The sequence below is a fragment of the Burkholderia aenigmatica genome (genome assembly GCF_902499175.1).
In the GTDB taxonomy this organism is placed as follows: Bacteria; Pseudomonadota; Gammaproteobacteria; order Burkholderiales; family Burkholderiaceae; genus Burkholderia; species Burkholderia aenigmatica.
Genome location: NZ_CABVQC010000018.1, coordinates 1 through 114813, shown reverse-complemented (window position 1 = coordinate 114813; position 114813 = coordinate 1). Strand labels below are relative to the sequence as shown.

At 66.4% G+C, this 114813-nt stretch carries 101 protein-coding genes and 1 tRNA gene (1 of these 102 only partly in view); 43 read left to right on the top strand and 59 right to left on the bottom strand.

Going from position 1 to position 114813, the window contains the following annotated elements; genetic code table 11:
- The 8 genes from BDO18943_RS15335 to BDO18943_RS15300 form a co-directional block, all read right to left on the bottom strand.
- A protein-coding gene (locus tag BDO18943_RS15335; protein ID WP_175023072.1) for an efflux RND transporter permease subunit crosses the window boundary here: on the bottom strand, positions 1 to 1568 show its 5' portion. 1498 nt of this gene lie to the left of the window's left edge; the window shows 1568 of its 3066 coding nt (coding positions 1-1568); the start codon lies at positions 1566 to 1568; its stop codon lies beyond the left edge, outside the window.
- Positions 1565 to 2554 (bottom strand): efflux RND transporter periplasmic adaptor subunit, encoded by a 990-nt coding sequence (locus BDO18943_RS15330; RefSeq protein ID WP_051889656.1) that lies wholly within the window; start codon positions 2552 to 2554, stop codon positions 1565 to 1567. The genes BDO18943_RS15335 and BDO18943_RS15330 overlap by 4 nt, the downstream gene beginning before the upstream one ends.
- A 109-nt stretch (positions 2555 to 2663) precedes the next feature.
- On the bottom strand, positions 2664 to 4076 hold the full coding sequence (locus BDO18943_RS15325) for a TolC family protein (protein ID WP_235996048.1): 1413 nt from the start codon (positions 4074 to 4076) through the stop codon (positions 2664 to 2666).
- Between the two features lie 284 nt (positions 4077 to 4360).
- On the bottom strand, positions 4361 to 5893 hold the full coding sequence (locus tag BDO18943_RS15320) for an amino acid permease (RefSeq protein ID WP_175023070.1): 1533 nt from the start codon (positions 5891 to 5893) through the stop codon (positions 4361 to 4363).
- A gap of 102 nt (positions 5894 to 5995) precedes the next feature.
- Positions 5996 to 6460: an Lrp/AsnC family transcriptional regulator gene (locus BDO18943_RS15315; protein WP_175023068.1), complete on the bottom strand. Its 465-nt coding sequence runs from the start codon at positions 6458 to 6460 to the stop codon at positions 5996 to 5998.
- Positions 6461 to 6558: 98 nt separating this feature from the next.
- Entirely contained in the window at positions 6559 to 7317 is a 759-nt protein-coding gene (locus tag BDO18943_RS15310) for a dimethylarginine dimethylaminohydrolase family protein (protein WP_175023066.1), read from the bottom strand.
- A 208-nt stretch (positions 7318 to 7525) separates the two neighbouring features.
- Positions 7526 to 8776 carry a DUF1479 domain-containing protein gene (locus BDO18943_RS15305; protein WP_175023064.1) on the bottom strand — a complete coding sequence of 417 codons (1251 nt, stop codon included), beginning with the start codon at positions 8774 to 8776 and terminating at the stop codon, positions 7526 to 7528.
- A gap of 110 nt (positions 8777 to 8886) precedes the next feature.
- Complete coding sequence (locus tag BDO18943_RS15300; protein WP_175023062.1) at positions 8887 to 9276, bottom strand: VOC family protein; 390 nt, start codon at positions 9274 to 9276, stop codon at positions 8887 to 8889.
- A gap of 72 nt (positions 9277 to 9348) precedes the next feature.
- Between BDO18943_RS15300 and BDO18943_RS15295 the strand changes: the two genes are divergently transcribed.
- On the top strand, positions 9349 to 10326 hold the full coding sequence (locus BDO18943_RS15295; protein WP_175023060.1) for a helix-turn-helix domain-containing protein: 978 nt from the start codon (positions 9349 to 9351) through the stop codon (positions 10324 to 10326).
- A gap of 90 nt (positions 10327 to 10416) precedes the next feature.
- Here BDO18943_RS15295 and gltA read toward each other — a convergent pair whose 3' ends face one another.
- The 7 genes from gltA to BDO18943_RS15260 all read right to left on the bottom strand — a co-directional run bounded on the left by gltA (position 10417) and on the right by BDO18943_RS15260 (position 16351).
- Positions 10417 to 11718 (bottom strand): citrate synthase, encoded by a 1302-nt coding sequence (gene gltA / locus BDO18943_RS15290; RefSeq protein ID WP_049097329.1) that lies wholly within the window; start codon positions 11716 to 11718, stop codon positions 10417 to 10419.
- Positions 11719 to 11771: 53 nt separating this feature from the next.
- A complete protein-coding gene (locus tag BDO18943_RS15285; protein WP_011355742.1) occupies positions 11772 to 12044 on the bottom strand; it encodes an FAD assembly factor SdhE in 273 nt (90 codons plus the stop codon).
- A 7-nt stretch (positions 12045 to 12051) separates the two neighbouring features.
- On the bottom strand, positions 12052 to 12753 hold the full coding sequence (locus BDO18943_RS15280; RefSeq protein WP_011355743.1) for a succinate dehydrogenase iron-sulfur subunit: 702 nt from the start codon (positions 12751 to 12753) through the stop codon (positions 12052 to 12054).
- A 21-nt stretch (positions 12754 to 12774) separates the two neighbouring features.
- Positions 12775 to 14553: a succinate dehydrogenase flavoprotein subunit gene (sdhA, locus tag BDO18943_RS15275; protein ID WP_043177662.1), complete on the bottom strand. Its 1779-nt coding sequence runs from the start codon at positions 14551 to 14553 to the stop codon at positions 12775 to 12777.
- 3 nt (positions 14554 to 14556) lie between these two features.
- The gene (gene sdhD / locus BDO18943_RS15270; protein ID WP_011355745.1) at positions 14557 to 14925 is read right to left on the bottom strand and encodes a succinate dehydrogenase, hydrophobic membrane anchor protein; all 369 of its coding nucleotides are present in this window, start codon (positions 14923 to 14925) and stop codon (positions 14557 to 14559) included.
- A gap of 4 nt (positions 14926 to 14929) precedes the next feature.
- Complete coding sequence (sdhC, locus tag BDO18943_RS15265) at positions 14930 to 15346, bottom strand: succinate dehydrogenase, cytochrome b556 subunit (RefSeq protein WP_034185792.1); 417 nt, start codon at positions 15344 to 15346, stop codon at positions 14930 to 14932.
- Positions 15347 to 15517: 171 nt separating this feature from the next.
- Positions 15518 to 16351 carry a GntR family transcriptional regulator gene (locus BDO18943_RS15260; protein ID WP_175023093.1) on the bottom strand — a complete coding sequence of 278 codons (834 nt, stop codon included), beginning with the start codon at positions 16349 to 16351 and terminating at the stop codon, positions 15518 to 15520.
- 288 nt (positions 16352 to 16639) lie between these two features.
- On the opposite strand from BDO18943_RS15260, the gene BDO18943_RS15255 reads away from it, so the two are divergent.
- From BDO18943_RS15255 to acnA, 5 genes are all read left to right on the top strand, one after another.
- Entirely contained in the window at positions 16640 to 17626 is a 987-nt protein-coding gene (locus BDO18943_RS15255; protein WP_043177668.1) for a malate dehydrogenase, read from the top strand.
- Between the two features lie 184 nt (positions 17627 to 17810).
- A complete protein-coding gene (locus BDO18943_RS15250; protein ID WP_175023091.1) occupies positions 17811 to 18818 on the top strand; it encodes an HpcH/HpaI aldolase/citrate lyase family protein in 1008 nt (335 codons plus the stop codon).
- Positions 18819 to 19048: 230 nt separating this feature from the next.
- Positions 19049 to 19564: a hypothetical protein gene (locus tag BDO18943_RS15245; RefSeq protein WP_043177672.1), complete on the top strand. Its 516-nt coding sequence runs from the start codon at positions 19049 to 19051 to the stop codon at positions 19562 to 19564.
- A 22-nt stretch (positions 19565 to 19586) separates the two neighbouring features.
- Positions 19587 to 21038, top strand: a complete 1452-nt coding sequence (locus BDO18943_RS15240; protein WP_175023058.1) for a bifunctional 2-methylcitrate dehydratase/aconitate hydratase — start codon at positions 19587 to 19589, stop codon at positions 21036 to 21038.
- Between the two features lie 52 nt (positions 21039 to 21090).
- Positions 21091 to 23808 carry an aconitate hydratase AcnA gene (acnA, locus tag BDO18943_RS15235; protein ID WP_175023055.1) on the top strand — a complete coding sequence of 906 codons (2718 nt, stop codon included), beginning with the start codon at positions 21091 to 21093 and terminating at the stop codon, positions 23806 to 23808.
- A 104-nt stretch (positions 23809 to 23912) separates the two neighbouring features.
- On the opposite strand, the gene BDO18943_RS15230 is transcribed toward acnA, so the two are convergent.
- From BDO18943_RS15230 to BDO18943_RS15220, 3 genes are read right to left on the bottom strand one after another with little or no spacing between them, the layout of a single operon-like run.
- Positions 23913 to 24347, bottom strand: coding sequence for a DUF1801 domain-containing protein (locus tag BDO18943_RS15230; protein ID WP_175023053.1), 435 nt, complete (start codon positions 24345 to 24347; stop codon positions 23913 to 23915).
- Positions 24344 to 24775: an SRPBCC family protein gene (locus BDO18943_RS15225; protein WP_175023051.1), complete on the bottom strand. Its 432-nt coding sequence runs from the start codon at positions 24773 to 24775 to the stop codon at positions 24344 to 24346. The genes BDO18943_RS15230 and BDO18943_RS15225 overlap by 4 nt, the downstream gene beginning before the upstream one ends.
- Positions 24775 to 25098: an ArsR/SmtB family transcription factor gene (locus tag BDO18943_RS15220; protein ID WP_175023049.1), complete on the bottom strand. Its 324-nt coding sequence runs from the start codon at positions 25096 to 25098 to the stop codon at positions 24775 to 24777. The genes BDO18943_RS15225 and BDO18943_RS15220 overlap by 1 nt, the downstream gene beginning before the upstream one ends.
- A 643-nt stretch (positions 25099 to 25741) precedes the next feature.
- Here BDO18943_RS15220 and BDO18943_RS15215 point away from each other — a divergent pair.
- Together BDO18943_RS15215 and BDO18943_RS15210 are read left to right on the top strand one after the other, a co-directional pair.
- Positions 25742 to 27475 carry a S53 family peptidase gene (locus BDO18943_RS15215; protein ID WP_175023047.1) on the top strand — a complete coding sequence of 578 codons (1734 nt, stop codon included), beginning with the start codon at positions 25742 to 25744 and terminating at the stop codon, positions 27473 to 27475.
- A gap of 187 nt (positions 27476 to 27662) precedes the next feature.
- On the top strand, positions 27663 to 29054 hold the full coding sequence (locus tag BDO18943_RS15210; protein ID WP_175023045.1) for an MFS transporter: 1392 nt from the start codon (positions 27663 to 27665) through the stop codon (positions 29052 to 29054).
- A 14-nt stretch (positions 29055 to 29068) separates the two neighbouring features.
- On the opposite strand, the gene BDO18943_RS15205 is transcribed toward BDO18943_RS15210, so the two are convergent.
- The 6 genes from BDO18943_RS15205 to BDO18943_RS15180 all read right to left on the bottom strand — a co-directional run bounded on the left by BDO18943_RS15205 (position 29069) and on the right by BDO18943_RS15180 (position 36187).
- Entirely contained in the window at positions 29069 to 30001 is a 933-nt protein-coding gene (locus tag BDO18943_RS15205; protein ID WP_175023043.1) for a LysR family transcriptional regulator, read from the bottom strand.
- Between the two features lie 85 nt (positions 30002 to 30086).
- Positions 30087 to 31505, bottom strand: a complete 1419-nt coding sequence (locus BDO18943_RS15200; protein ID WP_175023041.1) for an MFS transporter — start codon at positions 31503 to 31505, stop codon at positions 30087 to 30089.
- A 221-nt stretch (positions 31506 to 31726) separates the two neighbouring features.
- Positions 31727 to 32563, bottom strand: coding sequence for an ABC transporter permease (locus BDO18943_RS15195; protein WP_043177698.1), 837 nt, complete (start codon positions 32561 to 32563; stop codon positions 31727 to 31729).
- 37 nt (positions 32564 to 32600) lie between these two features.
- Positions 32601 to 33857 (bottom strand): ABC transporter permease, encoded by a 1257-nt coding sequence (locus BDO18943_RS15190; RefSeq protein ID WP_175023089.1) that lies wholly within the window; start codon positions 33855 to 33857, stop codon positions 32601 to 32603.
- Between the two features lie 99 nt (positions 33858 to 33956).
- Complete coding sequence (locus tag BDO18943_RS15185; protein ID WP_122949200.1) at positions 33957 to 35003, bottom strand: ABC transporter substrate-binding protein; 1047 nt, start codon at positions 35001 to 35003, stop codon at positions 33957 to 33959.
- Positions 35004 to 35080: 77 nt separating this feature from the next.
- Positions 35081 to 36187 carry an ABC transporter ATP-binding protein gene (locus BDO18943_RS15180; protein WP_175023039.1) on the bottom strand — a complete coding sequence of 369 codons (1107 nt, stop codon included), beginning with the start codon at positions 36185 to 36187 and terminating at the stop codon, positions 35081 to 35083.
- Between the two features lie 108 nt (positions 36188 to 36295).
- Here BDO18943_RS15180 and pdxR (BDO18943_RS15175) point away from each other — a divergent pair, with 108 nt between their 5' ends.
- Complete coding sequence (pdxR, locus tag BDO18943_RS15175; RefSeq protein WP_175023037.1) at positions 36296 to 37819, top strand: MocR-like pyridoxine biosynthesis transcription factor PdxR; 1524 nt, start codon at positions 36296 to 36298, stop codon at positions 37817 to 37819.
- A gap of 45 nt (positions 37820 to 37864) precedes the next feature.
- On the opposite strand, the gene BDO18943_RS15170 is transcribed toward pdxR (BDO18943_RS15175), so the two are convergent.
- The 5 genes from BDO18943_RS15170 to BDO18943_RS15150 form a co-directional block, all read right to left on the bottom strand.
- Entirely contained in the window at positions 37865 to 38899 is a 1035-nt protein-coding gene (locus BDO18943_RS15170; RefSeq protein ID WP_175023035.1) for a lipase secretion chaperone, read from the bottom strand.
- Between the two features lie 3 nt (positions 38900 to 38902).
- On the bottom strand, positions 38903 to 39997 hold the full coding sequence (locus tag BDO18943_RS15165) for an esterase/lipase family protein (RefSeq protein ID WP_175023033.1): 1095 nt from the start codon (positions 39995 to 39997) through the stop codon (positions 38903 to 38905).
- Positions 39998 to 40225: 228 nt separating this feature from the next.
- Positions 40226 to 42358, bottom strand: coding sequence for a TonB-dependent copper receptor (locus tag BDO18943_RS15160; RefSeq protein WP_175023031.1), 2133 nt, complete (start codon positions 42356 to 42358; stop codon positions 40226 to 40228).
- Between the two features lie 82 nt (positions 42359 to 42440).
- Positions 42441 to 42809, bottom strand: coding sequence for a DUF2946 domain-containing protein (locus BDO18943_RS15155; protein ID WP_175023029.1), 369 nt, complete (start codon positions 42807 to 42809; stop codon positions 42441 to 42443).
- A 155-nt stretch (positions 42810 to 42964) separates the two neighbouring features.
- A complete protein-coding gene (locus tag BDO18943_RS15150) occupies positions 42965 to 43501 on the bottom strand; it encodes a cytochrome b (protein WP_089453395.1) in 537 nt (178 codons plus the stop codon).
- A gap of 225 nt (positions 43502 to 43726) precedes the next feature.
- Here BDO18943_RS15150 and BDO18943_RS15145 point away from each other — a divergent pair, with 225 nt between their 5' ends.
- Positions 43727 to 44365: a Pr6Pr family membrane protein gene (locus BDO18943_RS15145; protein WP_043179140.1), complete on the top strand. Its 639-nt coding sequence runs from the start codon at positions 43727 to 43729 to the stop codon at positions 44363 to 44365.
- A gap of 48 nt (positions 44366 to 44413) precedes the next feature.
- On the opposite strand, the gene BDO18943_RS15140 is transcribed toward BDO18943_RS15145, so the two are convergent.
- Positions 44414 to 45148: a peptidoglycan DD-metalloendopeptidase family protein gene (locus tag BDO18943_RS15140; protein WP_043177721.1), complete on the bottom strand. Its 735-nt coding sequence runs from the start codon at positions 45146 to 45148 to the stop codon at positions 44414 to 44416.
- A gap of 425 nt (positions 45149 to 45573) precedes the next feature.
- Here BDO18943_RS15140 and BDO18943_RS15135 point away from each other — a divergent pair, with 425 nt between their 5' ends.
- Positions 45574 to 45894, top strand: a complete 321-nt coding sequence (locus BDO18943_RS15135; protein WP_043177723.1) for a hypothetical protein — start codon at positions 45574 to 45576, stop codon at positions 45892 to 45894.
- A gap of 118 nt (positions 45895 to 46012) precedes the next feature.
- On the opposite strand, the gene BDO18943_RS15130 is transcribed toward BDO18943_RS15135, so the two are convergent.
- From BDO18943_RS15130 to BDO18943_RS15115, 4 genes are all read right to left on the bottom strand, one after another.
- Positions 46013 to 46357 (bottom strand): DUF4148 domain-containing protein, encoded by a 345-nt coding sequence (locus BDO18943_RS15130; RefSeq protein ID WP_043177725.1) that lies wholly within the window; start codon positions 46355 to 46357, stop codon positions 46013 to 46015.
- Positions 46358 to 46557: 200 nt separating this feature from the next.
- Positions 46558 to 47970 (bottom strand): NADP-dependent phosphogluconate dehydrogenase, encoded by a 1413-nt coding sequence (gene gndA / locus BDO18943_RS15125; protein ID WP_175023028.1) that lies wholly within the window; start codon positions 47968 to 47970, stop codon positions 46558 to 46560.
- A gap of 97 nt (positions 47971 to 48067) precedes the next feature.
- Entirely contained in the window at positions 48068 to 48709 is a 642-nt protein-coding gene (locus BDO18943_RS15120; protein ID WP_175023027.1) for a DUF938 domain-containing protein, read from the bottom strand.
- On the bottom strand, positions 48706 to 49602 hold the full coding sequence (locus BDO18943_RS15115) for an NAD-dependent protein deacetylase (RefSeq protein WP_175023026.1): 897 nt from the start codon (positions 49600 to 49602) through the stop codon (positions 48706 to 48708). Before BDO18943_RS15115 ends, BDO18943_RS15120 begins: the two co-directional genes overlap by 4 nt.
- Positions 49603 to 50636: 1034 nt before the next feature.
- On the opposite strand from BDO18943_RS15115, the gene BDO18943_RS15110 reads away from it, so the two are divergent.
- Positions 50637 to 51368, top strand: a complete 732-nt coding sequence (locus BDO18943_RS15110; protein WP_175023025.1) for a GNAT family N-acetyltransferase — start codon at positions 50637 to 50639, stop codon at positions 51366 to 51368.
- Positions 51369 to 51399: 31 nt separating this feature from the next.
- On the opposite strand, the gene BDO18943_RS15105 is transcribed toward BDO18943_RS15110, so the two are convergent.
- A complete protein-coding gene (locus BDO18943_RS15105; RefSeq protein ID WP_175023023.1) occupies positions 51400 to 51798 on the bottom strand; it encodes a lysozyme inhibitor LprI family protein in 399 nt (132 codons plus the stop codon).
- Positions 51799 to 51979: 181 nt separating this feature from the next.
- On the opposite strand from BDO18943_RS15105, the gene BDO18943_RS15100 reads away from it, so the two are divergent.
- Both BDO18943_RS15100 and BDO18943_RS15095 read left to right on the top strand, forming a co-directional pair.
- Complete coding sequence (locus BDO18943_RS15100) at positions 51980 to 52939, top strand: LLM class oxidoreductase (protein WP_175023021.1); 960 nt, start codon at positions 51980 to 51982, stop codon at positions 52937 to 52939.
- 303 nt (positions 52940 to 53242) lie between these two features.
- Positions 53243 to 55690: a mechanosensitive ion channel domain-containing protein gene (locus tag BDO18943_RS15095; RefSeq protein WP_175023019.1), complete on the top strand. Its 2448-nt coding sequence runs from the start codon at positions 53243 to 53245 to the stop codon at positions 55688 to 55690.
- 27 nt (positions 55691 to 55717) lie between these two features.
- Here the strand turns inward: BDO18943_RS15095 and BDO18943_RS15090 are convergent, their stop codons facing one another.
- Positions 55718 to 56551, bottom strand: a complete 834-nt coding sequence (locus BDO18943_RS15090) for a CerR family C-terminal domain-containing protein (RefSeq protein ID WP_175023017.1) — start codon at positions 56549 to 56551, stop codon at positions 55718 to 55720.
- Between the two features lie 92 nt (positions 56552 to 56643).
- Here BDO18943_RS15090 and BDO18943_RS15085 point away from each other — a divergent pair, with 92 nt between their 5' ends.
- The 5 genes from BDO18943_RS15085 to BDO18943_RS15065 all read left to right on the top strand — a co-directional run bounded on the left by BDO18943_RS15085 (position 56644) and on the right by BDO18943_RS15065 (position 63397).
- A complete protein-coding gene (locus BDO18943_RS15085; protein ID WP_175023016.1) occupies positions 56644 to 57765 on the top strand; it encodes an HlyD family secretion protein in 1122 nt (373 codons plus the stop codon).
- Positions 57758 to 59344, top strand: coding sequence for an MDR family MFS transporter (locus BDO18943_RS15080; RefSeq protein ID WP_175023014.1), 1587 nt, complete (start codon positions 57758 to 57760; stop codon positions 59342 to 59344). Before BDO18943_RS15085 ends, BDO18943_RS15080 begins: the two co-directional genes overlap by 8 nt.
- Positions 59345 to 59357: 13 nt before the next feature.
- Positions 59358 to 60845: an efflux transporter outer membrane subunit gene (locus tag BDO18943_RS15075; RefSeq protein ID WP_175023011.1), complete on the top strand. Its 1488-nt coding sequence runs from the start codon at positions 59358 to 59360 to the stop codon at positions 60843 to 60845.
- 327 nt (positions 60846 to 61172) lie between these two features.
- The gene (locus BDO18943_RS15070) at positions 61173 to 62708 is read left to right on the top strand and encodes a catalase (protein ID WP_175023009.1); all 1536 of its coding nucleotides are present in this window, start codon (positions 61173 to 61175) and stop codon (positions 62706 to 62708) included.
- Between the two features lie 77 nt (positions 62709 to 62785).
- Entirely contained in the window at positions 62786 to 63397 is a 612-nt protein-coding gene (locus BDO18943_RS15065) for an ankyrin repeat domain-containing protein (RefSeq protein WP_175023008.1), read from the top strand.
- A 79-nt stretch (positions 63398 to 63476) separates the two neighbouring features.
- Here BDO18943_RS15065 and BDO18943_RS15060 read toward each other — a convergent pair whose 3' ends face one another.
- On the bottom strand, positions 63477 to 64271 hold the full coding sequence (locus BDO18943_RS15060) for an APH(3')-II family aminoglycoside O-phosphotransferase (RefSeq protein ID WP_210771948.1): 795 nt from the start codon (positions 64269 to 64271) through the stop codon (positions 63477 to 63479).
- Positions 64272 to 64309: 38 nt separating this feature from the next.
- Here BDO18943_RS15060 and BDO18943_RS15055 point away from each other — a divergent pair, with 38 nt between their 5' ends.
- The 3 genes from BDO18943_RS15055 (at position 64310) to BDO18943_RS15045 (ending at position 69019) form a co-directional block, all read left to right on the top strand.
- Positions 64310 to 64981: a hypothetical protein gene (locus BDO18943_RS15055; protein ID WP_175023004.1), complete on the top strand. Its 672-nt coding sequence runs from the start codon at positions 64310 to 64312 to the stop codon at positions 64979 to 64981.
- A gap of 63 nt (positions 64982 to 65044) precedes the next feature.
- Positions 65045 to 66877 carry a S53 family peptidase gene (locus BDO18943_RS15050; protein ID WP_175023002.1) on the top strand — a complete coding sequence of 611 codons (1833 nt, stop codon included), beginning with the start codon at positions 65045 to 65047 and terminating at the stop codon, positions 66875 to 66877.
- Positions 66878 to 67327: 450 nt separating this feature from the next.
- Complete coding sequence (locus tag BDO18943_RS15045) at positions 67328 to 69019, top strand: DUF3300 domain-containing protein (RefSeq protein ID WP_175023000.1); 1692 nt, start codon at positions 67328 to 67330, stop codon at positions 69017 to 69019.
- Between the two features lie 138 nt (positions 69020 to 69157).
- On the opposite strand, the gene BDO18943_RS15040 is transcribed toward BDO18943_RS15045, so the two are convergent.
- Positions 69158 to 69808 (bottom strand): pyridoxamine 5'-phosphate oxidase family protein, encoded by a 651-nt coding sequence (locus BDO18943_RS15040; protein ID WP_175022998.1) that lies wholly within the window; start codon positions 69806 to 69808, stop codon positions 69158 to 69160.
- A 315-nt stretch (positions 69809 to 70123) separates the two neighbouring features.
- On the opposite strand from BDO18943_RS15040, the gene pdxR (BDO18943_RS15035) reads away from it, so the two are divergent.
- Positions 70124 to 71590, top strand: coding sequence for a MocR-like pyridoxine biosynthesis transcription factor PdxR (gene pdxR / locus BDO18943_RS15035; protein WP_175022996.1), 1467 nt, complete (start codon positions 70124 to 70126; stop codon positions 71588 to 71590).
- Positions 71591 to 71612: 22 nt separating this feature from the next.
- Here the strand turns inward: pdxR (BDO18943_RS15035) and BDO18943_RS15030 are convergent, their stop codons facing one another.
- From BDO18943_RS15030 to BDO18943_RS15000, 7 genes are all read right to left on the bottom strand, one after another.
- Positions 71613 to 73163 carry a phospholipase D family protein gene (locus BDO18943_RS15030; RefSeq protein ID WP_043177752.1) on the bottom strand — a complete coding sequence of 517 codons (1551 nt, stop codon included), beginning with the start codon at positions 73161 to 73163 and terminating at the stop codon, positions 71613 to 71615.
- Positions 73164 to 73422: 259 nt separating this feature from the next.
- A tRNA-Ile gene (locus BDO18943_RS15025) sits at positions 73423 to 73498 on the bottom strand.
- Between the two features lie 129 nt (positions 73499 to 73627).
- Entirely contained in the window at positions 73628 to 76045 is a 2418-nt protein-coding gene (rpoD, locus tag BDO18943_RS15020; protein WP_175022994.1) for an RNA polymerase sigma factor RpoD, read from the bottom strand.
- 88 nt (positions 76046 to 76133) lie between these two features.
- Positions 76134 to 78011 carry a DNA primase gene (gene dnaG / locus BDO18943_RS15015; protein WP_089453413.1) on the bottom strand — a complete coding sequence of 626 codons (1878 nt, stop codon included), beginning with the start codon at positions 78009 to 78011 and terminating at the stop codon, positions 76134 to 76136.
- Positions 78012 to 78082: 71 nt separating this feature from the next.
- On the bottom strand, positions 78083 to 78529 hold the full coding sequence (locus BDO18943_RS15010; protein ID WP_043177763.1) for a GatB/YqeY domain-containing protein: 447 nt from the start codon (positions 78527 to 78529) through the stop codon (positions 78083 to 78085).
- 201 nt (positions 78530 to 78730) lie between these two features.
- Positions 78731 to 78943: a 30S ribosomal protein S21 gene (gene rpsU, locus BDO18943_RS15005; RefSeq protein WP_006479415.1), complete on the bottom strand. Its 213-nt coding sequence runs from the start codon at positions 78941 to 78943 to the stop codon at positions 78731 to 78733.
- A gap of 107 nt (positions 78944 to 79050) precedes the next feature.
- On the bottom strand, positions 79051 to 80271 hold the full coding sequence (locus tag BDO18943_RS15000) for a BaiN/RdsA family NAD(P)/FAD-dependent oxidoreductase (protein ID WP_043177767.1): 1221 nt from the start codon (positions 80269 to 80271) through the stop codon (positions 79051 to 79053).
- Between the two features lie 130 nt (positions 80272 to 80401).
- On the opposite strand from BDO18943_RS15000, the gene tsaD reads away from it, so the two are divergent.
- The gene (gene tsaD / locus BDO18943_RS14995) at positions 80402 to 81442 is read left to right on the top strand and encodes a tRNA (adenosine(37)-N6)-threonylcarbamoyltransferase complex transferase subunit TsaD (protein WP_039358123.1); all 1041 of its coding nucleotides are present in this window, start codon (positions 80402 to 80404) and stop codon (positions 81440 to 81442) included.
- Between the two features lie 91 nt (positions 81443 to 81533).
- Here tsaD and folE2 read toward each other — a convergent pair whose 3' ends face one another.
- The 4 genes from folE2 to BDO18943_RS14975 form a co-directional block, all read right to left on the bottom strand.
- Positions 81534 to 82343, bottom strand: a complete 810-nt coding sequence (folE2, locus tag BDO18943_RS14990) for a GTP cyclohydrolase FolE2 (protein WP_175022992.1) — start codon at positions 82341 to 82343, stop codon at positions 81534 to 81536.
- Positions 82344 to 82497: 154 nt separating this feature from the next.
- Positions 82498 to 84402 (bottom strand): 1-deoxy-D-xylulose-5-phosphate synthase, encoded by a 1905-nt coding sequence (gene dxs, locus BDO18943_RS14985; protein ID WP_175022990.1) that lies wholly within the window; start codon positions 84400 to 84402, stop codon positions 82498 to 82500.
- An 81-nt stretch (positions 84403 to 84483) separates the two neighbouring features.
- Entirely contained in the window at positions 84484 to 85368 is an 885-nt protein-coding gene (locus BDO18943_RS14980; RefSeq protein ID WP_175022987.1) for a polyprenyl synthetase family protein, read from the bottom strand.
- A complete protein-coding gene (locus BDO18943_RS14975) occupies positions 85365 to 85658 on the bottom strand; it encodes an exodeoxyribonuclease VII small subunit (protein ID WP_006479428.1) in 294 nt (97 codons plus the stop codon). Before BDO18943_RS14975 ends, BDO18943_RS14980 begins: the two co-directional genes overlap by 4 nt.
- 271 nt (positions 85659 to 85929) lie before the next feature.
- On the opposite strand from BDO18943_RS14975, the gene BDO18943_RS14970 reads away from it, so the two are divergent.
- Entirely contained in the window at positions 85930 to 87036 is a 1107-nt protein-coding gene (locus tag BDO18943_RS14970; RefSeq protein ID WP_043177779.1) for an aromatic ring-hydroxylating oxygenase subunit alpha, read from the top strand.
- A 117-nt stretch (positions 87037 to 87153) separates the two neighbouring features.
- Entirely contained in the window at positions 87154 to 88023 is an 870-nt protein-coding gene (locus BDO18943_RS14965) for a sulfurtransferase (RefSeq protein ID WP_175022985.1), read from the top strand.
- 54 nt (positions 88024 to 88077) lie between these two features.
- Here the strand turns inward: BDO18943_RS14965 and BDO18943_RS14960 are convergent, their stop codons facing one another.
- The 3 genes from BDO18943_RS14960 to polA all read right to left on the bottom strand — a co-directional run bounded on the left by BDO18943_RS14960 (position 88078) and on the right by polA (position 93733).
- Entirely contained in the window at positions 88078 to 88953 is an 876-nt protein-coding gene (locus tag BDO18943_RS14960) for a dienelactone hydrolase family protein (RefSeq protein WP_089453416.1), read from the bottom strand.
- A 421-nt stretch (positions 88954 to 89374) separates the two neighbouring features.
- Positions 89375 to 90709: an NAD(P)/FAD-dependent oxidoreductase gene (locus BDO18943_RS14955; protein ID WP_175022983.1), complete on the bottom strand. Its 1335-nt coding sequence runs from the start codon at positions 90707 to 90709 to the stop codon at positions 89375 to 89377.
- Positions 90710 to 90979: 270 nt separating this feature from the next.
- Positions 90980 to 93733, bottom strand: a complete 2754-nt coding sequence (polA, locus tag BDO18943_RS14950) for a DNA polymerase I (RefSeq protein WP_175022980.1) — start codon at positions 93731 to 93733, stop codon at positions 90980 to 90982.
- A 1-nt stretch (position 93734) separates the two neighbouring features.
- Between polA and BDO18943_RS14945 the strand changes: the two genes are divergently transcribed.
- The 4 genes from BDO18943_RS14945 (at position 93735) to BDO18943_RS14930 (ending at position 97052) form a co-directional block, all read left to right on the top strand.
- Entirely contained in the window at positions 93735 to 94493 is a 759-nt protein-coding gene (locus BDO18943_RS14945; protein ID WP_122949165.1) for an LOG family protein, read from the top strand.
- Positions 94494 to 94884: 391 nt separating this feature from the next.
- Positions 94885 to 95181, top strand: coding sequence for a hypothetical protein (locus BDO18943_RS14940; RefSeq protein ID WP_175022978.1), 297 nt, complete (start codon positions 94885 to 94887; stop codon positions 95179 to 95181).
- Positions 95182 to 95349: 168 nt separating this feature from the next.
- Positions 95350 to 96342, top strand: a complete 993-nt coding sequence (locus tag BDO18943_RS14935; RefSeq protein WP_175022975.1) for a GlxA family transcriptional regulator — start codon at positions 95350 to 95352, stop codon at positions 96340 to 96342.
- 146 nt (positions 96343 to 96488) lie between these two features.
- Entirely contained in the window at positions 96489 to 97052 is a 564-nt protein-coding gene (locus tag BDO18943_RS14930) for a tautomerase family protein (protein WP_175022972.1), read from the top strand.
- Between the two features lie 260 nt (positions 97053 to 97312).
- Here BDO18943_RS14930 and BDO18943_RS14925 read toward each other — a convergent pair whose 3' ends face one another.
- Positions 97313 to 98245, bottom strand: a complete 933-nt coding sequence (locus BDO18943_RS14925) for a LysR family transcriptional regulator (RefSeq protein WP_175022970.1) — start codon at positions 98243 to 98245, stop codon at positions 97313 to 97315.
- A 165-nt stretch (positions 98246 to 98410) separates the two neighbouring features.
- On the opposite strand from BDO18943_RS14925, the gene BDO18943_RS14920 reads away from it, so the two are divergent.
- The 3 genes from BDO18943_RS14920 (at position 98411) to BDO18943_RS14910 (ending at position 100735) form a co-directional block, all read left to right on the top strand.
- Positions 98411 to 98869: a cupin domain-containing protein gene (locus BDO18943_RS14920; protein ID WP_175022968.1), complete on the top strand. Its 459-nt coding sequence runs from the start codon at positions 98411 to 98413 to the stop codon at positions 98867 to 98869.
- 64 nt (positions 98870 to 98933) lie between these two features.
- Positions 98934 to 99737 carry an SDR family NAD(P)-dependent oxidoreductase gene (locus BDO18943_RS14915; protein WP_175022965.1) on the top strand — a complete coding sequence of 268 codons (804 nt, stop codon included), beginning with the start codon at positions 98934 to 98936 and terminating at the stop codon, positions 99735 to 99737.
- A gap of 26 nt (positions 99738 to 99763) precedes the next feature.
- Positions 99764 to 100735, top strand: coding sequence for an aldo/keto reductase (locus tag BDO18943_RS14910; protein WP_175022963.1), 972 nt, complete (start codon positions 99764 to 99766; stop codon positions 100733 to 100735).
- A gap of 174 nt (positions 100736 to 100909) precedes the next feature.
- Here the strand turns inward: BDO18943_RS14910 and BDO18943_RS14905 are convergent, their stop codons facing one another.
- A complete protein-coding gene (locus BDO18943_RS14905) occupies positions 100910 to 102436 on the bottom strand; it encodes an AMP nucleosidase (protein WP_060309694.1) in 1527 nt (508 codons plus the stop codon).
- Between the two features lie 129 nt (positions 102437 to 102565).
- Between BDO18943_RS14905 and BDO18943_RS14900 the strand changes: the two genes are divergently transcribed.
- The 5 genes from BDO18943_RS14900 to BDO18943_RS14880 all read left to right on the top strand — a co-directional run bounded on the left by BDO18943_RS14900 (position 102566) and on the right by BDO18943_RS14880 (position 106077).
- Positions 102566 to 102961: a hypothetical protein gene (locus BDO18943_RS14900; RefSeq protein WP_021160838.1), complete on the top strand. Its 396-nt coding sequence runs from the start codon at positions 102566 to 102568 to the stop codon at positions 102959 to 102961.
- Positions 102962 to 103063: 102 nt separating this feature from the next.
- Positions 103064 to 104062: a homoserine kinase gene (locus BDO18943_RS14895; RefSeq protein WP_089453423.1), complete on the top strand. Its 999-nt coding sequence runs from the start codon at positions 103064 to 103066 to the stop codon at positions 104060 to 104062.
- A complete protein-coding gene (locus tag BDO18943_RS14890; RefSeq protein ID WP_122949154.1) occupies positions 104053 to 104862 on the top strand; it encodes a BPSS1780 family membrane protein in 810 nt (269 codons plus the stop codon). Before BDO18943_RS14895 ends, BDO18943_RS14890 begins: the two co-directional genes overlap by 10 nt.
- Positions 104863 to 105047: 185 nt before the next feature.
- The gene (locus BDO18943_RS14885; RefSeq protein WP_089453424.1) at positions 105048 to 105500 is read left to right on the top strand and encodes a MarR family winged helix-turn-helix transcriptional regulator; all 453 of its coding nucleotides are present in this window, start codon (positions 105048 to 105050) and stop codon (positions 105498 to 105500) included.
- A gap of 157 nt (positions 105501 to 105657) precedes the next feature.
- Positions 105658 to 106077 carry an organic hydroperoxide resistance protein gene (locus BDO18943_RS14880; RefSeq protein WP_011355825.1) on the top strand — a complete coding sequence of 140 codons (420 nt, stop codon included), beginning with the start codon at positions 105658 to 105660 and terminating at the stop codon, positions 106075 to 106077.
- A gap of 113 nt (positions 106078 to 106190) precedes the next feature.
- Here BDO18943_RS14880 and BDO18943_RS14875 read toward each other — a convergent pair whose 3' ends face one another.
- Complete coding sequence (locus tag BDO18943_RS14875) at positions 106191 to 106367, bottom strand: DUF3563 family protein (RefSeq protein WP_080741415.1); 177 nt, start codon at positions 106365 to 106367, stop codon at positions 106191 to 106193.
- An 81-nt stretch (positions 106368 to 106448) separates the two neighbouring features.
- Complete coding sequence (locus BDO18943_RS14870; RefSeq protein WP_175022961.1) at positions 106449 to 107558, bottom strand: extracellular catalytic domain type 1 short-chain-length polyhydroxyalkanoate depolymerase; 1110 nt, start codon at positions 107556 to 107558, stop codon at positions 106449 to 106451.
- 248 nt (positions 107559 to 107806) lie between these two features.
- On the opposite strand from BDO18943_RS14870, the gene BDO18943_RS14865 reads away from it, so the two are divergent.
- From BDO18943_RS14865 to BDO18943_RS14850, 4 genes are all read left to right on the top strand, one after another.
- The gene (locus BDO18943_RS14865) at positions 107807 to 108505 is read left to right on the top strand and encodes a phosphatase PAP2 family protein (protein ID WP_089453426.1); all 699 of its coding nucleotides are present in this window, start codon (positions 107807 to 107809) and stop codon (positions 108503 to 108505) included.
- Positions 108506 to 108641: 136 nt separating this feature from the next.
- On the top strand, positions 108642 to 109442 hold the full coding sequence (gene modA / locus BDO18943_RS14860) for a molybdate ABC transporter substrate-binding protein (protein WP_175022959.1): 801 nt from the start codon (positions 108642 to 108644) through the stop codon (positions 109440 to 109442).
- Between the two features lie 10 nt (positions 109443 to 109452).
- Positions 109453 to 110130 carry a molybdate ABC transporter permease subunit gene (gene modB, locus BDO18943_RS14855; protein ID WP_043177823.1) on the top strand — a complete coding sequence of 226 codons (678 nt, stop codon included), beginning with the start codon at positions 109453 to 109455 and terminating at the stop codon, positions 110128 to 110130.
- 64 nt (positions 110131 to 110194) lie between these two features.
- Positions 110195 to 110896, top strand: a complete 702-nt coding sequence (locus BDO18943_RS14850) for a sulfate/molybdate ABC transporter ATP-binding protein (RefSeq protein WP_175022957.1) — start codon at positions 110195 to 110197, stop codon at positions 110894 to 110896.
- Positions 110897 to 111063: 167 nt separating this feature from the next.
- Here the strand turns inward: BDO18943_RS14850 and BDO18943_RS14845 are convergent, their stop codons facing one another.
- From BDO18943_RS14845 to BDO18943_RS14835, 3 genes are all read right to left on the bottom strand, one after another.
- Complete coding sequence (locus tag BDO18943_RS14845) at positions 111064 to 111900, bottom strand: TOBE domain-containing protein (protein ID WP_175022955.1); 837 nt, start codon at positions 111898 to 111900, stop codon at positions 111064 to 111066.
- Positions 111901 to 111948: 48 nt separating this feature from the next.
- Positions 111949 to 113586 carry a CHAD domain-containing protein gene (locus BDO18943_RS14840; protein ID WP_175022953.1) on the bottom strand — a complete coding sequence of 546 codons (1638 nt, stop codon included), beginning with the start codon at positions 113584 to 113586 and terminating at the stop codon, positions 111949 to 111951.
- Positions 113587 to 113712: 126 nt separating this feature from the next.
- Complete coding sequence (locus BDO18943_RS14835; RefSeq protein ID WP_043177833.1) at positions 113713 to 114096, bottom strand: tautomerase family protein; 384 nt, start codon at positions 114094 to 114096, stop codon at positions 113713 to 113715.
- Between the two features lie 115 nt (positions 114097 to 114211).
- Here BDO18943_RS14835 and BDO18943_RS14830 point away from each other — a divergent pair.
- A partial coding sequence (locus BDO18943_RS14830; RefSeq protein WP_174945197.1) for a LysR family transcriptional regulator occupies positions 114212 to 114813 on the top strand: 602 nt, incomplete at its 3' end.

Below are 114813 nucleotides of genomic sequence, written 5' to 3'. Positions count from 1 at the left end.
CAGGGCTGGCGGCTGACGCGCTCGACGAGCGTCGCATAACGTGTGTTCAGCCAGTGGGCGAAACGCGACTCGCGATGCTCCGCCGCATCGGCCGGCGTCAGCCAGTGATCGCACAGGATCGGGATCGCGAGCCAGCTCACGATGAACGAAATGAACAGCGCGCTCGCCATCGTGATCGACAGCGCCTTGAAGAACGCACCGGTCACGCCCGACAGGAACGCGAGCGGCACGAAAATGATCAGCGTCGCGGCCGACGATCCGGCGAGCGGCCGCGTGAATTCGAGCGCCGCGCTCATCACGCGGCCGTGAAATGCATGAGCGCCCGCCTCGCGCATGCGTCGCGCGATGTGCTCGATCATCACGATCGCGTCGTCGATCACGAGCCCGACGGCCGCCGCCATCCCGCCGAGCGTCATGATGTTGAAGCCCATCCCGAACACGTCGAGCAGCAGGATCGTCGTGCTCATCACGATCGGCACCAGGGCGACCGCGATCGCGGTGACCTTCCAGTTGCGCAGGAATACGAACAGCGTGAACGCGGCCAGCACGACGCCGATCAGGATCGCGTCGCGCACGCTCGATGCGGATGCGATCACGAGCTGGCTCTGGTCGTACCAGTTCGCGAGACGGACACCCGACGGCATCTGCTTGCGGAAATCGGCGAGCTTCGCGCGGATCGCCGCGGCCATCGCCACACTGTTCGCGCCCGGCTGCTGGAACACGTTGACGAGCACCGCATCCTGTCCGTCCGCTGTCACGCGGATCCATTGCGGGACCGTGCCGCGCGACACCGTCGCGACGTCGCCCACGCGCACCTGGTTGCCGCCCGACGATGCGACGACCGCGTTGCGCAGCGTATCGAGCGACGTGATCGTCGTATCGGCAACGACGAGATATAGCTTGTAGTGATCCTCGATGCGCCCGGTTGCCATCAACACGTTGCCGGCGCCGATCGCCTTCGACACGTCCTCCACCGACAGCTTGTACGCGGCAAGCCGCGCGGGATCGATCGCGACCTGCAGTTCGTCCTGCGCGCCGCCCGTCACCTCGACACGTGCCACGCCGTCGACCGACGACAGCAGCGGCCGCAACTGGAACTGCGCGAGATCGCGCAGTTCGGACAGCGACTGCCGCGACGACGTGAGGCTGTAGGCGAGCACCGGGAACACGGTCGGATCCATCCGCTTCACCTGCATCGTCGTGCCGGCCGGCAGCGACGGCAGGATCTCGGCGATCGCCGACTGCGCCTGCAGCGTCGCCTGCGCCATGTCGGTGCCCCAGTCGAAGTTCAGCGAGATCTCGGCCGAACCGCGGCTCGTTTTCGATTCGACGTCGCGCACGTTCGGCACGCGCCGCAGCGCCTCTTCAACCGGCATGGTCACGAGTGTGGCCATCTGCTCGGCCGGCCGGTCGCCGGCGTCGAGTGACACGACGGCGCGCGGGAACGACACGTTCGGAAACAGCGAGATCGGCAGCCGGAACGCCGTCAGCGCACCGGCAATCGCGAGCAGCGCGACGACGAACAGCAGCGAGCGCCGGTGCCGCTGCATCCATTGCCCGAAGTTCATCGATGCACGCCTCCGGCAAGACGCACGGCCATCCCGTCCTGCAGTTCGTAGTTGCCGGTCACGACGAGCGGCTCGGCCGCATTCAGCGGGCCGTCCACGCCGTAACGGTCGCCGCTTTCGACGCGCACCGCGACATCGACGCGACGTGCCGCCTGCTTAGGCGTCACCTGGAACACGTACGCGCCCTTTGCATCGCGCAGTACCGCCGAGCGCGGCACCACCCACCACGTGCCGGTCTGCGTCGCGATATCGGCGCTCACGCGCGTCCCGGGAATGAACGCGGTGCCGCCGAGCGGCACGTTCGCGCCGACGTTCACGAGCTGGCTCTGCGGATCGATCGACGCGCCCGCGACGACGACCTGCCCCGCCGGATTCGCGTGTTCCAGCGCGGTCGACAACCCGTGCAGCACGACGGCGTCACCCGCATGAATCGACGCGGCCGACGACGGATCGACGCCGAGCGTGACATTCGCCTGGTGGCTCGACGCGCCGGTGGTCGCCGCAAGCTGCGCGATCGTCGCGCCGGCCTGCAACTGGTCGCCGGGCAGCGCCGACAGCTGCGACACGACGCCCGCGGACGGCGCCGCGATCGTCACGTCGCCGCCATGCACGCCCATCTGCCGCTGCGCGGCCAGCCCCTGCTGCGCATCGTCGAGCGCTTTCTGCGCGGCGGCCAGCTGCGACTGCGTCGCGAGACCGTCGTCGTACAGCGAGCGCGTACGCGCGAGTTCGCCGCGCGCCAACGTCAATGCACTCGCCGCCTGCGATGCGGCCAGCACCGCGGCGGGATCGGCCTGCACGACGACGAGTGGCGTGCCGCGCGCGACCGTCTGGCCGGGCAGCACGAGGACCTTGCGCAGACGCGCGGTGTACGGCAGGTTCACCGACATCACGCTCGCCGACGACGCGGCGACAATGCCGTACGCACGCACTTGCTGCGAGATCGGCGCACGCTGCACGCGCACGGCTTCAACCGAGGCGGTCACGGGCTCATCGGCACTCGCAGGCCCGGCGCACGGCGCAAGCGCGGAAAGCGCGACGGCGAATGCTGCCGCGCGGCGGCGTGTAAGGCAATTCAGGACTGCTGGCATGAAGTCAACGCTGGGGAGAGTCGGTGGAAAAGGCATCGGGGACGGCACTGCCGAGCAACGCCTGCAGGCCGATGCGTTGCTCGGCGAGCGCATCGCGCTGCGTCGCCACGTCGATCCGCTTCGTCAGCGCGACAAGCTGCGCGTCGGTGTACTGGCCGAGCGCGATATCGTGCGCGGCATACGCGTGCCCGGCATGCTCGGCGGCCCGTTCGAGCGCGGGCAGCGCAGCCTCGTCCTGCGCAAGCTGCTCCGTCGCGAGACGGGAATCGGCACGCAGGTGCGCGATATCGGCATAGGCGACGTTCAGCCGCGACTGGTATTCGTCGCCCAGCCGCTGGCGGGTTGCCTGCTCGATCGCGACGTTGCCGCGGTTGCGATTGAAGATCGGCAGGCTCAGCGCAATCTGAAAGCCGGTCGTATAAATGCCCGACGTGTCGCGTGCCCGATTGAAGCCGACATTCAGGCTCGGAAACTGGTTCAGGATCGCGGCGCGATATTTCTGCTCCTGCGCGTCGTAGCCGGCCTGCAGCGCGATCAGGTCGGGCCGCCGCTGCGGCAGCGCGGCCACTGCGGCGTCGAGCGTCGCATCGGTCAGCGGCACCGCCCGGTCGGAGCCGGCCAGTCGCAGTTCGACGTCCGGTGCGAGCCCGAGCAGCGCGTTCAGGTCGTGGTGCGTCTGCTCGCGTGCACGCACCATGTCGTCGTATTGCTTGCGCGCATCGCTGCAGGCAGTCGACGCGACGCTGACGACGTCATCCGTCACATTGCCCGCCTGCCGCGCATGCGCGATCCGCTCGTAGCGCGCCGTGTTGAGCGCGCGCGCCTGCGCGAGCAGCGGCAACGTCGCGTCCTCGTAGCGCGCCTTCGTGTACAGCTGCTTCGCCTGCGCGACGACCTGCCACTCCTGCCACAGCAGACCAAGATCGGTCTTGCGCACAGTCGCGTCGGCGGACCGCTTGTTCGCATTGCGCGTGACGATCGCCATCACGTCCATGCTCAGGCCGTAGTTGAACGCGCGCTCGAGACCGGCCGCGCCCGGGAAATCGCTCGACACCGACAGTTGCGGATCAGGCAGCAGGCCCGCGGAAAACGCCTGCGCTTGTGCAATCCCGAGATCGTCGCGCGCAAGCTTCAGGTCGGGATTGTTCGCGACCGCGAGCATCGCGATTTCCTCGATGTCGAAGCCATCGGATGGATCGAAGCGATGCGCAGCCAGTTCCGGCAGCGGCATGGCCGCCGGATCGATGCGAATCCGGTTCAGCGCGTCGGTGGTGGTCAGTGTCGCGCGCGGGGTCAACGGTCGCGGGTGGTATGCCGTGCAGCCGCCGAGCACGACGGCACACGACACGGCACCGGCAAGCGCCGCACGCAAACAGCAAGCGGAGAACGACGACGAAGCAAGCGGAGAGCGGGACAACGGTCGCTCCTGAGCGGATGAACGTGAGAATGGACGCGTCCGCGACAGGTCGAGGCAAACGCGACGCCATTATCTCGACCGCTTGCTTAAGGGCCGATTAAGCAGCCGCCGAACGGGCTGCGAAAGGATTGCGCGGGTGGCGCGCGATGGACGAGCGCGACATGAAAGTGTCACGCACCCGCACCGAGCGCCAGTCGAAAGGGAATCGACAGAAAGCGATGTACCCCGGGCACGCGAGATGCCGGGCGAGCGCATCGATCGCCCGGCAGCGTACGTGCCATCGCTCAGTTGCCGCGCCCGGGCCGGCTCGCCCCTGCATCGACCGCCTCGACCGAACGCGTCAGCCACGGCCCGATGTCCATCTCCTCGTAGCGCACGAGCCGGCTCTTGCGCGCGCGGCGATACGCCCACCAGATCGCGACGAACAGCGGAATCCACACGTAGATCGACAGCACTTCCATCCAGTCGATGCGGGCCGCGAAGAACGCCTGATAGTCCTGCCCGAGCGAGATCACGATGCAGATCGCGATCGCGAACAGCGGCCCGAACGGGAACCATTTCGCGCGGTACGGCAGTTGATCGAGCCGGTAGCCCTGCTTCAGGAAGCCCTTGCGGAACCGGTAATGGCACACCGCGATGCCGAGCCACGCGATGAAGCCCGTGATGCCGACCGTATTCAGCAGCCACAGATAGATGCTCTGGTTGTTGGTCAACGACGTGAGGAAGCACAGCCCGCCGACGGCCATCGTCGCGTACAGCGCGTTGCGCGGCACGCCGCCCGGCGACAGCGTCGCGAACATCGCGGGCGCGCGCCCTTCCGCGGCGAGGTTGTACAGCATCCGCGTCGCCGCGTAGGTGCCGGAATTGCCGGCCGACAGCACGGCCGTCAGGATCACGAGATTCATCGCGCCGGCCGCGAGCCGGAAGCCCGCATGGCTGAACACCAGCGTGAACGGACTCACGCCGATGTCGGTCACGTCGCTCTTCAACAGGTTCGGATCCGTGTACGGCACGAGCAGGCCGATCACGAAGATCGCAAACACGTAGAACAGCATGATCCGCCAGAAGATCTGCTTCACCGCGCGCGGGATCGTCTGGCGCGGATTCTCGGATTCGCCGGCCGTGATCCCGACCAGTTCGGTGCCGAGAAACGAGAAGCCCGCGATCAGCGCGACGCTCATCATCGCGTGCACGCCGCCGACGAACGGCGCGTCGCCGGTCGTGAAGTTGCGCAGGCCGACCGGATGCCCGTTCCCGATCAGGCCGGCGGCGATCAGCAACCCGGCCGCGATGAACGCGACCACGGTGACGACCTTGATCAACGAGAACCAGTATTCCGATTCGCCGAAGCCACGCACCGACAGCGTATTCAGCAGGAAGATCAGCACGAGAAAGCCCGCGCCCCACCAGATGCCAGGTATGGTCGGAAACCAGTAGCGCATCACGATCTGCGCGGCGACCAGCTCGATCGCGATCGTCACGGCCCAGCTGTACCAATAGGTCCAGCCGAGCGCGACGCCGAAGCCTTCGTCGACGTACTTCTCGCCGTAGATCGCAAACGAGCCCGATACCGGCATCAGCGCGGCCATCTCGCCGAGGCCCGTGACGACGAAGTACACCATCAGCCCGATCGCGATATACGCGGCGATCGCGCCGCCCGGCCCCGCCTGCGCGACCGACGCCCCCGATGCGACGAACAGCCCCGTGCCGATCGAGCCGCCGATCGCGATCATCGCGATGTGGCGGCCCTGCAGACGACGCTTCAGCGTCGTTCCGGACGGCGCGGCCGTCTCCGCTGCCGCTTGCAAAGCATCCATAGTGTTCACCCTGATTGGATTCGGGGCGGGCGATTTGATTCGGAATGCGAATCGCCCAACCCGGTCATTCGCGTCGAAACCGGCCCTTCCCGGCCGGCCGCCTCACACGACGCCGCGCTTGATCGCCTGCAGTTCGGCCGTCGTCACGATCTTCTCGATCCGGAACCGCGGGCTTTCCAGCCACGCGTTCGCGATCCGCCGGTACTCGTCGAGATCCTCGCACGCGAGCCGCACGAGAAAATCGAACGTGCCGCTGACGAGCCAGCAATCGAGCACGGCCGGATTCGCCCGCATTTCGTCCTCGAACGGCGCCTGCGAACGCCCGTGGTCGGCCAGCGTGATCTGCGCGATCACGACGATCGGCTTGGTCGCGCGCGGCGCCTTGATCACCGCGCGGTACCCTTCGATCACGCCGAGCGCCTCGAGCCGCTCCACGCGCGCCTGGCACGGCCGCGGCGTGAGGTTCACGAGCTCCGACAGCTTCCGGTAGGAAATCCGTCCGTCGGTGCGCAGGATGTCGAGGATCCGGAGATCGATCTTGTCGAGCTGCATCTTCTTGTCGGTCATCCGCGTTCGCTCCGGTCGGATCGTGGCTGGTGCGCGGAACGTCTCCGTTGCCGCGCGGGGGCCACATTATCCGGCCGAAGCGGCCGCGCGCCAATCGGCTAGAACCGCAGCGACAGGCAGGTCAGCCCGCCGTCCATCTTGCGGAACTCGCTCGTGTCGATCACGTGCAGCGGCAGCCCGAGCGACGTGATCGCATCGTGCACGCGCGGGTAGCCGGCCGGGGTGATCAGCGTGCCGTTCACGCGCAGCGTGTTGCCCGCGTATTCGTCGGCGGCCGAGATCGCGATCCGGCGATAGTCGGCGAACGCCGGATGCGCGGCCAGCGCTTCGGTCACGAGCAGCGTGTCGTCGCCGAGCGCGTTGACGACCGACTTGAGATGCAGGCCGGCGCCCACCGGCACCGCGACGACCGAGTAGCCGTAGCGCGACACCAGCGATTCGAATGCGGCGATGCCTTCGGCGTCGGTGCGGCCCGTCAGGCCGATGTAGAAGCGCTTGCCGACCTGCATCACGTCGCCGCCGTCGAGGCGGCCGTCCTGCATCGGCAGCAGGTCGCGATGTGCGGCCAGTGCCGCTTCGATATGCACCGTCTCGCCGCGTCGCGCGGGCGCACCCGGGCGCGTGATCACCGCGAATTCCGGCGTCACGACCGCGGTGTCCTCGACGAAGTGCGAATCGGGGAACGCGTCCAGCGGCGGCAGTTCGGTCAGCTCGACGCCGAGCGTGCGCAGCGCTTCACAGTAGGCGTGAAACTGCGTGAGCGTCTTGTCGTAGTCGGGCGCGCCGAGCTCGGCGGTGGTCAGGCCCGCGCCACAGGACGGCGCGGGGCGGCGAACGATCGCTTGCGTGAATTGCATCGACTCCTCCATGGTCAGCGCCACACCCGTGCTTCAACGGGGCGGCTGCGTTGTGTCCGGACCATTATCGGAAGCCAAATTGCGCAATTCGCGTCGATTTCGGCGGCGCCGACAGCCGATTGCGTCGAATTGCACGCGGTACGCAGCGGATTCGGCAAACGGCCGTTCACCGTCCGGCGAACGGCCACCTTCGCCTGCGGTGTGCCTGCTACGCGCCCGGCCCGACACCCATCTGCGAACGGCCGAGTGCCGTGAGATCGCCCTCCCCGCCGCGCCCGTCGAATTCGACCTCGAAATGATCGGCCGGAAAATCGGGCGGGCTCTCGCCGCGCAGGAACGCAGCCCGCTGGCGCTGCAGGTACGCGTCGTTCTTCGCGCAACCTGGCGCGGCTGCGATGTACATCACGTTGCTGTCGCCATTGCCGCGATGCGCATCCTCGACCGCGTGCACGACGTCGCCATGCCAGAACACCGCGTCGCCCGGCGCCATGTGCGGGATCGGCACCAGCGCGTCGAGCAGCAGCGCGTGCCATTCGGGCCGGATCGACAGCGCGCGGCCGGGGCGCGCGCCGCACAGGTCGTCTTCGGCGACATCGTCCTGCAGCGCGCGCAGCACGACGTAGGCCATCGCGTTCGCGACCGGGATCAACTGCAGCGTACCGTCGCCGGGCCCCTGCGGCGTCAGCGCGGTCCAGCCCTGGAACGTGCGGAACATCGAGCACACGGCCGGCGACGGGATCTCCTCGACGTCCGGACGGAACGACGCATCGAACGGGTCGTAATCGCGCCAGCGGCCCGCCAGCACGTGACGGTAGACCTGGCGGAAATTCGCGCCGAGCCAGCGTTCGACGGACCCGCCGTCGACGTGCGGCGACAGCCCGAGCGACGTCGAGCCGGGCGGGCGGCGGCGAATCCGGTCCGCATAGGCCGGCACCTGATCGGGATCGAAGTGCGTACGCCCGCCTTCCGCGTGCCGCCACAGGCGGTTGAGGAACACACGTGCCTGGGTCAGCGCCAGAGACTGGCGCGCAGCCACCTGCGGCTTCGACCAGTAGACGCCGTAGATCTGCGGCTTGCCCGACGCGAGATTGCCGAAATAGCGGTCTTCGGCGCGTGCGTGCAGCCGCTCGGCGAAGCGGTTCGCGTCCAGGTACGCGCCGATCTCGTCGTTCCAGTCGCGCGCCTGCTGCGCATCGAATACACCGCGAATCACGACCGCGCCATGCGTGCGGATCGCGGCAACCACGTGCGGATCGACAGTTCCGCCCGCGATGTCCGCGAACGGCACCACCGGAATCACGTCATGGCCATGCGCATGCGTGCGGCGAATCGCGTCGACCTGCCGCGCAATGTCGCCCTCCAGTTCGCGGAACGTGGCCGCATAACCGGGCAGATCGGCGCGCAGCCCCCTTTTCGCCGCGCGAATCGCGGCAGGCAGGTCGTCAATCGTCAGTTGCATCGTGGTCTCCTCGCTGACAGGTGTCGTGACGTGCTGTCAGCGTACGGCCGGCACGCGACCGCCATCACCGTTATCCGGCCAACTATCGATACAATCCTGACAATCGTGCGTCACTCGGGACGATGGCAGACCACGCAGAGCTTGTTGCCGTCCGGATCGCGGAAATAGGCGCCGTAGTAGTCGCGGTGATAGTCCGGCCGCAGGCCCGGCGGCCCTTCGCAGGTGCCGCCATGGCGCAGCGCGAGTGCGTGGCAGCGATCGACGTGCGCGCGCGTCGGCGCAACGAACGCGATCGTGTGGCCATTGCCCGGTTCGGGCTCACGGCCGTCGAGCGGCTGGCCGAAGAAGAACAGCGGCCGGTCGGCGTCGGCCGGCATCCAGCCCGACCAGCCGTCCGGCTCGCGGAATTTCAGGCGCAGCCCGAGTTCCGCGAACAGCGGCGCGTAGAAATCGTAGGCGCGCGCGGTGTCGGTCACACCCACGCAAACATGTGAAAACATCGCATCGCTCCGTCGTGACGAATGCTCACGATCATGCCACGGCGCGATGCCCGCCCTCGCCCGGAGGCCGCGATGAAACCGCAGTACGAGCACGTGACGTTCGCCCCCGGCTGTTCGATCCGCGTGTATCACCGCCAGCTCGCGCGCATCCCGTTCGAATGGCATCGCCATCCCGAATACGAACTGACGCTGACGCTCAACAGCCGCGGCCAGCGCTTCATCGGCGATCACGTCGAGCGCTACGCGGACGACGATCTGGTACTCGTGCCGCCCAACCTGCCGCATACCTGGTCGTCGAACGCACGCATCGATCGCGATGCGCCCGAAGTCGCGCTCGTCATCTGGTTCGACGGCGACTGGGTGCGGCGGCTGGCCGACTGTTGCCCCGAATACGCGCCGCTGCGCTCGCTGCTGCGGCGTGCCGCACCGGGCCTGCGCTTCGATGCGGACGCGGCCCGCGCGATGCGCGCGCGGCTACCGCAGTTGCTCGATCCGTCGCCGCGCACACGACTCGCAGCCGTGCTCGACACGCTCGCCGATCTCGCGGACGCCACCGGCGAACCGCTCGCCACCGCACACGCATACGACCGCGCCGACGGCACGGCACCGCCCGCCGACGCGGCCGCCCCCGAAGCCGAACGCCTCGATCGCGTGCTCGACGCAATCGACCGGCACTTCCACGAACCGCTGCGCGTCGACACGCTCGCCGCCGCTGCGCACATGTCCGAACGCACGCTGCAGCGCCTGTTCGTCCGGCATCTCGGCGAAAGCGTCGGCCGCTACGTGCAGCGGCTGCGGCTCGCGCATGCGTGCCGTCATCTCGTCGGCACCGACTGGCCGATCGCGACCGTGGCTGCGCGCTGCGGCATTCCGAATGCCGCGAACTTCAACCGCCAGTTCCTCGCCGCGCGCGGGATGACGCCCGGCGCATACCGGCAGTTCTTCGTGCAGCACGGCCACGCGCCCGATGACGACGCGCCCGCACTCGACACGCGCCCGCCGTCGCTGGAACACCGCGCCGGCCCGGATGAACCCCGGCCGCACAAATGAAAACACCCCGACGGGATGACCCGTCGGGGTGTCATGGCGTTGCGATCGCCCGACGCGAGCGGCCTGCCGGCCGTTCGCGCCGCGCACGACTTAACGTGCGTTGAGCGGCTTCGCTTCGCGCGGCGTATCGCCGATGAACAGCTGACGCGGACGGCCGATCTTCTGTTCCGGATCGCCGATCATTTCGTTCCACTGTGCGATCCAGCCGACCGTACGTGCCATCGCGAAGATACACGTGAACATCGACGTCGGGATGCCCAGCGCGCGCTGGACGATGCCCGAGTAGAAGTCGACGTTCGGGTACAGCTTGCGCGACACGAAGTATTCGTCTTCCAGCGCGATCTTCTCGAGCTGCATCGCGAGCTTGAACAGCGGGTCGTCGTGCAGGCCCAGTTCGTTCAGCACTTCGTAGCACGTTTCGCGCATCAGCTTCGCACGCGGGTCGTAGTTCTTGTACACGCGGTGACCGAAGCCCATCAGCTTCACGCCCGAATTCTTGTCCTTCACCTGCTTGATGAACTCGGGGATGTTGTCCGGCGAACCGATCTGCTCGAGCATGTTCAGCGCGGCTTCGTTCGCACCACCGTGCGCCGGGCCCCACAGACAGGCGATACCGGCCGCGATACATGCGAACGGGTTCGCGCCCGACGAACCGGCCAGGCGGACGGTCGACGTCGATGCGTTCTGCTCGTGATCGGCGTGCAGGATCAGGATACGGTCGAGTGCGCGGACGAGCACGTCGTTGACCTTGTACTCTTCGCACGGGTTCGAGAACATCATGTGCATGAAGTTCGCGCTGTACGACAGCGAGTTCTTCGGATACACGAACGGCTGACCGATGCTGTACTTGTACGCCATCGCGACGAGCGTCGGCAGCTTCGCGATCATGCGGATCGCCGACACTTCACGGTGACGCGGATCGTTGATGTCGAGCGAGTCGTGGTAGAACGCGGACAGCGCGCCGACTGCGGCGACCAGGATCGCCATCGGGTGCGCGTCGCGGCGGAAGCCACGGAAGAAGAAGTGCATCTGCTCGTGCACCATCGTGTGCTTCGTGACGGTGTCGACGAATTCCTTCTTCTGCGCTGCGTTCGGCAGCTCGCCCTTCAGCAGCAGGTAGCAGCTTTCGAGGAAGTCCGCGTTTTGCGCGAGGTTGTCGATCGGGTAGCCGCGGTACAGCAGCTCGCCCTTGTCGCCGTCGATGTACGTGATCGCCGAATTACAAGCTGCCGTCGACATGAAGCCCGGGTCGTACGTGAACTTGCCGGTCTGGCCGTACAGCTTGCGGATGTCGATCACGTCCGGGCCCATCGTGCCCTTGTAGATCGGCATTTCGACGCTCGGCGAGTTGTCGCTGAACGATAGCGTGGCTTTTACATCAGACGGAGTCATGGCACATCCTCAATCGAAATATAGAAACGGGATTCGATAACGGGCGTAACGCGTTACACGTTGCGCAGCATCTCCAACAGCCGGTGAATATCCGGGCTGTCTAGGTCGCCTTCTGGTTCCTTGCGCGCGAGGAGCAAGTCCATCAGGTCGTTGTCGCTCAGATCGAGCAGGCGCGACAACGCGCCTACGTCTGCATCGGTGAGGTCATGCTCGTATCTGCTGAAGAAACGCTCGAAGATGATGTCGTTTTCCAGCAGACCCCGCCGCGCACGCCAGCGGAGGCGTGCGCGACGGTGCGGGTCGGATTGATGCGAATCGTCGCTCATCTCGACCTTAAACCGCGCGGCGGACCATCAGTTCCTTGATCTTGCCGATCGCCTTCGTCGGGTTCAGGCCCTTCGGGCAAACGTCGACGCAGTTCATGATCGTGTGGCAACGGAACAGACGATACGGGTCTTCCAGGTTGTCGAGACGCTCGCCGGTGGCCGTGTCACGGCTGTCCGCGATGAAGCGGTAAGCCTGCAGCAGGCCGGCCGGGCCGACGAACTTGTCCGGGTTCCACCAGAAGCTCGGGCACGACGTCGAGCAGCTCGCACACAGAATGCACTCGTACACGCCGTCGAGCTCGTCGCGCTCTTCCGGCGACTGGAGGCGTTCCTTCTCCGGCGGCGGCGCGTCGTTGATCAGGTACGGCTTGATCGAGTGGTACTGGTTGAAGAAGTGCGTCATGTCGACGATCAGGTCGCGCACGACGGGCAGGCCCGGCAGCGGACGCAGCACGATCTTCTGCGGCAGGTCGTTCAGGTTCGTCAGGCACGCGAGACCGTTCTTGCCGTTGATGTTCATCGCGTCCGAACCGCACACGCCTTCGCGGCACGAACGGCGGAACGACAGCGTCTCGTCAACGGCCTTCAGCTTGACCAGTGCGTCGAGCAGCATGCGCTCGTGCTCGAGCTCCAGCTCGTACGTCTGCATGCGCGGCGCTGCGTCCTTGTCCGGATCGTAGCGGTAGACTTCAAAAATGCGTTTTGCCATTTCGGATTCCTTTGACTCGGCTTAGAACGTGCGCGGCTTCGGCGGCACGGATTCGACCGTCAGCGGCTTCATTTGAACCGGCTTGTAGTCGAGGCGATCGCCTTCGCTGTACCACAGCGTGTGGCGCAGCCAGTTGTCGTCGTCGCGGTGTTCGTAGTCGCTGTGAGCGTGTGCGCCACGGCTTTCCTTACGTGCTTCCGCCGACACCATCGTTGCGCGAGCAACTTCGATCAGGTTCTCCAGCTCGAGCGCTTCGACGCGCGCGGTGTTGAACACCTTCGACTTGTCCTTCAGGTGGATGTTTTCCACACGTGCCTTCAGGCCGGCCATCTCGTCGACGCCTTCCTTCAGCAGTTTCGACGTGCGGAACACGCCTGCGTGCTTCTGCATCGTCGAGCGGATGTCGTTCGCGACGTCCTGCGTGTATTCGCCCGAGGTCGACTTGTCGAGCTTCGCCAGGCGCGCCAGCGAGAATTCGCCTGCATCGGCCGGCAGCGGCTTGTGTTCCTTCTGGTTCTTCACGTGCTCGACGATGTGGTTGCCGGCCGCACGGCCGAACACCACGAGGTCCAGCAGCGAGTTCGTGCCGAGGCGGTTCGCGCCGTGCACGGACACGCACGAGCATTCGCCCACTGCGTAGAAGCCGTTGACCGGATCCTTGTGACCGCCGCGCGACGTGCCGACGACCTGACCGTGGATGTTGGTCGGGATGCCGCCCATCTGGTAGTGGATCGTCGGGACGACCGGGATCGGTTCCTTGATCGCGTCGACGTTCGCGAACTTCAGCGCGATTTCGCGGATCGACGGCAGACGCTTCATGATCGTCTCGGCGCCGATGTGCGACAGGTCGAGCAGCACGTGATCCTTGTTCGGACCCACGCCACGGCCTTCCTTGATTTCCTGGTCCATCGAACGCGACACGAAGTCACGCGGCGCCAGATCCTTCAGCGTCGGCGCGTAGCGCTCCATGAAACGCTCGCCGTTCGCGTTGCGCAGGATACCGCCTTCGCCGCGCACGCCTTCGGTGATCAGCACGCCCGCGCCGGCCACGCCGGTCGGGTGGAACTGCCAGAACTCCATGTCCTGCAGCGCGATGCCCGAACGCGCAGCCATGCCGAGGCCGTCGCCGGTGTTGATGAACGCGTTGGTCGATGCCGCGAAGATCCGGCCTGCGCCGCCCGTCGCGAACAGCGTGGTCTTGCCTTCCATGATGTAGACGTCACCCGTCTCCATCTCGAGGGCCGTCACGCCGAGCACGTCGCCTTCCGCGTCGCGGATCAGGTCGAGCGCCATCCATTCGACGAAGAACTGCGTCTTCGCTTCGACGTTCTGCTGGTACAGCGTGTGCAGCAGCGCGTGACCGGTACGGTCGGCGGCCGCGCAAGCGCGCTGGACCGGCTTCTCGCCGTAGTTCGCGGTGTGGCCGCCGAACGGGCGCTGGTAGATCGTGCCGTCCGCGTTACGGTCGAACGGCATGCCGAAGTGCTCGAGTTCGTACACGACGTTCGGCGCTTCACGGCACATGAATTCGATCGCGTCCTGGTCGCCGAGCCAGTCGGAGCCCTTGATCGTGTCGTAGAAGTGGAAGTGCCAGTTGTCTTCGCTCATGTTGCCGAGCGACGCGCCGATACCGCCCTGCGCGGCGACCGTGTGCGAACGGGTCGGGAACACCTTCGACAGCACGCCGACCGACAGGCCCGCGCGCGACAGTTGCAGCGCTGCGCGCAAGCCGGAGCCGCCCGCGCCGACGATCACCACGTCAAACTTGCGACGCGGGAGGTTAGATTTGATTGCAGCCATTCTTTACACTCTCCAGAGAATCTGCGCGGCGTAGCCCGCACATGCGAGCAGCCAGACGATGGTCAGCGATTGCAGCAGCAGGCGCACACCGACGGGCTTCACGTAGTCCATCCAGATGTCGCGCACGCCGACCCATGCGTGGTAGAAGAGGGAAAGCAGCATCACGAAGGTCGCGAGCTTCATCCATTGCGCGGCGAAGATCGAGGCCCAGCCTTCGTACGAAAAATCGTGCGCGCCGAAGAACAGGACGAGCAGGATGACCGTGTAGACCGCCATGATCGTGGCGGTGATGCGTTGCGCGAGCCAGTCGCGCAGGCCGTAGTGCGCGCCGACGACGAGGCGCTTCGAGCCGATTCGGTTATTGGCTGCCATTTTCTTAGAATGCTCCGAACAGTTTGAGTGCCATGGCGATCGTCAGGGCGATCGAGACGACAAAGACGACGACTGCCGTCCGCTTGCCGCCTTCCTTCGTGACGGCGTCGTGATTGACGTCCATCAGCAGGTGGCGAATGCCGGCGCAGAAATGGTGGAAGAAGGCCCACGACAGTGCGAGGACGATCAGCTTGACGATGATGTTGGAGAGGAAAGCCTTGAAGACTTCGAAGCTGAGCTCGGACGTGAGGCTCTGGTCGAAGAGGAACAGCAGGAACGGCAGGAACAAGAACAGCAGCGCGCCGCTGACTCGATGGAGAATCGACAATATCGCTGCCAGCGGCATGCGATATTTCATCGTGATATCGCCGAATCCGATGTTCCGGTATTCCGGCCTCGGCTTTCTTACTGCATCAGTCATGCTAGACCCCTACTATGTTGTCACACTAATCCGCGATTTTAGCGCCTTTTTATATCGCGCTGCAGCGAAAGTCTGCTCTGGATAGTTGCGCGAACAAGAACAAAAGGCGGCCCGAAACGTGCTTCGCGAACGTGGGGAACGCGAACGCACTCGGCTTGAGCCGATACACCGTCAACTCAAGTCATTCTGATAGTAGTACCCGGTTGTGACATACCAGCCGCGACGCACTTCCACCGGCCGGTCTCCGTATGTATAGGACACGCGCTCGACCGACAGCAAAGGAAAACCCGTCGGCACGTGCAGCAGGTCGGCCACCGCCGGCTCCGCCGCGACCGCGCGGATCTTTTCCGTCGCGCGGATCATCCGCGTGCCGAACTCCGTCTCGAACATCGCGTAGAGCGGCCCCTTGTACTCGCTCAGCCGCTCGAACGTAAGGCCGCGGAACATCGCGCCCGGCAGCCAGATTTCGTCGAGCACCGTCACTTCCTTCTCGAACTCCAGCAGACGGCGCACCTGCACGACGGGATCGGCCGGCTTCATGTCGAGCTGCCGCGCGATCTCGGCCGGCGCGCGCAGGCGCCGGCATTCGAGCAGGCGGCTCACGTGCGGATGCTCGGCACCGTCGTCGGCCAGCAGGCGGAGGAAGCGGAACTGCGCGCGATCCTCATTGTGCGTCGCAACAAAAGTACCCTTGCCCTGCCGCCGGACCACGAGGTTTTCGGCGGCCAGCTCGTCGATCGCCTTGCGGACGGTGCCCTGGCTGACCTTGTAGCGGGCCGCGAGCTCCACCTCGCTCGGGATGATCTCGCCCGGCTTCCATTCACCGGATTCGAGACTTTGCGTGATCAATGACTTAATCTGCTGGTATAACGGGCTGAACGTCGGCGACGGCGACGGCGGCGGCGCCGCAGGCGAAGGTGCGGGATCGCTCGCGCCCGGCTGCCCTGGGCCGCCTGCGCCGGTCTGATTCGCGGTATTCGCCTGGTTCGATGTCATGGCGCGCATTTCATCACAAACCGCACTTTTAAGTCCACTCAATTTCCGCAAAACATCTGTCTTATATAAGACATATGATACCGTTTGACTTTGAGCCGGACGGCTCCTACACTCCGGGTCGAGCAAGGGTTCGCGGGTGCAAAAGCGCGTCCCCGGCTACGTGCCACGGCCGTCTCCAGGTTCACCGCGTCTGCCATCGCGAGTCCTCCGCCCTGCCTCAATGCAACACTCAGCACAACGCGCATAGAATGGCGTTTTCGCGAGTGTCCAACGCTTCACCCGTCCTGGAGATTTTCAATGGCTAAGCCCGCAAAGCGTGTTGCCGTCACCGGCGCCGCAGGTCAAATCGCTTACTCCCTGCTGTTCCGCATCGCGAACGGCGATCTGCTCGGCAAGGACCAGCCGGTCATCCTGCAACTGCTCGACCTCCCGCAAGCCCAAGGCGCCGTCAAAGGCGTCGTGATGGAACTCGACGATTGCGCGTTCCCGCTGCTGTCGGGCGTCGTGATCACCGATGATCCGAAGGTCGCATTCAAGGATGCCGATGTCGCACTGCTGGTCGGCGCACGTCCGCGCTCGAAGGGCATGGAACGCAAGGACCTGCTGTCGGCAAACGCCGAAATCTTCACGGTTCAGGGCGCTGCGCTGAACGAAGTCGCAAGCCGCGACGTGAAGGTGCTGGTCGTCGGCAACCCGGCGAACACCAACGCGTACATCGCGATGAAGTCGGCACCGGATCTGCCGAAGAAGAACTTCACGGCGATGCTGCGCCTCGACCACAACCGCGCGCTGTCGCAGCTCGCAGCGAAGTCGGGCAAGCCGGTCGCATCGATCGAGAAGCTCGCCGTGTGGGGCAACCACTCGCCGACGATGTACCCCGACTTCCGCTTCGCGACCGCCGAAGGCGAGTCGATGCTGAAGCTGATCAACGACGACGTGTGGAACCGCGACACGTTCATCCCGACCGTCGGCAAGCGCGGCGCGGCGATCATCGAAGCGCGCGGCCTGTCGTCGGCAGCGTCGGCAGCCAATGCGGCGATCGACCACGTGCGTGACTGGGTTCTCGGCACGAACGGCAAGTGGGTCACGATGGGCATCCCGTCGGACGGCTCGTACGGCATCCCCGAAGACATCATCTACGGCGTGCCGGTCGTTTGCGAAAACGGCGAGTACAAGCGCATCGAAGGCCTGGAAATCGACGCGTTCTCGCGCGAGAAGATGGACGGCACGCTGGCCGAGCTGCTCGAAGAGCGCGATGGCGTCGCCCACCTGCTGAAGAACTAAGCATCACGCATCTTGCCGGGCTGCCCTCGGGCAGCCCGGTCTCGGCCCGGGCCGGCATGCCGCCGGCGCGGGCCGACCGATCCGATCCGCGCACGTTTTGCCGCCCGCGCCCGCCGCGCCCTGGCCCAGAACGCGCCCGAATCCGATTTTCTCCACGTTGACCCGCTTCCCTGACGTAGACGAGATGGCCGCGCTCACTCCTGCACAAGTGCTGTACGACGGGGCGTCCCCGCCCGCGATCCTGCCCTGTTGCGATCACTACGCGGGCAGCGAAAAGCTGATGCGCAAGTCGCTCGCGCTGCAGGCCGAAACGGGCCCCGTTTTCGACATCACGCTCGACTGCGAAGACGGCGCGGCCGTCGGCCAGGAGGCCGCGCACGCGGCACTCGTCGCCGAACTGCTCGGCAGCGCCGAGAACCGCTTCGGCCGCGTCGGCGTCCGTATCCACGACTTTTCCCACCCGCACTGGCGCGACGACGTGCGCATCGTGCTGCGTGCGGCGCGCGCCCCCGCCTACATCACGCTCCCGAAGATCGCGAGTGCCGCCGACGCAGCCGAAATGACCGCGTTCATCGAAGGCACGCGCCGCGAGCTCGGCATCGCGCAGCCGATCCCGGTCGACGTGCTGGTCGAGACGCACGGCGCGCTCGCGCAGGCGGCCGCCCTCGCCGCGCTGCCGACGGTCGGCACGCTGAGCTTCGGGCTGATGGATTTCGTCTCCGCGCACCATGGCGCGATTCCCGATTCCGCGATGCGCTCGCCGGGCCAGTTCGAGCATCCGCTCGTGCGCCGCGCGAAGCTGGAAATCGCCGCGGCCTGCCACGCGCACGGCAAGACGCCGTCGCACAACGTGACGACCGAGGTGCGCGACATGGGCATCGTCGCCGGCGATGCACGCCGCGCGCGCGACGAATTCGCATTCACGCGGATGTGGAGCATCCACCCCGCGCAGATCCGCCCGATCGTCGACGCATTCGCGCCGCGCACCGACGAGGTCGCGCTGGCCGCCGAGATCCTGCTGGCCGCGCAGGCCGCCGACTGGGGGCCGACGCGCCACGGTGATACGCTGCACGATCGCGCGAGCTACCGGTATTACTGGTCGGTGCTGCGCCGCGCACGGGCCACCGGCCAGCCCGTACCGGCCGAGGCCGCGCCGCTGTTCGGGCCGGCCACCGCGGGCAGCGTGCCGTAAGCGCGCGCCGCCGGCCGAGACACGAGATTCATGCATTCGACGACGCGCGAACCGGATAGAGTTTTGCGAAACGACAAAAAACGTAACGGAGCCCGAAAACCTGATATATACGCGGCCAAATAGGTGAAAATAGCGGCCGCTGCGCGCTTTCGGGGCGCGTGCAGTTTCAAACCGGCCGGCCGCTTCGATTGCCGGCCCTTGTCAACTGATTATCGAAAGGTTCTGACTCCATGAAGAAACTCCTGATCGCTACCGCCATCGGCGCCTTGTCCGCCACGATGCTGGTGTCGGCTCCGAGCGCGTTTGCCCAGGGTACGGCCACGACGACGGCGAAGAAGGCCACGGCCAAGCGCCCGGCGCCGGCCAAGCGCATCATCCCGCGCAGCAAGAAGGCGCAGGCACGCGCAGCCGCCAAGGTCGATCCGGTACCGGACGGCGCGGTCAAGTGGTCCTGTAAGGAAGGCCTGTCGTTCGACCTCGCCGGCGACATGAAGCGCGACCAGGTCGTTACGGTTCACTGGGCGAAGAAGAACTACAAGCTGCCGCGTCAAGCCACGACGACGGGCGCCGACACGTTCTACGATCCGGCAGCAGGCTTCAAGCTGATCGTGATCCCGACCAAGGCAATGCTGTTCTCGGACGCAAACGGCGGCGAACGCCTCGCGGACGAATGCGTGACGCCGGAAATGGCACAAGGCACGGCTGCGCCGACGCAATCGAACGAGCTGAAGCCGGCAACGAACTAAGCGCGTTCCCATCGGCCCCTCGATGTCCGCCCCGGTCTCCAACGTCCGCCGTGCTCCGGATACGGTACTCGTCGATATCGTCGACTACGTGCTGAACACCGGTATCGACAGCGCGCTCGCGCTGGAGACGGCGCGTCATTGCCTGATCGACACGCTCGGGTGCGGACTCGAGGCGCTGTCCTACCCTGCCTGCACCAAGCTGCTCGGCCCCGTCGTGCCCGGCACGATCGTGCCGAACGGCGCGAAGGTGCCCGGCACGTCCTTCCAGCTCGATCCCGTCCAGGCCGCGTTCGGCATCGGCACGATGATCCGCTGGCTGGACTTCAACGACACCTGGCTCGCCGCCGAATGGGGTCATCCGTCCGACAACCTCGGCGGGATCCTGGCGACGGCCGACTGGCTCTCCCGCACGGCCGTCGCGGCCGGCCGGAAGCCGCTCCTGATGCGCGACGTACTGGTCGCGATGATCCAGGCCCACGAGATCCAGGGCTGCCTCGCCCTCGAGAATTCGTTCAACGCAGTCGGGCTCGACCACGTGCTGCTCGTGAAGGTCGCGTCGACCGCCGTCGTCGGCCGGCTGCTCGGGCTCACGCGCGACGAGCTGATCAACGCGGTATCCAATGCGTTCCTCGACGGCCAGGCGCTGCGCACTTACCGCCACGCACCGAACACCGGCTCGCGCAAGTCATGGGCGGCCGGCGACGCCACGTCCCGCGCGGTGCGCCTCGCGCTGATCGCGAAAACGGGTGAAATGGGCTACCCGTCGGCGCTCACCGCCAAGACCTGGGGCTTCTACGACGTGCTGTTCGACGGCAAGCCGTTCCGCTTCCAGCGCCCGTACGGCACGTACGTGATGGAAAACGTGCTGTTCAAGATCGCGTTCCCCGCCGAATTCCACGCGCAAACGGCCGCTGAGGCCGCGCTGCAGCTGCACGCGCAGCTCGCCGCCGCGGGCCGCACGACCGACGAGATCAGCCGGATCACGATCCGCACGCACGCGGCCGCGATCCGCATCATCGACAAGCAGGGCCCGCTCGCCAATCCGGCCGACCGCGACCACTGCATCCAGTACATGGTCGCCGTGCCGCTGCTGTTCGGCCGGCTGACCGCGGCCGACTATGAAGATTCGGCCGCCGCCGATCCCCGCATCGACGCGCTGCGCGCAAAGACCGTGTGCGTCGAGGATCCGCAGTTCACGAAGGATTACCACGACCCGGACAAGCGCTCGATCGCGAATGCACTGACGATCGAGTTCGCGGACGGATCGAAGCTTGCCGAAGTGGCGGTCGAATACCCGCTCGGTCATCAGCGACGCCGCACCGAAGGCATCCCGCTCCTGGTCGAGAAATTCAGAACCAACCTCGCCCGCCGCTTCCCGGCAAAGCAGCAACAAGCGATTCTCGACGTGTCGCTGGACCAGGCAAAGCTCGAAGCGATGCCGGTCGATGAGTACGTCGACTTGTATGTGATATAGCCGTCATCTACAGGACACGTTGTTTCCTAGCCTTAAACCCAGGAAAATCACCATGGCCCACAATCTCCACAAGACCCTCAAGGAATTCGACAGCGGTTCCGGCAAAGGCAAGTTCTACTCGCTGCCGCAGCTCGGCAAGGAACTGAAGACGAAGATCGAACGCCTGCCGGTGTCGATCCGTATCGTGCTCGAATCCGTGCTGCGCAACTACGACGGCAAGAAGATCACCGAAGAGCACATCGAGCAGCTGGCGAACTGGAAGCCGACGGCCAAGCGCGTCGACGAGATCCCGTTCGTGGTGTCGCGCGTCGTGCTGCAGGACTTCACGGGCGTGCCGCTGCTCGCCGACATCGCGGCCATGCGCGGCGTCGCGGAGCGTACGGGCAAGAACCCGAAGAAGATCGAGCCGCTGGTCCCGGTCGATCTCGTCGTCGACCACTCGGTCCAGATCGACTACTTCCGCCAGAAGGATGCGCTCGACCTGAACATGAAACTGGAATTCCAGCGCAACAACGAGCGCTACCAGTTCATGAAGTGGGGCATGCAGGCATTCGACACGTTCAAGGTCGTGCCGCCGGGCGTCGGCATCGTCCACCAGGTGAACCTCGAATACCTCGCGCGCGGCGTCCACAAGAAGGCGGACGGCGGCGACACCGTGTACTACCCGGATACCCTCGTCGGCACGGACAGCCACACGACGATGATCAACGGCATCGGCGTGGTCGGCTGGGGCGTGGGCGGCATCGAGGCTGAAGCCGGCATGCTCGGCCAGCCGGTGTACTTCCTGACGCCGGACGTCGTCGGCGTCGAGCTGAAGGGCAAGCTGATCGAAGGCGTGACGGCCACCGACCTGGTGCTGACCATCACCGAAATGCTGCGCAAGGAGAAGGTCGTCGGCAAGTTCGTCGAATTCTTCGGCGAAGGCACGAAGTCGCTGTCGCTGCCGGACCGCGCAACGATCGGCAACATGGCGCCGGAATACGGCGCGACGATGGGCTTCTTCCCGGTCGACGAAAAGACGATCGACTACTTCGAAGGCACGGGCCGCACGAAGGCGGAAATCGCCGCGTTCGAAAACTACTTCAAGGCGCAGAAGCTGTTCGGCATCCCGAAGGCCGGCGACATCGACTACACGAAGGTCGTGACGCTCGACCTGGCGACGGTCGCCCCGTCGCTGGCCGGCCCGAAGCGCCCGCAGGACCGCATCGAGATCGGCAACGTCAAGTCGACGTTCACCGACCTGTTCTCGAAGCCGGTGGCGGACAACGGCTTCGCGAAGAAGGCGGACGATCTGGCCACGCAATACACGACGAGCAACGGCGTCGACGTGAAGAACGGCGATGTGCTGATCGCCGCGATCACGTCGTGCACGAACACGTCGAACCCGAGCGTGCTGCTGGCCGCCGGCCTGCTCGCAAAGAAGGCGGTCGAGGCCGGCCTCACGGTCGATCCGAAGATCAAGACCTCGCTCGCGCCGGGATCGCGCATCGTCACCGAGTACCTGACGAAGACGGGCCTGCTGCCCTACCTGTCGAAGCTCGGCTTCGAACTCGCCGCCTACGGCTGCACGACCTGTATCGGCAACGCGGGCGACCTGACGCCGGAGCTGAACGAAGCGATCACGAAGAACGACATCGTCGCGGCCGCCGTGCTGTCGGGCAACCGCAACTTCGAGGCGCGCATCCACCCGAACATCCGCGCAAACTTCCTCGCGTCGCCGCCGCTGGTCGTCGCGTACGCGATCGCCGGCAACATCACGCGCGACCTGATGACCGAGCCGGTCGGCAAGGGCAAGGGTGGCCGCGACATCTACCTCGGCGACATCTGGCCGTCGAGCGAGGAAATCCATGCGCTGCTCAAGTACGCGCTCGATCCGGAAAAGTTCGAGAAGAACTACGCGCACCTGACCAAGAAGGGCGACCTCTGGAGCAAGATCGAGGGCGAAACGGGCCAGGTCTACGACTGGCCGAAGTCGACCTACATCGCCGAGCCGCCGTTCTTCGGCAACGACTTCTCGATGGAACCGGCTGCATCGATCCCGACGGTCAAGGGCGCGCGCGCACTGGGCATCTTCGGTGACTCGGTCACGACCGACCACATCAGCCCGGCAGGCTCGATCAAGGAAGACTCGCCGGCAGGCAAGTGGCTGAAGGAAAACGGCGTGCAGAAGGCCGACTTCAACAGCTATGGCTCGCGCCGCGGCAACCACGACGTGATGATGCGCGGCACGTTCGCAAACGTCCGGATCAAGAACCTGATGATCCCGGCCAAGGCAGACGGCACGCGCGTCGAAGGCGGCCTGACGATCCACCAGCCGAGCGGCGAACAGCAGTCGATCTACGACGCGGCCATGCAGTACGTCGGCGCGGATACGCCGACGGTCGTGTTCGCGGGCGAAGAGTACGGCACGGGCTCGTCGCGCGACTGGGCCGCCAAGGGCACGCAACTGCTCGGCGTGAAGGCCGTGATCGCCCGCAGCTTCGAGCGCATCCACCGCTCGAACCTGGTCGGCATGGGCGTGCTGCCGCTGCAGTTCAAGGGCGCGGACAGCATCCAGTCGCTCGGCATCACCGGCGACGAAACGTACGACATCGAAGGCCTCGGCGACGACTTCAAGCCGCAGCAGGATGTTACGCTCGTGATCAACCGCAAGAACGGCGAATCGCAGCGCGTGCAGGTGCTGCTGCGCATCGATACGCCGATCGAAGTCGACTACTACAAGCACGGCGGTATCCTGCCGTTCGTGCTGCGCTCGCTGCTCGCAGCGTAAGCGCCCTGCTTTTGCAGGTGCCGCAGCCGCCTCGCGGCGGTTGCGGCCGATTTGGAAGCCCGACCTCGTGTCGGGCTTTTTTTTGCCCGCGGTTCAGGCGGGCGTCATGCCGCCTTGCTGCTGCGTGGCTTCGCGGCCGCACCTGCCCGCGCATTCTTCTTCAGATGCGTGCGGTTGTAGTCAATCGCCGCGCGTACGAGGTTCTTCAGCGCCCGCTTGTCGAGCTTGTCGCCTTCGAAGAAATCGATCGCGCGCCGCGCATTGCCGTCGAGGCCGTCGTTGAACAGCTGGTCGGGATCGGGCAGCTTCGCGCCGTGCATGAAGGTCAGCTTCACCTTGCCCTTGTGCGCGTTCGCGACCGCGATCATTCCGTCGCATTCCCACACGGGGCTGCCCATCCATTTCCATTCCTCGACGATGCCGTCGTCGGACGCGAGGATCGTCTGGCGGAGATCGGCGAACGTCTTGCCGCGCCAGTCGGCGATGCCGGCGATCAGCGCGTCGATACGCGCCGACGGCGTGAGGTCCGTGGTGCTCATGCGTGCGCCTCCGACCCTTCGTCGGGGCGGGCCAGCACCTGTTCGAGCGCGTCGAAGAACCGGACCCAGCCGTGCTGCGCACCGCGGTACGCCTGCTCCTGGTCGGTGCGGAAGCCGACCTGCTCCATCCTCAGATGCGTGCCGCCCGGCGTCGGCGTGAGCGTCCACGTGACGACGCTTTCGAGACCGTAAGCGGCCCACGTATAGGACAACGCGTGCGGCGGCTCGATCGTCAGGACCGTGCAGTCGACCGAACCCCAGTCCGCGCGGAAGCTGAAGGCGCGGCCCGCGACGGGCTCGAAGTCGCTCTTCATCAGCCACGCCTCGATCAGGTGCGGTTGAGTGAGCGCGCGCCAGATCTTCTCCGGCGGATGAGGCAGCTCCCGGTCGACGACGACGGAGCGCGTTTCGGTGGTGGCCTGGTTCATTACTGATCCATCCTTTTCAGAAGATCTTCGAGGGCATCGAACCGGTTCTGCCAGAAGCCGGCCATCTGGCTCGTCCAGTCGATCAATGGGGCCAGCGCTTGAGGCTGCGCGCTGTAGTGCGTCTGCCGGCCTTCGTGACGGTCGATCACGAGCCCGGCCTGCTTCAGGACGCCGAGATGCTTCGAGACGGCGGGCTGCGAGACGCCCGCATGGACCGTCAGCGCGGCAACCGTCAACTCGCCGTCCGCACACAGCCGCTCGAAGAGCGCGCGGCGGGTGGGATCGGCAAGCGTCCTGAAAAGCATGTCGTGTGCGTTCTGCATGTCCAAATCCATAACCCGATGGTTATGAATCGAAGCATATCCGCTGATCGACGCGCGTCAAGGCGGAATTTCACGAACGATGCCGCCCGATCTCGCTCGGGTCTGCTGTCCGCCGCTCCGGCGCGTACCCGCCTCCGAATTCGAGCATTCCCTCTAATTCGCCATCGCCGCATGCGATCCGAAAGTCGCCTGCAAGACTGCCGGAAGCACCGTTCCACAATTCGGGAAACGTTTGCGCTGGACCGGCCCCTTTTTTGTGCACGCGCGAATCCGTTCCGGCCGTGCCGCTTCGTTTGACCACATAGTGCGACGCGGCATCCGACAACGACCGGTCACGCGCCATGCGTTCACGGGTCGATCCGCTCCGCGATCACGCACGTTCCGGCGCCGCGACGAACGACTCGTGCGTGCGAACGTCGCGCCTTGCCGCGCCCTCGTGTCACGAACCGGTTCCGTTCGGCGCGGGCACGATCGCCGGCACGTCCGACGCAGACCATGCGCGCACCCGCGCCGATGTCAGAACTGACAGCTATGGAAACTGGCAGCTACCCGAACCGCAGCGACGCCCTACGCTCGTCACCGCTCGCGACCCCACAAGGGTCGGGGGCTCCAGCAACGTCGTCTCTCCTAAAAAGGACTCCCGATGAAAAGGAACGCCTGGTTTGCCCTGCCCCTGCCGTCGCCCCGCCGCCTTGCGTGCGTGGCACCGCTCGTGTTCGCCGCCGCTGCGGCGCATGCGGCGACGGACTGGGTCGACACCCATACGAAGGCCTTTCTGACCGGCCCGCAGTTGATGGCGCGCAGCGCGGCGCCGTCGCTCGAACTCGCGTCCGGTGAAACGACCAACGTCGTCGTCAGCCTGAAGCTGCGCAACGCCGCGCAGCTCAAGCAACTGGCGCGCGACGTGAACCGGCCGGGCAGCGCGCATTACCGCCAGTACCTCACGCATGCGCAGTTCCTCGCCAGCTACGCGCCGACCGACGCGCAGGTGAAGTCGGTCGTCGACTATCTGCACAAGAGCGGCTTCGTGAACGTCGAGGTCGCACCGAACCGGTTGCTGGTATCCGCACGCGGCACGGCCGGCACGGTGAAGACCGCCTTCAACACGTCGCTCGTGCACTTCGACTACGCGGGCCGCTCGGGCTTCGCCAACACGTCGACCGCGCAGGTGCCGCGCGCGCTCGGCGACGTCGTCGGCTCGGTGCTCGGGCTGCAGAGCGTCGCACACGCGCGGCCGCTGCTGCGCATCGGCAACGTGTCGAAGCCGCAGGCGCTCGCGGCCGGCACCGCAACCGGCCATTATCCGAAGGAATTTCCGGGCCTCTACAACGCAACCGGCGTGCCGACCGCCGCCGGGGTGACCGTCGGCATCATCACGATCGGCGGCGTGTCGCAGACGCTGCAGGACCTGAAGCAGTTCACGTCGAGCAACGGCTACGGCACGGTGTCGACGCAGACCGTCCAGACCAACGGCTCGGGCGGCAGCTACACCGACGACCAGGACGGCCAGGGCGAGTGGGATCTCGACAGCCAGTCGATCGTCGGCTCGGCCGGCGGCCAGGTCGGCAAACTCGTGTTCTACATGGCCGACCTCAACGCCTCCGGCAACACCGGGCTCACGCAGGCGTTCAACCAGGCGGTGTCGGACAACACCGCGAAGGTGATCAACGTGTCGCTCGGCTGGTGCGAGACCGACGCGAACGCGGACGGCACGATCGACGCCGAGGAACAGATCTTCACGACCGCCGCGGCACAAGGCCAGACGTTCTCGGTTTCGTCGGGCGACGAAGGCGTGTACGAGTGCAACAACCGCGGCTATCCGAACGGCTCGAACTACACGGTGTCGTGGCCGGCGTCATCGCCGCACGTGCTCGCGATCGGCGGCACGACGCTCTATACGACGTCGGCGGGCGCGTTCTCGAGCGAGACGGTGTGGAACGAAGGGCTCGATGCGAACGGCAAGCTGTGGGCGACGGGCGGCGGTGTCAGCACGATCCTGCCCGCGCCGTCGTGGCAGTCGGGCAGCAACCGCCAGTTGCCGGACGTCGCGTTCGACGCCGCGCAAAGCACCGGCGCGTACATCTACAACTACGGCCAGTTGCAGCAGATCGGCGGCACGAGCCTCGCCGCGCCGATCTTCACGGGCCTCTGGGCGCGCCTGCTCGCAGCGAACGGCACGGGCCTCGGTTTCCCGGCCGGAAAGTTCTACGCCGACATTCCGTCGAACCCGTCGCTCGTGCGCTACGACGTGGTATCGGGGAACAACGGCTATCAGGGGTATGGCTATAACGCAGGCACCGGCTGGGATTACACGACCGGCTTCGGCAGCCTGAACATCGCGAACCTCAACCAGCTGATCAAGTCGGGCGGGTTCTAAGCGAAGCGTGAAGGCCGGCGCGCGGCGATGGTGAGTCGCGCGCCGGCCGGTGAAAGGCCGCATGAACACGGATCGATTCACGGCAACACCACTATCCACCGCATCAATATCGACATCACAAACATCCGTTGGATCAATTGCCAGGCCGATGCGACAGTGGGCATTCATCCAACCTGCGCTGCCCGCGATGTCGACAACCCACCTGCCTCCCCTCAGCCCGCCCCTTCACGATGGCCTGCCGACGCGACAGCGAATCGCGGCATTGATCGCCCTCTCGCTCGCGGTCGCGATGGCCAACCTCGATACGGCGATTACCAATACCGCGCTGCCGACCATTGGCAGCAGCATCGGCGCCGATCCGGCCTCGGTGATCTGGGTCGTCAATGCGTATCAGCTCGCGATGGTCGCGACCTTGCTGCCGTTTGCATCGCTCGGCGAGATACTCGGCCATCGGCGCATTTACATCGCCGGGCTGATCCTGTTCACCGCAAGCTCGCTCGCGTGCGGCATCGCAGGGACGCTTCCCGCGCTCACCGCCGCGCGTGCGTTGCAGGGCATCGGCGCGGCCGCGATCATGAGCGTCAACACCGCGCTGATTCGTTTTGCGTACCCGGCCAGGCTGCTCGGCCGCGGCGTCGGGTTGAATGCGCTCGTCGTCGCCGTGTCGTTCACCGTGGGGCCGACCGTTGCGTCGGCCATCCTGTCGGTCACGTCGTGGCACTGGCTGTTTCTGATCAACGTTCCCATCGGCCTGCTTTCCGTCGCATTGGCGGTCCGCACGCTGCCGATCACCGATCGCGCCCGGCATGACTTCGATGTTGTCGCTGCGCTGTTATGCGCCGGTTGCTTCGCATTACTGATACTTGGATTAGGGACGGTTGCGCATGATGGCTTGTCGCCGACGGTCAGGGCTGAATGGATCGTCGCGGCAGTATTCGGCTACGCGCTGCTGAAGCGCCAGGCACATCACCCCGCTCCACTGCTCGCCGCCGACCTGTTTCGACGGCCGGTCTTCTCCCTTTCCGCCGCCACGTCGGTTTGCTCGTTTGCGACGCAAGGCCTCGCGTTCGTGTCGCTGCCGTTCTTCCTGCAAGCCGGCCTCGGCCACAGTCAGGTCGACACCGGCTTCCTCATGACACCGTGGCCCGTCGTGGTGGCCATCATGGCGCCCGTTGCCGGACGTCTGGCCGACCGATACCCGGCGGGCATTCTCGGCACCATCGGCCTCTTGCTCCTGTGCATCGGCATGGCGTCGCTGGCCATGCTGCCGCCCGCACCGTCGACACTCGATATCGTGTGGCGCATGATGATGTGCGGCGCCGGATTCGGCTTCTTCCAGGCACCGAACCTCAAGGCGCTGATGGGCAGCGCGCCGGCCGAGCGCAGCGGCGGCGCCAGCGGCATCGTCGCAACGGCCCGCCTGCTCGGACAGACGCTCGGTGCGGCGCTGGTCGCCCTGTGTTTTCACGTCTCCGGGGCCGGCGGCCCGATCGTCGCGTTGTGGGCCGGCAGCGCCTTCGCACTGGCGGGTACGGTCATCAGCTGCCTCCGGCAATTGCCGCGCTGGGCACGCTCATGACGCATCGGCTGCGTTCAGCCCGCCGCGCGCTGCGCACCGGGCAACCGCATCGGCTTCGCCGCCTCGCGAATCTTCTCCCTCAGCCAGATTTGTGCGGGGACGCCGTCGTGGCGCCGATGCCAGTACATCGACCACTGGAAACCCGCTGACTCGAACGGCAACGTCTTGAGCACCAGCCCGTCTTCCTCAAAACGTTCGGCCAGGCGCGCGGACATCACCGCAACCATCGACGAATGGCGCAACAGATGCGGCACGACCAGCCAGTGCGGGACATTGAGCACCACGTTCCGGGCGCGGCCCATCCCGGCGAGCGTGGCATCGACATAGCGCCCGTCGGTCGCGCTGATCGACACCTTGAGATGCGGCAGAGCAAGGAACCGGTCGAGCGTCAATGCATCAGCGGCACACGGATGATCCCGCGCCATCACGCAGACCATGCGGTCGTCGAACAGCGGCGTCGCCTGCACCGCGCCCGCATGCTCCAGATCCATGCTCACCGCGACGTCGATATCGTCGGCATCGAGCGCGATCACGGTCTGCCCCGGCGACAGGTGCACCACATCGAGCGTCACGCCCGGCGCCTCCTGTTCGAGCTGCGCGAGCAACGACGGCATCAGCAGATATTCGAGCACGTCGGACATCCGCAGCCGGACGTGCCGGGTCGTCGTTGCCGGATCGAACGCGTCATCCGACACGAGGAGCCGCTCTGCCTGGCGAAGCAGTTGCCGCAGCGGCGCTTCCAGTTCCAGCGCACGCGGCGTCGGCTCCATGCCCGTTGCATTGCGTATCAGCAACTCATCGTGCATCAGGATTCGCAGACGCCCCAGCGCGCTGCTCATCGCCGATTGGCTCAACCCTACCTTCGTCGCGGCACGCGTCACATGCTTCTCGGTCAGCAACGCATCGAGTGCGACCAACAGATTCAGATCAACGCTGCGCAAATTCATAGGTGCTCGCGATTTCGACGTGACATGCTACGTTGCACCCGGCCGTGCGTTCGGTCAATCACACCGGCCTGCCGCGCGCCACCCGCTACTCCGTCGCGCGCTCGCTTACGCGCGCCGACGCGGCCGGCACGCCGGCCCGATGCGACGGCGCAATGAGCCGCAACCCGCTCGCGACGCTCGCGGCCCCGGCGAAGCCGGCGCCGAGCATCAGCGCGAGCGTCGGCCCGTGGCGCCCCGCGATGCCGAACGACAGCGCGACGAGCGCGGCGCCCGTCGCCTGCCCGATCAGCCGCGCGGTCGCGATGATCCCGCTCGCGCCGCCGCTGCGCTCGTGCGGTGCGCTCGACATCAGCGCCTTCAGGTTCGGCGACTGGAAGAAGCCGAATCCCGCGCCGCACAGCATCATCCGCCAGCCGATGTCGATGACGCTCGGCGCTGCCGGCAACGCGGCGAGCGACACCATGCCCGCGCTCAACAACGCAAGACCGATCGCGCCGAGCAGACCCGGCGGATAGCGATCCGACAACCGGCCCGCGATCGGCGCGGCGAGCGCGACGATCACCGACCACGGCGTCATCAGGAACCCTGTCTCGACCGCGTTGCGATGCAGGACGGTTTCGAAATAGAACGGCAGCGACACGAACGCGAGCCCCTGCGCGGCGAACGCGCACACGGCGGTCAGCGCGGACAGCGTGAACACCGGCCGGCGAAACAGGTCGACCGGCAGCATCGGCGCCGGATGCCCGGCCTGGCGGCGGATCAGCAGCCAGCCGAATACGAGCGCGACCGCGGCCATCGCGAACACGACGGCAAGCGGCCCGCGCTGCGCGAATTCGCCGAGCGCGAAGATCAGCGACGCGAACGTGATCACGTTGAACAATGCGGCGACCGGATCGAACGCATGCTTGCCGCGTGCCGTCTGCGGCAGCGACGGAATCGCCACTGCGAGCGCGAACACGCCGAGCGGCACGTTCACCGCGAACAGCCACGGCCATGCGGCGACCGACAGGATCAGCGACGCGATGGTCGGCCCCACCGCGAACGACACGCCGACCACGAGTGCGTTGAAGCCGACGCCGCGCCCGAGCCGGTGCGCGGGGAACAGGCCGCGGATCAGCGCGACGTTGACGCTCATGATCGCGCTCGCACCGAAGCCCTGCACGATCCGCGCGGCCGTCAGCATCGGCAGCGTCGACGCGAGCGAACAGCCGAGCGACGCGAGCGTGAACACCGCGAGCCCGGCGATATACACGCGCTTGTGGCCGACGATGTCGCCGAGCGATGCGAACGGCAGCAGCGTCGCGACCATCGCGAGCTGGTACGCGTTGATGATCCATACGGACGCGGCCGGCGATGCATGCAGGTCGGTGGCGATCGCGGGCAGCGCGGTGTTCGCGATCGCGGTGTCGAGCGTCGCGAGCGCGACGGCCAGCAGCACGGCGGACATCGCGCGCCAGTTGACGGCCGGCTCACGGGCGCCGGCGGGGGAAGCGAATTCGGACAAGATGAGGCTCGGCTGACGAGCGACGCGTTGCGCCACGTCGCGGATTGGACTCGCGGCGGCGTTCCGGTCGCACTGCATGGAACGCGCGCCGCCGCGCCCCGTATTGTTGCAGAGCCGCATCGAACGTGCAGGCGGCCGCCTCGTCAGTTAGCGAAATGAAAGAAAACGCGTTGCCGTGCAGGACGCGCGGCAACGCAGGCGCAACAGGCAGGCTCGCTGCGTCAGCTCACCGCACGCCGCGCATTGCGTCCGCGCAGCCATTCGAGCGCCAGCAGCAGGCTCGTCGAGAAAATGATCAGGATCGTTGCGAGCGCAGCGATCGTCGGGCTGATGTTCTCGCGGATGCCCGTGAACATCTGGCGCGGCAGCGTCGTCTGGTCCGCGCCCGCGAGGAACAGCGTGACGACGACTTCGTCGAACGACGTCGCGAACGCGAACAGCGCGCCCGACATCACGCCCGGCGCAATGACCGGCAGCGTCACGCGGAAGAACGTCGACACCGGATTCGCACCGAGCGACAGACTGGCGCGCACGAGGTTCTGGTTGAAGCCCTGCAGCGTCGCGGCAACCGTCGTCACGACGAACGGCACGCCGAGTGCCGCGTGCGCGGCGATCAGCCCCGTGTAGGTGTTCGCGAGCCCCAGCGGCGCGAAGAACAGGTACATGCCGACGCCGACCACGACGACCGGCACGATCATCGGCGACAGCAGCACGGCCATCAGCAGCCCCTTGCCGCGGAAGTCGGCCTTCGTGAGACCGATCGCGGCGAGCGTGCCGAGCACGGTCGCGACGATGGTCGCCGACGGTGCAACGATGAAGCTGTTCTTCGCGGCCATCCGCCACTCGTCCGACGCGATCAGGTTCTCGTACCAGCGCATCGAGAAACCCGGGATCGGATAGACGAGGAACGTGCTCGACGAGAACGACAGCGGCACGATCGCGAGCACCGGCAGGATCAGGTACAGCAGCGTCAGCACGACGAGCACGCGCAGCGCGACGTACCACGCGCGCTCGACGAACGACATGTGCGGCGCGAACAGTGGCCTGGCGAGTTTCATGGTCGGATTCCCCTTCCCGTTTCGTTGTGCGCGGCGCTCAGCCGAGGCTCACGTTCGTACGCGTGAAGCGCCCGTACACCGCGTACAGCACGAGCGTCGCCGCCAGCAGCAGCCCGCCGAGCGCGCACGCCATGCCCCAGTTGATCGTCACGTTCGTGAAGTACGCGACGTAGTAGCTGACCATCTGGTCGTTCGGCCCGCCGAGCAGCGCCGGCGTGATGTAGTAGCCAATCGCGAGGATGAACACGAGCAGCGCGCCCGCGCCGACGCCCGGATAAGTCTGCGGCACATACACGCGCCAGAACGCGGCGAACGGGTGGCTGCCGAGCGACACGGCCGCGCGCTGGTAGGTCGGCGGGATCGACTTCATCACGCTGTACAGCGGCAGGATCATGAACGGCAGCAGGATGTGCGTCATCGAGATATACACGCCGACGCGGTTGAACAGCAGCGTCAGCGGATGCGAGATCAGCCCGCTGCCGATCAGCGCGGTGTTGATGAGCCCTTCGCTCTGCAGCAGCACGATCCACGCGGCGACCCGCACGAGCACCGACGTCCAGAACGGTATCAGCACGAGGATCATCACGAGGTTCGCGCGACGCTCCGACAGCGTCGAGATCCAGTACGCGAGCGGATAGCCGAGCAGCAGCGCGAACAGCGTGACCGCAACGCCGATCACGAACGTGCGGCCGAAGATCGCGAGATAGATCGACTGATCGGGATCGGCCTGCACGATGTGGCCGAAGCCGTCCTGCTTGTGGTCGAGCGCGGCGAGCAGGTAGAACGGCGACACCTGGCTGCCGTTCTTCGCGATCGACTGCCAGTACGCGGCGTCGCCCCAGCGCGCGTCGAGCTCGACGATTTTCTCGCGCGTCTGTGCGGGTGTCAGCGCCGCGTCATTGTCGCCCTTCAGCGGCATCGCGCGCGCCGTCTTCGCGACGAGCGAGCGATAGCCGGGAATCTCCGTGTTCAGGCGTCGTGCGAGCGCACCCATCGCCTCGCTGTCGGCCACCTTCGTCATGTCGGCCGCGAGCGCGACATACGCGGCGTCGGCCGGCGGCGCCTTGCGGTCCCAGCCCGACAGCGCGGCGACCGTATTCGGCAACGCGGTCGCGATCTCCGGGTTCTGCACCGCGCGCGTGAGCAGCGTGCCGATCGGCACGACGAAAATCAGCAGCAGGAAAATCGCGAGCGGCGCGACCAGCAGCAGCGCCATCGTGCGCTTGCGGGCTTCGGCGGCCTTCAGCTCACGCTTGAGCGCGGCCGCCGACGGCGAGGAAGGCGCGATCGTCATCGTATTCAACGGTTCTCTCCGGCCGGGCATGATCCAGCGGAAGGCCGCGCGACACGATCGACGTGCCGCGCGGCCGGTTGCATCAGGACACCTGACCGGTTACTTGGTCGCCCATGCGGCGAAACGCTGCTCGAGCTCGTCGCTGTGATCGGTCCAGAAGCCGATGTCTTCCAGCACCGCACTCTTGCCGTTGGCCGGCGAGTTCGGCAGGTTCGCGAGCGTCTTCGCGTCGAGCGACTTGATCGCCGCGATGTTCGCCGGGCCGTACGCGATGTGCTGCGCATAGCCCTGCTGCGGCTTCGGCGTCAGCGTGTACGCGATGTACTGCTCGGCCAGCGCCTTGTTCGGCGAGCCCTTCGGAATCGCCCAGTAGTCGAGGTCGTAGATGCTGCCGTTCCACACGACCTTCAGGTTCTTGCCTTCCTTCTGCGCGGCGTCGATGCGGCCGTTGTACGCGGTCGACATCACGACGTCGCCGGCGACGAGGAACTGCGGCGGCTGCGCGCCCGCTTCCCACCACTGGATGTTCGGCTTCAGCTCGTCGAGCTTCTTGAACGCGCGGTCCTGGCCGGCCTTCGTGCCGAGCACCTTGTAGACGTCCTTCGGCGCGACGCCGTCGGCCATCAGCGCGAATTCGAGGTTATAGCGCGCGCCCTTGCGCATGCCGCGCTTGCCGGGGAATTTCTTCACGTTCCAGAAATCGGCCCAGCCGGTCGGCGCCGACTTCAGCTTGTCCGCGTTGTACGACAGCGCCGTCGACCACACGAAGAAGCCGACGCCGCATACCTGCGGCGATTCCGGAATCAGGTCGGACTTCTTCGCGATCTTCGACCAGTCGAGCTTCTCGTACAGCCCTTCGTCGCAGCCGCGATTCAGGTCGCCCGATTCGACTTCGACCACGTCCCAGTTGACGTGCTTCGCCTCGACCATCGCCTTCACTTTCGCCTGCTCGCCGTTGTATTCGACGGCCGTGACCTTGTTGCCGGTCGCCTTCTCGAACGGCTGGTTGAACGCGGCCTTCTGCGCGTCGCCGTTCGCGCCGCCGAAGTTGACGACCGTGAGTTCGGCAGCCGAAGCCGATGCGCCGACGACGGCGAGCGCCAGTGCCAGCGCGGTACGACGCGCGGTAAAGCTTGCTCGGTTCATGGTGGTTCCTCTCCTCTCGTGGTGGAAGTGGGCAGTTGTTGTTGACGACGTGCTACGGAAAATCGGGGAAACCCTGCTCACGCGAACACGCGCAGGTGTTCGGGTGCGAACGCGAGCGCGACCGGTACGCCGGGCGAGAACGCGTCGAGCGCGCCGGTGCCGAGCGGCACCTTCACGAAGCATTCGTCCTGGCCCGGCAGCGCGCAGCGCATGCGCACGTGATCGCCGAAATAGATGAGGCTGCGCGCCTCGCCGCTCAGCCGGTTGGCGGCCGATCCGTTCGCATGCCCGTTCGCGCCGTGCGCGGCGAGGCTCATGCGTTCGGGCCGGATGCACGCGACGGCCGGCGCGCCCTCGGCCGCGTCGCCGATGCGGCGGCCGACGAGCTTCGTGCCGTCGTCGAGCCGGAATTCGCAGAATTCGCCGTCGACGCGCGCGATGGTGCCGCGCAGCCGGTTGCTGTCGCCGATGAAGTTCGCGACGAATTCGTTGCACGGCGATTCGTACAGGCGGTCGACGGTGTCGAGCTGCTGCACGATGCCCTTGTCGAACACGGCGACCCGATCGGACATCGTCAGCGCCTCGCCCTGGTCATGCGTCACGTACACGAAGGTCACGCCGAGCTTTTCGTGCAGCGCCTTCAGTTCGTACTGCATGTGTTCGCGCAGCTGCTTGTCGAGCGCGCCGAGCGGCTCGTCCATCAGCACCAGCTTCGGTTCGAACACGAGCGCACGCGCCAGCGCGATGCGCTGCTGCTGGCCGCCCGACAGCTGCGCCGGGTAGCGTTTCGCGAAGCGCTCCATCTGCACCATCTTCAGCGCGTGCGCGACGCGTTCCGCGCGCTCGGCCGCCGGCAGCTTGCGTACGGTCAGCGGATACGCGACGTTCTGCTCGACCGTCAGGTGTGGAAACAGCGCGTAGTTCTGGAACACCATGCCGATGTTGCGCTTGTGCGGCGGCACGTTGTTCAGCAGCTCGCCGTCGAGGCGGATCTCGCCGCCGGTCGGAAATTCGAAGCCGGCGAGCATCATCAGGCAGGTCGTCTTGCCCGAGCCCGACGGCCCGAGCAGCGTCAGGAATTCCCCGCGGTGGATATCGAGGTCGAGCGATTTGACGACCAGCGTCTCGCCGTCGTAGGTCTTCCGCACGCCGCGAAAGCTGACGATCACATCATCGGACTTCATCGTGGCTGTCCCCTTGCTTCGCGACAATTGATTTTGAGATGCGAACCACTATACGGCGCGCACGGTTCTACAATAGGGAACCATTTCAATATTCCGCGTGGGACCACTTTGGACACCGTGATCGTCGCCGACTGGCTCTCCGCCCGCCTCGACCGTAGTTCGCCCGAGCCGATGTACCGCCAGTTGCTGCAGTTGATGCAGCAAGCCATCCTGACCGGTGAATTGGGGCCAGGCACCAAACTGCCGAGTTCGCGCACGCTCGCGGCCGACCTGTCGATCGCGCGCAATACCGTGCTGCACGTGTACGACCAGTTGACGGCCGAAGGCTACGTACTGACGACGACCGGCAGCGGCACCTATGTGGCCGACACGCGGCCGGATGCCGCTGCGATCCACGTGCCGGGCGCCGCGCCGCCGCCGTCGACTGCCGACGAACCGCCGCAGCCCGACGCGCAGGGCAGCCTGTCGGCGCGCGGCCGGCAACTGATCGAGCACGCGGGGGTGTCGCGACGCCAATGGGGCGCGTTCATGCCGGGCGTGCCGGACGTGTCGGAATTCCCGAGCCGGACATGGAGCCGCCTGCAGGCGCGGCTGTGGAAGGAAGCGAACCCCGAGCTGCTGACCTATGCGCCGGGCGGCGGCTACCGGCCGTTGCGGCGCGCGCTCGCCGATTACCTGCGCGTCGCGCGCTCAGTCAAATGCTCGCCGGACCAGGTGATCATCACGACGGGCATCCACCAGTCGATCGATCTCGCGGTGCGGCTGCTGTCCGACATCGGCGATCGCGCATGGGTCGAGGAGCCGTGCTACTGGGGCGTGCGCAGCGTCCTGCAGGCGGCCGGCCTCACCCTGACGCCGGTGCCGGTCGATCAGGAAGGGCTCGACCCGCGCGCGCGCGACATGCAGCATCCGCCGCGGCTCGTGCTGGTCACGCCGTCGCATCAGTACCCGCTCGGGATGGTGATGAGCCTCGCGCGGCGCCGGATGCTGCTCGAATACGCACGCCAGCACCGCTGCTGGATCATCGAGGACGACTACGACAGCGAATTCCGCTATGGCAGCCGCCCGCTCGCGTCGCTGCAGGGGCTCGACGACGGCGGCCGCGTGATCTACGTCGGCAGCCTCGGCAAGATGCTGTTCCCGGGGCTGCGGATGGGCTACATGGTCGTGCCCGAGCATCTGGTCGACACGTTCCGCACGGGGCTGTCGGAGCTGTATCGCGAAGGCCAGCTGATGCAGCAGGCCGTGCTCGCCGAATTCATCATGGACGGCCACCTGACTTCGCACGTCAGGCGGATGCGCACGCTGTACGGCGAACGCCGGCAACTGATGATCGACGCGATCCGTGCGCGCTTCGGCGACGCGCTGCCCGTGATGGGCGACGAGGCCGGCCTGCATCTCGTGCTCGGCCTGCCCGACGCCTGCGACGACCGCGCGGTCACGCAGAGCGCGTTCGATGCGGGCGTGATCGTGCGCCCGCTCACCAGCTACTACAGCAGCCTCGACACCGCGCGGCGCGGCCTGCTGCTCGGCTATGCGTGCGTTGCGCACGAAGGCATCGGGCCCGCATTCGACACGCTTGCGAATACCCTCGAGCAACACCTGCCGCGGGACCTCACGCGCGCGGCATAGCGGCGATCCTGCGCCGCGCCGCCCGCGTGACTCACGCTTCCCACATTACCGCGCGCTGCCCGCCCCGCGATCGAGCGAGGCCGCACGCACCGCTTCGCCGGGCTTCGTGAACACGCGCTGTCGCAGTGCAGCGATCTGCGCGTCGCGATCCTGCGGCGACAGGCCCGCCGACTCGATCTGCGCACGCTGCGCCGCATAATCCGCGTAGCGGCTCTGCCACGATGCGTCGTCCTGCTGCATCTGCGCGACGCGCGCGGCCGCTTCGGGGCCGAGCGTCTGCGTCAGTTGCGCGCGCATCGCATCGGGCGTCGCCCCGCTCTTCTGCAATTGCGCGATCTGGTCGATCGCCGCACGCTGCTGGTCGATGCGGTGTTGCGCAGCGCGTTCGTCGGCCGGCATCTGCTGTTCGAGCGCAGCAAGTCGTTCGGCCTTCTGCGCATCCGTCAGCGTGGGATCCTGTGCGATCTTCAACCGCGCGAGGTCGTAGCGCTGCCGCCACTGCTCCGCGCCGAAGAACGGCTGGCTCCAGTCGCCGAGCGTGCGATACGCAATCGACGCACGCTGATCGAGCGCGAGCTGCAGCGCCCCCAGGTCGGACTTCTCGACCGCGCCGGCATCGCGCAGTTTCGCGAGTGCGTCGAGATACGCGCGATACCGGTGCCACACGTCGAGCGCCTCGGCCTGCGCAGCAGTGCCGTCGAGCTGTGCAGCTATCTCGCGCGCGACGAACGCATCGAGCGCGGCCACGCTCAGGTCGCTCTGCGCGGTCAGGCAGTAGTCGAAGAAATCGCGCACCGCACGTGACTTCGCGAGATGGCCGCCGGCATCGAGCGGCAACCGGGGCGCGCTGGAGCCGGCGAGTGACGGCGGCAGGCCCGCGCTTGTCGGCGTGGCGGTCTGCGGCGGTGCGGCAGTCAATCCGCCTGTCGCCGGCGCATCCGCCGATTCGCCGGCCGTGCCCGCTCCGCGGTGCCAGCCCGCGCCGCTCCACATCGCGACGCCGGCAATCGCCGCCAGCCCCACGACACCATAGATCATGGCGCGCCGCGCCAGCGGCGCGCGTCCTTCACGTACCGTCATCGATTACACGCCCGCCAGCTTCAGCCGGTTCGCATGCGTGCGGATCACCGCCACCGGATCTTCCGCATACGCGCCGCGCACGCCGAGCAGCTGGTTGATCTCGTCGAGGTGGTTCCACTTGTAGCTCGTGCTCAGCACCTTGCCGTACAGCGCACTGCACTTCGACACGAGCCCGTCGTTCTGCCCGGAGCCGCGGTTGATCATCACCGTACCCGTGCCGAACAGCGCGAGCGTCGACGGGTCGAGCGCGTTCGCCGGATCGACGAGCGGGACGGTGCTCGTGTCCGCCGCACCCGTGACGCCGAACGCGGAGAGGGTCGGCTGGATCGCCGTGCCGGCCCACGAGTACAGCAGGTGCGTGTTGCCGCCGACGGTTTCCGTCGGTGCGCCGGTCTGGCAACTGCCCGGCGCCCCCAGGCCCGCACTCGGATAGTTCTGGTTGTACGCGGCCGCGCGTGCGGTCGTCAGCGTCTGCAGGGCGGCGAGCGCGTCCTGGTTCGTGTTGTGGCTGCTGCTCGTCAGGATTCCGAACACATTGACGAACGCCGCGATCACCGATGACGACAGCCCGGTCGGATCGTACGCGAGCACGTTCTGCACGAAGTCCGCGAACTCGGAGCCGCGATGCGGCGTGCCGATCGTCGTCACCGACGCGACGAGATCGGGGGCGACGGCCGCGACATAGCGCGACGTGAGGCCGCCCTGGCTGTGTCCGACGAGATTGACCTTGGTCGCACCCGTCGCGGCGAGCACCGTCTTCACGTAAGCGAGCAACTGTTCGCCGCGCCCGTTCGGGCCGTCGTCGCTCTGGAAACCCGACAGGTTCGCGACGTAGACGGTCGCACCGTTCTGTTGCAGGTCTTCCTGAATGCCGTACCAATACTCGAGCACGCCGGCGTACTTGTCGGTACCCGAGAGCCCGTGCACGAGGATGATCGGATAACGCGTCGCCGCGTAGCCGTCGGCGGGCGCGGTCGCCGCCATCGCCGCGTGCGTCGTCGCGAGCGTCATCACTGCCGTCGTCCCCGCGAACGGCGCGATGCTCATCGCGCATGCCACTGCTCCTGCCACCACCCTGGAACGCATCGTTCTGGCCATGCATGTTCTCCTGATTATTGTGCTGCCGGTGCGAATGAAGCCGGATCGACGCGCACGATGCGTCGCAAACGTCGCGCGTACCGTGTGCGTCGAATGCGGGAGTGAATCACGAGTCGCGAACGTTTGCGCCCCGACTAGATACGGTTCTCTAATCGGTTGACGCGCCCCGCCCGTTTAGGCGGGGCCGCGTTCCTGCGCGCGCATGCTGCGGCGCACACGCGCGATGCGTCACAGCTTCGCGCTCACACGCAGCCATGCGGTCCGGCCCGGCTCCATCACCGGCGCGTTCGCCGGATAGCCGAAGCCCGCGTTACCGGCGAGGTTCAGGTGCTCGGTGTAGGCCTTGTTCAGCACGTTGTCGACGCCGACCGAGATCTGCACGGTCTTGCTGACGTTGTACTGCGTATGCAGCGAGAGCACACCGAATCCGGCGCTCGGGCCGAAGTCCTTGCCGACCACGTTGCCCTCGTTCAGTGCATAACGATGCTGCGGCGCAACGATGCGCCACAGGCCACCCGCCGACCACGCGCCACGCGTGTATTCGAGCCCGATACGCGCCTCGAGCGGCGGCATCTGCGGCATCGGATCGCCCGTTGCCACGTTACGCCCCCACGCATACGCGAGCGACGTGTCGACGCGCAACGGTGCAACCGGTTTCCACGACACGCCCGCTTCGCCGCCCATGATCTGCGCATTGACGTTGGTCGCCTGCGTGGTCGGGCCCATCATGCCGGCCGCGTAGTTGAACAGGATGAAGTCCTGCACGTAGCCGGCGTAGGCCGACACCCATGCATCGAGCCGGTCGCTCTTGTATTGCGCCCCGATGTCGAGCTGCGTAGTCTTCTCCGGCTGCACCGCCGAAAACGCGTTGATCGAACCGGCCGGCCCGCGCTTCGCGGAGAACAGCTCCCAGTAGTCGGGATAGCGCTCCGTATGGCCGATCCCGGCGTACCACGTGACGGGCAGCGACGCGAGATCGCGCTCGTAGCGCACGAAGCCGCTCGGCAGCACGCGCGTGCGATCGTCGTCGAAGGTCGGATTCGGCTTGCTCATCATCATGCCGCTCGTCGTCGCGCGCTTGTCGCGTGCGCTCGCATAGTCGACACGCGCGCCGCCGATCACGCGCGACACATCGCTCGCGTACCACGTCAGTTCGCCGAACACGCCCGCGTTCCACATCGTCGCCTGCGCATCCCACGGCTTGTCGCCGTAGTTCTGCCGCCCCATCGCCGAGCGCGAGTCGAGCCGGTTCGATTGCGCATCGACGCCCGTCACGAGCTTGAAGTCGTCGGCGAAACGAAACGTCGCGGCCGCGCGCGCGCCGAACGTGCGACGCCGCACTTCCGACGCCATCCGCATCGGCATGCTGCTGGTCGGATCCGGTTGCCGCAACGTGTAGTTGTCCATCACGTGATCGGCTTCGTTGTAGTACACGCGCGCCTCGATCCGGTCGAGCACGTCGCCGAGATGCTTCTTGTCGAACGACAGCCCGACCGTCTCGCGGCGGAAATGCGCGCCGTCCATCCCGCGCCCCGCGTAGCGCGCATAGCCGTCACCGGTGCCGGCGGTCAGCTCGACGCGCGTATGGTCGTCCGGCGTCCAGCCCAGCGCCGCATCGGCGTTCCACTTGTCCCACTGCGACGGTACGGTGTTGCCGTTACCGTCCTTGTAGTCCTGCGAATGCGCGTGGTTCGCGGTCACGCGGCCATAGACGTCCGGCGTGCCGGCCGTCACGTCGATATTCTGGTCGTTGCGGCCGAACGACCCTCCGACCAGGCTGCCGTCGAAGCGCATGCCGGGCTTGTCGAAGCGCGGCGTCACGCGCTCGAACATCACGGTGCCGGCCGATGCGCCGGGACCGTACAGCACGGTCTGCGGCCCCTTCACGACCGTGACCTTGTCATAGCTTTCCGGTGCGATATACGACGTCGGCGCATCCATCCGGCCCGGACATGCGCCAAGCGTCGACATCCCGTTCGCCAGGATGTTCAGCCGCGAGCCGAACATCCCGCGCAGCACGAGGTCGCCGTTGGTGCCGCCGCTGCGGATCGACGTGAAACCGGGGATCGTTTTCAGGTAATCCGCGCCGTCGCTGGCGGGCAGCGGCTGGCGTGGCGTCTTCGGATCCGTGACGACGACGAGCGGCGTCCTCAGCGGCGATGCGACGACTTCGATGGCCGGCAGCGGCGCGGCCGTATCGTCGGTCGGCGCGCCGGGTGCGCGCGCCGTTTCGGCGGCCGCGGCGCTCGCGGCCAATGCGCCGACAGCCAGCGCGGGAACGGTGAGTTTCAGCACGCGCGGCATGCGCCGCGCACAGGCATTGCGTGACGCCCGCGGCGCACGCAACTGGAAAATGGTCATGATCGAAAGCCCGAGTGACGCCCTCCACGCGGCCTCGACCGGCCACACGGATATCGGCGGTGAAAAGAACGGAAACAGCGCGTCAGGCGCGCTCGGGCGGTGCGCGTGGATACGCGCGCGGGTAGCGGTCGGCGTGCGCCGCGATGGCAGGCGGCGCGACGGCGGAAACGGAAACGGCGGGAACGGAAGCGAGTGCCGCGGCGGCAGGCCCGCCGATCGCGGGGCTGTGCGCGAAGAAGCCGCAGTAGCCACACGCATCGAGATGCAACGCATGATCGTGCATGCGGCCCGCATCGGATGGCTGATGCGCGCCATGCTCTGTACTGCAGACAATCGCGTCAGGCGTGGCCGCCTGCGCGACGCGCCACTGCGACACCAGCGGCGCCGCGATCGCGAACCAGATCGCGAGCACGCCAAGCCAGGCGGTCAGGTGACGATGTCGGGGCAGCATGCTCGGCAACGAGTAAGCGGAATGTAAAAACAGCCGAGATGTTACAGAATGTTTAACGTGATGACCAGCGCGGATGACGGTAAACGAACCGGGGGCACATGGTTGTCAACACAACCATGCGCCCCCGCCTGCTGCATGCTTCCGGAGCGTGTCGTTCAGGGCGCCATGCGCCGCAGCACGTCGTCGCGCCGGATGAAATGATGATAGAGCGCGGCCAGCGCGTGCAGGCCGATCACGAAGTAGAACGCGTTGCCGATCAGCTCGTGCGCTTCCTTGATCGTCGGCCGCAGCGCCTTGTCGGGGCCGAACAGCGTGAACGACAGGCCGAGCCAGTCGAGCGACACCGGCTTGCCGCCCAGGTTGATCATCATGATGCCGAGCAGCGGCTGCGCGATGATGAATACGTAGAGCGCGACATGTGCGAGCTTCGACAGCCAGCGCAGCAGCGCCGCTTGCGGAATGGCCTCCGGCACGCGGCTGACGGCTCGCCACAGCACGCGCAACACCGACAGCACGAGCACGAGCGTGCCCGCGGTGAGATGCACGTTCATCCAGAACACCCGGCTGTCGCTGCCTTTCGGCCCGCGGATCTCGATGGCCAGGTAGGCCAGCGCCACCAGCAGGAAGACGGCCCAGTGGAAGAAGATCGCGGGCGAGCTGTAGCGCGTCTGTTTCGCGAGGATGTTTCTCATGCTTCGTCTCGTGTTGTATGCGGGGATGGGTGCAGGCGGCAACCGGCCTGCGCCCGGCAAAGCTGCCCCGATTGTAGCCGCACGTGCGCCCGGTTTTGCACGACTCGCGCAAATATCCGACGAATCGTCAACGTGCGTCGCGCGGCGCGCCATATGGAAAATCCGCATCGCGCGCCCAGACGGCTGTGGCACGATGGAGCTTTGGTGCGACGGCACGCGGGCATCATGAGCAAGGCGTTCTTCGTTGCGGCCTATCGGCTGACCGCCGCGTTGCTCGCGGTATCCACCACGCTGCACAGCGTCGCCGACTACTGGCACCTGCCGGGCTTCCATCTCGGCAACTACCTCAGCTACTTCACGCAACTGAGCAGCCTCTACGCGGCCGTGATGCTCGCCGCCGGGCTCTGGCGCATCGCGCGCCCCGGCTCGGCCCGCTACGAATCGATGCGCGGCGCCGCGGTGCTGTACGTCCTGATCACCGCGATCGTCTACGAACTCCTGCTCGCCCGGCTCGATGCGCTGCGCCACGTCACGCCGGCGTTCAACAACTGGGTGCTGCACCGGATCGTGCCGCTCGTCATGCTGTGCGACTGGCTGTACGTGGAACCGCGCTTGCCGATCCCGTGGCGCAGCGCGGTCGCGTGGCTCGGCTTTCCGGTCGTCTATCTCGGCTATACGCTCGTGCGCGGCGCGCTGGAGAACTGGTATCCCTATCCGTTCGTCGATCCGCGGCCGCACGGCTACCTGCCGGTCGCGATCCAGTGTTCGATGATTGCGATCGGCGCAGTGGCGCTCGCACTGGGCATTCGCTGGCTCGGCAATCACGCGAGAGCGTCCGGCGCGATAACGTTCAGGAAAGGATGAAGGCGGGAACGTGTGCGCCGCCCGGCGCACACGGGGTGAGGCGGGTCGTCAGCCGCCGTTGCGCGGCAGGAAGTTCATCGGATCGACGACCTTGCCGTTCTGGCGGACTTCGAACTCGAACGTCGAACGGCCGCTTGCGTCGGTGCCCATTTCGGCGACCGGCTGGCCCTGGCGCACCGCGTCGCCTTCGTTGACGAGCAGTTTGCCGTTGTGTCCGTAGGCCGTGATGAGCCCGTTCTCATGCTTCAGGATCACGAGCGGGCCGTAAGCCTTGACGCCGGACCCGGCGTAAACCACGCGCCCGGCCGCCGCGGCCCGCACCGAATGGTCGGGCCCGGACGCGGCGATCACGACGCCGCGCGTCTTGCCGGCCGCGAACGGCGCCGCCACGACACCGGTGGCCGGCCACGCGAGCGAGCCCGGCTGCGCGGCCGCCGCGGGCGGCTGCCCGAGCGACGTCGCGGCAGACGGCGGCGCGACGCGCAGCACCTGGCCGGGATACACGGCATCGGTCGGCGCCATGTGGTTCCAGCTGGCCACGTCCTGCACGCGCTGCCCGTACGCATTCGCGATGCCCGCGAGCGTATCGCCCGGGTTCACGCGGTAATAGCCGGCGATCACGCCCGGCGTCGCGGCCGACGTCGGTGCCGACTGGCGCGCCGGCTGCCAGCTATCGGTCCACGGCGTCATCGTGCAGCCCGTCAGCGCGATGGCCGCGGCAACCAGCGCCGCCTGCGGCAGCCAGCGCGTCAGCGCATCGTGGATGGGAATAGTTTCTCTCAAGGGTCCTCCCGGATTTGCGTCGCTGCGCCGCCCACCGCCCCCCGGCGCGCGACGCACGATGTCCGGCCGAAAGGCCGGACCAACCATTATCCGACCGCTGTCGCGGCCGTCAGTTTCCACAGTGGGACGTCGGCGCGAACGGGCTCACCGGCCCCTTTTTCGCGTCGTCCCAATCGGCAAAGATACCATTTGTCGCGGTCAGGGCCGCGTCAGGTGCCCGGACCGGCAACAATCTTGCGTCGCCGCACCGGCGTGCCGGCGGCCTGCAAGCCGCGCCGCGCGGGCCGCCGGGCGGGCCTGTCGCGGATCCGCCGCCTGCCTCGCCGCCCTCGCCCGCCGTATCGATCCCGTCACATTCTCCCCTTCGAACGCCACCTATACTCGGTGATGCACTGCGCGATCCAACGACAATGAGGAGCATGACAATGAACAACGCGACGTTTCTTTCCGTGCAGCTCAACGCCGACGATTTCACCGGTTCCAGCGGCCTGGTCGAATTGCTCAACCGGCACCTGCTGTTCGCGACCGATGTCGCCGAGGCGGCCGATGCGCTCGTCCAGCTGGCGAGCGTCGCGCATATGACGGGCGCCACGCGCCATAGCGTCGAGCTGCCGGTCCTCGCGATCGAGCGGCTGCGCGATGCGCTCGACACGCTGAGCGGCTACGACGAAACGTGGCTGCAGGTGCTGGAACCGGCCGAAGCGCTGTTCCGGGATATCGGGCGCGGCCGGCGCCCGCTGCACTGAACAGGCCGCTGGCGCGATACACGCGCCGCCAATGAAAACAGCCCGCCGTTCCGCATGACGGAACGACGGGCTGTTTGACCTTCGAGGGTCGGATCAGGCCGCCGATGCGGCCGCACCATTAACGACCCTTGTAGATCGGGGCGTCGTCAGCGATACGCTTGACTTGCCAGCCGGTCTTGGCCTTGGCCGGCGCACCGGATTCTTGTGCGGCAGCCGGTTGGGCGCCGTAGCCGGTCGTGTCGGCAGCGGCGACGTTCTGTTGCGGGTTCAGGCGGGCTTCAGCAGCCTGGATGCCTTCCGGGTAGTTCGTACGGTCGCTGCCCAGCTTGTAGCCAGCCTGTTGCACGGCGACCAGATCGGCCTTCACCTGTGCACGGGTGACGGGTGCATTCTGTTGGGCGAACGAGACGGCGGGAACGGCGAGGACGGCAGCTGCGGCGAACGTTGCGATCAGCGATTTCATGATTACCTCCGGGATTTTTTTGCTCCGCCGCACACACCATGTCTGCAGCGATGGAACAGAGTTTAGTCCCGGCGTCCCCTAGGGAAAACCATGAAACAACGAAAACACTGTTTCCCCGGAGCCAACAATGTCGGCATCCGGGATCGAAAAACCCTACTCAAAGAATAGATTTTCGCAACAATGCTGTCCCCGCCAGCCGGTTACGACCAGTTCGCGTGGAAGCTGCCCGGCTTGTCGGTACGCTCGAACGTGTGCGCGCCGAAGAAATCTCGCTGCGCCTGCACGAGGTTCGCCGGCAGCCGCTCGGAGCGGTAGCTGTCGAAGTACGCGACCGCCGACGCGAACGCCGGCACCGGCACGCCGGCCTTCACCGCGGCGACCACGACGTCGCGCAGCGACGCCTGGTAATTCGCGGCGATGTCCTTGAAGTACGGATCGAGCAGCAGGTTCGCGAGCGCCGAATCCTTCGCGTACGCGTCGGTGATCTTCTGCAGGAAGCGTGCGCGGATGATGCAGCCCGCGCGGAAGATCTTCGCGATCGTCCCGAGATCGAGGTTCCAGCCGTACTCTTCGGACGCCGTGCGCAGTTGCGCGAAGCCTTGCGCGTACGAAATCACCTTGCTCAGGTACAGCGCGCGGCGCACCGCTTCGACGAACGCGGCGCGATCGCCGTCGAACGGCACGGCGGCCGGGCCCGACAAGACCTTGCTGGCCGCGACACGCTCGGTCTTCAGCGACGACAGCACGCGCGCGAACACCGATTCGGTGATCAGCGGCAGCGGCACGCCGAGATCCAGCGCATTCTGGCTCGTCCACTTGCCGGTGCCCTTCTGCGCAGCACGATCGAGGATCACGTCGACGAGGTGCTTGCCGGTCTCTTCGTCCTTCTTGCTGAAGATCTTCGACGTGATCTCCATCAGGTAGCTGTCGAGCTCGCCCTGATTCCACTCGGTGTACACCGCGCCGAGCTCGTCGTTGGTCAGGCCCGCGACGTCCTTCAGCACCGCATAGCTTTCGGCGATCAGCTGCATGTCGCCGTACTCGATGCCGTTGTGGACCATCTTCACGTAATGGCCTGCACCGTCCGGGCCCATGTACGCGACGCACGGCTCGCCGTCCGACGGCGCCTTCGCGGCGATCTGCTTGAGGATCGGCTCGACGAGGTCGTACGCGTCGCGTTGGCCGCCGGGCATGATCGACGGGCCGCGCAGCGCGCCCTCTTCGCCACCCGACACGCCGGTGCCGATGAAGTGCAGGCCCGATTGCGCGAGCTCCTGGTTACGGCGGATCGTGTCGGTGAAATGCGTGTTGCCGCCGTCGATCAGCACGTCGCCCTTCTCGAGCAGCGGCTTGAGCGATGCGATCGTCGCATCGGTCGCCTCGCCGGCCTTCACCATCATCAGGATCCGGCGCGGCGTTTCCAGCGACGCGACGAACTCCTCGAGCGTATAGGTCGGCACCAGATTGCGGCCGGGGAATTCGGCGATCAGTTCGTCGGTTTTCTCGCGGCTGCGGTTGTACACCGACACCGCGTAACCGCGGCTCTCGATATTGAGTGCGAGATTGCGGCCCATCACCGCGAGCCCGATCACACCGATTGCTTGTTTGCCCATTAGTCAATTCTCCGGAAAAAACGGGGCGCGACCCGAGCCGGGTCGCGCGCACAGGCGAAAGGATAGTGGAAACCCGGCGGCGATGCGCGCTTCCGTGTCATTGCTCCGCGTGCGGCAGCCGCCGGAACACGACGCTCAGGTTGTTCGCCGGCATCTCCACCACCTCGATGCAGTCGAGCCCGCGATCGAGGCCGAGCGCGACGACCGTCTCGAGATCGCGCACGCCCCACGACGGGTCGCGGCTGCGCAACTGCAGGTCGAACGCTTCGTTCGACGGCGCCGTATGCCGGCCCTCGCGGCGGTACGGCCCGTACAGGAACAGCACGCCGCCCGGCCGCAGCAGGCGCGACGCGCCCGCGAACAGCGCGTCGGTGCAGGCCCACGGCGAGATGTGAATCATGTTGATGCAGACGATTGCATCGAGCGCGCCGACCGGCCACGACGCGTCGCGCACGTCGAACGCCAGCGGCCCGGCAACGTTGGCGAGGCCCGCATGGGCAACCCACGCGGCGATCGAGCGCCGCGCCTGCGCATCGGGATCGCTCGGCTGCCAGTGCAGGCCCGGCAGCGCCTGCGCGAAGTGGACTGCGTGCTGCCCCGTGCCGCTCGCGATTTCGAGCACGCGGCCGCTCGCCGGCAGCACGCGGCGCAACACGTCGAGGATCGGCCCGCGATTGCGTTCGGCCGCCGGCGCCGACAGCCGCGCGGACGGATCGGGCGAAGCGGTCGGGCCGGTCACGATGCCTGCTCCGGTGCGTGGCCCGCGAGGCCCAGTCGCGCAGTCAGCGCGTCGAGCGCGGGTGCGCAGCGCGCCTCGACCTTCAGCGTCAGTATCGGATCGGCACGCGTATGGCCGAGATTGAGCGCGGCGACCGGCTTGTTCTGCGCCTGCGCCCACACGCAGAAGCGGTAGCCGGAATACACCATCAGCGACGAGCCGACGACGAGCAGCGCATCGGCCGCGTCGAGCGCCTGCGACGCGAGCGCCACGCGCTCGCGCGGCACGTTTTCGCCGAAGAACACGACCGCCGGCTTCAGCAGCCCGCCGCACGCGGGGCACGCCGGGATGCGGAACGTGTCGAGCGCGGCCCATTCGAGATGCGCGTCGCCATCCGCGGCCGGCTCGGCTTCCGCGCCCAGCAGATCGGGATTGTCGGCCTCGAGCATGACCTGGATCGTCGCGCGTGCATGATGCGCGCCGCAGCCGAGGCACGTGACGCCGTCGATGCCGCCGTGCAGCTCGATCACGTCGCCACTGCCCGCGCGCTGGTGCAGGCCGTCGACGTTCTGCGTGACAAGACGCTCGATCCGCCCCGCGCCGCCGAGCCGCGCCAGCGCGACGTGCGACCCGTTCGGCTGCGCGCGGCCGACGACGGGCCAGCCGATCATGCTGCGGGCCCAGTAGCGCCGCCGCGCGGCATCGGAGCCGAGGAATTCGTGGAGCTGGATCGGCGGCGAGCGCATCCATTGACCATTGCGGTCGCGATAGCCGGGAATACCGGAGTCGGTACTGATGCCCGCGCCGGTCAACACCAGCAGGCGCGGATGACGCTCGACGAACGTGTGCAGCGCATCGAGCGCGGCCGGGTCAACGTCGGCGGTTGAAGAGTCGTGCAGGGCTTTGTCGTTCATGTTGGCAACGCGTGATCGGGCGCGCCGGCAAACCGTGCGCCCGCACGGGCGGCCAGGCACGCCAGCACATGATACAGAACGCCGCGCGATCGAGCCGATGGCTCGCGTCGCAAACCGGCGCACAAAAAAAGACGCCCATCCGCCACTTGGCGATGGGCGCTTCAACAATTGATCCATCGGGGTAGTGGATCAACTGACAGCACAATTTCGCGGCGCCCGCCCTGCTACGGCCGGCGAACGCTTCCCCTGGACACCCTGTGTTCCGCGATGCCGAATGCATCGATGCGCTGCCGGCTTTCCGGTGCGATCCGGTTCGGACCCGTCGCGCCGACGCGATGCACGGCGCGCACACGCCTACGCCGCGCGACGACTCGCGTTGTGCGCGGCTGCATGACGATCCGGGATCCGGGCCGGGCCATCCACAGGCATTCACGGTTCATCCCCGACGGCCGACCGGCACCAGTCGGCCTCGTGCGTCACACCTGCACGTCGTCGTTCAGAACGAACCCGATTGCTCGGATGGAACGGAAAGCCGCGCGCTCACGTCGCCTCGAAAAACGGCGAAGCGAACAACCCGGCAGGTCGGCGATTCATGTTTGCAACATGACATGTTGCGATTCGGTCTGTTTTCATTCTCTTGTCCCCGTCTCCGATACGTCCGACCCACTGAAGCGATTGCCGGACCGACTGCGTCCGCGACCGCGCTCACGGCCTGCACAGATATGCAAGGAGCGCACCATGCTTCATGCCACAAGGCCGCGCGGGCCGAAACGGGGCCAGCGACGCGAATCGCGCACCGACAAGCAGCGCGAACGTTTCGAAACTGAAACGCCTGCCGGATCGGCAGCCGTCGGCCGGGCAGGCCGTCACGCCGGGCCGGCCGGTGCCGACGTCACGGCGTTGCATCTGCGCGCGATCGTCGATCTGCTTACAATCGCCCCACAGTGCGGCGCGCGCACGAATGGACGCGCAGGCCCGTCCTGGCATTCCTCGCGCAGCTCGCCGCCACCTGACCGGAGCCTCCTACCCGACGCATGCCTGACACACACGACTGGCTGGATATCGACTACCGCACGCTGTTCCGCCTGCATCCGGATCGTCGGATCGAACGCGAGAACGATCCCGACTGCTCATCCGGGCCGCGCTTCTGGCTCGGCCGATGCGCGGATGGCAACCTGGCCGGCGTACGCGCCGACGTGCCCACCGCTGTCGCGGACGAACTCGCGCGCCTGGCCGACAGCGAACCGCTGTTGGCGGATCGCACGCCCCCCGCGCATCTCGAACGCTATCTCGCGCGGCTCGCGCCTGTTTCGCACTGGAACATCGGCTTCGTCTACGCGCTGCCGCACGCACTCGGTTTCGACACCGACGCGCGCGTCGCGCTGATCGATGGCGACAGCGACGCAGGCCGGCATCTGCTGCATGCGCTGTCCACTCGCGGGATGCCCGAAGGCCTGTGCTCGATCGGGTTTCGGAGCGTCGCCGATTTGTGGGCGCCGTGGTGCGCCGCCATCGTAGACGGAGAGGTCGCATCGGTCGCATTCGCCGCGCGGCTCTCTGACGTCGGTGCCGAACTCGGTCTTGCGACGGCCCCCGCGTTTCGGGGGCGCGGCCTCGCGGCGGCGGTAACCGCCGCGTGGTCGCGGCTGCCGTCGCTTCAAACGCGCACGCTGTTCTACAGCACCGACAGCGACAACCTCGCGTCACAACGCGTGGCGTCGCGCCTTGGCCTCACGCTGCGCGGCACGACACTGCGGGTGGCATAGCGCCGGGGCCGGCGCGCCACCTCGACACACCTCAACGAAAGGCTTCGATCACCTTCACGCGACGCTCGGTTTCGTCGACGAAGCAGTCGTCGACCTCCACCAGCCCGAGCGTGCCGCCTGCATCGGGCTGCCGCGATTCGGCGCAAGCGGCATCCCGCGCCTTGAGCCAGCGGCGCTCGTCGTGGCGCAACCTCGCCTTGCCCGGCTCATCCAGGTTCGCCATCTTCGCCTTGTAGACGGCATTCAACCGCTGGTCGGCCGCTTCGTATTTCAGCCGGAGGCAATTGCGGATATCGGCCGTGTAGCTCGTTTCCTCGGCGGTCTTGCAGATAGCGGCGCGCTCCGCGTCGTCCGCGAGCGCATCGGATGCAACCGCGAAGAGCATCGCGCTCGCCGCCAAACCGATCATCGTGTGTTGAAGGACGTTCATCCGGATTCGTTGTTTTCAATGACGGAAGGCACCGATTATGCCCGGCCCGCGGCCCGCATGGCCCCCGTCGTCTCGACACCAACCGGTCAGCCTGCCATGCCGCACAGCCGGCGTGCAAACACGCTAGCATTCGGACACGCCACATCGCGCGTTCGCTTTGCACCGCCGCCAAGGATTCCCCATGACCACGCCCGCCCCCGCCCAACCCGATGTCGCGCATCGCGTCTTTTCGGACGGACGGTTGTCGATCGGCCTCACGCTTCCATTGCTTCGCACTGGCCATATCGTCGCCGACTTCGACGAGCAGCTCGAACTCGCGGCACTGGCCGACACGCTCGGCTTTCGCGCGCTGTGGATTCGCGACGTGCCGCTGAACAGCGCCGACTACCCCGATCCGGTCGGCCACCTCGACCCGTGGGTCCTGCTCGGCGCACTGGCGTCACGCACGCGCCGGATCGCGCTCGCCAGCGGCGCGATCGTGCTGCCGCTGCGTCATCCGCTGCATATCGCGAAAGGCGCGCTGTCGGTCGCGACGCTGTCGGGCGGACGCTTCATCCTCGGGCTCGGTTCCGGCGATCGGCCGCCCGAATATGCGGCGTTCGGCGTCGATGCGGAGACGCGGCGCGACCGCTACCGCGCGCACTGGGACGTCGTCGCGGCCGCGCTCGGCGTGCCATCGCGCGTCCTCCCCGATGAAGCGCCGCCCGATGCGCCGGAATTCACGCTGCTGCCGCGCGGCGCCGACGCGGTACCGATGCTGGCAGTCGGCTCGGGCGGGCAAAGCGTCGACTGGATCGCGCGTCACTCGATCGGCTGGATGACGTACCACCGCGATCCGGACACGCAGCGCGCACGCTATTCGATGTGGCGCGCGGCGGTCGACCGGCTCGCGTCGCCGGCCTTTCGCGCATTCGGCGTGTCGATGCGGCTCGACCTCGCCGCGGATCCCGATGCGCCGGCCGCCGCCTTGCCGCTCGGCTATGCAACCGGACGCCGCGCATTGATCGACATCCTGCAGGACATGCGCGCGGCGGGCACGCATCACGTCACGCTGAATCCGGGTTCGGACCGGCCCGTGCGCGAAGTCATCGAAGAAATCGCAGAGCACGTTCTGCCGGCTTTTCACGACGGGCACGCATGATTCAGCAGGATTCCAGATTAATTATTTCGATGCGACGGGTGCGTCGCTCGCCGTTACCGACACGCGGGCATTACAAACGCCCTACATTTCGGTACTTGAAACGCTCCCACCTGTCTGACTGCCTACAGTCCACGTCAGACACATGACTGCGCAAATGCGCCGCAATCGCCCGCAGCGCGTCGTGTATGCCCGATTCGAATGATTGTCGACGGAACTATTCGGTTCCGCTCGCGATCATGTTAACTTCCGTCCATCGTTCAGCCCGGCGGGCCGCGCGCCGATGCGCGCCCGCATGCCAACTCCATGCGACATTTCCTCCTCGGCTGGCTGCTTGCCGCCGTCGTCTCGGCCGCCCACGCGGCCATGCCCGCCCCGGCCGCCGCGTCGGCCGCTTCCGGCACCGCGCCCGCGCTGACGCCGCAACAGGCGCAGCAGGCACTCAATGTGCTCGAGAATCCGCGCGATCGCGCGCAGGTCGAAACGACACTGCGTGCGATCGCGGCCGTCGGCGCGCTTGCCGCGCCCGCGGTCCCGGCAAGCGATGCGGCTGCGGCCAGCGGCGCGTCGGCTGCCGCGGCCCCGGCCGCGCTCACGTCGAACGGGCTCGCTTCGATGCTGGTCCGGCAGGGATCGCGCTGGACCACCGAAATCGGCGATGCGCTGAAGGAATCGCTGCGCTCGCTGCTCGATGTCGGCTCGGTCGGAAGCTGGTGGCATGACCGGCTGGTGCGCGCCGACGCACGCGCGGATCTCGCGCACGCGCTCTGGATCATCATCGCCGTGCTCGTGCCCGCGCTCCTGGTCGAATGGTTCGCGAAGCGGCTGTTGCGACGTGCGCTGGCCGCAGTGGCCGCACGGCGCGCCGACACGTCGCGCCGCACCGCGCCCGAGTCCGTTACCGTCGAATCCGCCACGCCCGACGACGACGACGCGCCGCCGGACACCCCCGACGCCGCGCCCGCCTCGTCGGAAGGCCGTGGCCACGCACGTCGCCACACCACGCTGCTGTACCGAATGCCGCGCGCGCTCGTCAGCCTTGCGCTGCGCGCGGTGCCGCTGCTCGTGTTCGTCGGCGTCGCGAGCCTGACGATGTCGGCGATCGGCGATGCCGGCGGCCCGATCGAATCCGCGCTCGAAGCACTGATCGACATCTACGTGATCTGCCGCCTCGTCACGATCGTCAGCCGGCTGTGCTTCCAGCCCGATGCACGGCAATTGCGGCTGCTGCATATCAGCGACGCGTGGGCCGACTTCGCCCAACGCTCGATCGCGCGAATCGCGATCGTCGTCGGCGCCTGCACGGCAGCGGTCGAAGTCGCCGCGAACTTCGGTCTGAGCGACGCCGGTCACCTCGCGCTGCTGAAAGCCGTCGCACTCGTCGGGCACTTGATGGTCTCGGCGCTGATCCTGCAGTGCCGCCGGCCCGTCGCGGCGCGGATCCGCGCGGCCGGCGAGGACCGTCCGTCGTTCGCGATGATCGGCAACGCGCTCGCGGACGCATGGGCGCCCGTGTCGGTATTCATCGTGATGGCGTTGTGGTTCGTGTGGGCGCTCGACGTCCACAACGGCTACCGCGTGTTGATCACGCTCGGCGGCCGCTCGATCGCCGTGATGATCGGCATGCGGATGGTGTCGATCGTCGTGTTCGGTGCGCTCGCGCGGCTGTTCCAGGGCCGCGACGAAGACCGCACGCTCGTCCATGCGCACGCGTACCGCTACTACCCGCTGCTACGCCAGATCCTGTCGGGCGCGATCGGCATCGTGACCGTCGCGCTGCTGCTGCAGATCTGGGGCGTACCGATCTTCCGCGCGTTCGAAACCGGCACGATCGGCCACCGGCTTGCGTCGGCACTGGTGACGATCGCGATTGCGGCCATCGTCGCGCTCATCGTGTGGGAAGCCGCGAACATCGCGATCGAGCGCCGGCTGCAACGATGGACGCGCGAAGGCAATCTCATGCGCGCGGCGCGGCTGCGCACGCTGCTGCCGATGCTGCGCTCGCTGCTGTTCGTGATGATCGCGCTCGTCGTCGTGCTGACGGGCCTCAGCCAGCTCGGCGTGAACGTCGGCCCGCTGCTTGCCGGCGCCAGCATCTTCGGCGTCGCGCTCGGCTTCGGCTCACAGAAGCTCGTGCAGGATTTCATCACCGGGATCTTCCTGCTGATGGAAAACGCGATGCAGGTCGGCGACTGGGTCACGCTCGCCGGCGTGTCGGGCACGGTCGAGTACCTGTCGATCCGCACCGTGCGACTGCGGGCCGGCGACGGGTCGCTGTACACGATCCCGTTCAGCTCGGTGACCACCGTCAACAACACGAATCGCGGGCTCGGCAACGCGGCCGTCAAGATCAGCATTGCCTACGGCGAGGATATCGATCGCGCGATCGCGACGCTGAAGGAGATCGGCGCCGCGTTGCGCGACGATCCGAAATACCGCGACGGCATCCTGTCGGACTTCAGCTACTGGGGTATCGATCAGGTCGACGGCGCAACGCTCGCGCTGGCCGGACAGATGCAATGCACGGACTCGACGCGCTGGAGCGTGCAGCGTGAATTCAACCGGCGGATCGCGGAGACGTTCCGCGAACGCGGCATCCGGATCGCCAATCCGCAGCGCAGCGTCGTCGCGTACGCGGACGGATCGCGGCCGGTCGTCGATGGCGAAAACGACAGCAACGGCAACAACGGCCATGCCGTCGAAGCGACGGCCCGGCCGCCGTCGCCGGCCGAACCCGCGCGCAAGCCGAATTGACCGGCCGGGGGTGACGACACGCCGCGTTCAGCGCGCGGCGGGTTTGTTCACACGCCGGGGGCTTTTCGCGGCAGGTGCTGGCGCCTTCGCCTTCACCGTGCGTTTCGCCGCCGCACCCTGCCCGCGCTTCGGGCCGGATTCAGGCGCCGCAGCCGCGACGTCGCGCTGCGCGTGCCATTGCTCGAGCAGCATGCGCGTCTGTTCCGCGATCGTGTCGATCAACAGCGCCGCGCGCTCGCCCTCGAATGCCTCCCATTCGAGCAGCTGCAGCGCCGAACGCTGCGCGATGTGGAACACCGTGATCTGCCCGAACAGGCTCAGCGCGCGCAATCGCGTGACGGGATCGTCGGCCGGCCGCCCCGAGATGCGGCCGATCAGTTCGGCGCTCACGTCGTTGAGCGGCTTGCGCATGCGCGTCATCAGGATTTCGCTCGCGCTCGCCGGCTCCTGGCCGCCTTGCTCGCGCGCGAAGAACATCCGCTGGTTCATCGTCTTCGGCGCCGTGAACATCCGGTCCGACAGCGCACGCAGCAGCCCGACGAACGCGTCGATCAGCAAGTCGACGTCCGCGTCCGCATCGAGCATCGCCCACGCATGGCCGACCGACGGTGCGAACACCTCCCAGCCGTGCTCCGCGATCGTCTCCACGCACGCGCGGTACACGCCCTCCTTGTTCTCGAAGTAGTACTGGAGCGCCGGCGCGTTCACGCCGGCCATCGCGGCGATCTCGCGTGTCGATGCACCCGCGAACCCGCGCTCGCCGAACAGTTCGATCGCCGCCTCGATGATCCGCTGGCGCGTTTCGTCGCCGCGGGCGTAGCCGCCCGCCGACGTACGGCGCAGCTTCTTCGCTTCGTTCATGCCTTCCTCGTCATTCGATCGATCGACATTCTACTTGACACAATTTTATCAACTGGAATAATTCTTCCACTTGGAATAAATTGGACGCCAGCATGTCGACGCTGCAAGACCCGCCACAGAAAGCAAATCGTCAGGAAAACGGAACAACGTCGCGCAACGGCACTGGCTCGAAGCGGCGCGTCCTGCTCGTCGCCGTCGTGCTCGCTGCCATCGGCGGCGCCGTCTGGCTCGGCCGATGGTGGACGGTCGGCCGCTTCATCGAGAGCACCAACGACGCGTACCTGCAGGCGGACAGCATGACTGCCGCGCCGAAGGTCGCCGGCTACGTGACCGACGTGTATGTGCGCGACAACCAGGCCGTGAAGGCCGGCGATCCGCTCGTGCGGCTCGACGTCCGCCAGTACCAGGTCGCGCTCGCGCAGTCGCTTGCGACCGTCGACGCGCGCCGCGCGGATATCGCACGCGCCGAGGCCGACATCAGCCAGCAGCACGCGAATCTCGAACAGGCCGACGCGCAGGCGAAGGTGTCGCGGATCAATGCACAGCACGCCAGCGACGAATACACGCGCTATGCGCCGCTCGCGGCGACCGGTGCGGAAACGCACGAACGTGTGGCCGACCTGAAGAGCACGCGCGATCAGGCGACCGCGACGCTCGCCGCGAACAATGCGTCGATCGCTGCCGCGCGCACGCAGATCGCATCGTTCACCGCGCAGCTCCAGCAGGCACGCGCGCAGTTCGAAGCCGCGCAGGCCAGCGCCGCGCAGGCGCAGCTCGACCTTGACAACACGATCGTGCGCAGCACCCTCGCCGGCCGCGTCGGCGATCGCACGGTGCGGGTCGGTCAATACGTGCAGCCCGGCACGCGCATGCTGACCGTGGTGCCCGTCGACGCGATCTACCTCGTCGCGAACTTCAAGGAAACGCAGATCGGCAACATGCGCATCGGCCAGCCCGTCGAACTGCATGTCGACGCCTTGCCGGACGGCGCGTTGTCCGGCGTCGTCGACAGCTTCGCGCCCGGCACCGGCGCGCAGTTCGCGCTGCTGCCGCCCGAGAACGCGACCGGCAACTTCACGAAAATCGTCCAGCGCGTGCCGGTGCGCATCCGCCTCGCCGCGAACGCCCGCGCGCAGCGCATGCTGCTGCCGGGGCTGTCGGTGACGGTCGACGTCGATACGCGCTCGACCCGCGACGAGACGCACCATGGCTGAACCGTCCGCCACGATGCCCGCGCCGCCGCACGAAGGCCGTGCGAGCATGACCGACTGGATCGCAGTCGCGGCCGGCGCGCTCGGCGCGCTGATGGCGACCCTCGACATCTCGATCACGAACTCCGCGCTGCCGCAGATCCAGGGCGAAATCGGCGCGACCGGCACCGAAGGCACGTGGATCTCGACCGGCTACCTGATGTCCGAAATCGTGATGATCCCGCTCGCTGCGTGGCTCACGCGCGTGTTCGGGCTGCGCAATTTCCTGCTGACGAACTCCGCGCTGTTCATCGCGTTCTCGATGATGTGCGGCTGGTCGCATTCGTTGCCGATGATGATCGCCGGCCGGATCGGCCAGGGCTTCACCGGCGGTGCGCTGATTCCGACCGCGCAGACCATCATCCGCACGCGGCTACCGCTGTCGCAGTTGCCGGTCGGCATGACGCTGTTCGGCCTGATCGTGCTGCTCGGGCCGCTGTTCGGCCCCGTGCTCGGCGGCTGGCTCGCTGAGAACGTCAGCTGGAGCTGGTGCTTTTTCCTGAACCTGCCGGTGTGCCTGTTGCTGATGGCGCTGTTGATATTCGGGCTGCCGTCGGACCGCCCGCAATGGCACTCGTTCTTGAACGCGGACTGGCTCGGGATCTTCGGCCTCGCAATCGGCCTGAGCTCGCTCACCGTCGTGCTCGAGGAAGGCCAGCGCGAACGCTGGTTCGAATCGCAGATGATCGTCACGCTGAGCCTCGTGTCGCTCGCCGGGATGATCCTGATCGCGTTGTCGCAGATCTTTGCAAAACGGCCGATCATGCGGCTGTCGCTGATGCGCAACCCGCGCTATGCGAGCGTGATCGTGATCGTGTCCGCGGTCGGTGCCGGGCTGTACGGCGTGTCCTATCTGCTGCCGCAGTTCCTCGCGATCGTCGCCGGCTACAACGCGGAACAGGCGGGCGCGATCATGCTGCTGTCGGGGCTGCCCGCCTTTCTCGTGATGCCGATCCTGCCGCGCCTGCTCGGCAAGGTCGATTTCCGCATCCTCGTGATCTCGGGGCTGCTGCTGTTCTGCCTGAGTTGCATGCTCGACATCAGCCTGACCGCGCAAAGTGTCGGCCACGACTTCGTCTGGTCGCAACTGATCCGCGGCGTCGCACAGATGCTCGCGATGATGCCGCTGAACCAGGCATCGATGGCGGCGGTCGCGCGCGAAGACTCGGGCGATGCGGCCGGGCTCTACAACATGGCGCGCAATCTGGGCGGCTCGATCGGGCTCGCGATCATCGGCACCGTGATCGACCGGCGCACGACCTTCCATACGGCCGCGCTCCGCGAATCGGTGACGGCCAACTCGCTGATCGGGCAGGACCGGCTGTCCGCCTATGCGGCCAACTGGTTCGCGCACACCGGCGACCTCGCGTATTCGAACATGCGCGCGCTCGGGCAATTGGCGCAGCAGATCCAGATCCAGGCCGTCGTGATGACCTATTCCGAAACCTTTTATCTGCTGGGCCTTGCGCTGCTCGCCTGCGTGCCGCTCGCGCTGCTGCTGAGAACGCCGCGCGGGCCGCAGCCGATGTCGTCCGGCCACTGAACCGTCTGATGCGATGAAATCCTTCTCCCTGCCCCGCCGCCCTGCACTCACGCTGTGCGCGGCTGCGTGCCTGCTCGCCGGCTGCACGGTCGGCCCCGATTACCGCGGCGCGCCCGCCGCACCGGATGCCCCGACCTTCGTGCGTGCGCCGGCCTCCGGCATCGACACCGCTGCGCCCGCGCCGAGCGCGTGGTGGCACGCGCTCAACGATCGCCAGCTCGACGACCTGATCACCGCCGCACTCGTGTACAACCCCGACCTGCACGCTGCGCAGGCCCGCTTGCGCGCATCGCGCGCGCAGCTGTCGCAACAGCGCGCGGCGCAGTTGCCGAAATCGTCGGCCACCGCCGCCGCGATCCGCATGCGCGAGCCGGACGTCAGCGCGCTCGGTTCGCTGCTGCCGTCGAACGGCTCGAACCAGTCGGGCGGCACGTCGCCGTCGCTGGGCGGCTCAGGCCCGCTGCAGCTCTATTCGGCAGGCTTCGACGCAACCTGGGAAATCGACCTGTTCGGCGGCACGCGCCGCGCAGTTGAAGCCGCGTCCGCGCAGGCGGAAGCGGTCGACGCCGATCTCGCCGATACGCAGGTGTCGATCGCAGCCGAAGTCGCGAACGCGTATGTCGACCTGCGCGACCAGCAGCAGCGGCTGGCGCTGTCGCAGCGCACCGCCGAGTTGCAGCAGACGATGCTCGAACTCACGCAGCAGCGTCGCGCGCGCGGGGTCGCCGCCGATGTCGACATCGAACGCCTGACGACGCAAGTCGAAAACACGCGTGCATCGCTGATCCCGCTCGACGCGCAGGTGACGGAATCGCTCGACCGGCTCGCGATCCTGACGGGCCGCGCGCCCGGTGCGCTCGACGCAACCTTGTCGACACCGGATGCACTGCTGCCGACGCTACCCGGCAACGTCGCGATCGGCGATCCGGCCACGCTGCTGAAACAGCGCCCCGACATTCGCGCGGCCGAGCGCCGGCTCGCATCGAGCAATGCGCAGATCGGCGAGCACGTCGCCGACTATTTCCCGAAGGTGACGCTGCTCGGCGATCTCGGTTTCAGCGCGACCGACCCGGGCCACCTGTTCCGCAAGCAGAACTTCACGTGGGTCGGCGCGCCCTATCTGCAATGGAACATTCTCGACTTCGGGCGGACGCGCGGCGCAGTGCGCGCGGCCGAAGCATCGCGCGACGAAGCGGAAGCGAATTATCAGAAGGCGGTGCTCGGTGCGTTGCAGGATGCAAACACGGCATTGCAGCGCTACGGGCACCAGCGCGAGCACGTCGTTGCGCTCACCAAGGTGCAGACGTCGGCCGTGCATTCCCGATCGCTGATGGACGAGCGCTATCGCGCGGGCGTCGCATCGATGATCGACCTGCTCGATACGCAACGCGAAGCGCTGTCCGCCCAGCAGAACGTAATCGCCGGGCAGGCGGAACTGATCAAGGACTACGTGTCGGTGCAGAAGAGCCTCGGGCTCGGGTGGCAAACTGGCGCGGGTTGACGTCGCGTTGATCGGTGCCGCGCAGCCGGGTTCGCCGAGGCTGTCGCGGTGCCGATGCTCGATCTGCAGATCGCATCACCCACGCAAGGCATCGCACGTTCAAGCGTCGGTGTTCGACGCTCGCGGATCGCTTTGCGAAGCGCGACGCAACAACTCATTGCGTGCACAACAATATTCACCGTCTGCGCCGACAACAAGCGGGCTCGCGCCGCATCGGCGACGCCGCTATCGGAAACATATCGAATATCAATTAGCCAATCATCTGACGATCTCTTCTAATTCAGTCGGCTTCCCCACCACCGATCGGATTCAAGGAGTTCCATCGTCATGTCTTCATCCTCCAGTCGTGTGCTGAGACACGCAGTCGCCGCTATCTGCGTGGCACTTTCCGCGTCGCCTCATGCCGCCGAACTCACTCGAGACACGGGCGCCCCCGTCGGCGACAACGCGAATTCGCAGACGGCCGGCCCTGCCGGCCCCGTGCTCCTGCAAGACTCCGCACTTATCGAGAAACTGCAGCGCTTCGACCGCGAACGCATTCCGGAGCGCGTCGTGCACGCGCGCGGCACCGGCGCATTCGGCGAGTTCGTGCCGACCGCCGACATCTCGAGCCTGACGAAAGCAAAGGTCTTCACGCCGGGCACCCGCACACCGGTGTTCGTGCGCTTCTCCACCGTGATGGGCTATCGCGGCTCGCCCGAACAGGCGCGCGATCCGCGCGGCTTCGCGGTGAAGTTCTATACGCAGCAGGGCAACTGGGACATGGTCGGCATCAACTGGCCTGTGTTCTTCATTCGCGACGGCATCAAGTTCCCCGACTTCGTTCACGCGAACAAGCCGAGCGCCGTGACCGGCGTGCAGGATCCGAACCTCGCGTTCGACTTCTTCGCGAACACGCCCGAAGCGACGAACATGCTGACGATGCTGTACACGAATGCGGGCATGCCCGATTCGTATCGTCACATGGACGGCTTCGCGGTGCATGCGTTCAAGTTCGTCAATGCGCAGGGCGACGTGCACTACGTGAAGTTCCACTGGAAAAGCCAGCAAGGCGTGCACGGCCTGCGTCCGCAAGATATCGACGCATCGATCGGGCGCGACTGGAACATGATGACGAACGACCTGTACGGCGCACTGAAGCAAGGCGACTTCCCGAAGTGGGATCTGTACGTGCAGGTGCTCACGCCGCAGGACCTGAATCGGTTCGACTTCGATGCGCTGGACGACACGAAGGTGTGGACCGGTGTCCCCGAGCGCAAGATCGGCACGATGACGCTGAACCGCGTGCCCGACAACTACTTCCAGTCGACCGAGGAATCGGCGTTCGCGCCGTCGCGACTCGTGCCGGGCATCGAGCCTTCCGAAGACCGGATGCTGCAGGATCGCCTGTTCGCGTACGCCGACACGCAGATGTACCGGCTCGGCGCGAACTACATGGATCTGCCGATCAACCGTCCCGTCGTACCGGTGGTCAACAACAACCAGGACGGCAAGATGAACGCCGGCGACCGCAAGGGCGAGGTGAACTACGAACCGTCGACGCTGCATGAACTCGCGCCGGATCCGCAGTACAAGTCCGTGCGCATGGCGCTCGGCGGAACGACGCAGCAGGAAGCGATCTACAAGAAGCTGCGGTTCCGTCAGGCTGGCGAGTACTACCGCAGCCTGTCGCAGCAGGACAGGGACGACCTGATCACCGCGCTGTCCGGCGATCTCGGCAAGGTCACGAACGCGCACAACCAGTACGCCATGCTGTCGTACTTCTACAAGGCCGATGCCGACTACGGCACGCGTCTCGCGCAGGCAGTTCATGCCGACGTCCGGCAAGTGCAAGCGCTCGCGGCAAAGCTGAGCGAGAACTGATCCCGCGGCTCCGGTCGCTGTCGACGTGCGGGGCTGCGCCGCGCACGTCGACCTGACCCACACATCAGGACATCCACATGCAATCCAAACGCGTGACGCGCGCGATCCGTTCGATCGCAACGGCCCTGGCGCTGGCCGCGATCGCCGGTTGCGCGCACCTTCCCGACCGGCCCGCGTATTCGCGAGCCGATCCTGCCGCGCTGCGCCGTTACGACGGCGACTGGTTCGATGCCGCCCGCGTCGGACGCGTCGACATCCTGCGCGCATTGCACGACGCCGGCTATCCCGTCGACGCCACCGACAGTCACGGCTTTACGGCCGTGATACTCGCGTCCTACGACGGCCAGCCGGCCGCGCTCGACTACCTGCTGTCGGCCGGTGCAAACGCATGCGCGGGCGACCGTCACGGCAACACGGCGCTGATGGGCGCCCTCTTCAAGAACGAACCCAATATTGCGCGCCGCCTGATCGACACGCCATGCCCGATCGACCAGACGAACGGCGCCGGAGAAACCGCGCTGGGATTCGCCACGCTGTTCAATCGATTCGAGCTGATCCCGCTCCTGGTCGCACACGGTGCGAATCCGAATCATGTCGATCGGCGCGGCCAGTCGCTGCTGCAGCTCGCGCAGTCGCACGACAACGCGGAAGCTGTGGATGCGCTACGACATGCTGGTGCACGACAGTAAAAGCAGGATTCCTGCTGATTTCAGGTGAAACGGGAAACAAGGCAGCAATCTCCTGCGCCATCCGCAACATCAAACGGACTCAGAAAAATTCGTCGAGCAGCCGGTAGAAAGCAATCCGATCCGGATCGGGCTGCCCGATCCCGTATCGCGCGAAGAACGGCGCGATCCATTCGCTGCCGAGATCAGCTTCGATATCACGCGCCGCCAGCGCCAGATCCTGATAGCGATCGGCCACACCGAGGCGTCCACAGTCGATGAAGCCCGAGAAGCGACCGTCTTCAACCATGAAGTTGGGCAGACACGCGTCACCGTGCGTAACGACCTTGTCTTCGATCGACGGCCGGCTCGCATGAAGCCTGGCGAACAGTTCGTCGATCGGTACGCCCGTATTCGCATCGTCGAGGTTATCTTCGTCAACGAGCCTCGCGTGCATCCGCGCACGGGCACGCTCGATGCGAGAGGCGGCGCCGTGATCGAACGGGCAGGTTGCCGGATCGAGCCGATGTAGTTCTCGCAGCGCATCGGCCATGATCGCGACCTTCGCCGCCGGCGCGAGCTGCGCGACTTCGAGATTTTCACCGCGCACGGCACTCAGCAGCATCCACTCGCGCCCCGCCGCCGACGCCACGTCGAGCACCTGCGCACCCGGCAAACCCGCCGTCGTCAGCCAGTGCAGTCGCGCCGCCTCGTCGCGCAGTTCGCCCAGCGGCCCCGCCGGTTCGGTCTTGATGAATCGGCGCGATCCATCGCGCGCATCGAGCCGGAACACCGCGGCATCCGACTGCCCTTCCGTCTGTCGCGTCCATCGGGCATCCGCCAGCGCGGCCTTCCAGGTCGCGGGCACTTCGATGCAAAGCTTGTCGTTATCGATCACGTCAGGTTCGATCCTCGTTGACTGGGCCGGCATGCGGCATGTCGGACACCTCGCGACTTCATGCCACGCTTCCTGCCGTGCGCGGACTCGCCTTTCTCCAGCGCGCCCCGACGATTCGAGTCACGCGTCGAACACGATCGGTCAATCGCACCCATTACGCATCGAACCAGAAACGATCGGCAAATCGCATTCAGCATTACTTTCTTTGTTGGCTCCGAATATTACAAAACACTGCCAATATTTTCAAAAACATTGCACTTATTCGCTTTAATTTAGTTTCATATAATCAAAAAAAGTTTGACACCTCGCTTTCGTTCTTGATACCGTCAGATGCAAGCAATCTGACGAATTGCTCACTACGCAATCGCTTCCGCTCTACGTTTTTTCGCTTCCGCCGCACCGAAGTGCTCGCCACCGGCCGTATCGTTCGCGCGCCGGTGCATGCAACATCCCGATGCATCTCATTGGACAACTGCCATCCGGCAGCGGGCCTGAGGATCGAATCAAATGAGCAGGACACCGAAACTGTTGCTCTAGCAATCCCGCCCGCGCCATTCGCTGCGCAGTTGCGTCGTTTCGCGGCGCAGCCTTCCCGTTACCGCGTTTTCCGTATTTCGCCTCCGGAGAAAAAACACCTTTCCGGATCGGGCGAAAGGCCCTGTCGCGTCCGCGCCATCCGCACGCGTGCGACAGAAATCGGCGGTGCATGATCCGCACCGCTGTCGACCGTTGTTGTTCGTGCCGTTCGATGTTCAACCGGAGGGGTAATTCAAATGAACCAGGTTGCTGACAAGAAACAAAAGCACATTCGCTTCGTCAAGCTCGCATTCGCCGCCGCTGCCGCCGCATCGTTCGGCATGGCGACGGTCCATGCCGCGCCGGCTGCCGGCTGGACGGAAACGCGCACCAAGGGCTTCCTGCCGCTCGTGCAGCAGAGCGAAGCCGGCACGGCCGGTGCGCCTGCCGCGAGCACGGCCGCCGCTGCCGCCGCGGCGGTCGAGCTGGCGCCGGGCGAATCGGTGGACATCGTGCTCGGGTTGAACCTGCGCAACGAAGCACAACTCGACCAATACCTGCACGACCTGCATACGCCTGGTTCACCGCAATACCGGCAGTTCCTCACGCCGGCGCAGTTCGCGGCGCAATATGCGCCGACCGACCAGCAGGTCGCCTCGGTCGTCGCGCATCTGCGCAAGGCAGGCTTCGTGAACATCGTGGTCGCGCCGAACCGCCTGCTGGTATCCGCGTCCGGCACCGCGGCGACCATCAAGTCCGCGTTCCGCACGACGCTCAAGCGTTTCACGCGTAACGGCCGCAGCGTCTATGCGAATACCGATGCCGCGCAGGTGCCGAACGCGATCGGCGGCGTCGTGGGCGCGGTGCTCGGCCTGCAGAACGTCGAGCTGATGCACACGGGCGCGGGCAGCCAGCCGCAAGGCAACACCAGCAACCTGACGATTCCGGCCGGCGCATCGGCGGTGCCGCACAACCCGACCGAATTCTCGTCGATCTACGGCGGCGACGGCACGCCGACGGCCTCGCAGACCACCGTCGGCATCATCTCCGAAGGCGACCTGTCGCAGACGGTGAGCGACCTCAATACGTTCGCCGCGAACAACAGCCTCGGCACGATCAGCAGCAGCATCGTGCAGACGGGTCCGTCCGGCAGCTCGTACACCGACACCGACGGCACCGTCGAATGGAACCTCGACAGCCAGTCGATCGTCGGCGCGGCCGGCGGCAGCGTGAAGCAGGTCGTGTTCTACGTCGCACCGTCGATGACGCTCACGGCGATCACCGCCGCCTACAACAAGGCCGTGACCGACAACGTAGCGAAGGTGATCAACGTGTCCCTCGGCGTGTGCGAATCGTCCGCGAACAGCACCGGCTCGCAGGCCACCGACGACACCATCTTCAAGCAGGCGATCGCGCAGGGGCAAACCTTCTCGGTATCCGCCGGCGACCATGGTGCGTACGAATGCGCGGGCGGCACACCGTCACGCTCGACCTACACGGTAAGCGAGCCGGCAACGTCGCCGTACGTGATTGCGGTCGGCGGCACGACACTCTTCACGAATACGTCGACCCACGCGTACAACAGCGAGATCGTGTGGAACGATCCGAGCTGGCAGCCGGGCACCGTGTGGTCGACGGGCGGCGGGTACAGCAAGTACGAAGCCGCGCCGTCGTGGCAATCGTCGAACCTCACCGGATCGACCAAGCGCGCACTGCCTGACGTCGGCTTCGATGCGGACCTGCGCACCGGTGCGATCCTCGTCGTGAACGGCCAGACGTCCAACACGCTATGGGGCTCGGGCTACCTGAACAACGAAGGCGGCACGAGCCTTGCCGCGCCGATCTTCACCGGCATCTGGGCGCGGCTGCAGTCCGCGAACAACAATGCGCTCGGGTTCCCCGCGTCGAGCATCTACAAGTACTTCCCGGCCAACGCGGCGCTGCTGCACGACGTCACGTCCGGCAACAACGGCAGCGGCACCTACGGCTACAAGGCGAAGGCCGGCTGGGACGCGACGACGGGCTTCGGCAGCGTGAACATCTCGAAGCTGAACGCGTTCATCCAGAGCACGCCGGATTTCGCGCGCTGATGCACCGATGACCGCCCCGGTTCCGCGTGCGCGCTAGCGCACGCATCGAACCGGATGTGATCGTTTGAACGACCCGCGAGGGCTGCCAAGCCCTCGCGGTTTTTTTGCGTTCCGCGCAATCTCGCGGAGCAGCATCCGGCGCGACGACGCGCTCGCCGACCTTGCAATCGTTGCGCGAACAACTTTCAGATCCATTACCCGGGCGGCGCCAGTCTGCTTACGGACTGCAAGGCACACACACTGTTACACAACACCCAGACAACTTCCGCGCGTGTCACGCGTTTAACTGGATATATCGATTCGTCGCGGGACCGCCACCATGCGAACACGACCCTGCCACCTGCACCGGCCGATGCCCCCGGAGCAGACGCGGACGGTCGCGGCACAGTGCTCAAGCCGATCGCGCGGCCCGCGTGCCTGCCAACGCCGACACAACACCGAACGAACAACATGAACAACACACGTGCACACCGCCCCGTCAGAACGCTGATCGCGTCGTCCCTCATCGTGTCGCTGCTCGGCCTCTCGGCCTGCAACAAGAACGGCGACAGCAGTGCCGCCGTGCCGGCCAGCGCGGCCGCGGCGGCCCAGCCCGCTTCGACGCCCGTCGCCTACACGCCGCCGACCGCCGACCAGCTCTATCAGATGGTCGCGCCGATCGCGCTGTTCCCCGACAAGCTCGTCGCGCTGGTGCTCGCGGGGGCAACGTACCCGGACCAGGTCACGGCCGCCAACAACTGGGTGACGCAGAATCCGTCATTGAAGGGACAGGCACTCGCCACCGCCGCCGATACGCAGCCGTGGGATCCGTCCGTCAAGGCCTTGACCGCGTTCCCCGCGGTGCTGTCGCAGATGGCGTCGAACCCGGCCTGGACCACGTCGCTCGGCCAGGCGTACTACAACGATCCGACCGACGTGATGAACGCGATCCAGGCGATGCGCCAGCGCGCGCAGACGTCCGGCCATCTCCGATCGGGCGGCCAGATGCGCGTCACGCAAGTCGCGCAGGCCGCACCCTCCGGCTATACGCCGGCCACCGACGCGCCCGTCGTCTACGCCGGGCCGGCGATCGTGCCGCCGCCCGCGCAGGCCATCGAGATCGAATCGGCCCAGCCCGACGTCGTCTATGTCCCGACTTACAACCCGACGGTCGTCTACGGCGAGCCCGTCTCGTCCTACCCCGGCTACGTATATCGGCCGCCTTCATACAGCACGGGTGAAGTCGTTGCCGCCGGCGTGATCACGTTCGGCGTCGGCATCGCCGTCGGCGCCGCGATCTTCGGGCACCACGACTGGGGCTGGCATGCATGGGGCATGAACTGGGGCGCGCCGCGTCCGGAGGGCCCCGGCTGGAACGGCGGCTGGCAGCGCCCGGCCGTGGTGTACAACCACACCACGTACGTGACGAAGTCGACCACCGTGATCAACAACATCACCAATATCCGCAACACGCGCATCACGAACAACTACGGCGGCAACGTCACCAACAACACGACGAACACGACGATCGAACGCAACACGATGCAGCCGGGCGCGTCGCCGATGCGCGGGCAGGCCATGGAGCAGCGCCCGGGCGCCGTGCCGATGACGATGCCGCACTTCGGCGCGAACGATACGCGCCCCGGCGCGCGGCCGTCGCCCGACGCATTCGCGCAGAACCGTGCAAACGAACCGCATGCCGAAACACCGGCGCCGCATGCGCCCGGCGCGATGCGTGACGAGCATCAGCAGGCGCTGCAGCAGGAGCGCGCCGCGCAGGAAAATCGCGCAACCGCGCAACAACAGCAATTGCAGCAACAACAGCGGAACGAAGCACTGCAGCAACGCGAGGAACTGCAACAGCACAACGCGGCACAGCAGCAACGCGCGGAAATGCAGCAACACAACGCAGCGGAGCAACAACAGCGCGAGGAGATGCAGCAACACAATGCGGCGCAGCAGCAGGAGCGCGAAGCAACGCAACAACGTAACGAGGCCCAGCAGCAACTGCACAAGGAGGCGCCGCCGCACAACGAAGCGCACCCTCAGGAACACGCGGCACAGCCGCCGCGGCAACCGGCCCCCGAGCACGCGCCTGCACCGCATCCACACGCTGCGGAGTCGCATCCGCCGCACGACGCGCATGAGCATCGCACCGAGTGAAACGCACCCCGTCACGACAGCGCGACCTTCGCGCTGTCGGCCCGCGAAGGTCGTGTCTCGCTGCCATGCAAAAGCGGCACGGCTCAAAGCACCGCGCGCTGCCGCTTCCAGCAAAATCGCACGGCCTTGTCGCGCAACTCACTCGGTCCAGTTGCGGACGTAGTCCGGCACCGGCATGGCGCCGTCGGCATGAACCGGTGCGCCGCGTGTCGTTTTCAGCGGCAGGATCCCCGTCCAGACAGCGAGCGCGAGATCTTCGTCCTTGTCGGACGGCATTGAATCGCTGACTTTCACGGCGGCTTCCTCAAGCGCAATCCGCAGCACGCTGGTCGCATTGAGTTCCTTCTCATTTCCGGGCCGCGCGTCATGCCGGCGACCGGGCGCGATCTTGTCCATCAATGCATCCAGCGCCATCAGCTTGTCCGCACTGCCCTCCACCACCTCGAACCGTCCGTAGATCACCGCGGATCGATAATTCATCGAATGGTTGAAGGCCGACCTGGCCAACACGAGACCATCCAGCAACGTAATCGCGATGGACGCCTGCGCGCCCGCCGACAGCGCCTTGATCATCCGGCTGCCGTTGGACCCGTGAATATAGAGGTCATCGCCCCGTCTCCAGTGCGCGGTCGGGATGCAGTGCGTGTCGTCACCTGCACCGAACGCGACATGGCAGACGTAGGCCTCGTCCACGATGCGATGAAGCATCGTGCGATCGCGGTTCGCCAGTTCCGGCAGGCGGCGAATGGTGGTGCGGGAGGTGGGAGAGATAGCAGTCTGGTCTTTCATGTTTCGTGTTCCTGTTCGCGCGCGCTTGCACGCATCGAGCGGCCCGCGTTCCGACACGACGCGGGCATCCATTCTGAATAGTTTTGCACTCCGAATTTAACCGAATCGGATGCGTGCGGCTTCCACGGCTGCGCCGACCTGTCGATCGGCCCATCGACAGTCGCTTGCCAGATCGATCAAAATACGCGCGTGCCGCTATCGTGGACGATCGCCGGAATGACCCGCGCGCCGGCCGGCACCGCAAGAACGTGAACGATACGATGCGCGTCGAATCTTCAAAAGAACCAGCTCAACGAAAAATTCTAGAACCAGCCCATGGATCTCGCGCTGCTCATCTCATCGCTTTCCAGACAGGACGGCACGACCCGACACAGCCAGCAGGAAGCCCTCTACCGGAGCCTGCGCAACCTGCTGCTGGACGGACACATTCCGTCCGGCACACGGCTCGTGTCGACGCGCGTGCTCGCGGCGGAGCTGGGCATCGCGCGCAATTCGGCAGTCTATGCGTACGAGCGCCTTGCCGAAGAAGGCTTCGTGGCGGCGACGCGCAACGGCACCATCACGCTTTGGGACGGATGCGGCCGTTCGAGCGCCGGGCTCGACAGCGGCCCGGCCCCGGTTCAATTGTCCGAGCGCGTGCATGGGCTGGAGAACGCCGATCCCGAACCCGAACGCATGCTGCCGTTCGTGCCCGGCCTTCCGTCGCTCGATGAATTCCCCGTTACCCCATGGCGTCGTTGCATCGAGCGCGCATGGAAAGTCATCAAGCCTGCGCAGCTCGCCTATGGCCCGGTCGAAGGGCTGCCCGAATTGCGGCGCGCCGTGGCCGCCTATATCCGGGTCTCGCGAGGCGTACGCTGCGACACAGGCCAGGTATTCATCACCGACGGCACGCAAAGCAGCCTCGAACTATGCGCGCGCATGCTGGCGAATCCCGGTGAATTCGGCTGGCTCGAGAACCCCTGCTACAACGGCGCCCGAACCGCATTCCGGTCGACCGGCCTGGAGCTCGTGCCGATCGAGGTCGACCACGAAGGGATGGCGCCAACCGACGAACAGTGGCGCACCCGGCCGCCGCGGCTGATCTATACGACGCCATCGCATCAATACCCGCTTGGCGCGCTGATGAGCCCCCGGCGGCGTGCCGCGCTCGCCGAGCACGCACGTGCGTGCGGCGCCTGGATCATCGAGGACGACTACGACAGCGAGTTCCGCCACGGCGGCCAGCCGCTGCCGGCGATCCAGGGCCTGCATGCCGACGCACCGGTCTGCTATCTCGGCACCTTCAGCAAGACGATGTTTCCCGCCCTGCGGCTCGGTTTCATGGTGGTTCCGCCGGTGTTGGTCGAACGCTTCACCCGAACGCTGCGCGAACTCGTCCATCGCGGCCACTCGGCCGACCAACTGGCGATGGCCGAATTCATCGACACGGGCCTCTTTGCGCGGCACCTGCGCAAGATGCGGATGCTGTACGCCGAGCGACGGAGCAGCCTCGAAGCGGCACTCGCCCGCCACCTCGGCACCGCGCTGAGCGTTCGCGAAAGTCCGGGTGGCATGCATCTGTCGGCGGATCTCGCGATGCCGCTGCACGATACCGACGTCGCCCGCGCCGCAGCCGCGCATGGCCTGCTGCTTCAGCCGCTGAGCAGCTATCGGGTCGGCGACGGCCGGCCGTACAACGGCTTCGTGCTGGGATACGCCGGCCTGAACGACGCGACGATCGAGACCGCGACGACGCAGCTCGCGGCCGTCATCGAGCAGTTCGGCCGCACGCGCTGCTGAGCATCGTGTACGGCATCGCCGCTCACAGTTGCGATTCGATCGGAAGCAGCCCGAGAAACCAGATTTCCATCCGCCGCGCGGCCGACACTTCCGGTTCGTGATCGAGCTCCGTGACCTTCCCGTCCGAATCGGTCTGAATCCACTTGAGCTGCCCTTTGCCCGCCGGATCGGTCCTCGGCTCGACCCGCCACGCAATTCGATCGAGCCGTCCTTCCAGATCGTTTGCCACTTGCGACGCAATCGCCGGACTCTCGCAGTACACGCCGATTTCCGTATTGAGGTTCAGCGAGCGCGGATCGAGATTCATCGACCCGATGAAAATGCTCTTGTGGTCGAACACGTAGGTCTTGGCATGCAGCGACGCGCGCGACGACCCGATGATCACCTTCTTCGAAATGCTCTTGTCGCCTGACGGCCGCCGTTCGTAAAGCCGCACGCCGGCCGCCACGAGATCGCTGCGGTATTGCCGGTAGCCCGCATGCACGGCCGCCACGTCGGTCGACGCGAGCGAGTTGGTCAGCACCGTGACACGCACGCCGCGCGCCGTGAGCGCGCGCAGCCGCTCGACGACCTCCTTGCCCGGCACGAAATACGGAGACACGATCAGCAGGTCATGTTCAGGCTGCAATGCGAGCGCCCGCAACTGCGGCATCAGGTGCCCGTCGCTGTCCTTCGGCGCGTGCGCGATCTTCGACGGATCGTCGTACAGCACCGTCGCGTGGCCCCACGACAGTTCCGTGCCCGCCCCGTGAACAATCTGGTCGAGCCGTTGCCTCGCCTCGAGTACGTACGGGTTGTCCTCCATGGTCCTCAGGTAGTCGCGCAATCGTTCACGCTCGCGGTCCAGCCCGCCCGGCGCCGCATCGTGTCCGACCAGCGCACCGATCGGATACGCGTACGGGGAATTCCAGAACGTGTCGAATTCGGTCGAGATGTTTTTCACGACCGGGCCGTGGACGACGACATCGAGATCGCCGAATTCCAGCATCGACGATGCACCAAAATACTCGTCGCCGATATTGCGGCCGCCGATGATCGCCGCCTGGTTGTCCGCGATCATCGCCTTGTTGTGCATGCGCCGGTTGACGCGCGAGAACTCGAACACCGTGCCGATCTTCTTGAACCGGCGCGTGGCGACCGGATTGAACAGCCGGATTTCGATGTTCGGATGCGAACTGATCTCGAGCAGCTTGCGGTCGTCCGCGTTCGTGCCGAGATCGTCGAGCAGCGCACGGACGCGCACGCCGCGATCGGCCGCGCGAATGATCGCGTCGGCCAGTTCGTGCCCGGTCAGGTCGTCGTGCCAGATGTAGTACTGAAGGTCGAGCGAGCGGTCCGCGCGATCGGCAAGCAACACGCGCGCATCCAGCGCGTCGACCGGATCGATCAACAGATGGAACGCGTCCTGCCCCGGGTGCGTACTGGCCTGCCGCTGGAACGCAACGCCCAGCCGCGTGTTGTCGGTATCGGTGTACGCGTGCGTCTGTACGCGATCGGCCTGCGGCGGCAGGCTCGCGCATGCAACGAGCGCCAGCAACGAGAGAATCGCACCCCACGAACGCAGCATGGTCATGATTGCCGTCCCACTCCCGCCGAAGTCTGTTTATTCTTGCCGCCGGATGGATCGCGGGGCTGTCTGGTTTTCCTTCGGCCGCAACCGGTGTTGCGTGTGAAACGGCCGCGCTACAGCATACTTGGATTGACAGCGGCGCGGCACTTTCTCGGTAATTTCCCGATCCGGACGCGCGTCACGCGTCCACGCAAAGAAAAACCCGCGACGCATGAAGCCATCGCGGGTTTTCGGCATGCCGCGCAATCGCGCGCATGAAATCTGGTGGGCCCGGCGGGGTTCGAACCCGCGACCAATCGATTATGAGTCGACTGCTCTAACCGCTGAGCTACAAGCCCTGATGAGAAGCAAAGCGTGTCACACGCTGCCCCGACAAAGAAGCCGGGCCGGCATTGTAACAACAAAGGGGAGAAACGCCACCGGCATCATGCAGATACCGGCGGCGTTCGCAGGAGAGACGCTGGAAATCAGTTCCCTTCGAGGAACGACTTCAGCTTGTCGGAACGGCTCGGGTGACGCAGCTTGCGCAGCGCCTTGGCCTCGATCTGACGGATCCGCTCACGCGTGACGTCGAACTGCTTGCCGACTTCCTCGAGCGTGTGATCGGTGCTCATCTCGATACCGAAACGCATCCGCAGCACCTTCGCCTCGCGCGGCGTCAGCGAATCGAGCACGTCCTTCACGACGTCGCGCATGCTTGCATGCAGCGCGGCATCCGCCGGCGCGACCGTGTTGTTGTCCTCGATGAAGTCGCCGAGATGGGAATCGTCGTCGTCACCGATCGGCGTTTCCATCGAGATCGGCTCCTTCGCGATCTTCATGATCTTGCGGATCTTGTCTTCCGGCATTTCCATCTTCTCGGCGAGCGTTGCCGGATCCGGCTCGAGACCGGTTTCCTGCAGGATCTGCCGCGAGATGCGGTTCATCTTGTTGATCGTTTCGATCATGTGAACCGGAATACGGATCGTACGCGCCTGGTCCGCGATCGAACGCGTGATGGCCTGACGGATCCACCACGTCGCATAGGTCGAGAACTTGTAGCCGCGACGGTATTCGAACTTGTCCACCGCCTTCATCAGGCCGATGTTGCCTTCCTGGATCAGGTCGAGGAACTGCAGGCCGCGGTTCGTGTACTTCTTCGCGATCGAGATCACGAGACGCAGGTTCGCCTCGGTCATTTCGCGCTTCGCCTGACGCGCCTTCAGCTCGCCGGCCGCCATCTGGCGGTTGGTTTCCTTCAGGTCCTTCAGCGGCAAGACGACGCGCGCCTGCAGATCGAGCAGACGCTGCTGCTGTTCGCGGATCGCCGGAACGTTACGCGACAGCACCGCGCTGTACGAGTGACCTTCGGCCGTGACCTTCTCGGACCAGTCGAGATCCGTCTCGCTGCCGGGGAAGCGCGCGATGAATTCCGAACGCGGCATGCCGCACTTGTCGACGACGATGTGCAGGATCTGACGTTCGACCTGACGCACTTCGTCCACCTGCGCACGCAGCGTGTCGCACAGGCGTTCGACGGTACGCGCGGTGAAGCGGATCGTCATCAGTTCGGTCTGGATCGTTTCCTGCGCCTTCAGGTAGGCCTTCGACTTGTAGCCTTCCTTTTCGAACGCGCGGCGCATCTTGTCGAACCACTCGCTGATCTGCGAGAACTTGTCGAGCGAGGCGCGCTTGAGGGCTTCGAGCTGGGCGGCGTTGGCCGATGCCTGTGCAGCACCGTCATCTTCCTCCTCTTCCTCTTCTTCCTCTTCCTCTTCGGCTTCCTCGTCCTCGTTCTCGATGGCTTCCGCTTCCTTCGCGGAGAAGCCGTCGGTATCGGCGGAGTCCGAAGCATTCGGATCGAGCAGGCCGTCGACGAGCTCGTCGACGCGGATCTCTTCGTTCGCGACGCGTTCGGCCATCGCGAGGATGTCGGCGATCGTCGTCGGGCATGCGGAGATGGCCATCACCATGTGGCGCAGGCCGTCCTCGATCCGCTTCGCGATCTCGATTTCGCCTTCGCGCGTGAGCAGCTCGACCGTGCCCATTTCACGCATGTACATCCGGACCGGATCGGTCGTGCGGCCGAATTCCGAATCGACGGTGGACAGCGCAACTTCCGCTTCCTCTTCGACTTCATCGTCCGACGACGCGGCGGGCGCGTTGTCGTTCAGGAGCAGCGTTTCCGCGTCCGGCGCCTGCTCGTAGACCGCCACGCCCATGTCGTTGAACGTACCGATGATGCCTTCGAGGGCTTCGGTCTCGGTGAAGTTGTCCGGCAGGTGGTCGTTGATTTCGGCGTACGTCAGGAAGCCGCGCTCCTTGCCGAGCTTGATCAGCGCGCGCAGTTTCACGCGGCGCTCTTCGAGCTCCTCGGCCGTACCCGGCGTGCTCGTCGCGAACGCTTCCTTCAGCAGCGCCTTTTCCTTGGCACGACGATCGCGCACCTTGGACTTGCCCGGAGCAGCCACGGCTGCGGGCTGCTCGTCGCTCTGACTTGCGTTGTCATCGACGGATACTTCGTTCAGCTTTTTGGTCATGGAGTTCGCCGTACCGGCTATATCGACTCGCGGCTGCTGGACGACAGCCGGTTGAACCGTGGGTGCATGAGTAGTACGTACTGCCGTTTCGTCCGCGGCGGCAGTCGTGTCCCTTGCGCTTTTCGCACTTGCCCGCTTCGCCGCCGGCTTGGCCGGCCCGGAGTCGGGTCTGGCGGCAGCCCGTGTTCTGGCTGCCTGCGCCGGCGCAGCTTGAGCAGTGCCGGCCGCGGTTTTCTTTCCTGCTGGGGCTGACGTGGCTGAAGACGTTGTCCTGGTGGAAGAAGCAGACTTGGCCGCTGTGACCTTCTTGGTCGGCTCCGTCGAGCCCTTGCCTGCTGCTTTCTTTCCGCCTGTCGTCTTTGCCATCGCGATTCTCGCCTCTGCTTAGAAAACAAACCGCTGGAAACCTTATATTATAGCACGCTGGGGAGCCCTCTCTAAGCTCTCCGGCCGCCTACAGCCCGAGCCGACGCTTCATGTCGGTTCGCTGCTGGTTCAATTCCGTCAATTCGGCCAATTCCTCGGGTGTGAAGGTGGATTGCCGCGCCAGCCTGTCAAGCCGGTCGCAGCAGGCGTCGTAACGCATCTTGAGTACCGCCGCCTGCAGTTCCTCCCCCGCGATCCGTTCCTGTTCACGCTGCCGCTCGGGCACCGTCTCGTCTTCCGGATTCTGTAACAGCAAGTCGCGGACGTTTTCATCATAGTCCAGAATTTCGCGGAAGATTTCCTCGTAAGTCGCTCCATTCGAGGACGTCCGCAGGACATCCGACAGCAGCCGGAACTCCGCGCCGTCGCCCAGCGCGCGCGCGTGATCGACGACTTCCGCGAACAGTTCGCCGATGCGCGGCAACGCGCGCAGGGTCGCGAGCTGCTCGTCGTCGAGCTGCGTCGCGATGCGCGGATGCATCACCAGCGTGCGCAACGCACGCTTTTCGCTGTCCGTCACGCGGCGCCGCTCGCTGCGCGGGGGCGCCTGGCGCGGCGGTGCCGCGATCCGCGTATCGACGTCGGACAGCCCCGCGACCTCTTCGAACGGGATGTCGAGGCGATCGGCGAACATGTGCATGATCTGTGCGCGCAACGCGTTCGCGGGCAGCGCCTGCAACAGCGGCTTCGCGTCGAACAGCGCCTTCGCGCGGCCTTCCGGCTGGTCGAGCGCCTTGCCGGAAATTGCTTCGTTCAGCAGAAATTGTGACAGCGGCATCGCGCGCTCGACCTGCTCGGAGAACGCCGCCTCGCCGAACTCGCGTACATAGCTGTCCGGATCGTGCTCGGCCGGCAGAAAAAGGAACCGAATCGTGCGGTTGTCGCCCGCATGCGGCAGGCAGGCCTCGAGCGCGCGCCGGGCCGCCCGCCGCCCGGCCGAATCGCCGTCGAAACTGAAAATGACCGTATCGGTCTGGCGCAGCAGCTTCTGCACGTGAATCGGCGTGCACGCGGTGCCGAGCGTCGCGACCGCATTCGGGAACCCGAGCTGCGCGAGCGCGACGACGTCCATGTAGCCTTCGACGACCAGCACGTACTTGCGCTCGCGAATCGCGAGCCGCGCCTCGAACAGGCCGTACAGCTCGCTGCCCTTGTTGAACAGCGGGGTTTCGGGCGAGTTCAGGTACTTCGGCTCGCCGCTGCCGAGCACGCGGCCGCCGAAGCCGATCACCTGGCCCTTCACGTTGCGGATCGGGAACATGATCCGCTCGCGGAACCGGTCGTAGCGGCGCGCGACGCCCTGCGCATCGGTCTTCTCGCTGACGATCACGAGCCCCGACTCGACGAGCGACTCGTCGCGATAGTCCGGGAACGCGGCCTCGAGGTTCTGCCAGCCGTCCGGCGCATAGCCGAGCCCGAAGCGCGCGGCGATCTCGCCGGTCAGACCCCGGTTCTTCAGGTACTGGATCGCGACGGTCGCGCCGCGCAACTGCTTGCGGTAGTAGTCGCACGCGGCGGTCATCGCATCGGACAACGCGGTCGCGACCGATTTCGACACCGGTGCCGGATAGTCGCCGCCACCGCCTCCGCCCCCACCGCCGCCACGCATCGACGGCTCGTGCGGCACGGTCAGCCCGACGGACTGCGCGAGTTCCTGCACGGCTTCGGGGAACGTAAGCCCCGCGTGCTCCATCAGGAAGCCGATCGCCGTGCCGTGCGCGCCACAACCGAAGCAGTGATAGAACTGCTTGGTCGGACTGACGGTAAACGACGGGCTCTTCTCGTTGTGGAACGGGCACAGCCCCATGAAGTTGGCGCCGCCCTTCTTGAGCTGCACGTACCGACCCACCACGTCGACGATATCGACGCGGTTCAGCAAGTCCTGCAGGAACGAATGCGGAATCACCGTGGGATCGAGCGAAAAAAAGACAATACGACACCCCGGCCCACGCACTGCGCGCGCCGGGGAAACAGGGGTTACTTCGTCAGCGCGGCCTTGACCAGCGCGGAAATCGCCGTCATGTCGGCACGGCCGGCGAGCTTGCCCTTCAGCACGCCCATCACCTTGCCCATGTCCTGCGGGCCGGCGGCGCCCGTCTGCGCGACTGCAGCCTGGACTTCGGCAGCCACTTCGGCTTCCGACAGCTGCTCCGGCATATAGCCGCTCAGCACGACCAGTTCAGCCTGCTCCTTCGCGACGAGGTCGTCACGGGCGGCTGCCTGGAACTGGCTGATCGAATCCTTGCGCTGCTTGATCATCTTGTCGATCACGGCCGTGATGCCCGCGTCGTCGAGGGTGATCTGATCGTCGACTTCGCGCTGCTTGATCGCGGCCATCAGCAGGCGAATCGTTGCCAGGCGCTCGCTTTCCTTCGCGCGCATCGCGGCCTTCATGTCTTCGCTGATCTGCTCTTTCAAACTCATCTTTCACCCGGGAAGGAAACGTGAATTCGACGCCCGCGAACGGACGTCAACACAAAAACCCGCTTGGGACAGTGTCTCAAGCGGGTTGCTCGAATCCGGCATCGGCGGCTCGCCTGATCGGTCGCACGATCATGCTCGATCTTCCACGATCACACGAAGTCGCCGGTGCGCCGCTCAGCGAACCGCGCGGCGCCCAATCGTTCAGTACAGCTTCTTCGGCAGCGTCTGGCTGCGGATACGCTTGTAATGACGCTTCACTGCAGCAGCCTTCTTGCGTTTGCGCTCTGCGGTCGGCTTCTCGTAAAACTCGCGCGCTCGAAGCTCGGTCAGCAGACCGTTCTTCTCGATCGTGCGCTTGAAGCGACGCATTGCAACTTCGAACGGCTCGTTCTCTTTAACGCGAATGATCGTCATGATCCGACACGAATAAAGGTTTGCAGGGAAAGACTACCGAGTATAGCAGAGCGATTGCCTAAAGGCACGGGGCCTGGTCCCGTCAAAACGGCGCCAGCCCGGCCCCGTCAGGCGCCGCGCGCATACTCCGCCGCGGCCTGCCCGGCCGCCGTGCCGGACGCCCACGCCCACTGAAAGTTGTAGCCGCCGAGCCAGCCCGTCACGTCCACCGCCTCGCCGACGAAGAACAGCCCGGGCACGCGCGTGCTCATCATCGTCGCAGACGACAGATCGCGCGTATCGACCCCGCCCTTCGTCACTTCGGCCTTCTTGTAGCCCTCGGTGCCGTTTGGCGTCAGCGTCCAGCCGGACAGCGCGTCGCCGATCTGGCGCAGCGTCTTGTCCGGCAGGTCCGCGAGCCGCGCGTCGGCCGCGACGCGATGCGTGTCGAGCCACGCATGCGCGAGGCGCGACGGCACCCAGTCCGCGAGCAGCGAACCGATCTGGCGCTTCGACGTGCGCTTCGCGTCGAGCAGGTCGGCGACCGTGTCGCGTTGCGGCAACAGATCGACGCGAATCGGGTCGCCAGGCTGCCAGTAACTCGAGATCTGCAGGATCCCAGGCCCGGACAGGCCGCGATGGGTCAGCAGCAGATCCTCGACGAATTCGCCGCCGCGCTTCTTGTCGCCGGTCGATACGCGCACTTCGAGCGATACGCCGGACAACGCCGCGAACGGCTCCCAGTCCTGCTGCGCGAACGTCAACGGCACGAGCGCGGGACGCGTATCGATGAGCTTGTGGCCGAACTGCTTGGCCAGCCGGTAGCCGAAGTCGGTCGCGCCGATCTTCGGGATCGACAGGCCGCCGGTCGCGACGATCAGTGCGCGCGCACCGATCGTCCCCGCCTGCTGCGTGTCGAGCATGAAGCCGTCGGCCGGCGCGTGGCGCACCGCGTCGACGACGACCGGCCGGCGCCACGCAATGCCGCCCGCATCGCACTCGTGCTTCAGCACGTCGATGACCGCGTCGCTGCCGTGATCGCAAAAGAGCTGGCCCTTGTGCTTTTCGTGCCAGGTCACATGATGACGCTTGAGCAGCCCGAGGAAATCGCGCGGCGTATAGCGCGCCAGGGCCGAGCGCGCGAAATGCGGATTCGACGACAGATAGTTGTCGGGGCCGGCGTACAGGTTCGTGAAGTTGCAGCGGCCGCCGCCCGAGATGCGGATCTTCTCGGCGAGCCGCGGCGCGTGATCGATCAGCACGACGCGGCGGCCGAGCTGCCCGGCAACCGCGGCGCTCATCATCCCTGCCGCGCCCGCGCCGATCACGGCGATATCATAAGTTTCCATGGCGCGGATTGTACCTGCCCGGCATCGAGCCCGGGCCGCCGCCAGCGGCGGCAGGCCCTCGCCTGCTATAATTTCCGGTTACGTTGACCTTCCTGCGGCGCGTCCGATACGGCGCGCCCTGCCCGCACCCATGCTCGTTCTCGGCATCGAAAGCTCCTGTGACGAAACCGGCCTCGCGCTCTACGACACGCAGCGCGGCCTGCTCGCGCACGCGCTCCACTCGCAGATCGCCATGCACCGCGAGTACGGCGGCGTCGTGCCCGAGCTCGCGTCGCGCGACCACATCCGCCGCGCACTGCCGCTGCTCGAGGAAGTGATGGCGCAAAGCGGCACGCGCCGCGACGACATCGACGCGATCGCGTTCACGCAGGGCCCCGGTCTCGCCGGCGCGCTGCTGGTCGGCGCGAGCATCGCGAATGCGCTCGCGCTCGCCTGGAACAAGCCGACCGTCGGCATCCATCACCTCGAAGGCCACCTGCTGTCGCCGCTGCTCGTCGACGAGCCGCCGCCGTTCCCGTTCGTCGCGCTGCTGGTGTCCGGCGGTCACACGCAACTGATGCGCGTGACCGACGTCGGCGTGTACGAGACGCTCGGTGAAACGCTCGACGATGCGGCCGGCGAAGCATTCGACAAGACGGCGAAGCTGATCGGCCTCGGCTACCCGGGCGGCCCGGAAGTATCGAAGCTCGCCGAAACCGGCACGCCGGGCGCGGTCGTGCTGCCGCGTCCGATGCTGCATTCGGGCGACCTCGACTTCAGCTTCAGCGGCCTGAAGACGGCCGTGCTCACGCAGATGAAGAAGTTCGAAGCGGCGAAGCTGGAAGGCGAAGCGCTCGAACGCGCGAAGGCCGACCTTGCACGCGGCTTCGTCGACGCGGCCGTCGACGTGCTCGTCGCCAAGTCGCTCGCCGCGCTGAAGAAGACCAAGCTCAAGCGCCTCGTAGTCGCGGGCGGCGTCGGCGCGAACCGCCAGTTGCGCGCCGCGCTGTCGGCCGCCGCGGCCAAGCGCGGTTTCGACGTGCACTACCCCGATCTCGCACTCTGCACCGATAACGGCGCGATGATCGCACTCGCGGGCGCATTGCGGCTCGGCCGCTGGCCCGAGCAGGCGAATGCCGACTACGCATTCACGGTGAAGCCGCGCTGGGATCTCGCGTCGCTCGCACGCTGAGCCGCACCGTGCGACGCAAGGTCGCACCGGCAAACAAAAAGGCCGCTCATTCGAGCGGCCTTGTTCATCGGCGTGACAAAACGCCGCGGCGTTATGCTGCCTGCCGCTTGTCGCGTTCGATCAGCGCATACGCGCTGTGATTGTGGATCGACTCGAAGTTCTCGGCTTCGAGCACGTAAGCCGCCACGCGCTCGTCCGCGTCGAGACGCTGCGCGACGTCGCGCACGAGATCCTCGACGAACTTCGGATTCTCGTACGCACGCTCGGTGACGAACTTCTCGTCCGGACGCTTCAGCAGGCCCCACAGCTCGCACGATGCCTCTTCCTCAGCGATGCGGATCAGCGCCTCGACCGGCAGGTCGGCTGCGAGCTCCGCGTCGATCGTCACGTGCGAGCGCTGGTTGTGCGCGCCGTACTGCGAGATCTTCTTCGAGCACGGGCACAGGCTCGTCACCGGCACCAGCACCTTCAGGAACAGACGCGTGTCGCCGTTGCGGCTTTCGCCCGCGAGCGTCACTTCATAGTCGAGCAGACTCTGCACGCCCGACACCGGCGCCGTCTTGTTCACGAAGTACGGGAACGTGACCTCGATGCGGCCGGCCTCGGCTTCCAGCTTCTCGAGCATCGACGCGAGCATCGTGCGAAAACGCTCGACCGTCAGCGGTGCGCGGTTCTCTTCGAGCAGCGCGACGAAACGCGACATGTGCGTGCCCTTCTGGTCGGCCGGCAGGCGGACGTCGAGGTTCCAGACACCGACGGTCGGCTGCACGTCGCCGCTTTCGGTACACACCGTCAACGGATGCCGGACCGCCTTCACGCCCACGCGCTGAATCGGAATCTGACGGGTATCCACCGTGCTCTGCACGTCGGGCATCACGAAGGCGGGATTCATCTGGTTCATCTTGTTCAATCCTTGTAAGCCGCGCGTTCGACGACGCGCACGCCGCATCATGCGGCAGCCGGAAAAGCAACATGGGCCCGCAGGCCCATGTTTTCCGCATCAATGAAGACCGGTTGCGCCAGTCGCACCGACGCCGCCCGCGGGCGGCGCCAGCTTATGCGACGCGCTTCGCCTGACCGGCGACGTCGGCCGCCGGATTCAGAAAGCGTTCGCGAATCGATTTCGCGATACCCGCGCCGTCGAGGCCGCATTGCGACAGCAGCTTCGCGGGGTCGCCGTGATCGATGAACAGGTCAGGGAGGCCCAATTGTAGTACGGGTCGGATAACCCCACTCTCCATCAGGGCTTCCACGCAGGCCGAGCCCGCGCCACCCATCACGCAACCTTCCTCGACCGTGACGAGGTAGTCGTGCGTCTCGGCGAGTTCACGCACGAGCGCCGCATCGACCGGTTTCACGAAGCGCATGTTCGCGACGGTTGCATCGAGCTCCTCGGCCGCGGCGAGCGACGGTGCGACCATCGTGCCGAACGCGAGGATTGCGACGCGCTTGCCTTCCGGCTGCGACGTCTGGCGACGCACTTCACCCTTACCGAGCGGGATCTCGGTGAACTCCTTCACCGTCGCCACGCCCGTGCCCGCGCCGCGCGGATAGCGCACCGCGGTCGGGTTCGGCTGCTGCAGTGCCGTGTGCAGCATCTGGCGGCATTCGTTCTCGTCGGACGCAGCCATGATCGTCATGTTCGGGATGCAGCGCATGAACGCGAGATCGTACGCGCCCGCGTGCGTCGCGCCGTCCGCGCCGACGAGGCCTGCACGGTCGATTGCAAACACGACCGGCAGGTTCTGCAGCGCGACGTCGTGGATCAGTTGATCGTACGCACGCTGCAGGAACGTCGAGTAGATCGCGACGACGGGCTTGAGGCCTTCGGTTGCCATGCCGCCCGCGAACGTCACCGCGTGCTGCTCGGCGATGCCGACGTCGTAGTAGCGATCCTTGAAACGCTTCTCGAACTCGACCATGCCCGAACCTTCGCGCATCGCGGGCGTGATGCCGACGACGCGCGTATCGCGCTCGGCTTCATCGCACAGCCACTCGCCGAACACCTGCGTGTACGTCTTCTTCGCGGGTGCGGTCGACGGCTTGATGCCTTCGGCCGGGTTGAACTTGCCGGGGCCGTGGTACAGCACGGGATCCGCTTCGGCGAGCTTGTAGCCCTGGCCTTTCTTCGTGACCACGTGCAGGAACTGCGGGCCGCGCAGTTCGCGGATGTTCTGCAGCGTCGGGATCAGCGAATCGAGATCGTGACCGTCGATCGGGCCGATGTAGTTGAAGCCGAACTCTTCGAACAGCGTGGCCGGCACGACCATGCCCTTCGCGTGCTCTTCGAGCTTGCGCGCGAGTTCGAGCACCGGCGGCGCCACGCTCAACACGCGCTCGACGCCCGCGCGCGCAGCCGCATAGAAGCGGCCAGACATCAGGCGGGCGAGATGGCGATTCAGCGCGCCGACCGGCGGCGAAATCGACATGTCGTTGTCGTTCAGGATCACGAGCAGCTTCGCATCTTCCGACACGCCTGCATTGTTCATCGCCTCGAACGCCATGCCGGCCGTCATCGCACCGTCGCCGATCACGGCGATCGAGAAGCGGTCGTCACCGTTCAGCTGGCTGCCGATCGCCATGCCGAGTGCGGCCGAGATCGACGTGCTCGAGTGCGCGGTGCCGAACGTGTCGTATTCGGATTCGCTGCGGCGCGGGAAGCCCGAGATGCCGTCCTGCTGGCGCAGCGAATGCATCTGGTCGCGGCGGCCCGTCAGGATCTTGTGCGGATAGGTCTGGTGACCCACATCCCAGACGATGCGATCGTTCGGCGTGTTGAACACGTAGTGCAACGCGATCGTCAGCTCGACCGTCCCGAGGTTGGACGACAAATGGCCGCCCGTCTTCGACACACTGTCGAGCACGAACGCGCGCAGTTCATCCGCGAGCGGTTGAAGTTGGCGACGATCGAGGCGGCGCAAATCCGCCGGGTCGTCGATGGTTTTCAGCAAGTCGTACATCGTCGTTCCATTATAGGAAATCAAACGCGCCCGCATTCTGTTGCACGCACCGTAGCGTGTGCGCGGCGGCGGGCTTTCGCGTCAGCTGACCCGGTTCACCACCAGGTCGGCAAGTTCGGCGAGACGCCGTGCGCGTGCGCCGAACGGTTTCAGCGCGTCGTGCGCTTCGGCGCGCAGTTGCGCCGCGAGCTCACGCGACGCCTCGAGGCCGAGGATCGATACATAGGTCGGCTTGTCGTTCGCCGCGTCCTTGCCGGCCGTCTTGCCGAGCGTCGCCGAATCGGTCGTGACGTCGAGAATGTCGTCGACGACCTGGAAGGCCAGACCCACGGCCCCCGCGTACACATCGAGCGCCGCCATCGTTTCCGCGGACGGCGTCTCGCCGGCCAGCGCGCCCATCCGCACGGCCGCGCGCAACAATGCGCCCGTCTTCATCCGGTGCATCGTCTCGAGCTGCTCGCGCGTCAGCTTGAGGCCGACGCTCGCCAGGTCGATCGCCTGCCCGCCGGCCATGCCGATCGAGCCGCTCGCCAGCGCCAGTTCGCGCACGAGCGCAGCCTGCTGCACCGGCGACAGCGCCGCGGCATCGGTCAGCGCAACGAACGCCTGCGACTGCAGTGCGTCGCCGACGAGCAGTGCCGTCGGCTCGTCATACTGCACGTGCACGGTGGGCTTGCCGCGACGCAGCGCGTCGTCGTCCATGCACGGCATGTCGTCGTGCACGAGCGAGTAGACGTGGATCATCTCCAGTGCCGCTGCCGCCGCATTACGCGCCGCTTCCGTCGCGCCGGTCAGTTCGCCTGCTGCATGGCACAGCAGCGGGCGAACGCGTTTGCCGCCGCCGAGGACCGCATAACGCATCGCCTCGTGAAGTGTCGCCGGCATCGCGGTTTCAGCGGGCAGATAGTGGCCGAGTGCGTCCTCGACGCGGTCAAGCACGGACCGCATCCATTGTTCGAATGTCATAGATCGTCGTCTTCGCCGTCCGTGGCGGCCGTTCCGGACGAAAGCGGCTTCAGCGTCGCGCCGTCGAGCACGCGAACCTGCTGCTCCACTTTCTCAAGCTGCTGTTGGCAAAACGCAACGAGGGTCGCACCGCGGCGATACGCCGCCAGTGAATCCTCGAGGCTCAACGCGCCGCCTTCCATCCGGGCAACCAGCGTCTCGAGTTCCGCGAGCGCCATCTCGTAATTGTCCGGCAACGGTTCGGTGCCATTGCCGGGCGGCGTGGCGCCTGGGGATGCGGTTTTCGCCATGGACGAGGGTGTCAAATTTCAAAACAAGTCGGACATTCTACGGCAAAAGAGAATTTTCCGACCTGCCGTCGTGGGCACCCGGGTACATATTCCGGCCCCATCTTCGACACACATTGTGCGCCCTCCGATTGTCGCCCGACAAAAAATTGACACAAATCAGGCACTTAATCCTAGCCTTGCGAGGCGAACCGGGTATAATTCCCCGTTTCCCTAAATCGATTTTTCGATGGTTGGGTTGTTCACTGCTTTCACGCTAACACCGGGAGTGGGAATGTCCAATCTGAGCGATGCGCTTCAGTTGAAGTCGGCTCACAGCCAGCTTCCAGTCACTGCATACTTCGATGAGGCGCTACTCGAGCGCGAGATCGAAACCCTCTTCAAGAAAGGACCTCGTTACGTCGGGCACGAGTTGATGGTGCCCGAGGCGGGGGATTATTTTGCGTTGCCGTCCGAGAAGGAAGGCCGCGTGCTGGTTCGCAACCAGGCGAATCAGATCGAACTGCTGTCGAACGTCTGCCGCCACCGGCAGGCGATCATGCTCAACGGGCGCGGCCACACGCAGAACATCGTGTGTCCGCTGCACCGCTGGACGTACGATCTGGAAGGCGAGCTGCTCGGCGCGCCGCACTTCCCCGACAAGCCCTGCCTGAACCTCGGCAAGAGCCCGCTGCAGAACTGGCAGGGGCTGCTGTTCGAGGCCGAAGGCCGGCATGTCGCGCGCGACCTCGCCAACCTCGGCACGAAGCATCACTTCGACTTCTCCGAGTACCTCTTCGATCACGTCGAAGTGCACGAGTGCGATTACAACTGGAAGACGTTCATCGAGGTCTACCTTGAGGATTATCACGTCGTCCCGTTCCACCCGGGCCTCGGCAGCTTCGTGTCGTGCGACGACCTCAAGTGGGAGTTCGGCGACTGGTACAGCGTGCAGACGGTCGGCGTGCACAACGCCCTCGCGAAACCGGGCAGCGCGACTTACCAGAAATGGCACGAGCAGGTGCTGAAGTTCCGTAACGGCGTGCCGCCGGAGTTCGGCGCGATCTGGATGGTCTACTACCCGGGCCTGATGATCGAGTGGTATCCGCACGTGCTCGTCGTGTCGTGGCTGATTCCGCAGGGCCCGCAGAAGACGACCAACATCGTCGAGTTCTATTACCCCGAGGAAATCGCGCTGTTCGAACGCGAATTCGTCGAGGCCGAACGCGCCGCCTATATGGAAACGGCCGTCGAGGACGACGAGATCGCGATGCGGATGGACGCAGGCCGCCGTGCGCTGATGGCACGCGGCGAGTCGCAGGTCGGCCCGTACCAGAGCCCGATGGAAGACGGCATGCAGCACTTTCACGAGTTCCTGCGCCGCCACCTCGGCGATATCTGACGGCAGGTGCGGCGCTTTGACGCCGCGCGGTATCCGGCAGACGAAAAGACGGGCTTCGGCCCGTCTTTTTTTGTTTAGACTTGGAATGTCAGGCCATTCGCACTCCAGGGAGCCGTCATGCCACACACCCACTACACCACGCTCATCTCCGCCGCCAATCTCGCCGAGCGCCTGGCGGCGGCGCCCGGCAGCGTTGCGCTGTTCGACTGCCGCTTCGATCTCGTCGATCCCGCTGCCGGCGAAGCCGCGTATGCAGCCGGCCATCTCCCCGGCGCCCAGTACCTCCATCTCGACCGCGATCTGTCGGGCCGCAAGACGGGCACCAATGGTCGCCATCCACTGCCGACCCGCGACGCACTCGCCACGCTGCTCGCGAACCGCGGCCTCAAGCAGGGCCAGCAGGTCGTCGCGTACGACGCGCAAGGCGGCGCCTATGCGGCGCGCCTGTGGTGGCTGCTGCGCTGGCTCGGCCACGATTCGGTCGCCGTGCTCGACGGCGGCCTGCAGGCCTGGGAAGCAGCCGGCCAGCCGCTGGCAACCGACGTGCCGCATCCAGCCGCCGGCGATTTCCGCGCGGCCGCGCCGCTCGAATCGACGGTCGATGCGGCCGCCGTGCTCGCCAACGTAAACGCACCCACGCGCATCGTGATCGATGCGCGCGCACCCGATCGCTACCGCGGCGAAAATGAAACGATCGATCGTGTGGGCGGCCACATCCCCGGCGCGCGCAACCGCTTCTTCAAGGACAACCTGACCGCCGACGGCCGCTTCAAGACCGGCCATGAACTGCGCGAGGCATTTTCCGCCGTGCTGGCGGGCACCGAACCGAACCGCGTGATCCTGCAATGCGGCTCCGGCGTCACCGCATGTCACAACGCGCTTGCGCTGGAGGTTGCGGGCCTGCACGGCGCGTCGCTGTATCCGGGCTCGTGGAGCGAATGGAGCGCCGACCCGTCGCGGCCGATCGCAACCGGCCCGACACCGTAAGCACCGGCACGGCGCAGGCGCAACGAAGCGGCGGCATGTGCCGCCGCTTGCCGTTTACATCACGCCGTACTTGCGGAGCCACGCGATCGCGCGCTTCCAGCTCTCCTCCGCATCGGCCTTCACATAGCTCGGCCGGTAATCGGCAAAGAACGCATGGCCGGCATCCGGATACACGACGATCTCCGATTCGCGCGCGAGCTTCGAATCGCTCGCCTGGATCGCCTTGCGCATGTCCGCGAGCGACGCCTGCGTGATGTTCGTATCCTTCTCGCCATACAACCCGAGCACCGGCACCTTCAGCAGCGATGCATGATCGACCGGGTTGAACGGCGTCATCTCGTCGGTCTTGCCTTCGACGAACCCGTACCATGCAACGGCCGCCCGCACATGCGGGTTGTGCTCCGCATACAGCCAGCTCTGACGGCCACCCCAGCAGAACCCGACCACGCCGAGACGCGACAGGTCGCCGCCGTTCTTGCCGGCCCACGCGACGGTCGCATCGAGATCCTCGGAAACTTGCCGGTCCGGCACCTTGCTGATGATGTGCTCGTCGAGTTCCTTGATCGTCGGGTACTTCGCCGCATTGCCCTGCCGCGCAAACAGGTCGGGCGCGATCGCGAGATAACCGAGCTTCGCGAAGCGGCGGCAGACATCGGCAATGTGCGCGTGCACGCCGAAGATCTCGTGAATCACGACGACGACCGGCAGGTTCGTCTTGTCCTTCGGCTGCGCGCGATACGCGGGCACGCTCGAGTCGCCCGAGCGGATCTCGACGGTGTCGACGTCCAGCCCTTCGCTGTCGGTCGTGACCGTCTGCGCCGACACGGGCAGTACAGCCGCCGCGAAGGCCCCGCCCAGCGCGGCCTGCATGAACTTGCGGCGCGAGAACGGAACGTGGGGAACCAGGCTGTCGACTTCGGGTTTCAACATGAATTGCACTCCTCGATTGGGCGCCGCCGTCACGATCACGGACACGGCATGACGGGGCATCGCGCCGGCGGGCGGCGCGGATGTCGCGGCGATTGGCACATCGCCGCAAACGGAAACCCGGACACGATGCCCAATAATCCGTTGTCGCGTCAACTGTCAGATATGTAAGACTCAATTACGACGCGTTGATTCGACACGTCGATCGTCGGCCGAAAACCCGCTGGCGGCTCGTCGAATCGCGATGTGGCAAGCCGCATGCCGATCGTCGCTGGGCGCACGGATACTTGCGAATTGAAACGAAAAACACGCGGTCGATCAGGTTCGTCGAACGCACGCAAGCGCTGCCGCCCGCAAAAAGACAACGGGCGGAGACCACGCACGACGTGCGCAGTCCCCGCCCGCTCCCCGCGCGAACGCGCGCTCAGTGCAGCTTGACGCGCGGCAGCGTCGTGCGCCGCAGCCAGTGCGCGACCGTGTCGAGCATCATCCTCGGATAGCCGTGCAGCGCGGCGATGTGCATCCGGTACAGCGACATGTACATGAAGCGTGCGAACAGCCCTTCGATCAGCATGTTGCCGCCGATCAGCCCGCCCATCAGGTTGCCGACCGCGCTGAAATGGCCGAGCGACACGAGCGAGCCGAGGTCGCGATACGTGAATTCCGGCAGCGGGCGCCCGTCGAGCCGGCAGCCGATTGCCTTCAGCAGGAAGTTGGCCTGCTGGTGCGCAGCCTGTGCACGCGGCGGCACATTGCGCTCGTTGCCGGGCCACGCGCATGCCGCGCAATCGCCGAGCGCGAATACGTTGTCGTCGGTGAAGGTCTGCAGCGTACGGCGCACGTCGAGCTGGCCGAGCTTGTTGACCTGGAGACCATCGAGATTGGCGAGCACGGACGGCGCCTTGATGCCGGCGGCCCAGACCGTCAGGTCGGCGCGCACCGTCTGGCCGCTCGCCGTATGGACGGCCCCGGGCGCCACCTCGGTCACGCGCTCGGCGAGCATCAGCCGCACGCCGATCTTTTCGAGCAGTTCGGCCGTCGCCGACGACACGCGCTCCGGCAACGCCGGGAGGATCCGCGGCCCCGATTCGATCAGCACGATGCCGACGTCGTGCCGCGGGTCGAGCTTGTGCAGCCCGTAGGCCGACAACACCTGCGCGGTGTTGCGCAGTTCGGCAGACAGCTCGACGCCGGTCGCGCCGCCGCCGACGATCGCGACCTGGATCCGCGGCTCGGCCGCCTCACCCGGCGCGGTCGGCGCCGGCGCCTGGTGCTCGGCGCGCATGCACGCGGCGATCAGCCGCTTGCGGAAGCGCTCGGCCTCGCCAACGGTATCGAGCGCGATCGCGTTTTCCGATGCACCCTGCACACCGAAGAAGTGAGTCGTGCTGCCGATCGCGATCACGAGCGTGTCGTATTCCAACTCGCGCGCCGGCAACAGCTCCTCGCCGTCGCTGTCGTTGACCGGCGAGAGCGTGATGCGCTTCGCCGCGCGGTCGAGCCCGGTCAGCCCGCCCTGCTGGAACTCGAAGCCATGCCAGCGCGCCTGCGCCGCATATTCGAGCTCCTGCGTGAACGGATCCATGCTGCCGGCCGCGACCTCGTGCAGCAGCGGTTTCCAGATGTGGGTCGGATTGCGGTCGACGAGCGTGACAAGCGCACGCGCGGAACGATTGCCGCGCGCGCCGTAACGGTCGCCGAGCCGCGTCGCCAGTTCCAGGCCGCCCGCGCCTCCGCCTACGATGATGATCCGATGCATCTGTTCCCCCTTTGCGATTCGAAACTGCTGCCGCCGGACAGTGCGAACGCGATGCATTCGCGCCACCCGGTGGATTAACCGGTTCGGACATCATCGATGTGCAGTTCGAAGCACTTCGATGCGTCCGCCCCCGGAACGCGGGGCGCGCCGCCCCCGCGTCAATGACATGCATTGTCCGGGAGCTTGCGCGTTGACCACAAGCAAACCATCTCGATATTCAGCATCCCTGCAACAATATGCCGCAGGAATCGGGAACCGCGCGGCGGTGCGTCAGTGTGCCTCTTCCCAGTTCGCGCCGGCACCCACTTCGGCAACGAGCGGCACCTTCAGCTTCGCCACGCCGCACATCATTTCCGGCAGTTTCTCGCGTACCAGCGACAGTTCGCCGTCGGGTACCTCGAGCACCAGTTCATCGTGCACCTGCATGATCATCCGCGAGGCAAGCTTGTCGCGGGTGAGCCAGTCGTCCACCGCGATCATCGACAGCTTGATCAGATCGGCCGCGGTGCCCTGCATCGGCGCATTGATCGCCGCACGCTCGGCCGCCTGGCGGCGCGGGCCGTTGCCGCCGTTGATCTCGGGCAGCCACAGGCGGCGACCGAAAACGGTTTCGACGTAGCCCTTCTCCTTCGCAACCGAGCGCGTGTCTTCCATGTACTGCGCAACGCCCGGATAACGGGCGAAATAACGGTCGATATAGAGCTTCGCCGCATCGCGCGTGATACCGAGGTTCGACGCGAGCCCGAACGCGCTCATCCCGTAGATGAGCCCGAAGTTGATCACTTTCGCGATCCGGCGCTGGTCGGAATTGACCTCCAGCGGCGTCACGCCGAACACTTCGGCGGCGGTCGCACGGTGGATGTCCTCGCCCTGCGAGAACGCGCGCAGCAGCGACGCATCGCCCGAGATGTGCGCCATGATCCGCAGTTCGATCTGCGAATAATCGGCCGACACGATCCGGTGGCCCGGCGACGCGATGAACGCCTCGCGGATCCGCCGGCCTTCGGCCGTGCGCACCGGAATGTTCTGAAGATTCGGATCGTTCGACGCCAGGCGGCCCGTGACCGCGACAGCCTGCGCGTAATTCGTGTGCACGCGGCCCGTCGACGGGTTCACCATGCGCGGCAGCTTGTCGGTATAGGTCGACTTCAGCTTCGACAGCCCGCGATGCTCGAGCAGCAGCTTCGGCAGCGGGTAGTCCTCGGCCAGCTTCTGCAGCACTTCTTCGTCGGTCGACGGCGCGCCGCTCGGCGTCTTTTTCACGACCGGCAACTGCAGCTTTGCGAAGAAGATCTGCCCGATCTGCTTCGGTGAGCCGAGATTGAATTCGCCGCCCGCCAGTTCGTACGCCTGCGCTTCGAGCTCGATCAGGCGCGTCGCGATTTCGGTGCTCTGCGCCTGCAGGCGCGCATCGTCGATCAGTACGCCCGTGCGCTCCATCTTGCGCAGCACGAGCGACACGGGCATCTCGATCTCGCGATACACGCGCTCGAGGCCCGGTTCGCGCGCCACCTGCGGATACAGCGCGTGATGCAGCTGCAGCGTGATGTCCGCATCCTCGGCCGCATATTCGGCGGCCTGCGTGAGCGCGACTTCGTCGAAACCGATCTGCTTCGCGCCCTTGCCGGCCACGTCTTCATACTTGATCGTCTTGACGCCCAGATGACGCAGCGCGAGGCTGTCCATGTCGTGCGTGCGGTGCGATTCGACCACGTACGATTCGAGCAGCGTGTCGTGCTCGATGCCGTTCAGTGCGATGTCGTAGTTCGCGAGCACCTGCGCGTCGTATTTCAGGTGCTGGCCGACCTTCTTCCGATCGGCCGATTCGAGCCACGGCTTCAGACGCGCGAGCACGTCGTCGAGCGGAAGCTGTTCGGGCATGTCGGGGCCGCGGTGCCCGACCGGCAGGTAGGCCGCCTTGCCCGGCTCGACCGAGAACGACAGGCCGACGAGCCGCGCGAGCATCGGGTCGAGCGAGGTCGTCTCGGTGTCGAACGCGGTCAGCGCGGCCGCGTCGATCTTCGCGAACCACGCGTCGAATTGCGCCCAGGTCTGGATCGTGTCGTATTCGCGGACGATGTCGGCCGCCACCACCGGCGCCGGCTCGCCTTCCGGCGCATCAGCGCCGCCACCTTCCGCCGGCGCGCTGTCGACTTCGCGCAGCCAGGTCTTGAAGCCGTAGCGCGCGAAGATGTCGCGCATCAGGTCGCGCGCTTCGCCGTCGGTCTTCAACGATGCTTCGATCGATTCGAGATGCGGCGTGAGATCGCAGGCCGTCTCGACGGTCACGAGCGTGCGGCCGAGCGGCAGGAAGTCGAGCGCACGGCGCAGGTTGTCGCCGACCACGCCCTTGATGTCGCCCGCATGCTCGATCACGCCGTCGAGGCTGTCGTACTGCGCCAGCCATTTCACCGCCGTCTTCGGCCCGCACTTCTCGACGCCCGGCACGTTGTCGACGGTGTCGCCGATCAATGCGAGGTAGTCGATGATGCGCTCGGGCGGCACGCCGAACTTCGCGATCACGCCGTCGCGGTCGAGCGTCTCGTTGGTCATCGTGTTGACGAGCGTGACGTGGTCGGTGACGAGCTGCGCGAGATCCTTGTCGCCGGTCGACACGATCACGTTCATCCCGTGCCGCTCGGCTTCGCGGGCGAGCGTGCCGATCACGTCGTCGGCCTCGACGCCTTCGACCATCAGCAGCGGCCAGCCGAGCGCGCGCACCGCACCGTGGATCGGTTCGACCTGCAATGCGAGGTCAGGCGGCATCGACGGACGGTTTGCCTTATAGTCGGCATAAAGGTCGTCACGGAACGTCTTGCCCTTTGCATCGAACACGCAAGCGCTATACTCTGCACTGACTTCCTTGCGCATACGGCGCAGCATGTTGATGATTCCGTAGAGCGCTCCGGTCGGCTCCCCGCCAGGGCCACGCAAATCAGGCATCGCATGGTAAGCCCGATACAGATAGCTCGAACCGTCAACCAATAGCAGGGTCTTACCTTCCAGATTTCGTTCTTCAGGCATTATGAACAAGAGAAAAGTGATTCCGAGTCTGCGTTCGCTCGCAGATCAAGAACGCGCGACGGCCAAGAAGGCGCGCGCATCGTGGCAGATGTTCACGATTATGGCAGAGTTTATCGAGGCGACCGAGTACCTGTCGGAGATCCGCCCGGCTGTCAGCATCTACGGTTCTGCCCGCCTCAAGCCCGATACGCCGCACTACAAGCTCGCCGCGCAGATCGCGCGCAAGCTGTCCGACGCCGGCTTCGCCGTGATCTCCGGCGGCGGCCCCGGCATCATGGAAGCCGCGAACAAGGGTGCGCACGCCGGCAAGGCGCCGTCGGTCGGCCTGAATATCGAGCTGCCGCACGAGCAGGCCGGCAACCACTACCAGGACATCTCGCTGCGCTTCCGCCACTTCTTCACGCGCAAGGTCACGTTCGTGAAGAATTCGGATGCGGTGATCGTGATGCCGGGCGGCTTCGGCACGCTCGACGAGCTGTCCGAAGTGCTCACGCTGATCCAGACGAAGAAGTCGCGCCTCGTGCCGATCATCCTCGTCGGCAGCGAGTTCTGGAAGGGGCTGCTGCAGTGGTTCCGCGATCAGCTGATCCCGATGGGCCTCATCAATCCGGAAGACATGGATCTGATGCAGGTGATCGACGATCCCGACCAGGTGCTCGACGCGGTGCTCGCGTTCTACGAGGACAGCGGCGAGGAAGAAGGTTCGGACGATGATGGCCATCCGCCGCGCCCCGAAGAAGACCGGATGTTCTATCTGTAACTCATCCGTGACGCCCGCCGGCCCGACGGCCGGCGTACTGCTCCCCGCGCGGCAGGCATGGCGATCCCGCCACCTGCCGCGTGTCACTTTGTAACGCGCCATTAATCGCGCTTGGTGCCCTCGCGCCGCCGAATGTCAAATCCGCGCAGCCGGTGCCGTGTGACGCACGCCACATCATCCGCACGTGCGGGCCGCCATTGTCAAATGACGCGCCCCGGCGCCCGTACCCCGCGCCTGCCGGCCGCCAATCCGCCGTAACAAACCCGCCTCGCCTTTTCCGTCGCGCGCCAGCACACTGCATGTGTCGGTGCGGCGTTCCCCCCGGTGGAACGGTCCCCCTCGCTTCCATCGCGTCGCGCCGGCCTCTTACAACGACATCACGGAAAAAAACATGCAACGCTCGCTGATCGCCCTTGCCTTCGCCGGCCTCGGCCTTTCGCTGTCCGGCCTCGCCCACGCCGTCAACGTCGACGTCAACATCGGCACACCCGCACCGGTCATCGTCGCGCCTGCGCCCGTCGTGGTCGCCCCGGCGCCCGCCGTGATCGTCGGCTGGCATGGCGACCGCTACTGGGACGGCCACCGCTACTGGGAACGTCGCGAGTGGGACGACCACCAGCGTCATCACGGTCACGACGATCGCGGCTATCACTGCCCGCCGGGACACGCGAAGAAGGGTGAGTGCTGAGCACCCAGCGCGACTGCTCGACGCACGCAAGGCCGCCCGTGCGCTTCGGCGCCGGGCGGCCTTTTGATTGTCGAGCGCCGGCCGCATGAATCGACGGCCTGACGACCGGCGGAATCGCTGGGCACCGGGTGGTAGTATCGCCGGTGTCCGAGGCCAATTCCGCCACTCATGCCGCTCATTCGAATCTGGGTTATCGACCAGGCCCTTGCATCCGGCGTCGCCGCGCCGACCGACATGTTCACGGCGGCCAACCATCTCGCAGCGACGACATCGCAGGGCCGCACGCGCGCACCGTTTCGCTGGCGCGTCGAATCGATCGACGGACGGCCGGTGCGCGGGACCTCCGGCCAGATCATCCCGGTCGATGGCGCGATCGACGGCGGCAGTCCTGCCGACGCGATCTGGCTGACCAGCCCGTTCGTCGCGGATCTCGAGCGGCTGCTCGATGGGCCCGCCTCACTCGCGCCACTGTTCGACGCGCTGCGCCGGCAACACGCGCGCGGCACGCTGATCGCGACGTACTGCACCGGCACATTCCTGCTCGCGGAGGCCGGCTTGCTCGACGGCCGCCTTGCCACGACGCACTGGTCGAAAGCATCGAGCTTCCGCGCCCGCTATCCGGACGTGGCGCTGCGTGCGTCGGACATCCTGACCGAGCAGGACGGCATACTGTGCGGCGGCGCCGTCACCTCGTACCAGAATCTCGCGCTGCGAGTCATCGACAAACTGGCGAATCCGCGCCTTGCCGCGTCGGTCGCCAGGCTCATGCTGATCGACATGAACCGCGTCTCGCAGGATTCGTTCATCGACCTCGACAGCATGGGTCATCGCGAGCACGACGATGCAACCATCGCGCGCGCCCAACGCTGGATGGAAAAGCACCTGCGGGAACCCTTCAGCCTCGCCCGTCTGAGCGATCACGTCGCGATGAGCGAACGCACGCTTCATCGCCGCTTCAGGGACGCCGTGGGTGCGCCGCCGCTCAAGTATCTGCAGACGCTCAGGATCGAAGTCGCGAAGCGGCTGCTCGCGGAAACGAAGCTCGCGATCGACACGGTTTGCGAGCGCGTCGGCTACGCGGACATCAGCGGCTTTCGGCAATTGTTCAAGCGCGAGACCGGCATCTCCCCCGGCGAATATCGCCGTCGCTTCACGCCCTGACCGCGCGCAACAGGCATCGGATGCGATGTCGGAAATGGCATCGTCGAATGGCAGTTTCGCCACTCTGCGCGTCAGCATGAGGTTCGTACACTGGGTTCACGTCGCCCCGCCTCGGAGCGACCTCTCCACCGAATCAGGACACCCTCATGCCGATGATCGACGTATACATTCCCGAAGGTGCGCTCGCACCGCATGCCGAAGCACAACTGATGGAAGAACTGACGGACACGCTGATCCGCCACGAGGGACTCGATCCCGACAATCCGCGCGTGCGCGACGTGACATGGATCTTCGTCCATCGGCCCGCGGCCGTGTATCGCGCCGGGGCTGTCGCGCCAGCACCCATTTACCGGATCGTGCCGACCGTGCCGGAAGGACAGTACACGGACGCCGCGCGTGCCGCGTTGATTGCAGACGTGACTGCCGCTGTGGCTCGTGCGGAAGGCGTGCCGGTCGACGCCATTGCGGCACGCGTGTGGGTGTTTCCGTCCGAAATCGACGACGGCTGCTGGGGCAGCCGCGGCGTCGTACGCCGCCTGCCGGACATCATGGCCTACTTCGGCGGCGCGCCGCTGCGGGAACTCGGGGAACAGCGGCTGGCGAACAAGCGGCGCATGGATGCGATCGCGATGCTCGAAGCCGCGCTCGCCGCGATGCGCGAGACGCATCAAGACCTGTCGCACGCTCGCAGCGCCGAGCCCGCGGACTGATGCTCGGCGAGCGCGTGCCGCCTCCCGGCGCCCGAACCCGGCGTCAGGCAATGCGGGCATCTGCGGCGCGTACAACCGCGCGGCGCCCTTGCCCGGCCGGCCGCCGGGGTGCGCGTTGTACGTGGTGACGTCGCACGGCCCGACGAACGCGCCGATCGTGGTCATGACGGCTGCCATTGCCTGCCGGGACGCGTGAACAAGCGCGAGCGCGGCGCAACGACACGCAGCCGCCCGGAGGCGCGTCCGCGATCAGGCGCGCGTCATGCCGGCGCGTCCGCAAACGAAAGCGGTGCCAGATCCGGATGCGCGCCAAGCCGGTCAGCGAGGAAATCCATCAGCAAGCGGCTCCTCCGCGGCAGGTGCATGCGCTGCGGCATGCACAGGTGCAGGCCGTAACGGCAGGTCATGTGCCGGGTCAGCAACGGCACGAGACGCCCCTCGCGAATGTGCGCGCTGACCGAATAGCCGAAGAACTGGCCGATCGCGGCACCGCTCAGCACCGTGTCGAGTTCCGCATCGATGTCGTTGGTCGCGATGAACGGGTCGATCTGTCGTGCATCGACACGGCCGTCGACCAGGAATTCCCACGGAAACGGCTTGCCCGTGCGTGGATACAGGAACGCGGTGCAACGATGATCGCGCAGCGCATCGATCGTCCGCGGCGCGCCGTGGCGACGCAGATACGCGGGCGCCGCGCAGACGATCAATTGCAGATCGGCGATGCGCCGTGCAACGAGCCCGCTATCGGGCAGATTGCCGGTCCGCACGGCGATGTCGATCCGCTGTTCGACGATGTCGGCCATGTCGTCGCTGACGATCAGTTCGGCCGTGACGCCCGGCTGACGGTCGCAGAATTCGCCGAGCAGCGGCGCGAGAAAGCGCCGGGCCAGCGAATACGGCGCCGCAACACGGATCGTGCCGGTCGCGTGCGCCTGATCGTCGTCGAGCATGCGCAGCGCGCTCTCCAGTTCCCCGACAGCACCGCGGCACTGTGCAAGCAGGCGTTCGCCCTCGAGCGTCAGCACGATTCCGCGCGTCGAGCGCTGAAGCAGCCGCACGTTCAGCAGCGCTTCGAGCGCAGCGACCTGCTTGCTGGCCGCTTGCGGCGTCATGCCCAGCTCGCGGGCACCCGCACTGATTCCGCCCGCGGCCGCGATACGGACGAATACCGTCAGCGCCTTCAACCGATCCATTCGCAGCTCCCGTCAAGCCCGGAACGCCCGGGCAATCGTCCATGGCATCGCAACGCCTGTCCAACCGGTTGAATCGGTTTCAACCGGTCGGGTGCTATTCGCACGGCACCCTGCTTCGCACAATGGTGCTGTCTTCGATCCCCCCGGGCCAGACGGCCCGCCACCATGAACACCCATTCATTTTCAGCCGTCTCGCGAACCGTCGTCGCGGCCGCATTGATCGTCGCTGGTTCGCCGCGCGTGACCGCACAGGAAACGGACGCGGGCAACCGCGTAGCCGAGACGGTGCTGCTGCAAACCACGCATGCATGGGACGGCTCGCGGTATCGCGCCTATCCGTCAGGACAACCGGAGATCACGGTCGTACGCTACACGATTCCACCGCACGCGGTATTGCCGTGGCATACGCATCCGTCGATCAACATCGGCTACGTGCTGTCGGGCCACTTGACCGCCGTGCGCCGCAGCGACGGCAAGCGGCTGGCGCTCGGCCCCGGCGACGTGGTGCCGGAAATGGTCGACGGCGCCCATCGCGGCGAAACGGGCGACGAGCGCGCCGAACTTATCGTGTTCTACGCCGGCACGCCCGGCACGCCCCTGACGGTGCCCGACCGCCAGGACTAAGCACTTCGACCATGCGCCGGCCCGTCGGCCAGCTCGCGTCCCTTTATATGGAGCCACTCCCGTCATGCCCGATTCACGAAGCTCGTCACCCTCCTCCGCCACGACTCGACCCCGGCTCGACGGACGCGTCGCGCTCGTCACCGGCGGCGGCACCGGCATCGGCCAGGCGGCCGCGCTCGCATTCGCGCGTGAAGGCGCCCAAGTCGTCGTGGCCGGGCGGCGCGCGGCGCCGCTCGACGAAACCGTGCGCGCGATTACCGAGCGCGGCGGCGAAGCCTTCGCGATAGCCATCGACATCGCCTCCGCCGATGGCGTGCGCGCGCTCGTCGACGCAACGATCGGACGCTACGGCGCCTTGCACGCGGCATTCAACAATGCAGGTACGGAAGGCACGTTCGCGCCGATCGTGGAACAGACCGAGGCCGACTTCGACAAGGTGATCGCCACCAATCTCAAGGGTACGTGGCTGTCGATCAAGTACGAAATGGAAGCAATGCTCGCGCACGGCGGCGGTGCGATCGTCAATACGTCGTCGTGGCTCGCGAAAGGCGCGCTTGCCGGCTCGTCGACCTATTCGGCCAGCAAGGGCGCGCTCGATGCGCTGGTGCGCGCGGTCGCGCTCGAAGGCGGCCCGCACGGCATCCGGATCAACAACGTGAACCCCGGCATCATCGATACGCCGATGGCGCGCCGTTTCGGCGACGACGACATGTTCCGCCCGTTCGCCGCATTCACGCCCGCACGGCGGATCGGCACGCCCGAAGACGTGGCCGACGCGGCCGTCTGGCTCTGCAGCGACGAAGCGCGCTTCGTAACGGGCGAATCGCTCCTGGTCGACGGCGGCTACACGATCGGCGGCATGCGCTGACCGGTGCCGGAACGGAGGAAGAACCGATGGAATACGTGAGACTGGGAAGGTCCGGGCTGAAGGTATCGAAGCTGTGCCTGGGCTGCATGACCTACGGCGATCCGTCATGGCGCCCCTGGGTCGCGACCGAGGAGGCGGCCCGTCCTTTCATCCGCTCGGCACTCGATGCGGGAGTGAATTTCTTCGACACCGCCGACATCTATTCGGGCGGCGAGAGCGAGCGCATTCTCGGGCGCGCGCTGCGCGATTTCGCGACGCGCGACGACGTGGTGATTGCAACCAAGGCGTTCTTTCCAACCGGCGACGGGCCGAATGCGCGCGGGCTGTCGCGCAAGCATCTGCTCACCAGCATCGATGCATCGCTGCAGCGCCTCGGGACGGATTACGTCGATCTCTACGTGATCCACCGGTTCGATCCGGACACGCCGATCGAAGAAACGCTCGATGCGCTCGATACCCTCGTGAGGAGCGGCAAGGTCCGCTACCTCGGCGCGTCGTCGATGCATGCATGGCAATTCATGAAGATGCTCGCGTTTCAGCGGCATCACGGACTCGCGGGATTCGTCTCGATGCAGAGCCAGTACAGCCTGATCTGCCGCGACGACGAGCGCGACATGCTGCCGCTTTGCATGGAAGAAGGGATGGCCTACACGCCGTGGTCCCCGCTCGGCCGCGGGCTACTGGCCGGCTCGCGCGATGCGGCGACGACGCGGGCCGCAACCGACCAGCAAATGGTGTCCTGGTACGACGGGCGCGACGCGGTCGCGGCGACCGTCGATGCGGTCAGGCAGGTGGCGCAGGCGCGCGGGGTGGCGCCTGCCCGGATCGCACTGGCATGGGCGCTGAGACGGCCAGGCATCACCGCGCCGATCGTCGGGTTGTCGAAGCCGCATCACCTGACCGACGCGCTCGCGGCACTCGACCTGAGACTCGACGATTGCGAGACCGAGTTGCTCGAGGCCGCATTCGACCGGACAGTCGAACCGGTGCAATGGTGATCACGGCGCCGGCGATCCGGTAGCGCCGGAGTTTCGAAGCCGCGTCGCTCATGACAGGTACGCGACCGCACGCTGCCAGTCCTCGAAATCGCATGCACCGTCACGCCGGCCAATGCGAGAAAACGGAAGATGCAAACCCCGACGGCGTCCCGCAGGGCCCGCCGGTGATAGCACTTACTGGAACGCCACTTCCGCGAAGCTGCGCAGCTTCCGACTATGCAGCTTGTCGAGCCCGTTCGTCCGCAGGATCTCCATCGCCTTCACGCCGATCTGCAGATGCTGGTCGACCTGCCCGCGATAGAACGTGTCGGCCATGCCCGGCAACTTGAGCTCGCCGTGCAGCGGCTTGTCCGACACGCACAGCAGCGTGCCGTACGGCACACGGAAGCGGAAACCGTTCGCGGCGATCGTCGCGCTTTCCATGTCGAGCGCGATCGCGCGGCTCTGCGACAAGCGCTGCACCGGTTCGCGATGATCGCGCAGCTCCCAGTTGCGGTTGTCGACGCTCGCGACCGTACCCGTACGCATCACGCGCTTCAGTTCGACGCCATCAAGCTGCGTGACGTCGGCCACCCCGCGTTCGAGCGCGAGCTGCACTTCGGCCAGCGCCGGAATCGGCACCCACAGCGGCAGGTCGGCGTCGAGCACGTGATCCTCGCGCACGTAGCCATGTGCGAGCACGTAGTCGCCCAGACGCTGCGTGTTGCGCAGCCCCGCGCAGTGACCGAGCATCACCCACGCATGCGGACGCAGCACCGCGATGTGATCGGTGATCGTCTTCGCATTCGACGGGCCGACACCGATGTTGACCATCGTGATCCCGCTGCCGTCCGCGCGCTTCAGGTGATACGCGGGCATCTGCGGTAGGCGCGGCGGCGCGGCGCCCTCGGCCGGCTCGCTGCCGAGGTTCGCGTTGTACGTGACGACATCGCCCGGCTCGACGAACGAGCTGTACTGGCTCCGGTACGCACGCACCTCGGGATCGTCGCTCTCCGTCATCACCGTGCGGCCCAGCTTCACGAACTCGTCGATGTAGAACTGGTAGTTCGTGTAGAGCACGTAGTTCTGGAAATGCGTGGGCGACGTCGCCGTGTAGTGGCGCAGCCGGTGCAGCGAGAAGTCGACGCGCGCGGCGGTGAACAGCGCAAGCGGATGCGGCTCGCCCGGCGCCGGCTCGAACGTGCCGTTGACGATGCGGTCGTCGAGATACGACAGGTCGGGCGTATCGAAGATGTCGCGCATCGCGAGCAGGCGGTCGCGGTCGAGCTCGCCCTCGAGATGGATGCCTTCCGGAAACGCAAAATGAATCGGAATCGGCTGCGACGACACGCCGATCTCGATCTTTACATGGTGGTTCTTCGCGAGCAGGCGCAGTTGCTCGCGATAGTAGTTCGCGAAGAGATCGGGGCGCGTGACCGTCGTCTCGAACACGCCGGGGCCTGCGACGAAACCGTACGAGCGGCGCGAATCGACATGCGTGTTGACGTCGGTGCGGATCCGCACGAACGGGTAGCACGCGCGCACGTGCTCGGTAATCGGTTCGTGGCGGCGATAGCGCGCGAAGGCGTCGCGCAGGAAGCCGGTGTTCGTGTCGTAAATGGCGGACAGCCGCGCGACGGCGGCGATCGGATCGTCGAAAGCCTCGACCGACGGGCTCTCGGGCGTCAGCACTCGGTGCCGGCGGCTCAAATCGTTCTTCATTTTGATTACCTCGTCTGATCCGACGACATTACCACGGAACCCGGTCGCCCTTATGGCTGCCCCTACGCACGCGAGGGCCGGATGCGGCGCAGTATTTGCTAAAATCGATGGGTTCACTGGAGACTCATCATGAAGCCGCTCATTCTCGTCGTCGCTGCCGCCGCGTTTGCCGCCGCCAGCGCCGCTTACGCCGCCGGCGGCACGCCTGACGCCGACGCGCAGGCACGGGCCGAGGCCAACGAGGCCGCCGGCCTGCCCGATCTCCGCAAAATCAACCGGCCGGGCGCCGAAGTCACGTCGAAAGTCGACTTCGCCGACATCCGCCGCACGCCGAGCTTCCACGAAAAGAGCAAGAACGGCACCGAAGTCACCGAGTACCGCGATCGCGGCAAACCGGTCGAGATCGACGTGAAGTCGAACTTCGGCACGCGCTACCAGATGAGCTCGACGCCCGACACGTCGCCGAAGCCGCACGACGCGGGCATCCCGATCACGCGCCTGCCGTCGCTGAACCTGCGCTACTGATTCCGTGGCGCGCCGCACCGAACGCCGCGCGCCACGTCCCCTTCACCTGTTGTCGCGACGTACGCCACCCGCGTGCCGACACCCTGACCTGACGCATCCCGCATGGCCGTTTTCACTGCTGTTTCCGACTCCGATCTCGCGCAATGGATGCGCCACTACGAACTGGGCGACGTGCTTGCGTTCCGCGGCATTCCGTCCGGTATCGAAAACAGCAATTTCTTCCTGACGACGACGCGCGGCGAGTACGTCCTCACGATCTTCGAAAAGCTGACGGCGGAACAACTGCCGTTCTACCTCGACCTGATGCGCCATCTGGCCGGCCACGGCGTGCCGGTGCCGGATCCGATCCCGCGCGACGACGGCGCGCTGTTCGGCATGCTGCACGGCAAGCCGGCCGCGATCGTCACGAAGCTCGACGGCTCGGCCGAACTCGCGCCGGGGGTCGAACACTGCATCGAAGTCGGGCAGATGCTCGCGCGCCTGCACCTCGCCGGCCGCGACTATCCGCGCCACCAGCCGAATCTGCGCAGCCTGCCGTGGTGGCAGGAGAACGTGCCGGCGATCGTGCCGTTCATCACGGATGAGCAGCGCGCGCTGCTGGAAGGCGAACTCGCGCACCAGGCCAGCTTCTTCGCGTCGGACGACTACGCGGCGCTGCCGGCCGGACCGTGCCATTGCGACCTGTTCCGCGACAACGTGCTGTTCGCGCACGCGGCGCCCGGCACCGGCCACGACGTGCGGCTCGGCGGCTTCTTCGACTTCTATTTCGCGGGCTGTGACAAGTGGCTGTTCGACGTCGCGGTCACGGTCAACGACTGGTGCGTCGACCTCGCGACCGGCGTGCTCGACGTCGCGCGCGCCGACGCGCTGCTGCGCGCGTACCAGACGGTGCGACCGTTCACGGCCGAGGAGCGCCGCCACTGGAGCGACATGCTGCGCGCGGGCGCGTACCGCTTCTGGGTGTCGCGCCTGTACGACTTCCACCTGCCGCGCGCGGCCGAGATGCTCAAGCCGCACGACCCCGGCCATTTCGAACGCATCCTGCGCGAGCGTATCGCGCATACGCCCGCGCTTCCCGAGATCCAAACCGCATGCAACTGATCGAAGTGCCCGCCAAAACGGGCTATGTCTGGTTCCGTCAAGGCGTCTGGCTGTTCCGCCGGAACCCGCTCGCGTTCATCACGCTGTTCTTCACGTACCTGCTGGCGATCACGCTGATATCGATGGTGCCCGTGATCGGCTCCGCGCTGCCGCTGGTGTTCATTCCCGGCGTCGCGGTCGGCTTCATGGCCGCGTGCCGCGACACGGTGGCCGGCAAGCCCGTGATGCCGACGATCCTCGTCGACGGCTTCCGCTCGTACGGCACCGTCGCGACCCAGCGGCTGCTCGTGCTCGGCGTGATCTACGTCGCGTCGATGGTGCTCGTGTTCGCCGCTTCGTCGTTCGTCGACGGCGGCGCGCTGTTCCACGTGATGATGGGCGCGGCGGACGAAGCCAGCACGACGCCGGAGGCGCTCGCCGCGCAAGGCACGCTCGGCGCGCTGTTCTTCGCGACGCTGCTGTACCTGCCGGTCGCGATGCTGTTCTGGTTTGCGCCGGTGCTGGTCGCGTGGCATGACGTCCCGCCCGCCAAGGCGCTGTTCTTCAGCGTCGTCAGCTGCTGGCGCAATCGCGGCGCATTCGTCGTGTACGGCGTGCTGTGGTTCGGCGTCGCGCTCGGCACGTCGCTCGCGCTGTCGCTGCTGCTGCAGGCGCTCGGCGCCGGCGCCTATGCGCTGACGATCATGATGCCGGTGACGATCATCATCGTCACGATGCTGTACTGCTCGTTCTACGCGACCTATCGCGGCTGCTTCGGCGTACAGGAGCCGGGCGCGACGACGACCACGTCGGGCCGCTGAAGTCTTTCCGGCCGGCGCGCGTCGCCGGCCTGCCGTTCTCCGCGCCGGGTTGCCTCCCGGCGCCCCCCTTCCCCCGCCTCCGTCAGCCACCGCCGCTCGCCGGCTGCCCCCTGTTCATCCCGATCTTTTGCGCGCAAAATAATTTGCGTACAAATTGTTCGCGCGTTCGCCGCGCCTCCCGAATCATGGACCGCCTGCCCCCGCTGCCCCAGACGCTCGACGCGCAACTCTGCTTCGCGCTCTACTCGACTTCGCACGCGATGACGAAGGCGTACAAGCCGCTGCTCGACAAGCTGTCGCTGACCTATCCCCAATATCTCGCGATGCTCGTACTGTGGGAGCGCGACGACATCGCCGTGAAGGACATCGCCGCGCGACTGGACCTCGATCCGGCCACGGTCACGCCGCTGCTGAAGCGGCTGGAAGCGCTCGGTTACGTCGAGCGCGTGCGCAGCGCGGCCGACGAACGCGTCGTGAACGTGCGGGTGACGCCGGAAGGCCGTGCGCTGAAGGATCGCGCGCGCTCGGTACCCGCCGATCTCTTTTGCGCGATGCAGCAATCCCCCGAGTTCCTGATCAGGCTGCGCGCCGATCTCCAGCAGTTGCGCGACGCGCTGTCGGCCGCCAACGAACGCTGACAGGCGAAGCCCCCGCGAACCGGCCCGGTACCGCCGGGCTTTTTCTTCAAAATTTCATTTGCACGCTAATGATTTGTGTTCTATATTTTCCTCGTGGCCGGCGACATCCCATTCGACCGGGCCGCTTTTCCTCCCTTTTCCAGACAGGAGCTGCACGATGAACATTCTGTACAAGACCAGCGCCACGAGCACGGGTGGCCGCGACGGCCGCGCGGTATCCGCTGACAACAAGCTGGAAGTGAAGCTGGCCGCGCCGCGCGAACTCGGCGGCACGGGCGCGGAAGGCACGAATCCGGAGCAACTGTTTGCCGCAGGTTACTCGGCCTGTTTCCTGAGCGCGATGAAATTCGTCGCCGGCCAGGACAAGAAGGCACTGCCGGCCGACACGCAGGTCACGGCGGAAGTAGGCATCGGCCCGAACGACGCGGGCGGCTTCGGGCTCGACGTCGAACTGCGCGTGTCGCTGCCGGGTTTCGACAAGGCCGACGCGCAGGCGCTGGTCGAAAAGGCGCACCACGTGTGCCCGTATTCGAACGCGACGCGTAACAACGTGCCGGTTCGCCTGACGGTCGTCTGACGCAATACGAGACCAGGAATACAAAAAGGGCGCGTGCGGCATGTAGCCGCACGCGCCCTTTTCTGCTGCGTGACTCGCCGGAGCGGCGGACCTGATTGCCCGCCCTGCGCTGCTTAGCGCGAACCGAACGAATACGGGCGGTTCATCGCCGCTTCGCGGTCGATCTTGCGCATACGGAATTCGAGATCGTAGATGTCGGTCGCATCAGCCAGATACGCCTCGGCGCGCTCTTTCGAGGCCGTTTCAGCGTTCTTGGTCAGCATCAGGAAGAGGTGGCTCAGCAGGTACATGGTTGATCTCGCAATCCAAAGGTTCTTTGACTAGGGTTTTCCCGAATTATAGGGAAAACCCTAGTCATTGACCAGCGTCGATCAACCGATGCGTCGTTCGGTCGCCACAGTGCGGCGATTCGCTTCGAAAAAGGCCCAGATCATTGCACTCGCATCGGGACCGACCGCTGCATGAAACGGCACGGCTTCATCGCCGCCGGCCCACGCGTGATCGAGCCCTTTCACATGGCAGAGCCGCACGACCGGCTCGCCGTCGCGGCAGACATCGGTGATCTGCGCACCCGCTTCGCGCGTCTCGACCCGCTCGCCGCCGCGCAGTGCACCGCGGGCATCGGCGAGCCCGTTCAGGCGCATGAACTGCACCGTGAGTTGATCGGCATTCTTCGGTGCGACGACATGGTCGCCGTCGCCCTGGACGATCAGCGCGGGCATGCCTGGATAAGCGGCGGCATCGACCAGCGCATCGACGGCCGCGGCCGGGTTCTGCCGCACGCCGCGCCGCATCACGTCCATCGCCGTGATGCCCGAACTCGCCTCGCCGAGCGCCGGGCCCGAATGCAGCGCCACCGCCGCAAAACGCTCCGGATGATGCAGTGCAAGCAGCGCCGCAAGGCCCGCGCCGGCCGACAGCCCCGCGACATAGACGCGCGACGCGTCGAAACCGTGTTCGTCGACGAGCGCGTCGACAAGCGAGGCGACCGCGTTCGCCTCGCCGCGCCCCGCGCGGTCGGTGTCTTCATACCAGTGCCAGCAGCCGTGCGCGTGCGCGCGCAGCGACTGCTCCGGATACAGCACCGCGAAGCCGTGCTTGTCGGCCAGCAGGTTCATCCGCGTGCCCTGCACGAATTCGTCGACGGACTGCTGGCAGCCGTGCAGCATCACGACGAGCGGCATCGCGCCACGCCGGCGGCCGGGCGGCACGTAGAGGCCGTACGCGAGATTCTGGACGAGGCGCCCGAGCGCGGGCGCCATCGGATGTTCGCCGCGCGTCCACTCGCCGGCCGCCCATGCGGCCGCGCGCGGCCGCACGCGCGATTCACGCGGCGGGGACAGATCGGATACGGCGGCAGTGGCCGCCGCTTCGAGTGCGTCGCGTGTGATGCGCTGCGCATCGCGCGCCGCGCGCTTGGCGGCCGGAGACAGCATGCGTTTCATGCCGCCCAGCCACACCTTGGTCAGACTTTTGGTCATCGATCGGGCTCGCAGTCAGGAAAAATAGGGGCACCACAGCGGATGCATCGTTCGTCTTTGTGCAATGCACCATAACATTGTTTCTGGGATTTTTCCTGCACGCGGATAGTTCCCGGCCGCGCAAAAAACGGGGCTCATGCGCACGCGGCGCTATACTGGGGTTTCGCCGCTTGTATCCGTTGTAGTCGTTCTTTCCGGCTCGCGCGTTGATTTAAGCATCTTCCCCGCCTTCGTTCGTCCCCTTCCCGATGTTCGACCTGTCGTCTCACCTGTGGATCATGATCACCGCGTTCGGCGGCGCCGGCCTGACCTTGCCGCTCGCGATCACGATCGCCGTCTGGCTCGCGCTCGGCTACTCGTGGCAGCGCGCGGCCGCGTGGCTCGGCGTGCTCGCGGCCGCGATCGGCGTGGTCGCGCTCACGAAGATCGCGTTCCTCGGCTGGGGGATCGGCATCCGCAAGTGGGATTTCACGGGGTTCAGCGGCCATGCGATGCTGTCGACGTCGGTCTATCCGGTCGCGATTTTCCTGGCGCTGATCCGCACGCGCACGCCGCTGCGGATCGCCGGCATCGCGCTCGGGCTCGCGGCCGGCGTCGCGGTCGGCGTGTCGCGCGTCGCGCTCGACGCGCATTCGCCGTCCGAATCGATCACCGGCTGTATCGTCGGCGCGATCGCCGCGCTCGCGTTCATCGCCGGTTCGTGGCGCGCAGTGCCGCACCGCTGGTCGGTGCCCGCGGTCGTCGCGAGCCTCGCGCTCGTCACCGTGGCGCTGCACGGCATCACGGTGCCGTCGCATCGCTGGGTCACCAAGGTGGCGCTGCAGCTGTCGGGCCACGAGCGCCCGTTCGTCCGCGCGCGCTGGAAGGCCAACCCGAACTACCGCCCGGCATCGCAGCCGTCGTCGCTGCAGCGCACCCAATCGTCGCCGCAAACGCTCCGTACGTGACCGGCCGCCCGGCCGTCACGCTCGCCCCTTTTCACGTCTGACCATTACATGCGCACCGTCGCATGTGCGGTATGTCGAGCGTTATAACCCACCCTATATTACGATTACGGTTTCCACCCATACAAACGAACTCGCCATGCGCTCAACCGTCCGCCCGCTTCGCCGCACCCTGCTTCGCCTGCTGCCGATCGCCACGCTTGCCGCTGCCGGTATCGCGTTCAGCGCGCCCGCTTCCGCCGCCGACGAACTCGTCGTGTCGGCCGCCGCCAGCCTGACGAACGCGTTCAAGGCCGTCGGCGATGCGTACGAGAAGCAGCACCCGGATACCAAGGTGCTGTTCAACTTCGGCGCGTCGGACGTGCTGATGCAGCAGATCGCGAAGGGCGCGCCGGCCGACGTGTTCGCATCGGCCGACCAGAAGGCGATGGATCGGGCCGTCGACGAAAAGGTGATCGTGCCCGGCACGCGTCGCGATTTCGCGGCGAACTCGCTCGTGCTGATCGTGCCGGCGGACAGCAAGGCCGCCGCGCCGACGTCGCTGAACGACCTGACGGCACCCGGCGTGAAGCGCATCGCGTACGGCGACCCGGCGTCGGTGCCGGTCGGCCGCTACACGGAAGGCGCACTGCGCGCGGCCGGCGTGTGGGATGCCGTCAGCGCGAAGGGCGTGCTGGCCGCCAACGTGCGCCAGAGCCTCGACTATGTCGCGCGCGGCGAAGTCGACGCAGGCTTCGTGTTCGGTACCGACGCCGCGATCATGCCTGGCCGCGTGAAGGTTGCGCTGACGGTGCCGACGAAGACGGTCATCACCTATCCGATCGCCGTGGTCAAGGACAGCCGCCACGCCGTGCAGGCGCAGTCGTTCATCGACTTCGTCGCGTCGCCGCAGGGCCAGGCCGTGCTGTCGACGTTCGGCTTCAAGCCCGCGGGCAAGTGAGCGTAGCGCGATGCAAGACGCCTGGGTACCGCTGCTGCTGTCGTTGAAGGTTGCCGGCTGGGCGACCGCGCTCGACATCGTGCTCGGCGTCGCGGCCGCGTTCATGCTCGCGCGCTGGCGCTCGCCGCTGCGCGACGTCGTCGATTCCGTGCTGACGCTGCCGCTCGTGCTGCCGCCGACGGTACTCGGCTATTACCTGCTCGTGCTGCTCGGCCGGCGCGGCGTGTTCGGCGCGTGGCTCGACCAGCTCGGCATCGAACTCGTCTTCACGTGGCAAGGCGCGGTGATCGCGTCGATGGTCGTCGCGTTTCCGCTGATCCTGAAGTCGGCGCGCGCCGCGTTCGAAGGCGTCGATCCGCACCTCGAACGCGCGGCACGCACGCTCGGGCTCGGCGAAGCGGCGGTGTTCTTCCGCGTGACTTTGCCGCTCGCCACGCGCGGCATTCTCGCGGGCGCGCTGCTCGCGTTCGCACGCGCGCTTGGCGAGTTCGGTGCGACGCTGATGATCGCGGGCAACCTGCCCGGCCGCACGCAGACGCTGTCGGTCGCGATCTACGCGGCCGTGCAGGCCGGTGACGACAGCACGGCCAACTTTCTCGTGCTGGTGACGTCGATCACCTGCGTGCTCGTGCTGCTCGCGACCGGCTGGCTCGTGCCGTCGCGTGCGCGGCGGAGTCAACTGACATGAAGTACGTGTCTCGTCCGTACCGCCAGCTTCGCTCGGCAGCCGAATGGCTTCGGCGGAGGCCCGCATGAGCCTCGTCGTCGACATCCGCAAGACCTACGCGAACGCCGAGCGCCGCTTTTCGCTCGACATGTCGTTCACGGCGACGACACAGCGTGTCGTGCTGTTCGGGCCGTCCGGCGCGGGCAAAAGCATGACGCTGCAGGCGATCGCCGGCCTGCTGTCCCCCGACGAAGGCACGATCGTGCTGAACGGCGAACCGCTGTTCGACGCCGCGCGCCGTATCGACGTGCCGACCCGCGAACGCCGTGTCGCGTACCTGTTCCAGGACTACGCGCTGTTCCCGCATCTGAACGTGCGCCAGAACATCGCGTTCGGGCTCACGTCGGGACTGCGCAACCCGCGCGCGAAAACGATGCCGCCGGAAGTCGCGTACTGGCTGCAGGCGTTCGATCTCGAAACGCTCGCGGGGCAGTATCCGTCGCAACTGTCGGGCGGGCAGAAACAGCGCGTCGCGCTGGCGCGCGCACTGGTCGCGCAGCCGCGGATCCTGCTGCTCGACGAACCGTTCGCGGCGCTCGACGGCGCGATGCGCCAGCGCATGCGTCACGAGCTCGCCGAGCTGCAGGCGCGGCTCGATATCCCGATGGTGCTGATCTCGCACGATCCCGACGACGTCGCCGCGTTCGGCGACCAGGTCGTGCAGTTGAGCGAAGGACGCGTGCAGGCGGCTCCGCCGCACGCCGAGTGGCCGACGCGCGTCGCGTGAGCGCGCGAGGCTGTGGTCGTGGTAGGCAGGTTGGAGCCTGAGAGAAGCCGCGCGTAGCGGCATATGCTGAAAGCGGAAACGAAGCCGGTGCCGTGCAGGCGCTGTGCGATGCCGGCTTCGCCCCGCCCGTCACACGATCGTCGAAGCGCGCCGCCCGGCCTGCTGCGTCAGCCCGTCACCGCGAGAATCACGCTCGACGCCTTGAACAGCGCGATCGCCGGCCGGCCCGCATCGAGCTGCAGTGCATCGACGCTGTCGTTGGTCACGACGGCCGTCAGCGTCCCGCCGCCGTCGAGCGCGAGCGTCACCTCGCTGTTCACCGCGCCCGTCGCGACGGTTTCCACGCGGCCGCGCAACTGGTTCCGCGCGGACACCTTCAGTTCGGGCTCGCCATCGTCGACCGCGAGCACGACCCACGACGCCTTCACCAGCGCGCAGGCGTCCGCGCCAATCTGCAGGCCGAGCGCGTCGGCGCTCTCGTGCGTCAGCACCGCAACGATCGGCTGTCCTCCGGGCAGCGTGAGCGTGACCTCGTCGTTGACGGTGCCCCGCACGATCGATGCGACCTTGCCGAACAACTGGTTGCGCGCGCTGGTCTTCATCCCGATCCGGCCGATCAGCGCCCAGTCGACGTCGAACCCGGCCACGGCCGCGCTCGCGGCCTCGATGAAACGGCGGTGCTCGCGCTCGATCGTGCGAAACGCGGCGATCAGCGATGTCGCGCGCGGCGTCAGCGTCGTACCGCCGCCGCCCTTGCCGCCCGTCGAACGCGCGACGAGCGGTTCGCCGGCGAGATTGTTCATCGTGTCGACGGCATCCCACGCAGCCTTGTAGCTGAGGCCGACGGCCTTCGCCGCGCGCGTGATCGAACCGGTATCGCCGATCGCCGCAAGCAGCGCGATGCGCGTGGCGCCGCCGAGCGTCTGCTCGCCGGCGCGCAGCCACAGCTCGCCGCCCAGTTCGAGCGGTTCGGCGGACGGGGAAGGATGCGGTGCGTCGGTCATCGGGATGGGTGCGGGAATCGGGCGGCCATTATAGTCAGCGCGTGCCGCTCAACCGGGCTTGCCGTCGAGCTTCGGCGGCCGCAGGCTGGCCAGCAGCGTCTCGGCATCGCGCGCCGCGCGCTGCTCGAGCGCCGCGCCGTAGCCGCGCACGAATCCGAGCTGGTACGGCGGCGCCGCGAGTTTTTCGAGATGATGCAGCGCGACCATCGTGTCGTTCGCTTCGCCGAGCACGCTCTGCACGCGCGTGAGCGTCTTGACCGTCTCGGTGCGGGTGCGGCGCGACGCCAGCGACGCGAAGAATTCGAGCGCATAGCGCAGCCGTTTCGCATCGATCCGCACCTGATGACGGGCGGCCGTGTCGAGCGACGTGAGCGACGGCGACGCGTACAGATGACCGAACAGCCGCCGCACACGCTTCGTCGCGTGGCGCCGCAGCGAAGGTGCGTCGCCGGCTTCGGCCGGCGGCAGCGCCAGCGAGCTCAGCCATTCGAGCCAGCCGAGCGTCAGCCTCGCGTAGCGGGCCGAATGCAGCGCCTGCCGCAACTCGACCCGCGCGGCCGCGCACTGCGCCCGCGCGGCGTCGAGCGTGCCGTTCCACTCGCCGTCGCCGCCGTCGGCCGCGATCAGCGCGGGCAGGCTTTCGGTCGCGAACACGTCCCAGTCGCGCACCGTGCCGAGCAGCGCCGCAAGCCAGCGCAGGTCGACGCCGAGCGTGTCGCGCCACTGGCGGTCGGCAAAGAGCGGGAAGAAGCGCATCAGCGTGCGCAGGCGGCGTAGCGCGACACGCATCTGGTGTACGAATTCCGGATCGTCATGCTCGAGCACACCGCCTTCGTTGCCGAGCCATTGCGCGGTGATGTCGCCGGACAGCGCGAACAGCGCGGCGCGCTGCGTGCGCACGCCGGTCAGATCGACGAGCCGCGCCTTGACGGGCCCGCCGGCGGCCGGCTCGGCCGCACATGCGCGATCGATCACGCTCGTCAGTTGCACGAATGCGGGCCATGCGCCGCTCAGTTCGCGCGCCGCGGCAAACAGCGCATGCAGCGCGGCCGTGCGCGCGGGCAGGGTTTCCCAGTCGGGCGCCGTGAGACGCAGCTCGACGAAGCGGCGCGGCGGCTCGCTACCGCGATGCAGCGTGACGTCGTCGAGCGTCATCTCGACCACGACACCGCTGTCGTCGGCCCACCGCCCGCGCCGCCGTTCGCTGACGAGGCGCAGCGCCGACGATTCCGGCTGGGTACCGGCCTCCTCCGCGCGCCCGGTCGTATCCGGCGCGGCGCCGTCGACTTCGCCCGTCACTGCGCCGGCCTCGGCCGCGACGGCCGCCTCGGGCACGGGTAACGGCATCGAGACGGCGATGCCCGCGTGCTCCGCGTCGAACAGTTCACGCTCCGTGACACCCGGCGCAAACGCCTTCGTGCGCGACGCGACGACCCGCCTGCCATGCGCATTCGACTCGACCCACGTCCACCAGCTCGCGCCGGGACTCAGCTCGGCCTCCTCGATCTGGCACGGCTCGATCGTCACGCGCTCATGGCCGCGGCGCATCCTGACCTGAGGGCAGATCCGCCACGCGCGCACGAGTTCGGCGCCGAAATCACGCTGCGCGCCGCGAGCGCGACTTCCAGCCTCGACCGGCCACCCTTCCAGCGACAGCGACAACACGATTTCCAGCACACGCGACATGGAAGCTCCTGCACATGAAGAATCGCCGGCGCATCGATCGCGCCGGCGTCACTCGTGAAGCTGCTTCCATAGTACACGTCGCCATAACTCGCAGGCGACGATCTGGCCCTGTCGCGCTGTCGCAGATCAAACGGCGTATTGTGCGAGGCCGTTGCCGAACGACCAGTCCTCCTTCAGTACCTCGACAAGACTGATGAATACGTCCTGCTGCCGCACGCCGGGCTGCTGCGCGAGGTTGTCCGCGATCGCCCGGTACAGCGCCCGCTTCTGCTCGAGCGTGCGCGTGTTGTTCGCGGTGATCTGGACCATCACGAGATCGTCGCTGCGTTCGATATCGAGGTAGTGGCGACCGAACACGAAGTTCTCGGCCGCATGCTCGGTGACGACCATGAAGATGTCGTCCTCGGGCACGTTGAATGTGTGCATCAGCGCGCGATGCACGCCGTCGACAAGCGCCGCGCGGTAGGCGGCCGGCTTGCCTTCGCGGACTGCGATACGGGTGAATGGCATGGTCCTGCTCCTGTCGGTGAAGTTGACGTTGAAGAACGGAAACGCAGCGTCAGGTTAGGCTCGCCGAACTATAATGAACAGTCATCGATGAATATTTCATCTATTTACATCTGAAATGAAAGTCCTCGACCTCGATGCCGTCCGCGCGTTCGTGCTGGTCGCCGATCTCGCCAGTTTCACGCGCGCCGCCGATGCGCTCGGCACCACGCAGTCGGCCGTCAGCCTGAAGCTGAAGCGGCTGGAAGCGCACCTCGGCAAGCCGCTGCTAGCGCGCACGCCGCGCGTCGTCAAGCTGGCCGCCGACGGCGAGAATTTCCTGCCGGCCGCCCGCGCGTTGCTCGACGCGCACGACCACGCGCTCGGCGCGATCTCGGCCGGCACGCACCGGCTGTCGCTCGGCGTCAGCGAGCATGTCGCGGTGCCCGACCTGCCGGCCGTGCTCACGAGCCTGCATCGGCAGGACCCGGGGTTGTCGCTGGAAATGCATCTCGGCACGTCGACGAACCTGCTCGCGCAATACGACGAACGCCGGTTCGATGCGGTGATCGTGCGGCACGAGCCGGGTGAAGACCCGCCGCGCGAAGACGGCACGCTGCTGTTTTCCGAACCGCTGGCCTGGCTCGCCGCGCCGGACTGGGTGCCGCGCGCGGGAGAACCGCTGCCGCTCGCGGTGCTGGCCGGCCCGTGCGGCGTGCGGGCCGCCGCGCTGCGCGCGCT

Bases quoted from the DNA above. Each gene is read 5' to 3' on its own strand.
- BDO18943_RS14900 (WP_021160838.1), top strand. From the start codon at position 102,566: ATGAAGCCGCTCATTCTCGTCGTCGCTGCCGCCGCGTTTGCCGCCGCC.
- BDO18943_RS15095 (WP_175023019.1), top strand. From the start codon at position 53,243: ATGCGACATTTCCTCCTCGGCTGGCTGCTTGCCGCCGTCGTCTCGGCC.
- folE2 (WP_175022992.1), bottom strand. From the start codon at position 82,343: ATGAACCAGATGAATCCCGCCTTCGTGATGCCCGACGTGCAGAGCACG.
- BDO18943_RS15310 (WP_175023066.1), bottom strand. From the start codon at position 7,317: ATGCAATTCACGCAAGCGATCGTTCGCCGCCCCGCGCCGTCCTGTGGC.
- BDO18943_RS14920 (WP_175022968.1), top strand. From the start codon at position 98,411: ATGAACACCCATTCATTTTCAGCCGTCTCGCGAACCGTCGTCGCGGCC.
- sdhA (WP_043177662.1), bottom strand. From the start codon at position 14,553: ATGGCTGCAATCAAATCTAACCTCCCGCGTCGCAAGTTTGACGTGGTG.
- BDO18943_RS15255 (WP_043177668.1), top strand. From the start codon at position 16,640: ATGGCTAAGCCCGCAAAGCGTGTTGCCGTCACCGGCGCCGCAGGTCAA.
- BDO18943_RS15075 (WP_175023011.1), top strand. From the start codon at position 59,358: ATGAAATCCTTCTCCCTGCCCCGCCGCCCTGCACTCACGCTGTGCGCG.
- BDO18943_RS14865 (WP_089453426.1), top strand. From the start codon at position 107,807: ATGTTCGACCTGTCGTCTCACCTGTGGATCATGATCACCGCGTTCGGC.
- BDO18943_RS14970 (WP_043177779.1), top strand. From the start codon at position 85,930: ATGTCCAATCTGAGCGATGCGCTTCAGTTGAAGTCGGCTCACAGCCAG.
- BDO18943_RS14915 (WP_175022965.1), top strand. From the start codon at position 98,934: ATGCCCGATTCACGAAGCTCGTCACCCTCCTCCGCCACGACTCGACCC.
- BDO18943_RS15250 (WP_175023091.1), top strand. From the start codon at position 17,811: ATGGCCGCGCTCACTCCTGCACAAGTGCTGTACGACGGGGCGTCCCCG.
- BDO18943_RS14895 (WP_089453423.1), top strand. From the start codon at position 103,064: ATGGCCGTTTTCACTGCTGTTTCCGACTCCGATCTCGCGCAATGGATG.
- BDO18943_RS15030 (WP_043177752.1), bottom strand. From the start codon at position 73,163: ATGACCATGCTGCGTTCGTGGGGTGCGATTCTCTCGTTGCTGGCGCTC.
- rpsU (WP_006479415.1), bottom strand. From the start codon at position 78,943: ATGACGATCATTCGCGTTAAAGAGAACGAGCCGTTCGAAGTTGCAATG.
- gndA (WP_175023028.1), bottom strand. From the start codon at position 47,970: ATGGGCAAACAAGCAATCGGTGTGATCGGGCTCGCGGTGATGGGCCGC.
- BDO18943_RS14905 (WP_060309694.1), bottom strand. From the start codon at position 102,436: ATGAAGAACGATTTGAGCCGCCGGCACCGAGTGCTGACGCCCGAGAGC.
- BDO18943_RS14980 (WP_175022987.1), bottom strand. From the start codon at position 85,368: ATGACATTCGAACAATGGATGCGGTCCGTGCTTGACCGCGTCGAGGAC.
- BDO18943_RS15315 (WP_175023068.1), bottom strand. From the start codon at position 6,460: ATGACCGACAAGAAGATGCAGCTCGACAAGATCGATCTCCGGATCCTC.
- dxs (WP_175022990.1), bottom strand. From the start codon at position 84,402: ATGTACGACTTGCTGAAAACCATCGACGACCCGGCGGATTTGCGCCGC.
- modA (WP_175022959.1), top strand. From the start codon at position 108,642: ATGCGCTCAACCGTCCGCCCGCTTCGCCGCACCCTGCTTCGCCTGCTG.
- BDO18943_RS15130 (WP_043177725.1), bottom strand. From the start codon at position 46,357: ATGAAATCGCTGATCGCAACGTTCGCCGCAGCTGCCGTCCTCGCCGTT.
- BDO18943_RS15065 (WP_175023008.1), top strand. From the start codon at position 62,786: ATGCAATCCAAACGCGTGACGCGCGCGATCCGTTCGATCGCAACGGCC.
- modB (WP_043177823.1), top strand. From the start codon at position 109,453: ATGCAAGACGCCTGGGTACCGCTGCTGCTGTCGTTGAAGGTTGCCGGC.
- BDO18943_RS15285 (WP_011355742.1), bottom strand. From the start codon at position 12,044: ATGAGCGACGATTCGCATCAATCCGACCCGCACCGTCGCGCACGCCTC.
- BDO18943_RS14935 (WP_175022975.1), top strand. From the start codon at position 95,350: ATGCCGCTCATTCGAATCTGGGTTATCGACCAGGCCCTTGCATCCGGC.
- BDO18943_RS15220 (WP_175023049.1), bottom strand. From the start codon at position 25,098: ATGCAGAACGCACACGACATGCTTTTCAGGACGCTTGCCGATCCCACC.
- BDO18943_RS14925 (WP_175022970.1), bottom strand. From the start codon at position 98,245: ATGGATCGGTTGAAGGCGCTGACGGTATTCGTCCGTATCGCGGCCGCG.
- BDO18943_RS15155 (WP_175023029.1), bottom strand. From the start codon at position 42,809: ATGCTGCCCCGACATCGTCACCTGACCGCCTGGCTTGGCGTGCTCGCG.
- BDO18943_RS15165 (WP_175023033.1), bottom strand. From the start codon at position 39,997: ATGGCCAGAACGATGCGTTCCAGGGTGGTGGCAGGAGCAGTGGCATGC.
- BDO18943_RS15000 (WP_043177767.1), bottom strand. From the start codon at position 80,271: ATGGAAACTTATGATATCGCCGTGATCGGCGCGGGCGCGGCAGGGATG.
- BDO18943_RS15010 (WP_043177763.1), bottom strand. From the start codon at position 78,529: ATGAGTTTGAAAGAGCAGATCAGCGAAGACATGAAGGCCGCGATGCGC.
- BDO18943_RS15195 (WP_043177698.1), bottom strand. From the start codon at position 32,563: ATGAAACTCGCCAGGCCACTGTTCGCGCCGCACATGTCGTTCGTCGAG.
- rpoD (WP_175022994.1), bottom strand. From the start codon at position 76,045: ATGGCAAAGACGACAGGCGGAAAGAAAGCAGCAGGCAAGGGCTCGACG.
- BDO18943_RS14975 (WP_006479428.1), bottom strand. From the start codon at position 85,658: ATGGCGAAAACCGCATCCCCAGGCGCCACGCCGCCCGGCAATGGCACC.
- BDO18943_RS15045 (WP_175023000.1), top strand. From the start codon at position 67,328: ATGAACAACACACGTGCACACCGCCCCGTCAGAACGCTGATCGCGTCG.
- BDO18943_RS15085 (WP_175023016.1), top strand. From the start codon at position 56,644: ATGTCGACGCTGCAAGACCCGCCACAGAAAGCAAATCGTCAGGAAAAC.
- BDO18943_RS15300 (WP_175023062.1), bottom strand. From the start codon at position 9,276: ATGTTTTCACATGTTTGCGTGGGTGTGACCGACACCGCGCGCGCCTAC.
- BDO18943_RS14910 (WP_175022963.1), top strand. From the start codon at position 99,764: ATGGAATACGTGAGACTGGGAAGGTCCGGGCTGAAGGTATCGAAGCTG.
- BDO18943_RS14875 (WP_080741415.1), bottom strand. From the start codon at position 106,367: ATGTACCTGCTGAGCCACCTCTTCCTGATGCTGACCAAGAACGCTGAA.
- BDO18943_RS14890 (WP_122949154.1), top strand. From the start codon at position 104,053: ATGCAACTGATCGAAGTGCCCGCCAAAACGGGCTATGTCTGGTTCCGT.
- BDO18943_RS15090 (WP_175023017.1), bottom strand. From the start codon at position 56,551: ATGAACGAAGCGAAGAAGCTGCGCCGTACGTCGGCGGGCGGCTACGCC.
- BDO18943_RS15180 (WP_175023039.1), bottom strand. From the start codon at position 36,187: ATGAAGTCCGATGATGTGATCGTCAGCTTTCGCGGCGTGCGGAAGACC.
- BDO18943_RS15110 (WP_175023025.1), top strand. From the start codon at position 50,637: ATGCCTGACACACACGACTGGCTGGATATCGACTACCGCACGCTGTTC.
- BDO18943_RS14835 (WP_043177833.1), bottom strand. From the start codon at position 114,096: ATGCCATTCACCCGTATCGCAGTCCGCGAAGGCAAGCCGGCCGCCTAC.
- BDO18943_RS14965 (WP_175022985.1), top strand. From the start codon at position 87,154: ATGCCACACACCCACTACACCACGCTCATCTCCGCCGCCAATCTCGCC.
- BDO18943_RS15050 (WP_175023002.1), top strand. From the start codon at position 65,045: ATGAACCAGGTTGCTGACAAGAAACAAAAGCACATTCGCTTCGTCAAG.
- BDO18943_RS15240 (WP_175023058.1), top strand. From the start codon at position 19,587: ATGTCCGCCCCGGTCTCCAACGTCCGCCGTGCTCCGGATACGGTACTC.
- BDO18943_RS15210 (WP_175023045.1), top strand. From the start codon at position 27,663: ATGTCGACAACCCACCTGCCTCCCCTCAGCCCGCCCCTTCACGATGGC.
- BDO18943_RS14850 (WP_175022957.1), top strand. From the start codon at position 110,195: ATGAGCCTCGTCGTCGACATCCGCAAGACCTACGCGAACGCCGAGCGC.
- BDO18943_RS14945 (WP_122949165.1), top strand. From the start codon at position 93,735: ATGAACAAGAGAAAAGTGATTCCGAGTCTGCGTTCGCTCGCAGATCAA.
- BDO18943_RS14870 (WP_175022961.1), bottom strand. From the start codon at position 107,558: ATGACCAAAAGTCTGACCAAGGTGTGGCTGGGCGGCATGAAACGCATG.
- BDO18943_RS14955 (WP_175022983.1), bottom strand. From the start codon at position 90,709: ATGCATCGGATCATCATCGTAGGCGGAGGCGCGGGCGGCCTGGAACTG.
- BDO18943_RS14930 (WP_175022972.1), top strand. From the start codon at position 96,489: ATGCCGATGATCGACGTATACATTCCCGAAGGTGCGCTCGCACCGCAT.
- tsaD (WP_039358123.1), top strand. From the start codon at position 80,402: ATGCTCGTTCTCGGCATCGAAAGCTCCTGTGACGAAACCGGCCTCGCG.
- BDO18943_RS15145 (WP_043179140.1), top strand. From the start codon at position 43,727: ATGAGCAAGGCGTTCTTCGTTGCGGCCTATCGGCTGACCGCCGCGTTG.
- BDO18943_RS15225 (WP_175023051.1), bottom strand. From the start codon at position 24,775: ATGAACCAGGCCACCACCGAAACGCGCTCCGTCGTCGTCGACCGGGAG.
- BDO18943_RS15295 (WP_175023060.1), top strand. From the start codon at position 9,349: ATGAAACCGCAGTACGAGCACGTGACGTTCGCCCCCGGCTGTTCGATC.
- BDO18943_RS14960 (WP_089453416.1), bottom strand. From the start codon at position 88,953: ATGTTGAAACCCGAAGTCGACAGCCTGGTTCCCCACGTTCCGTTCTCG.
- BDO18943_RS15230 (WP_175023053.1), bottom strand. From the start codon at position 24,347: ATGAGCACCACGGACCTCACGCCGTCGGCGCGTATCGACGCGCTGATC.
- BDO18943_RS15205 (WP_175023043.1), bottom strand. From the start codon at position 30,001: ATGAATTTGCGCAGCGTTGATCTGAATCTGTTGGTCGCACTCGATGCG.
- BDO18943_RS15170 (WP_175023035.1), bottom strand. From the start codon at position 38,899: ATGACGGTACGTGAAGGACGCGCGCCGCTGGCGCGGCGCGCCATGATC.
- BDO18943_RS14880 (WP_011355825.1), top strand. From the start codon at position 105,658: ATGAACATTCTGTACAAGACCAGCGCCACGAGCACGGGTGGCCGCGAC.
- BDO18943_RS15305 (WP_175023064.1), bottom strand. From the start codon at position 8,776: ATGCAACTGACGATTGACGACCTGCCTGCCGCGATTCGCGCGGCGAAA.
- BDO18943_RS15150 (WP_089453395.1), bottom strand. From the start codon at position 43,501: ATGAGAAACATCCTCGCGAAACAGACGCGCTACAGCTCGCCCGCGATC.
- BDO18943_RS15245 (WP_043177672.1), top strand. From the start codon at position 19,049: ATGAAGAAACTCCTGATCGCTACCGCCATCGGCGCCTTGTCCGCCACG.
- BDO18943_RS15135 (WP_043177723.1), top strand. From the start codon at position 45,574: ATGAACAACGCGACGTTTCTTTCCGTGCAGCTCAACGCCGACGATTTC.
- BDO18943_RS15100 (WP_175023021.1), top strand. From the start codon at position 51,980: ATGACCACGCCCGCCCCCGCCCAACCCGATGTCGCGCATCGCGTCTTT.
- BDO18943_RS14885 (WP_089453424.1), top strand. From the start codon at position 105,048: ATGGACCGCCTGCCCCCGCTGCCCCAGACGCTCGACGCGCAACTCTGC.
- BDO18943_RS15160 (WP_175023031.1), bottom strand. From the start codon at position 42,358: ATGACCATTTTCCAGTTGCGTGCGCCGCGGGCGTCACGCAATGCCTGT.
- gltA (WP_049097329.1), bottom strand. From the start codon at position 11,718: ATGACTCCGTCTGATGTAAAAGCCACGCTATCGTTCAGCGACAACTCG.
- polA (WP_175022980.1), bottom strand. From the start codon at position 93,733: ATGCCTGAAGAACGAAATCTGGAAGGTAAGACCCTGCTATTGGTTGAC.
- acnA (WP_175023055.1), top strand. From the start codon at position 21,091: ATGGCCCACAATCTCCACAAGACCCTCAAGGAATTCGACAGCGGTTCC.
- BDO18943_RS15190 (WP_175023089.1), bottom strand. From the start codon at position 33,857: ATGACGATCGCGCCTTCCTCGCCGTCGGCGGCCGCGCTCAAGCGTGAG.
- BDO18943_RS14845 (WP_175022955.1), bottom strand. From the start codon at position 111,900: ATGACCGACGCACCGCATCCTTCCCCGTCCGCCGAACCGCTCGAACTG.
- BDO18943_RS15320 (WP_175023070.1), bottom strand. From the start codon at position 5,893: ATGGATGCTTTGCAAGCGGCAGCGGAGACGGCCGCGCCGTCCGGAACG.
- sdhD (WP_011355745.1), bottom strand. From the start codon at position 14,925: ATGGCAGCCAATAACCGAATCGGCTCGAAGCGCCTCGTCGTCGGCGCG.
- BDO18943_RS15040 (WP_175022998.1), bottom strand. From the start codon at position 69,808: ATGAAAGACCAGACTGCTATCTCTCCCACCTCCCGCACCACCATTCGC.
- BDO18943_RS14940 (WP_175022978.1), top strand. From the start codon at position 94,885: ATGCAACGCTCGCTGATCGCCCTTGCCTTCGCCGGCCTCGGCCTTTCG.
- BDO18943_RS15260 (WP_175023093.1), bottom strand. From the start codon at position 16,351: ATGCGCGCCATGACATCGAACCAGGCGAATACCGCGAATCAGACCGGC.
- sdhC (WP_034185792.1), bottom strand. From the start codon at position 15,346: ATGACTGATGCAGTAAGAAAGCCGAGGCCGGAATACCGGAACATCGGA.
- BDO18943_RS14840 (WP_175022953.1), bottom strand. From the start codon at position 113,586: ATGTCGCGTGTGCTGGAAATCGTGTTGTCGCTGTCGCTGGAAGGGTGG.
- BDO18943_RS15055 (WP_175023004.1), top strand. From the start codon at position 64,310: ATGTCGGACACCTCGCGACTTCATGCCACGCTTCCTGCCGTGCGCGGA.
- pdxR (WP_175022996.1), top strand. From the start codon at position 70,124: ATGGATCTCGCGCTGCTCATCTCATCGCTTTCCAGACAGGACGGCACG.
- BDO18943_RS15215 (WP_175023047.1), top strand. From the start codon at position 25,742: ATGAAAAGGAACGCCTGGTTTGCCCTGCCCCTGCCGTCGCCCCGCCGC.
- BDO18943_RS15070 (WP_175023009.1), top strand. From the start codon at position 61,173: ATGTCTTCATCCTCCAGTCGTGTGCTGAGACACGCAGTCGCCGCTATC.
- BDO18943_RS15280 (WP_011355743.1), bottom strand. From the start codon at position 12,753: ATGGCAAAACGCATTTTTGAAGTCTACCGCTACGATCCGGACAAGGAC.
- BDO18943_RS15080 (WP_175023014.1), top strand. From the start codon at position 57,758: ATGGCTGAACCGTCCGCCACGATGCCCGCGCCGCCGCACGAAGGCCGT.
- BDO18943_RS15115 (WP_175023026.1), bottom strand. From the start codon at position 49,602: ATGAACGACAAAGCCCTGCACGACTCTTCAACCGCCGACGTTGACCCG.
- BDO18943_RS15105 (WP_175023023.1), bottom strand. From the start codon at position 51,798: ATGAACGTCCTTCAACACACGATGATCGGTTTGGCGGCGAGCGCGATG.
- BDO18943_RS15185 (WP_122949200.1), bottom strand. From the start codon at position 35,003: ATGAACCGAGCAAGCTTTACCGCGCGTCGTACCGCGCTGGCACTGGCG.